Genomic DNA, 115343 nt, shown 5'->3' on the forward strand with positions numbered 1-115343 from the left:
CAACCCCGCGCGCGACCGGTCGGCCCGGCCGCGCCGCGCGTTAACCTACTCGGGAAGCCGCAGGTCGGGCTTCTCCAGCTCTTCGATGTTCACGTCCTTGAACGTGATGACCCGCACGTGTTTGACGAACCGGGCGGGCCGGTACATGTCCCAGACCCACGCGTCGCTCATCCGCACCTCGAAATACACCTCGCCATCGGCGTTCTGCGGGCGCAGCTCGACGGTGTTGGCCAGGTAGAAGCGACGCTCGGTCTCCACCACGTACGAGAACTGACCGACGATGTCCTTGTACTCGCGATACAGCGAGAGCTCCATCTCGGTTTCGTACTTCTCGAGGTCCTCGGCACTCATCGGGTGGAATGTCCTCCTTCTCGCCGCACTGCGTCGTCTGCGGACATCATCGCGCATGGGCGGCGTCGGTAGCCACTCGGCCGTCTCCGACAGCGTCTTCCGCGGCCGTTCGGACCGCGTCGGCGACCCTCGAACCCGAGGTCATGGCCAATGCTTCCCGCACGTTCCGCCACGAACGGCGGTGTTCGTCACATGGTCCGAGCGCGTTCAGCGCGGCGGTGTGCTCGGGCGTGTTGTAGCCCTTGTGCGCCGCGAAGCCGTATCCGGGGTGGCGCGCGTCCAGCTCCACCATCATCCGGTCCCTGGTCACCTTGGCCAGGATGCTGGCCGCCGCGATGCAGGCCGCCGCGCCGTCACCACCGATGACCGGCAGTGACGGCACCGGGATACCGGGCACCCGGAATCCGTCGGTGAGCACATAGCCGGGCGTGTGCCCGAGCCCGGCGACGGCGCGGCGCATGCCCTCGATATTGGCCACGTGGATGCCGATCGCGTCGATCTCCCACGACGGGACCACGACGACCTTCCAGGCCAGCGCCAGCCGCGTGATCACCGGGAACAATTCCTCGCGCGTGGCCTCGGTGAGCTTCTTGGAGTCGTCGAGCCCGGCGAGCTTGTCGTAGGACTTGGGCGCGAGCAGACAGGCCGCCACCACCAGCGGACCCGCGCACGGACCGCGCCCCGCCTCGTCGACGCCGGCCACCGGGCCCAGACCGCTGCGGATCAGCGCCGCTTCCAGCGTGCGCAGCCCCGACGCCTTGCGCATCACGACACGCGGCGGCCATGTCCGGCCCGCCGTCACTGCGTTTCCCACTCCGGCTCGCCCCACCGTTCGATTATCCTGCGACCGCGCCCGTCAGTTCGTCTGCGGGTTCTGCGAACCCACCGTGCCGATCCGGGTCGGCGGCCAGATCTTCACGATCGTCTTGCCGCGGACGTTGTCGACGGGGACGGTGCCGGTCAGATCGTCGCGCACGTGGAAGCGGGAGTCCGACGACTGGTTGCGGTTGTCGCCCATCACCCACAGGTGGCCCTCGGGCACCTCGATGGGACCGAATTCCCGCCCGCTGACGGGGCAACCGACACCCGCGCACTGGCCGGGGGTGTACGGGAAGTCATAGACGGCGTACGGCTCGTCCAGGGGTTTGCCGTCGACCAGCACCCGGCCCTGTTCGTCGCAGCACTGCACGGTCTGGCCGCCCACCGCGATCACGCGCTTGACGAGATCGTTCTCGTCGGGCGGCACCAGGCCGAAGAAGGAGAGGAAGTTCTGGAGTCCGCGGATCACGACGTTGTCGGAGCGGATGGACTGGTACCGCTCGTTCCAGGACGGCGGTCCCACGAAGACGACCACGTCGCCCGGCTGCGGCTCGCCACTGCCGTAGTAGCTGATCTTCTGGACGTAGATGCGGTCGCCGATCTGGAGGGTCTCCTCCATCGACTGGGACGGGATCACATACGGCCGCCCGACGAACGTGACCATCAGCGCCGCGATGACGGCGGCGATGACGATGAGAATCGGCAGTTCCTGCCAGAAAGGACGCTGCTTGCGCTGCTTGCGCTGCTTCTTGTTCCGGCGCCTACCGCGCCGCCCCGGCTCCTCGTCTCCCGACCCGGACACCGACACCGACTCACTCTCGTCTGCCACGCCGAACAGACTAGCCCGGCACCATGACTGACGTATGGTGCCGGGCCAGAAGAGATCATTCGTGCCGGTTCAGGCCGAAGCGCTCAGCGCTTCTCCTTGATCTTGGCCGCCTTACCGCGCAGCTCACGCAGGTAGTACAGCTTCGCCCGGCGGACGTCACCGCGGGTCACGACGTCGATGTGGTCGATGTTGGGGCTGTGCACCGGGAAGGTGCGCTCCACGCCGACACCGAACGACACCTTGCGGACGGTGAAGGTCTCGCGGATGCCACCGCCCTGGCGACGGATCACGACGCCCTTGAAGACCTGGATGCGCTCCTTCGAGCCTTCGATGACCTTCACGTGCACATTCAGGGTGTCGCCCGGACGGAAGTCGGGGACATCACTGCGCAGCGACTTTTCGTCGACGAAGTCAAGGGTGTTCATTTTCATCCTTCTGGAGTTCGCGCGAACAGAGGACCCTGGCGGCACCTGCGTGCTCGACCGGTTCATGCTCCGAATTAGGGGGATGCTTCCGGGGTCGAACTAGCATCCGGGGCAACCCGAGCATTGTGCCAGATCAGACAGGGGCCGGGAAAATCGGCCCCGTCAGTGATCGGCGCGTTCGGGCCAGAGCGCGTGCAGGTGGTGCCGGTGATGGTGCGGCGAGGGCGGGGCCGGGATCACCGTACGGGTGAGTTCGGCCTCGGCCGCCGTGCGCACGTGCTCGACGTTCGGTTTACCGGCCACCAGGTCCTGCACGAAGATCTTCGCGCGGATCACGGGCCTGCGATAGCGGCGTTCCCGCACGATCGCCCGGTACATCAGCCGCCTGCGGTCGGCGTAACGCCAGCGCGCCCACGGCGCACCCGGCCTGCTCAGCCGCGACGCACCCACGATCAGCAGCGGCGGGAAGAACATGCCGAACAGGCCGGTCCAGATCTTGCCCTTCGCGATGACGATCGCGGCCAGCACCAGGTTGACGATCGCGAACACCACGATCAGGCCGCGCGCCCAGCCGTCGGCGGTGTCGCGGAAGTCGTTGATCTCCAGCAGCGACAGCGGGTGGAAACCGAGCAGCAGCAGACCCGTCACCGCCAGCGCGACGAACACGGCGTCCACCGAGGTGCGGCCCTGCTCCTCCCAGTAGACGTCCTTCAGGTAGTAGATGAGCGCGAACTCGTCCAGCACCAGGGCCGCGCCGACGCCGAACGCGGCCGCCAGTGCCGAGGACGTCCACCGTTCGGCGTCCTCGGCCACCGCGACCAGGCCCAGCCCGGAGCCCAGCACCAGCACCACGCCGAACACCATGTGGTGCACGTGCACGTCACCGGCGCGCAGATTCCCCGGCCACCACCGCACCTTCGCCCGGATCATCCGGACGCTGAGCCGGATGAACAGGAACCCGATGATGAATCCGAGCAGGAAACACAGCAGCGGCAGGCGGCCGTACGCGATCACATCGTCTTCGAGCCACCGCCGCATGGCCGCCTCCGCCGCCGCCTACTGTCCGAAACCAGCCCGGCGCAGCGCATCCGCCATGGAACCGCTCGGCGCGGGGGCGTTGCGCCGTGGCGAGCCCTGGGTGCGGCCCTGCTGCTGCCGACCCTGACCATTCTGCCGTGCCTTGCCGTCCCCGCGCCCGCCTCGGCCGTCACCGCGACCACCGCCACCCTCGCCGCGACCGCCCTGGCCGCGCTGGGACGCGGGCTTGCCCGCCTGGCCGGGCTCGTCGTCCAGGCGCAGCGACAGCCCGATGCGCTGCCGGGCGACGTCGACCTCGAGCACCTTCACCTTCACCACGTCACCGGACTTGACGACTTCGCGCGGGTCCTTGACGAAGGAGTGCGACATGGCCGACACGTGGACCAGTCCGTCCTGGTGCACGCCCACATCCACGAACGCGCCGAACGCGGCGACGTTGGTGACCACGCCCTCGAGCACCATGCCCGGCTCCAGGTCGGCGACCTTCTCCACGCCCGCGGCGAACTCGGCGGTCTTGAACTCCGGGCGCGGGTCGCGGCCCGGCTTGTCCAACTCGCTGATGATGTCGGTGACGGTCGGCACGCCGAACTTCTCATCGGTGAAATCGGCCGGGCGCAGGCCTTTCAGCACCGTGGAATTGCCGATGATCTCCTGCACGTCGCGGCCGGTGCGCTCCACGATCCGGCGCACCACCGGGTAAGCCTCCGGGTGCACGGCGGAGGAGTCGAGCGGGTCGTCACCGCCGCGAATGCGCAGGAAGCCCGCGCACTGCTCGAACGCCTTCGGGCCCAGCCGGGGCACGTCGAGCAGGGCGGTGCGGCTGCGGAACGGACCGTTCTGATCGCGGTGCGCGACAATGCTTTCCGCGACCGAGGACGCGATACCCGACACGCGCGAGAGCAGCGGCACCGACGCCGTGTTCACGTCCACACCGACCGCGTTCACCGCGTCTTCGACCACGGCGCCCAGCGAGCGGGCCAACAGTGTCTCGGACACGTCGTGCTGGTACTGGCCGACGCCGATGGACTTCGGATCGATCTTCACCAGCTCGGCGAGCGGGTCCTGCAGGCGGCGCGCGATCGACACCGCGCCCCGCAGCGACACATCCAGCTCCGGCAGTTCCTGCGACGCGTACGCCGACGCCGAGTACACCGACGCGCCCGCCTCCGACACGACGATCTTGGTGGGCTTGTTGCCGCCCGCCGCGCCGATGCGGTTGATGAGTTCGGCGGCGAGGGCGTCGGTTTCGCGTGACGCGGTGCCGTTGCCGATCGCGATCAGCTCCACGCCGAACCGGGCGACCAACGCGCCCAGCACCGCGAGGGACTTCTCGGTCTGACCCTGCGGCTTGTGCGGGTAGATGACCTCGGTGGCGACGACCTTGCCGGTGGCGTCCACCACCGCGACCTTCACGCCGGTGCGGTAGCCCGGGTCCAGGCCCATGGTGGCCCTGGTGCCCGCGGGTGCGGCCAGCAGCAGATCGCGCAGGTTGGTGGCGAACACGTCGACGGCGTCCTTCTCCGCCGCCTGCCGCAACCGCATCCGGGTGTCGATGCCCAGGCTCACCTGGAGCTTGGTGCGCCACGCCCAGCGGACCGTGTCGAGCAACCAGGAATCCGCCGGGCGGCCCCGGTCGGCGATGCCGAAGCGCGCCGCGATTCTCGTCTCGTACACGGTGCGCTCACCCGGCGCCGGCTCCTCGGTGTCGGGCTCGAGGTGCAGGGTGAGCACCTCCTCCTTCTCCCCGCGCAGCAGCGCCAGCACGCGGTGCGAGGGCAGCTTGTTGAACGGTTCACTGAATTCGAAGTAGTCGGCGAACTTCGCGCCCGCCTCCTCCTTGCCGGGCCGCACCGAGGAAGTCAGCTGACCCCGGTTCCACATCAGTTCGCGCAGCTCACCGACCAGGTCCGCGTCCTCGGCGAACCGTTCCACCAGGATGGCGCGCGCACCGTCGAGCTGTTCGGCGGTGTACTGCGCCGGATCGGTGGACGGGTCGGTGATCAACGCGTCGGCCACCGGCTCGTGCCCGGCCTCGCGCGCGATCTGCGCCTTGGTCCGCCGCTTGGGCTTGTACGGCAGGTAGATGTCCTCCAGCCGCGCCTTCGTCTCGGCGAGCATCAACTGCTTGTGCAGCTCGGCGTCGAGCTTGCCCTGGCTCTTGATCGACTCGATGATCGCGCCGCGACGCTCGTCCAATTCCCGCAGATAGTGCAGCCGCTCGTCCAGCGTGCGCAGTTGCGCGTCGTCGAGGCCGCCCGTCACCTCCTTGCGGTACCGCGCGATGAACGGCACGGTCGACCCGGCGTCGAGCAACTCGACGGCGGCGCGCACCTGACTCTCGCGCACCCCGAGTTCCTCGGCGATGCGCCTGCCCACACTGGCGAGGGCGGCGGTCGGCGCGGCGGTGTTCGACTCTGAACTGGCGATCTCAGGCGCTGTCGTCACGCCCACAGACTAGTCCGCCGCCGCGCGACCGCTCGCCGGGTGTGGGTGCGGCGGAGCCGATCGTGGGCTGTCGCCCGGATCGCGGCGGATCAGGCAACCTGTCCACGTGCTCGGCGAGATCGCCTGCCGGCGTGCGCACCTCGCGAGGACCGGGCCGCCTCACGCGTCGCCGAGCAATTCCTTTGCGATCTCCCGCATTTCGGCCTTGCGAATCTTGCCGGTGACCGTCATGGGGAACTCGTCGACGAGGTGGACGTACTTGGGGATCTTGAAGTGGGCGAGTTTGCCGGCGCAGAACTCGCGCAGGGACTCGGCCGTGAGCGGGGCGGCGCCGTCGCGCAGGCGAACCCACGCCATCAGCTCCTCGCCGTACTTCGGATCGGGGACGCCGATGACTTGCGCGTCGACGATATCGGGGTGGGTGTAGAGGAACTCCTCGATCTCGCGGGGGTAGATGTTCTCGCCGCCCCGGATGACCATGTCCTTGATGCGACCCGTCACCGCGATGTAGCCGTCGGCGTCCATCACGCCGATGTCTCCGGTGTGCATCCAGCGGGCGGCGTCGATCGCCTCGGCGGTCTTGTCGGGCTGTTCCCAGTAGCCGAGCATGACCGAGTAACCGCGCGTGCACAGTTCGCCCGGTTCCCCGCGCGGCACGGTGAGACCCGTTGCGGGATCGACGATCTTGACCTCCAGATGCGGGCCGACGCGGCCCACGGTGGCGGTGCGCCGGGTGAGGTCGTCGTCACGGCGGGTCTGGGTGCTCACCGGGGAGGTCTCGGTCATGCCGTAGCAGATGCACACCTCGTGCATGCCGAGCCGGTCGATGACCCGTTTCATCACCTCGACCGGGCATGGCGAACCGGCCATGATCCCGGTGCGCAATCCGGTCAGATCGGGTGCGGCGCCGGACTTCTCGAGCTGACCGTCCAGCTCCGCCAGCACGGCGATGAACATCGTCGGCACACCGTAGAGCGACGTGCAGCGTTCTGCGGTGACGGCCGACAGGGTCGCGGCCGGATCGAACGACGGGGCCGGGATCACCACGGCCGCACCGTGACTGGTCGCGGCGAGGTTGCCCATCACCATGCCGAAACAATGGTAGAACGGCACCGGCACGCAGATCCGGTCCTGTTCGGTGTATCCGCACAGCTCACCCACGAAATACCCGTTATTGAGGATGTTGTGGTGGCTGAGCGTCGCGCCCTTCGGGAAACCCGTGGTGCCCGAGGTGTATTGGATGTTGATCGGGTCGTCCGCCGACAGCGTCGCCTCGATCTCGGCCAACCGGTCGCCGTCGGCCGATGTACGCGCGACCTCGTCCCACTCCGGGCTACCGAGGATCAGCACCTGTTCCAGCCCGGGGCATTCCGGCCGGACCTCCTCGATCATCGCCACGTAGTTCGACGTCTTGAACTCCGGTGCGGCGATCACCATCCGGACCCCGGCCTGCCGCAGCACGTACCCCAATTCCGAGGTGCGGTACGCGGGGTTGACGTTCACCAGGATCGCGCCCAGCGCGGCGGTCGCGTACTGGGTGAACACCCACTCCGCGCAGTTCGGGGCCCAGATGCCGACCCGGTCACCCTTGCCGATGCCGCGCCGGGCCAGTCCGGTCGCGACGGCGTCGACGGCCGCCAGCAGCTCGCGATAGGTCCAGCGCCGGCCGGACGGAACGTCCACCAGCGCTTCGCGATCCGGATGCGCGGCCGCCGTGCGCCGCAGGTTCGTGGCGATGGTGTCACCCAGCAGCGGCGCGTCGGAGACGCCGGAGGCGTAGCTCGGCACGGCGATCATCACGCCACTCCCTGCTGACGCAGCACGAACCGCTGCACCTTGCCGCTGGGTGTCTTCGGCAGCGATTCGACGAACCGCACCCGGCGCGGATACGCGTGCGCCGCGAACTTGTCCTTGACCAGCTGCTGCAACTCGGCGGCCAGCTCCGGTGTGCCTTCGACGCCGGGGCGGGGCACCACGAACGCCTCCAGCACTTCGCCGCGCAACTCGTCGGGCAGGCCGACGACCGCGGCCTCGGCTACGTCATCGTGCAGGACCAGCACGCTCTCCACCTCGAACGGGCCGATGCGGTAGCCCGCCATGATGATCACGTCGTCGTCGCGGGCGGAGAAGTGGAAGAAGCCGTCGGCGTCGCGGGAGCCGGCGTCGCCGGTCAGGTACCAGCGGCCGTCGGCGGTGTAGCGCTGCGCGGTGCGCTCCGGGGCGTCGAGGTAGCCGAGGAACCACAGCAGCGGGCTTTGTTCGGTGTCGATGGCGACGCGGCCGAGTTCGCCGGGCGCGGCTTCCACATCGGCGTCGTCGGACAGCACCGCGCACGACCAGCCCGGCAGCTGCCTGCCCATGGAACCGAGCGGGGCGGCGGAGTCCAGATCCTCGTGCCAGGCGTTGCAGATGACCATGCCGTGCTCGGTCTGGCCGTAGTGATCGCGCACCGCGACGCCCAAGTGGCGCTCCGACCAGGCGACGACCTCCGGCGTGAGCGGCTCGCCCGCCGAGGACGCGCGGCGCAACGCGATACCGGTGGGCACGGAGTCGTCGGCGCGCAGCGCGCGGTAGACGGTCGGAGCGGCGGCGAAGTTCGTGACGCCGAACCGTTGCAGCACCTCCCACGTCAGCGACGGGGAGAAGCCCGCGTGCAGCAGCAGGCTGCGGGTGCCCGAGGCCAGCGGCGCGAGGATCGCGTAGTACAGCCCGTAGGCCCAGCCCGGATCGGCGGCGTTCCAGAACACGTCGTCGGGGCGGACGTCGAGCGCGAACTCCTGGTAGGCGTGGAACGAAGCGAGCGAGCGCACCGGGATCGGCACGCCCTTCGGGGTGCCGGTGGTGCCGCTGGTGAACAGCTGCACCAGCAGTCCGTCACCGCCGACCGCGACGGCGGCCGCCCGCGGATCGTCGGCGGCGTGGTTCTCCATCAGATCGGCGAAGCTCAGCGCGTCGGCACGGACGTCCGCGCCGGATCCGCCCACCACGGCCAGCCGCCACGGCACCTCGGCCGCGATGTCGTCGCCGGGCGCGAGCTTGGCCGCCTGGTCGGCGTCGGCGAGCACCAGCGCGGCGCGGCTCGCGTCCAAGCGGAATGCGATCGCGGGCGGCGCGAACGCCGTGAACAGCGGCACGTGCACCGCGCCGCGACGCCAAATGCCGAGCAGCGCGACGATCAGCTCCGCCGACTTGCCCATCAGTGTGGCGACCCGATCGCCCGGCTCGATGTCCAGCCCGGCCAACGCCGCCGCGAAGCGGGCCGAGCGCTCGCGCAGCTCACCGTAGGTGAGATCGGTGGCGCTCAGATCCGCCTCGATCACCGTGAACGCGACGGCGTCGGCGGGATGCCGGTCGCAGAGCAGTTCCGCCGCACAGGCGTCGGGTCCGTCGTAATCCGCCAGCAGCGCGCGCACCCGCGCGTCCGGATCGGTGCTCATGCTTGCTCTCCTCGTTGGTGATCCAGGCCACCCTGGTGTCCACTAGGATGTGCGGCACATCACGTTCGTTACTACCCCCGAAAAGGGGTGAGTCCCCATGACCACCACTCACCTGCTCCGCCCGCGCGACGGTGACGCGCTGCGCGCCGAGATCCGCTGGGTCGCAAGCCGGGCCGGTGTACCCGTGCTGTTCGGCGGTGAAGTGCACGAGGACACGCTGCTGCTCACCGAGTTCGTCGGGACCATGACCAACGGGTTGCGCGGGCTGCCGGTGCGGCGCTCCTCCGGGCTCGGCGGACGCGTCATGGAGATGCGGCGGCCCGCGTCGGTCGCCGACTACCGGCGGGCCTCGTCGATTACGCACCACTACGACGGGCCCGTGTCGGGCGAGGGCATCCGGTCGGTGCTGGCGGTGCCGGTGGTGGTGGACGACCGCACCCGCGCCGTGCTGTATGCCGCCACCCGCGGCGGCAGCCCGATGGGCGACCGCACCGCCGACCTCATGGTGCTGGCCGGGCAGCGGCTGGCCACCGAGTTCACCATTCGCGACGAGGTGGACCGGCGGCTGCGGCTGCTCGAATCGGTGACTCCCGCCGCCGCCACCGCGCCCGCCGTCACCGAGGAACTGCGCGATATCAACGCCGAACTGCGCTCGGTGGCGCGCGCCCTGCCCGACGACAACGACCTACGCGACCGGCTGCACCGCGTCTGTGCCCGGCTCACCCGCGTCCTCACCGGCGAGCCCGCCCCCGACGCGCCGCGCCTGTCCCGCCGCGAACTCGACGTGCTCGCCGAGATCGCGCTCGGCTGCACCAATCAGGAAGCCGCTCAGCGTCTTTCACTGCGGCCGGAGACGGTGAAGAGTTATCTGCGCAACGCGATGACGAAGTTGGACGCGCACTCCCGGCACGAAGCGGTGGTGACGGCGCGGCGGCTCGGCCTGCTGCCCTGAGCCGGGAGATGACCGTGCGGCGCGACGCTCGGTCGACGCGGCCGGGCCGCTGAGGCGCCGGATGGACTTCGACACGGGGATGGCGGCCGGAGAGGCGAGTACGCACTGCCGGGCCGGATGCACGGCGAGTGTCGCCCTGACAGTTCAGCGGCGCGACAGGTTTCGCATCCCGAGCTCCACGATCGCGAATCTGTCGCTCTCGTCGCAGAAATCGATCTCACAGCGCCTCGCGGAGGCGTCCGATCCGCCCGCTCGACCTGAACGCCGCCTGATGTCCGGACGGCCTACCGCTCCTCCGGGGGCAACAGGTCCGGGCGTCTTTCTCGTGTGCGTTCGAGGGATTGTTCGCGGCGCCAGGCGGCGACCTTGGCGTGGTCGCCGGAGAGGAGGATCGGGGGGACCTCGAGGTCGCGCCACACCACGGGGCGGGTGTAGCTGGGGCCTTCGAGGAGGCCGTCGGAGAACGAATCCTCTTGGTGGGACTGCTGATTGCCCAGCACGCCGGGGAGCAGGCGCACCACGGCCTCGGTCATCACCAGCACCGCCGCCTCGCCCCCGATGAGGACGTAGTCGCCGATGCTGACCTCCTCGACGCGCACGCGGCGGGCGGCGTCGTCGAAGACGCGCTGATCGATGCCCTCGTAGCGGCCGCAGGCGAACACCAGGTGCCGCTCGTCCGCCCAGCGGTGCGCGGTGGCCTGCGTGAACGGCACGCCCGCCGGGGTAGGGACCACCAGCAGGGCGTCGTCGGGGCACACCTCGTCCAGGGCGTCACCCCACACGGTGGGCTTCATGACCATGCCGGGGCCGCCGCCGTAGGGGGCGTCATCGACGGATTTGTGCACGTCGTGCGTCCAGCGGCGCAGATCGTGCACGTCCACGGAGATCAGGCCCTTGTCGATGGCCTTGCCGAGCAGGGCCGTGCGCAGCGGGTCCAGGTACTCGGGGAAGATCGTGACGACATCGATCCGCATGGTCACTCCGGATCGAGCAGACCCTCGGGCGGGTCGATGACCACCACGCCCTCGGCGAGCGACACCGTCGGCACGATCGCGGTGACGAACGGGATCAGGATCTCGCGCCCGTCGTCGGCGGCGCGCACCGACAGCAGTTCGCCCGCCGCCGAATGCAGCACCTCGGTGACCGTGCCCACCTCCGACCCGTCGGTGAGCCGCACCGCGAGACCTTCGAGTTCGTGGTCGTAGTACTCGTCCGGATCGTCCGACGGGGGCAGATCCTCGCTGTTCACCACGAACAGGGTGCCGCGCAGGGCGTCGGCGGCGGTGCGATCGGACACGCCCGCGAGAAACACCAGAAGCCGGCCCGAGTGCTCGCGGGCCGACTCCACGGTGAAATCGCGGACCTGCGACGAGCGCGGCAGGCGGCCACGCAGGGTGGCGCCCGCCGCGAAACGCTCGTCGGGCCGGTCGGTGCGGATCTCGACGACGAGTTCGCCGCGCACACCGTGCGATTTGGCGACCCGCCCGACGACGAGTTCCATCCGATTACTGGTCGGTGTCGACCACGTCGACCCGGATGCCGCGGCCGCCGATACCGGCGACCAGGGTGCGCAGCGCGGTGGCGGTGCGCCCGCCGCGGCCGATGACCTTGCCCAGGTCCTCGGGGTGGACGTGCACCTCGACGGTGCGCCCGCGGCGGCCGGTGATCAGCTCGACGCGGACGTCCTCGGGATTGGCGACAATGCCGCGCACCAGGTGCTCCACGGCATCGGCGACGACCGCGCTCACGACTCCACCTCGCTGGCGCTCGGCTCCGCCGTGAGCCCGGTGGGCGCTGTGTCGATGGTTCGCTCGCTGCGCTCGTTCACGATTACTCGGCAGCCTCGGTGGCGGCCTCGGCCTCGGCGGCGTCGTCCTTCTTGGCCTTCTTCTTCGGGGTGACGGCCTCGGCGACCGGCTCGTTGTCGGCGGCGGCCAGCGCGGCGTTGAACAGATCCAGCTTGGACGGCTTGGCGGCCTTCACCTTCAGGGTGCCCTCGGCGCCCGGCAGGCCCTTGAACTTCTGCCAGTCGCCGGTGATCTCCAGCAGGCGCTGCACGGCCTCGGTCGGCTGCGCGCCCACGCCCAGCCAGTACTGCGCGCGCTCGGAGTCGATCTCGATCAGCGAGGGCTCTTCCTTCGGGTGGTACTTGCCGATGGACTCGATGGCCCGGCCGTCGCGGCGGGTGCGGGCGTCGGCGATGACGACGCGGTACTGGGGGTTGCGGATCTTGCCCAGGCGGGTGAGCTTGATGCGAACAGCCATGCTGATCTGCCTCTTTCAGGTAGTTGGTCACCGCGCGATTCAGCGACCCGCACGGTCTGCGAGCCCGGTTTCACGCTTGAAGTGTGTGACCGCCGCGCGGTACGTAACCGGAGACGGGCTGACACTGTCCATGAGGACGGTCGATCATTCTGCCAGACCGGGCGCGGTCTGCCGAAATCGCCTCCCGGTGGGGTCCTCTCAGACGGTCGGGTCTGCCCTCAGCCAGCCATATGGCGTCACACTCGACCCGGCCGTATCCGGCGTGTGCCAAAGGGGCGGCCGAGCACCGATGCGCTCGTACCGACGGCGCCGACACAGCTCACCGGTGGGCTGTCACCGGGTTGGCGCGGGGGTAGGCGTGGCCGCGGAGGACCACGTGAGCCGGGGTGGTGAGGGTGGCGAGGTTGGTGCGGGGGTCTTCGGGGTAGACGACGAAGTCGGCGGGGGCGCCTTCTTCGATGGTGCTGTGGCCGAGCCAGGTGCGGGCGTGCCAGGAGGCGGCGCCGAGGGCGTCGTGGGGGGAGAAGCCGGCCTCGGTGAGGGCGGTGATCTCGTCGGCGATGCGGCCATGGTGGATGGAGCCACCCGCGTCGGTGCCGGTGTAGATGGGGATGCCGGCGTCGTGGGCGTCGGCGATGGTGCGGCGGACGCGGCGGTGCAGGTCGCGCATGTGCGCGGCGTACACGGGGAACTTGCCCGCGCTGTCGGCGATATCGGGGAAGGTGTCGATATTGACGAGGGTCGGCACCAAGGCCGTGCGGTGCTCGACCATCAGCTCGATGGTCTCGTCGGTGAGGCCGGTGCCGTGTTCGATGCAGTCGATGCCCGCCTCGAGCAGGCCGGGCAGTGCATCCTCGCCGAACACGTGCGCCGTGACGCGCGCGCCGTTGGCGTGGGCGGCGTCGATCGCCTCCTTCAGCACGGCGTCGCTCCACAGCGGGCGCAGGTCGCCGACGGATCGGTCGATCCAGTCGCCGACGATCTTGACCCACCCGTCGCCGAACCGCGCCTGCTCGGCGACGATCTCCGGCAGGTCGCGCTCGTCGTCGAGTTCGATGCCGAGTTCGCGGATGTAGCGCTTGGGCCGCGCGATGTGCCTGCCCGCGCGGATGATGCGCGGCAGGTCCTCGCGCTCGTCGATGAACCGGGTGTCGATCGGGGAGCCCGCGTCGCGCAACAGCAACGCGCCCGCGTCGCGTTCGGTCTCGGCCTGCGCGATCGCGCCCTCGCGAGTCTCGTCGCCCCCGCCGTACCGGATGCCGACGTGGCAGTGCGCGTCCACCAGACCGGGCACGATCCACCCTGTGTCGCACAGGGTTTCGGCGCCGGGCACCGGCTCGAAGGTCACCCGCCCGTCGCGCACCCACAGGTCGCGCACCTCGTGACCGGGCAGAACAACACCACGCAGATGCATCGGCAACCTCCTCGCGAGTCGGCTCCACCGAACCTACTCCGCCCGTGAAGTCGACGACCACCCACACACGGGGGTACGCCACCCCGACCCGGCATGCACAGACCGGACCGGTTCCAGCCTTCCACCCCCCGACATGAGATCCGATCGCGCCGGGCCGGGTCCGACGGGCACAGCTCCGCCCGGCCGGAGCAAACACCCGAGCCATCGCGCCCGGTCACCGGCACCGAAGCGGTGCATCGTCGATGCCCACGCTCACCCGAGCGCACCGCCGCGACCTACCCACACCGCCCGTGAGCGGTCCCTCGACACGGCACCTGGACGCCGACGGCCCCTACTGCTTGGGGAACTTGAGCTTCGACAGATCGAACCCGTCCAACCCCGGCGGCAGCTGGTCGAGCCCCGCGGGCATGTTCGACAGGTCGGGCATCCCGGCGGGCATGCCCGGCATCCCCGGGAACCCACCGCGCACCTTCGGCGGTGTGGGGCCGCGCCCGCCCTTCTTGCCCTTCTTCCCCTTCTTGGCGTTGCGGCGGTTGGCGCCGGGCAGGCCCATCTGGCGGCCCATGCTCGCCATCATCTTCTTGGCCTCGAAGAACCGGTCCACCAACTGGTTGACGTCGGAGACCTGCACACCCGAACCATTGGCGATGCGCAGGCGGCGGGAGGCGTTGATGATCTTCGGGTTGGCGCGCTCGGCGGGCGTCATACCGCGGATGATGGCCTGCACCCGGTCCAGCTGCCGGTCGTCGACGGCGGCCAGCGCGTCCTTCATCTGGCCCGCGCCGGGCAGCATGCCGAGCAGGTTGCCGATCGGGCCCATCTTGCGGATGGCCAGCATCTGCTCGAGGAAGTCCTCGAGGGTGAGCTCGCCGCTGCCGATCTTGCGCGCGGCCTCCTCGGCCTGCTGCGCGTCGTAGACCTGTTCGGCCTGCTCGATGAGGGTGAGCACATCGCCCATGCCGAGGATGCGGCTGGCCATGCGGTCGGGGTGGAAGACGTCGAAGTCCTCGAGCTTCTCACCGGTGGACGCGAACAGGATCGGCGCGCCGGTGACGTTGCGCACCGACAGGGCCGCACCACCGCGCGCGTCGCCGTCGAGCTTGGTGAGCACCACGCCGGTGAAGCCGACGCCGTCGCGGAACGCCTCGGCGGTGTTGACGGCGTCCTGGCCGATCATGGCGTCGAGGACGAACAGCGTTTCGTCGGGCTGCACGGCGTCGCGGATGCCCGCGGCCTGGCGCATGAGTTCCTCGTCGATGCCGAGGCGGCCCGCGGTGTCGACGATCACCACGTCGTACTGCTTGGCGTTCGCCTCCTCGACGCCCTGGCGCGCGACGGCGACCGGATCAGCCGCCGTGATGCCCAGCGGGTTCTCGCCACCGCCGACGGAGGTGCCGGGGTGCGGGGCGAACACGGGCACGCCCGCGCGCTCGCCGACCACCTGGAGCTGGGTGACGGCGCCGGGGCGCTGCAGGTCACAGGCCACCAGCAGCGGCTGATGCCCCTGGCCCTTGAGCCATTTCGCGAGCTTGCCCGCCAGGGTGGTCTTACCGGCGCCCTGGAGACCGGCGAGCATCACCACGGTCGGCGGGTTCTTGGCCAGGTTCAGCCTGCGGGTCTCGCCGCCGAGGATGCCGACGAGTTCCTCGTTGACGATCTTGACGACCTGCTGGGCGGGGTTCAGCGCCGCGGAGACCTCCGCGCCCTTGGCGCGCTCCTTGATCCTGGCGATGAAACCGCGCACCACGGGCAGCGCGACGTCCGCCTCGAGCAGGGCCAACCGGATCTCCCGGCACGTGGCGTCGATGTCGGCCGGTGACAGACGCCCCTTACCGCGCAGATCTTTCAGGGCACCGGTTAGCCGGTCGGACAGGGATTCGAACACCGATCGCGCTCCTGATCTCGAATGACGTCAATTGCCTCCCAGAGTAATGGGATCGTCCACCCGCCCGCGCGGGCGGTGCGTCATCGCGCGCGCTGGTCGAGCGAGCGGCGGCGCCGGGCGGCGGGCCCGCGATAGTCGTGGTTCTCCAGACCGACCATGGAGGCGGCCTCGCGTCCGGTGAGCCCGAGTTCCAGCGCGAGGTCGTCGAGCTCGGCCGTATCCACCTCGGCCGGTGGCGTTTTCGCGGCGACGGCGATGGCGATCGTCATGGCGGTGACCGCCTGGCGACCGGTCAGCGTGCGGCCGGGCAACCAGGACACGACCCAGCGGTCCTCGCCGACGCAGCGCGCCATGTGGGTGGTCTCGTCGCTGGTCATCAGCGATGCCGCCACCACCTGAATTGCCACCGGCCTGCTCCCCTCGTGCTCGCGCTAGTGGAACGCTCCGATCGTAAGGGGCGCAGGCAGGTACGCGAGACGCTATCGAGCAAATCTCTCGCAACGCTACGACGCCGAGTCGCTCACCGCGGCGTCGGCGTCCTCCGGACGTTTCGGCGCGGGGTGCGGGACCACGTCGAGCACGGCCTTCTCGATGGCCTCGCGCCGCTGCGGGCCGTCGTCGGCGCCCAGGTCGAGGCAGAACGAGTCCACGACGGCCGCGCCCATGGTGACCACCTTCGCCCAGCGCACATCGGCGCGGCACGCGGCGAACGCGGCCGCCAGCCTGCTGAGCAGGCCGATCCGGTCCTCCGCGCGCAGTTCCAGGATCACCTGGCCCGGTGTCGAGGTGGACGACCAGATCAGCCGGGGCGCGGCCTGCGCGTACGGGCTGGGGCCGGCACCCGCGGCCTCCCGTTCGCGCTTGGCCAGCAACGCGGGCAGATCCAGATCGCCCGCGATGGCGCGGATCAGCTCCTGGCGCAGCAGTCCGGCGTCGGGCGGGTCGCCGAATTTGGGCGCCACCACGAAAGTATTGACCGCCGAAGCACCTTCGCCGCCCAGCGAGGCCGACAGCACCCGCAGCGAATGCAGCGCCAGCACGCCCGCGGCTTCCGACAGCAGCCCGGAGGTGTCGGGCGCGATCACGGTGATCCCATAGGTGTACTTGCCCTCGCCGGGCTCCAGCGTGACGTGCACGCCACCCGCTGCGGCCTTCGCCAGCAGTTCGGGCGCGATCGGCTCCGGCGCGGGCAGCTCGTCGCCCGCCATCACCAGGCGGCAGCGCCGCACCAGGTCGCCGATCAGCGAGGCCTTCCAATCGCCCCACACGCCGGGACCGGTGGCCAGCGAATCGGCCTCGGCGAGGGTGTGCAGCAATTCCAACGTCTGCACGTCACCGTCGAGGGCGTCCACCACGTACTGCACGGTCTCCGGATCGGCGAGGTCGCGCCGGGTCGCGGTGTCGGGCAGCAGCAGGTGGTGGCGCACGACGGCGCTGAGCGTGCGCACGTCGGAGGGCCACAACCCGAGCCTGCGCCCGATGTGGGTGGCCAGTTCCGCGCCGACGACGCTGTGGTCGCCCTGGCGGCCCTTGCCGATGTCGTGCATCAGCGCGCCGAGCGCGAGCAGGTCGGGGCGGGCCACCCGGGTGCTCAGCGCGCTCGCGTAGGCGACCGTCTCCATGAGGTGACGGTCGACGGTCCAGGTGTGCAGGGCATCGCGCGGCGGCAGATCGCGCACCGCGCCCCATTCCGGCAGCAGACGGCCCCACAACCCGGTGCGGTCCAGCGCCTCGATCGCGCCGATCGCGCCGCGCCCGGACCCGAGCAGCACGAGCAGATCGTTGAGCGCGTCCTTCGGCCACGGCTCGCGCAGTTCGGGCGCGTCCTCGGACAGGCGGTTGAGCGTGGTGGCCGACATCGGCAACCCCGTCTGCGCCGACGCGGCCGCCACCCGCAGGATCAGCCCCGGATCCCGTTGCGGGCGCGCGTCCCTGGCCAGGACCACCTCGCCCGCGTGCTCGACCACCCCCTCATCGAGTGGTCGCCGCACCGGCATCCGGCGCAGCCGGGCCAGCCCGCGCCGCGGCAGCGCGTTCGCCGCCGTGCGCAGCCCGACCTCGACCGAGTAGCTCACCGTCCGCGCCGAATCGCTCAGCGTCCTGGCCAGATCGAAGCGATCGCCGATGCGCAGCGCCGCGCCGATCTCGTCGGCGTCCTGCGCGCGCAACTGGTCGCGGGCGCGTCCGGCGACGCGATGCAACTCGGTGCGCACATCCAGCAGCCTGCGGTGCGCGTGCTTCAGGCCGCCGCCGGGCACCTCGGGACCGAGCCCCGGCATGGCGTCGGTCAGCTGCGCGATGGCGAGCGCGTCGAGCAGCTGGATGTCGCGCAGTCCGCCGCGTCCGTTCTTCAGATCGGGTTCGGCCCGGTGGGCGATCTCGCCGCTGCGCTGCCAGCGGGCCTTGGCCTGGGTGATCAGCTCGTCGAAGCGGTTGCGGATCCCGGTGCGCCACTCCCGGCGCACCCCGCCGATGAGCAGATTGCTCAGCTCGGCGTCGCCGACGATGTGGCGGGCCTCGAGCATGCCGAGCGCCGCGATCAGATCGTCGTTGGCCACCCGCAGCGCCTGCGGGACGGTGCGCACGCTGTGGTCGAGCTTGATGTGGGCGTCCCACAGCGGATACCAGAGCTGATCGGCGACCTCGGCGACCCGGGCCGGGTCGACATCGTCGTGCAACAGCACCAGGTCCAGATCGGAGTACGGCAGCATCTCCCGGCGCCCGAGGCCACCCACGGCGACGATGGCCAGTCCACTGTCGGCGGTGATGCCCAGTTCGGCGCCTTTGCTGGTGAGCCACAGTTCGTAGAGGTCTACCAGCGCGGCCCGCAGCGATTCGGCGTCCAGGCGCGGATTGCGCGGCAATCCGCCGTCCAGCAACTGCTTACGGGCCCGCACCAGATCCGCCGCCCCGTTCGACACCCGTTCGCCGCCCTTGCCGGCCCCGTCTCCACTACCCACAACCCACACCGCCCATCCAACTGAGGGCGGCCCCGTCCCGACCGGGCTTGTCCGGTGGGAGCGGAGCCGCCGCTCGATTTCCGCTAGTCGCGCTTACAGTGCGTCGGTACCGCGTTCGCCGGTCCGGACCCGGATGATCGACTCGACCGGGGTGACCCAGACCTTGCCGTCACCGATCTTGCCGGTGCGCGAGGCCTCGACGATCACGTCGACGACCTTGTCCACCGAGGCGTCGTCGACTACGACCTCGACGCGGACCTTCGGGACGAAGTCCACCGAGTACTCCGCGCCGCGATAGACCTCGGTGTGTCCCTTCTGGCGCCCGTAGCCCTGCACCTCGCTGACGGTCATGCCCAGCACGCCCGCCGCTTCGAGTCCGGTCTTGACGTCCTCGAGCGTGAACGGTTTGACGATTGCGGTGATCAGTTTCATGTTCGTCATGCCTCCTTGACGGCCGAGCGTGCCGTGCCACCCACAGCAGCGAAATCGTATGCCGTTTCCGCGTGTTCCGACTCGTCCATGCCAACCGATTCTTCCTCTTCGCTGGCGCGCAGGCCGATGGTCAGCTTGATGACGTAGGCGATCGCGAGGGCGACGACGAACGAGTAGGCGAGTACGGCGACCGCGCCGAGCGCCTGCCTGCCGAGCAGTTCCAGGCCACCACCGTAGAACAGGCCCTCCGCGCCGGCCGGAGCCTCGGGCGCGGCGACCAGGCCGATCAGCACGGTGCCGAGGACACCGCCGACCAGGTGGATGCCGACGACGTCGAGCGAGTCGTCATAACCGAACTTGAACTTGAGGCCGACCGCCAGGGCGCAGACCGCGCCGGCGATGACGCCGATGATCAGCGCGCCGAGCACGTTGACCGAGGAGCAGGACGGGGTGATGGCGACCAGGCCCGCCACGATGCCCGACGCCGCGCCGAGCGAAGTCGGCTTGCCGTCGCGGATCTTCTCCACCAGCAACCAGGCGAGCATGGCGGCGGCAGTGGCGACGAGGGTGGTGACGAAGGTGAACCCGGCGACACCATCGGCGGCTACGGCCGACCCGGCGTTGAAGCCGAACCAACCGAACCACAGCAGGGCCGCGCCCAGCATCACGAACGGCAGGTTGTGCGGACGGAACGGGGTCTTGGGCCAGCCCGCGCGCTTGCCGACCACGATCGCCAGAGCCAGCGCCGCGGCGCCGGAGTTGATGTGCACGGCGGTGCCACCGGCGAAGTCGATGGCCTCCACCTTCGACATGATCCAGCCGCCACCCCACACCCAGTGCGCGACCGGGAAGTAGACCAGGGTCGCCCAGATGCCGGCGAAGACCAGCCAGGAGCCGAACTTCAGGCGGTCGGCCACGGCGCCCGAGATCAGGGCCACGGTGATGATCGCGAACATCGCCTGGAAGGCGACGAAGACGGTCGCCGGGATCGTGCCGACCAGCGGGACGCCGACCGACTCCTCACCGAAACCGGCCAGCAGGGTGCGTAGCCCGAAGAATTCGGTGGGGTCGCCGATCAGGCTTCCCTTGTCCGTGCCGAAGGCCACCGAGTAGCCGTACAGCACCCAGAGCACCGCGACAACGCCCATGGCGCTGATGCTCATCATGATCATGTTCAGCACGTTCTTGCTGCGGACCATGCCGCCGTAGAAGAATGCCAACCCGGGCGTCATGAGCAGCACGAGGGCCGCACTGGTCAGCAACCAAGCCGTGTCACCTGTGTCGGGCACACCGATCTCCGGCGCCGCCAGGATTACGGGATTCACCACCTTTGTTCCTCCTCATCTCGGGCTTCGCCGGCAACGACGTAAGCCTGCACAGAAGGGTCCTCACTCGGTGTTTCATCTGTTGAGCTGTCGTGTTTCACCTGCGTGAACGGATAGCGCGGTTGTGTTGCTACCAGGTTTCGTGGCGTGCACCGGAGGTTTCGTACCCGCTGTGAGGTGCGTGTCGAGAGCATCCGATGCGCAAACGGCCACGGCCGGAGTCACCCGCCCGGCCGTGTGTCCGGTAGATCCGATTCGCGCTGAGACGATTCGTACCGTGCCCTCGTCGCGCTCAGCCCAGCAACGCGTCCACGAACGCGCCCGGTTCGAACGGCGCGAGGTCGTCGGAGCCCTCGCCGAGCCCGACCAGCTTCACCGGGACGCCCAGCTCGTGCTGCACCTGGAACACGATGCCGCCCTTGGCGGTGCCGTCCAGTTTGGTGAGCACCACGCCGGTGATGTCGACCACCTCGGCGAACACCCGCGCCTGGGTGAGCCCGTTCTGGCCGACGGTGGCGTCGAGCACGAGTAGCACCTCGTCGACCGCGGCCTTCTTCTCCACCACGCGCTTGACCTTGCCCAGCTCGTCCATCAGGCCGGTTTTGGTGTGCAGGCGGCCCGCGGTGTCCACGAGCACCGCGTCCACGCCGCGGTCGATGCCCGCCGCCACCGCGTCGAACGCGACGGCGGCCGGGTCGGCCCCCTCCTTGCCGCGCACGGTCTCGGCGCCGACGCGCTCACCCCAGGTCTGCAACTGGTCGGCGGCGGCGGCGCGGAAGGTGTCGGCGGCGCCGAGCAGCACGCGGCGCCCGTCGGCGACGAGGACCCGGGCCAGTTTGCCGGTGGTGGTGGTCTTTCCGGTGCCGTTCACGCCGACGACCAGCAGGATCGCCGGGTGATCGGGATGTGGCAGCGCGCGGATGGAACGGTCGAGTTCCGGGCGCAGCGCCTCGACCAGCACGTCACGCAGAACGGCGCGGGCCTGGTCGGGGGTGCGGACGCTGCGGGCGGCCAGTTCCTCGCGTAACCGCTCCACCACGGCGGTGGTGCTGGCGGTGCCGAGGTCGGCGAGCACGAGGGTGTCCTCGATCTCCTCCCACGAGTCCTCGTCCAGGTCGCCGCCGCCGAGCAGGCCGAGCAGGCTCTTGCCCACGGCGTTCTGGGAGCGGGACAGGCGGCCGCGCAGGCGTACGAGGCGGCCCGCGGTGGGCTCGATCTCCTCGAGTCCGGGGGCGGTCTCGACACCGGCGGGGGTGTCGGGGATCGCCGGGGCCGGTTCCAGGGTTTCCGGTTCGGCGTGTGCGGTGTCCGACGGTGCGGTCTCGGCGGGTTTCGCGGTCTCGGCGCGTGCGGTGTCCGACGGTGCGGTCTCGGCGGGTTTCGCGGTCTCGGCGCGTGCGGTGTCCGAGGGCGCGATCTCGGTGGGTTTCGCGTCCGAGGGCGTGGTATCGGTGGTCGACGTCGTGTCCGCCGGGTCGGCGGTGGCCGGCTCGGCCCTCGGAGGTTCCTCGGTGTCGGCGGCCGGCGCCGTCGACGTGGGCTGCGGGGGTTCCAAGACGTCGGCTTCCGGCAGCCGCACGTTGGTGATGCCGCGCTTCGGCGCGTCGCGCGGGATGGCCGCGTCGTCGCCGACGTGCGGCTGGCCCTCGTCGTCGGTCCGTTCCAGCAGGGGCGGGTCGGGTCGCGGTGCGGTTGCCGTGCCGCCCTGGCTGAACGAGAACCCGCCCGAGGCGGTGTACCCGCCGGAGCGGTCGGTCAGCTCCTTGTCCGGTTCCGGCGCGGCGATCGACACCCGCCTGCGCTTGTAGAGGATGAATCCGGTGACGAGCGCCACCAGTAGCACGGCGGCGATCGCGGCTATCAGTATCCAGGCTTCGGAACTCACGCCGACCATCCTTGCAGAACACATCGCCCCTGATGAGCGCGGCCGTGCGCCGGTCGCGCCGCGACACTCGGCCCCACGAGATTTCTTGTCCTGCGGAACTTCTCGCGAAGTGACAATAGGATCGGCGGCGTGACCGATCGAAACGTGCTTGGGGGGCCGCTGGAAGAGTGCGGCACCGATCCGCTGACGGGCTTCTACCGGGACGGGTGCTGTAGCACCGGTCCGGAGGACCTCGGCAGCCATACGGTGTGCACCGTCGTGACGGCGGAGTTCCTGGAGCACCAGGCGTCCATCGGCAACGATCTGAGTACGCCGCGGCCGGAGAACAACTTCCCCGGCCTGCAACCCGGGGACCGGTGGTGCGTGGTCGCCGTGCGGTGGCTGCACGCGCACGAGGACGGTGTCGCGGCGCCGGTGGTGCTGGCCGCCACCCACGAGAACGCGCTCGAAGTGATCTCCATGGAAATCCTGCGCAAGTACGCGGTCGACGTCCCCGACGACGTCAGCGATCTGCTCTAGGCGCGGGCCGGTCCCGCGCGGGTGGCGCGGGACCGGCCCCGGCGCACCCCGCGCGAACGGTCACTCCGCGGGTGCCAGGGGCTCCCCGACTGCCCGCGCAGTTGACCGACCTCATAACGAAATCCTCAGTCTGACAATGCCATTCGTGCCGCCCGAGGCGACAGTGGCGGAAAACACGGCTAGAGTCATCGGACATCAGCGCCACTCACGCCGCACGCACCGCCGCAGGAAAGCCGAGCCGCGATGGATCCGATCGCCGAGCGTTTGACCAACCCCGCACCGATCCGCACCGTGTCGTGCGGTGAGCTCACCGTCACGTATCTGCCGGACGGGCTCACCACCATGAACGCGCGCGCCTGGTTGCCCGCCGCCTCCGAGGAGTTCTGGCGCGGGCACGGCGAATACCTCGCCGACGACTGTTTCGTCGGCAGCGTCGGCGGGCTGCTGGTCGAGCACGGCACCCGGGCGATGCTGATCGACGCCGGATTCGGGCCGCTGGTCTACCGGACGGGGGTCGGCATCCTGCGCGGCGGCGCGCTGCTGGACAGCCTCGCCCGGGCGGGGCGCACGCCCGCCGAGGTCGAGTCCGTCGCGCTCACCCACCTGCACGCCGACCACTTCGGCTGGCTGTGGCGCGCGGCGCCCGGGCAGCCGCGTCCGCCGTTCACCCACGCACGGGTGTTCGTCGGCGCGCAGGAGTGGCGGCAGCGCGCGCTCGCCGCGATGTCGGGCACCCGGCCGGAGATGCTGGCCATGTTCGAGCGACAGGTGAGTCCCGTCGAGGAGGGCGACGAGATCTTCCCCGGCGTGCGCGCCCTGGCGCTGCCCGGCCACACCGTCGGGCACACCGGCTACGTCCTGGAGTCACACGGGCAGCGGTTGATCGCGTTCGGCGACGCGCTGCATTCGTCGTTGCAGATCGCCCACCCCGAACTGTCCGCCGTCGCCGATCTGGACCCGATGCGCTCGGCCGACGTCCGCCACGGCCTGGTGGAACAGTTGGCCGCACCCGGCACCCTGGGCTACGGCTGCCATTTCGCCGACGTCCAGTTCGGCAACGCGGTGCCGAACGGCGGCGGGCGCGTCTGGCAACCCCGCCGTTTCACCCCGGTTCCGGCCCGCTGACCATGCGTACGCTGGACGCGGTGAGCTTCTTCCGGAGGTGGCGCGGGCGGCGGGACCCTGTCGGCGCGGAAGTCGATGAGATCTTCGGCCCGTCCCGCAGACACATCCACGAGCACAAGGAGTGGATCGCGGTCGCCAAGCTCGACGACCGGATATCCGGCGACGATCCGCTGGTCGACCTCGAGTCGGGCACTGTCACGCTGCCCGCTCGCGATGACCTGTGGAGCTGATCTGCCGCTGCACTCGCCCGCGCAGACCTGCCCGCCCTATGCCGGTGCGGCGGCCATGTCCCCGCTGCGCAACCGCTGTGAGATCACCTGGGTGATGCCGTCTCCGCGCATGCTGACGCCGTAGAGGGCGTCGGCGATCTCCATGGTGGGCTTCTGGTGGGTGATGACGATGAGCTGGCTCTTCTCCCGCAGCTGCTCGAACAGGCCGATCAGCCTGCGCAGGTTGGTGTCGTCGAGCGCGGCCTCCACCTCGTCCATCACGTAGAACGGCGAGGGCCGGGCGCGGAAGATGGCGACCAGCAGGGCGACGGCGGTCAGCGACTTCTCGCCACCCGAGAGCAGCGACAGGCGCTTGACCTTCTTGCCCGGCGGGCGCGCCTCCACCTCGATGCCGGTGGTGAGCATGTCGGAGGGGTCGGTGAGCACCAGCCTGCCCTCACCGCCGGGGAACAGCTTCGCGAAAACCTGCACGAACTCGCGCTCCACGTCGGCGTACGCCTCGGTGAACACTTGCAGGATGCGCGCGTCCACCTCGGCCACCACGTCGAGCAGGTCCTTGCGCGCGTTCTTGACGTCCTCGAGCTGGGTGGACAGGAAGTTGTAGCGCTCCTCCAGCGCCGCGAACTCCTCCAGCGCCAGGGGATTCACCTTCCCGAGGGTCTGGAGATCCTTCTCGGCGCGCTTGGCGCGTCGTTCCTGACTGGCCCGGTCGTAGGGCATGGGCTGCGGCGGGCTGACCTGTTCGCCCCGCTCCTTGGCCTGCTCGTACTCCTGCATCTCCAGCGCCGAGGGCGGCAGCGGCACCTCGGGCCCGTACTCGGCGACCAGGTCCGACAGCGCGATGCCGAACTGTTCGGCGATGGTCGTCTCCAGCTGTTCGATCCGCAGCGCCGCCTGCGCCTTGGCCACCTCGTCGCGGTGCACGGCGTCGGTCAGCTGGGCCAGCTGGGTGCCGAGCGCCCGGACGCGCTCCTTCACCTGGTCCACTTGCGCGGCGCATTCGGTGCGGCGGCGCACCAGCTCGTCGCGGCGGGCGCTCGCCTCGGCCACCACGCGCTCGAGTTCCGCCGCGACCCGGGCCCCCGCCTCGGCGACGGCGGCCGCGACCGCCGCGGCCCGCTTGCGCGCGGCCTGCGCGCGTTCGGCGCGGGCCCGCGTCTCGCGTTCGGCGCGGGCGGCCCGGCGCAGCGAATCCGCTTTGCCGCGTACCGATTCCGCGCGTTCCTCGGCGGTGCGCACGGCGAGCCTGGCCTCGACCTCCATGGAGCGGGCCTCGGCCAGCGCGGCGGCCGCCTCCTCGCGGTCGCGGCCCGCGGTCTCGGTGCCCGCCGCGCCGAGCCCGTCGGCGTCCACGTCGGCCTGTTCGAGTTCGGCGTGGCGCAGCCGGTCCTCGAGATCGGCCAGGGCCGAGAGCGCTTCCTCGCGCCCGGCCTCGGCTTCGGCGCGCTGGGCGCCCAGCCGCTCGCCCTCGGACTGCGCGGTGCGGGCGGTCTGGCCGAGCCTGCCGAGCCGGTCGTAGATCGCCATCAGCGCCTGGTCGGATTCGTGCAGGGAGAGCAGCGCGTGGTCGACGGCTTCCTTGCGGTCGGCCTGTTCGGCGAGCGCGCCGGACAGCGCCGCCTCCAGTTCCTCGGCGCGGCGCTGCGCGGCGACGAGTTCGGCGCGCGCGGTGTCGATATCGGCCTGGATCTCGAGCTGGCTGGGCGCGCGGTCGGAGCCGCCGACCAGCCAGCCGGTGCCGGTGAGGTCGCCGTCGCGGGTGACCACCCGCAGGTCGGGGCGGGCCGCGACGAGTTCGGCCGCGGCCGCGAGGTCGTCGGCCACGGCGATGCCTGCGGTCAGCGCCGCGACGGCCGCGCGCACCGCCTCCGGGCACTCCACCACCTCGGCGAGCCGGCGCGCCCCACCGGGCAGCGCCTCGCGCGCGGGCTCGGGCGCGGCGGCCGCCGTGAACACCAGGGCGGCGCGCCCGCCGTCGGCCTCCTTCAACGCCCGCACGGCCGCGTGCGCCGCGTCGCCGGTCTCGGCGGTGACGGCGTCGGCGAGCGGGCCCAGCGCGGCGGCCACGGCGGTTTCGAATCCGGCGTGCACCCGCAGCAGCCCCGAGAGCGGCCCGAGCAATCCGTCGGCGTGGTTCTCCACCAGCCAGGCCGAGCCGTCGCGGCGGGCCAGGCCCATGCCGAGCGCTTCGATGCGGGCGGTCAGCGAGGCCACGAGCTTGCTCGCGTCGCGGTCCTGTTCGCGCAGTTCGGTCACCCGCCGGTCGGCGATCTCGAGAGCCTGCACGGCGTGTTCGTGCTGGGCGTCGAGCCCTTCCTCCCCGGCGTCGAGTTCGCCGAGTTCGCCTTGGACCGTGTCGAATTCGGCCTGTGCGGCCTCGGCGCGGTGCCGCGCCTCGGCGATCGCGACCGAGAGGCGGGCGATCTCGGCGTCCACCGACTGCGCCCGGGTGCGCAACGTGTCGACCTGGCCGGAGAGCCGCGCCAGGCCCTCGCGCCGGTCGGCGATGGCCCGCACGGCGGCCAGGTGCGCCTGTTCGGCGGCCTTGGCGGCGTGCTCGCGTTCGGCGAGCGCGTCGCGGGCGGCCTCCAGCGTCTCCACCGCCATCTCGACGGCCTCGCGCAGTTCGGCCTCCTCGGCCTCCACACGGTCGGCCTCGGCCTCGAGCTGTTCGGGATCGCGACCGGTGCCCACCGGCGCGTCGGTGTGCAGATGCCTGGCCCGGTCCTCGGCGATGCGGATGGTCGCGTTCACCCGCTCGGCCAGCGCCGAGAGCTGGAACCAGGTCTGCGCCGCCGCCTCCGCGCTCGGCGTCAGCTTCGACAGCTGGAACTCGCCCTGGGTCAACGCGGCGTTGGCGGCGTCCAGTTCGGCCTGCACGGTGATCTGCTGTTCGCGCGCGTAGGCCTCTTTGCTCTGCTGGCTCTCCAGCTCGCGGCGGCGCGTGACCAGGTCGTCGGCGGCCAGGCGCAGCCGCGCGTCGCGCAGGTCGGCCTGCACGGTGGCCGCGCGGCGGGCCACTTCGGCCTGGCGGCCCAGCGGTTTGAGCTGGCGGCGCAGCTCGGTGGTGAGGTCGGTGAGGCGCGCCAGATTGGCCTGCATCGCCTCGAGTTTGCGGACCGCCTTCTCCTTGCGTTTGCGGTGCTTGAGCACACCGGCCGCCTCCTCGACGAAGGCGCGCCGGTCCTCGGGCCGCGATTCCAGGATGGCGGAGAGCTGGCCCTGCCCGACGATGACGTGCATCTCCCGGCCGATGCCGGAGTCGCTGAGCAGCTCCTGCACGTCCATCAGGCGGCAGGAGCTGCCGTTGATCTCGTATTCGCCCGCGCCGTCGCGGAACATGCGCCGGGTGATGGACACCTCGGCGTAGTCGATGGGCAGCGCGCCGTCGGAGTTGTCGATGGTGAGGGTCACCTCGGCGCGGCCCAGCGGCGCGCGGCCCGCGGTACCCGCGAAGATGACGTCCTGCATCTTGCCGCCGCGCAGGGCCTTCGCGCCTTGTTCGCCCATCACCCAGGTCAGCGCGTCGACGACATTGGACTTGCCGGAGCCGTTCGGCCCGACCACGCAGGTAATGCCCGGTTCGAACCGCAACGTCGTCGCGGACGCGAAGGATTTGAAGCCCTTCAGCGTCAAGCTCTTGAGATGCAAGTTCGACGACCTTTCCGTGCGCGGTGGCCGGTGCGTGCTGCGCGGGGTGACCAGCCATGCTAACCGCCGGTCGGAGCCGGGGCGCGACGGCTCCAGGGTAACGACTCACACGCCGGGAGCGGGGGATCCGGGATGCCCGGCGTTTGCCGAGGCCACCGGGCGGTCCGGGTCGGCACCCGGTGCGACGGAGTCGGCTGCCACGCGCGGTGGCGGCGGCCTACGATCCTCTCTGTCTCCGCAAGTGGCCTCGTTCCCCGGGAGCAGTCAACGGATGCGCGCACCTTCGATCGACACCGGCACGGCCTTGCGGCTGACCCGCATCGCCGCGCTGGTCGCGGGCTGCCTGCTGTTCCTGCACGCCTGCGACCGGACGCGCAAGGTGATCCCCCTGGACGTGTGGATCGAACTGGGCGCGGCCGCCGCGCTGGGCGTGGGAGCCATGGTGACGGCGTGGTTCGAGATCTCCCGCACCGACCGCGGCCGCCCGGACGAGCCGCCCGAGGAGTTCGTGTTCGATTCCGGCGACCGCAGCGTGCGGGCCCGCATCGCGGGGTCCGGCAACCTGGTGTTCCACGGACGCGTCGAGGAGGGACCGCACGCCGGGCACGAATGGTCGTGGACGTTCCGGCCCGCGACGTTCGACGCGGTGCGAAAGGCGCTCGGCGGTGACGGCGATCTGATCGCGTTGCTGGACGAGGTGGTGCCCACGCTCACGCCCGAGGCCGCCGCCGATCCCGGCGGATGGTTGCGCGCGCACGGCATCGCGGCCACCTACCGGGAGAAGGGTGAGCATCCGAGCCGGATCACCGACAAGTTGCCCATCTTCCGGCCCACCTCGCGACGTGCGACCGAGCGCCCCGAGCTGTCGCCCCAGGCTCCCGCCGAGCGTCGTCCCCGTGCGGCGGATCCGCGAGTGATCGCCAGGCGGCAGGCGGCGGCGCGGGAGAACGAAGCGCGGTGGTCGCGCCGGGCCCAACCCGACGGCGACCCGCATCCGTCCATGCCGCTGCCCGAACACCCGACTTTGCGGCCCCCGGCACCTGGTGACGCGAACTATCGCAGGCCCGGACCCGACCGGTTCGTCCCCGATCGCCGCGAACCGTCACGGCGTCACGTTGACGAACCCGCCCCACCCCACGAACAACCGCGCGGCCGCTGGGCCTTCGACGAAGCCCCCCGCGGCGGCGCGGACCACCGGACATATACCGATCGCGAACCCTCGAGCCTCGGAGCGGACCAGGATCGACGGCGCGGCGCGGCCGCGCCGTCGTCTACGCCCGAGCGATGGCCCCGAACGTCTACTCCCGCAACGCCGTACGCCGACCACCCCGAGGACGAAGAGCCACCGCGCCGACGTCCGCACCGCTATCTCTGACCGACACAACAGGGCGGACCGGGGAGCCCCTCCGACAGAATTCAGCCGGCGCGGCGCACCCTGGGCGCACCGCACCCGCGCCCGGACTCGAACCCGGTGAGCATCCGGAAGACGAGCACCGCACCCCAGGGCCCGATGACCCACATCGGCCAGAAGTAGGTGAGTTCGCCGACCCCGAGCGAGATGGCGCCCCAGATGACCAGTACGAGCACGCTGACGCCGAGCCAGGCGCTGCCCTCGATGCGCTGCCACACCGGAATGCGCGGGCCGCGCGCCTTCGCGACCGTGGTGGTCGCGCCGCGTTCGCGCTCGAGCTTCGGCAGGTCCGCGAGGACGAGTTGCAGGTCCTCGCGCGTGGTCGTCCCGTAGACGCGGGCGACCCGCTGGTCGTATTCCGCGAGGTCCAGCCTGCCCTCGGACATATGCCTGCCGAGTTGCCGGACGATCTGGTCGCGCTCGGCATCGGATGCGCGGGTTCCGGGCGTGATGTCCATATTTCCTATCCCCTTCACCTTCCCACCCTCCACAATGGAATGTTGGTCAGTCCAGAGTGCTCCTCCCACAGTGGAATGTCAACTGGTTTCGCGGGAGCACGCGCGCGATGCCGATACGCTGGCTCGTATGCCGGTATCGGCATACGAGCATCGAGGAGGAATAGTGTCCGAGACTGTGCGCGGGGTGATCGCCCGGACCGTCGGCTCCCCTGTCGAACTCGTCGACATCGTCATTCCCGATCCCGGCCCGCACGACGTGGTGGTTCGCGTCCAGGCGTGCGGCGTCTGCCATACCGACCTGCACTATCGCGAGGGCGGCATCAACGACGAGTTCCCGTTCCTGCTCGGTCACGAGGCCGCGGGCGTGGTCGAGACCGTCGGCGAGGCGGTCACCCACGTGACGCCCGGTGATTTCGTGGTGCTGAACTGGCGCGCGGTGTGCGGCGAATGCCGGGCGTGTAAGCGCGGCCGCCCCTGGTACTGCTTCGACAGCCGCAACGCCAGCCGCAAGATGACGCTGCCCGACGGCACCGAACTCAGCCCGGCCCTGGGAATCGGCGCGTTCGCCGACAAGACGCTGGTGCACGAGGGCCAGTGCACCAAGGTCGATCCCGAGGCCGACCCGGCGGTCGTCGGACTGCTCGGCTGCGGCGTGATGGCCGGTATCGGCGCGGCCGTGAACACCGGCGGCGTCTCGCGCGGCGACACCGTCGCGGTGATCGGCTGCGGCGGCGTGGGCGACGCGGCCATCGCCGGCGCGAAGCTGGCGGGCGCGCGCACCATCATCGCCGTCGACCGCGACCCCGGAAAACTGCGCTGGGCCACCGACTTCGGCGCCACACACACCGTGGACGCGAACACCGAGGACGCCGTGGAGCGCATCCGGGAGATCACCGGCGACTTCGGCGCCGATGTGGTGATCGAGGCCGTGGGCCGCCCCGAGACCTGGAAGCAGGCGTTCTACGCGCGCGACCTGGCGGGCACCGTGGTGCTGGTCGGCGTGCCCACCCCGGACATGACGATCGAGATGCCGCTCATCGACCTGTTCTCCCGGGGCGGGGCGCTCAAGTCCTCCTGGTACGGCGACTGCCTGCCCGAGCGGGACTTCCCGATGCTGGTCGAGTTGTACCGCCAGGGCCGGCTGCCGCTGGAGAAGTTCGTCACCGAACGCATCGCCCTGGACCAGGTGGAGAAGGCGTTCACCGCCATGCACGCGGGCGAGGTGCTGCGCTCGGTCGTCGTGTGGTGACGAGTTGCCTACCGGCGGCCGGGATCGTATTCCCAGGCGTTCGGGGGCAGGCCGGGCCGCGTCGGGAACGGGGTGATTCGCGCATCAACCGCAATTCCGACCTGTCCGAGGGTCAACGGCATCGTGCAATCCCGCGCCGGGCGGGAAGCGGGATCGCCGCCGAAACCGGTCACCGACTTGTTGTAGGGACCGAACACCGGGCTGCCCCCGGCCAGATTCAGCCCGAAGCAATCGACTTCCAGGATGTAGGTCCCGTCACCGCCGCAGTGCGCCGAGGCGCCGGTCGGCGTGCGGTCGAGTACGCAATCGCGCGGTTCGGCGGCCGCCGAACCGGACGTCGCGATCATCGCGGCGCCGATACCGGCAACCACCGCCGATACACCCGTAACCTTCGTGGTCCAACGCATAGTCGAGCGCTCCTTTTCCGAGGTTTCGTGCCGATAGCACAGATAATTCGAGGCGGCGAGGCGGCGTGCGCTGCGCGAGGGGACCGTGTCTCCCGTCCGGAGCCGACCCGCGATTCAGGGGCGCTGAGAGGCCCGCTGGTGATCCGCCACAACCAACAAGGAGCCAGGCTACCCTCTTGCCGGCCTCGATGTGTGCAAGCCGGCTGCGTCAGATGCAGGGATCGTTCGCGGCGGTCAGCCAGTCTGGTGGGGGTCGGGTGAGCCGGTCCCCGAAAAGTTGCCCACGTGCTCGTGAAATCAGTTGTCGCCGATTGATGAAGCGTCGACGAAGAGTCTTGTATGACCGTTTCTGGAGGTGGTGAAGTGAGTATCGAACGAGTGGTTACCTCGGGTGTGTTCGCTCTCGATGGTGGAGAGTGGGAGGTCGACAACAATGTCTGGCTGATCGGGGACGAGCGCGAGGTGCTGGTGGTGGATGCCGCGCACGACGCCGCGCCGATCGTCGAGGCCGTCGGCGGACGGCACGTAATCGCGGTGCTGTGCACGCACGGGCACAACGATCACGTCACCGTCGCGCCGGAGCTGGCCGAGCGGCTGGACGCGCCGGTGCTGCTGCACCCCGGCGACGAACCGCTGTGGCGCATGACCCACCCCGACGCCGACTACCGGTCCCTGGCGGACACGTCGCGGATCACGGTGGCGGGCATCGACATCGACGTGCTGCACACCCCGGGCCACTCCCCCGGTTCGGTCAGCTTGTACCTACCGGAGCAAGGCGCGCTGTTCACCGGCGACACCCTGTTCGCGGGCGGTCCCGGCGCCACCGGCCGGTCGTACTCCGATTTCGACACGATCATCGACTCGATCCGCGACCACCTGCTCACCCTCCCCGAGGACACGACGGTGCACACCGGGCACGGCGACGGCACCACCATCGGCGCGGAGAAACCGCACCTGGCGGAGTGGATCGCGCGCGGTCACTGACCGCGGGCGGTCAGAGGATCGCGAACGCGACCACCAGGCCGATGGCGAAGTGCGCGGCGGCCACCACCAGCACCTCGGTGGTGCGCACATCGGAGTGCAGCGTCGCCCCGATGTCGATGCCGAGTACCCGCTCCAGCGCCCGCACGGAGATCACCTGCGCGATGATGCCGACCAGGCCGAACACGAGGGCGGCGATGAGTCCCTCGGCGAGCCTGCCCGCCGAGGCGTAGATGGCGAGCACGACGATGAACGCCATGCTCACCATGCCCGCCGCCGTCACGATGATCGCGTTCGGCTTGCCCGCCGAGACGAGCTCGCGCAGGTGGCCGGGGGTGGTGAGGTCGATGGCGAAGAAGCCGACAAGCATCAGCGCCAGGCCGACCAGGGCGTAGAGCAGGATCGCTCCGACGCCCTCGCCGAGCGAACTCCAGTACCCCGATTCGAGGGCGACTGCGGTCATCGTGGTCCTTCCGGAATGTGTTGTGCGGGTGGTCTATTCGGTGGGTATGCGGTGCGGCACGAAGGCCGCGCCGTCGTCGGTGATCAGTCCGGCGGTCTCGCGGATGCCGAGCCCGGCGGCGGTGTCGCCGACCAGCCACGCCCCCAGCACGGGGCGCATGTCGTCGAACACCGGTAGCGGGTCGAGCAATTGGTACACGAAACCCTCCGCGCCGTACACGCCGCCGGTGGCGGTCTCCATGCCGGCGCCGACGATGGTCATGTTCGCGCCCTCGCGCCCGAGCTTCGGTTTGCGGATGTACTCGGTGAGCTCGTTGGGCTGATCCAGGTAGGCGGGCAACAGGTTCGGGTGGCCGGGGTACATCTCCCACAGCACCGCCAGGATCGCCTTGTTGCTGAGCAGCGTCTTCCACAGCGGTTCGACCCACATGGTCGCGGGCAGGCTCTCCACCACGCGCTTGCCGAACTCGTCGTCTAGCACCCACTCCCACGGGTAGAGCTTGAACACCGACTCCATCGGCGCCTCGGCCAGATCCACGAAACGCGCCAGCTCCGTGTCGAATCCGACTTCCTCGATGGGCAGCGCGACGGTGTCGAAGCCGGCCTCGGCGGCGGTCTCCTGCAGGTACGCGGTCGTGACGTTGTCCTCGCCGGTGGCGTCGGCCCCCGACCAGGTGAAGTGCAACTGCGGCGAGGGCAGGGTCGCGCGCACCTCGGTCCAGCGCTCGACCAGCTTCTCGTGCAAGGAGTTCCACTGGTCGCTGCCGGGGAACACGTCGGTCAGCCAGTGCCACTGCACGATCGCCGCCTCCAGCAGCGAGGTGGGCGTATCCGCGTTGTACTCCAGCAGTTTCGCGGGTTTGCGCGCGTCGTAGCGCAGGTCGAAGCGCCCGTAGACGTACGGGTCACCGCGGCGCCAGGATTCGGCGATCGGCCCCCAACTCCAGTCGGGCAGACCGAAATCCGCGAACCGCTCGGTGAGGATCACGTGTTCGACCGCGTTGAGGCACATCGAGTGCAGCAGTTCGACATCGGCTTCCAGCGCGAGGATCTCATCCATCGCGAACTCGTAGTGCACCGACTCATCCCAGTACGGCCGCGGCAGTCCGCTAGAGTCGCGTCCGGGTGAGCCGTAGACGAGCCCCTGGTTCTCGATGATCTGCTGCCAGCCCGGTCGCGGTGTGCCGCGTACCCGGCGCATCAGGAGCCGCCGCCGGTGCTCTTGCTGCCGAGCCCGCCGCGCTGGATGGTGGTGCCCGAGCGCGTCTTGATCTCGGCGCCTTTGGGTTTCACCGTGGTGCCGCCGACGGGCGGCTTGCCGACGGTGTTGTTGCCGCCGTAGTAGTACCGGTACTGCGGGCCGCCACCGAGCACGACGAACGAGCCGCCGCCGGAGCCACCATTGCTGCCCTCGCAGTAACGGTCCTCGACGACGACTTCCTGTCCGTCCTCGTACTTCACGCAGTAGGCCGTGACCTGTTCGGCGTTCAGCGCGCGGTAGGCGAGGTAGCCGCCGCCGACCAATCCGGCCACGCCGACGATGGCGACGCCGCCGATCAGCACCCGATTGCGGGTGCGGCGCTTGGCATCCGCGGCGGCCGCCGCTGCCGCTGCCGCCGCGGCGGCGTCGCGGCGCGCCTTGTCCCTGGCGCGCGCCTCGGCCACGGTGGGCGGGCGCGGCTGGGTGACACCGGGTTCCTGCCGTTGGATGCTGCCGGGACGCGGACCGGAGGGCGGCACAGCGGGCTGTTCCTGCCCCGGCGGAACTCCCGGCTGCCCCTGCTCCGGCGGCTGCCACGGCTGCCCGGCCGAACCCTGCTGCCACGGTTGACCGGCCGGGCCTTGCTGCCCCGGCTCGTCCGGCCCCGTCTGCCCCGGCTCCGGGATGTTGAGTTCGGGCCTGGCCCAGTCGGGTTCCCCGCCGGGCCGATCAGGTGGCCGCTGGTCGTCTCCCGGGTTCTGCGTGCTCACCGATCCCTCCCCGTCACCGTCGGACCCACCACTCAGCGCTCCTCGAATCCCGTCATATCACCCCGCGCGGGCTCCCAGCTTTCCACAACCAGACTCACCCGGCCAGGCGTATCCGGCGAGCGCAGCAGTGCGAGCAACCGCTCGCACCCGACTCGCGGCCCCTCCGCGATCACGTGCACGCGCCCGTCGCTGGTGTTGCGCGCGTGGCCGACCAGCCCCAATTCCAGTGCGCGCGACCGGGTCCACCATCGGAACCCGACACCCTGCACCAGACCGTGCACCCACGCCACCAGCCGGACGTTCTCGTCGGGTGTCCCCGCCGTCGGTTCGCTCATGCTCGTCTCACCCCTCACTCGCCCGGGGCCGTGTCGCCCCCGTGTCCCGCCACCGGTCGGCCGCGCACGCCCGCACCTCCCGGCGCGCCGTGTGTTCCAGCTTTCGCCGCGGCGCGCTCCCGCTCAGGCGTCGACCTCGAAGGACAGCGTCACCTTGCTGCCCGCCTTCAGGGTGCGCCCGACGGTGCACACCTTGTCGATGGCCCGCTGCACGGTGACCAGCAGGCGTTCGCGGGCCTGTTCGTCGAGTTCGCTGAGGTCCAGCTCGAACACCTCCTCCAGCTGCGGGTACACCTCGTTCTCGCGATCGGGGTCGCCCGAGACGCGGATGGTCGCGTCGAAGTTGTCGCCGAGCTTGCGTGAGAGCGGGAAGTCGGCGCTCAGGCCCGAGCAGGCGGCCAGCGCGATCTTGAGCAGCTCGCCCGGGGTGAACACGCCGGGCACGCCCTGCGAGCCGATGAGCACCTCGGCGCCGCGCGAGCTGCGCCCGGTGTAGGCCCGCGTGCCGGTGCGCTCGACCCACAGGGTGGTGGGCTCCCCCGGTTTCGCGGCCCCCGTGGTCGATGACGTACCGGTCGCGGTCGCAGCGGTGTTCTCAGCCATGGGTCTGATCCTGCCATCCTCGTAGCGGTCGCTTCACGCCTGGCAACAGCACCGTCGCGGGCGCCATTCCGGGCGGGCGATCTCCGCCACACCGCCCGCCGGGCTACACCTGGAAGCGGTATCCCATGCCCGCCTCGGTCAGCAAGTGCTTGGGATGGGACGGGTCGCGCTCCAGTTTCCGGCGCAGCTGCGCGAGATACACGCGCAGATAATGGGTTTCGGTGGCGTAGGAGGGACCCCACACTTCGCGCAGCAGTTCCTTGCGGCCCACGAGCTTGCCGCGGTTGCGCACCAGCATCTCCAGCATCCCCCATTCCGTGGGTGTGAGGTGCACGGGTTCGCCGTCCTTGGTGACCTGTTTGGCGGCCAGATCGACGGTGAACGATTCGGTCACCACCACCGCGTCACCGGTGTCGGCGCCCGAGGCGCCCCGCCGCACGGCCGCGCGCAACCGCGCCAGCAGCTCGTCCATCCCGAACGGTTTGGTGACGTAGTCGTCGGCGCCCGCGTCCAGCGCCTCGACCTTGTCGGCGGAGTCGGTGCGCGCCGACAGCACGAGCACCGGCACCGTGCTCCATCCGCGCAACCCGGCCAGCACGTCGATGCCGTCGATATCGGGCAGTCCCAGATCGAGGATCACCACGTCGGGGTGTTTGTCGGCGGCCACCCGCAGCGCGGCGGTGCCGGTGCCCGCCGTGCTCACCTCGTAGCCGCGCACCGACAGGTTGATGCGCAGGGCGCGCACGATCTGCGGTTCGTCGTCCACGACCAGCACCTTCACCGGCGCGGCGGTCTGCCTGACCTCGCTCACCGCGGGATCCGTCCGCACCGCGTCATACTCGCCCACCTCCGTCATCCGCGTACCGACCTCCCTGGTCGCCATCGTCCACAGCTCATCGTCCTATCGCCACCGCACGCCGCGCGGTCTCCCGGCACGCGTCGTGTCGTCGGCGCTGCCGGGTCCGTCCGCACTCTGCTCCGCGCCCGGACGGTCTGCGATTCGCTCATCCGCCCCGGAGACGTCCACCTCGGAGTGCGCGCCCGCCGGATTCGCGCCGCCAGGTCCGGGATCCAACCGGTCCGCAACGGCCTCGTCGTCCGCCTCCGCCGATTCGCCCGCACCGGCCGCGGGCAGTTCGACCAGCATGGTCAGTCCGCCACCCGGCGTCGGTTCGGCGTGCACCGTGCCGTCCATCGCCTCGACGAACCCGCGGACCACCGAGAGGCCGAGGCCGACGCCGGTGGTGTTGTCGCGATCACCGAGCCGCTGGAACGGTTCGAACAGCTGGTCCTCGGTGCCGGGCGGCACGCCGGGGCCCCGGTCGGCGACCGCGATGAGCACCCGGTCGCCGTCGCGCTCGGCGGTGACGCGCACCGGCGTCTCGCGCGGCGAATGCCGCAGCGCGTTGTCGATGAGGTTGGCCAGCACCCGGTCCAGCAGACCTGCGTCGGCGAGCACCGACACCTCCCCGACCGCCACCTCGACGCGACCGATCGCCGCGCGCCGCAGCCCGCGCGCGCCCATCCCGGTGCTCACCAGCGCGCGGTGCACCGCTTCGTCCACGTACACCTGGCGCGGCGTGGGCCGGACCACACCGACGGCCAGCCGCGAGGAATCCAGCAGGTTGTCCACCAGCGCGGTCAGCTGGTCGACGGATTCCTCGATCGTCTCCAGCAACTCGGCGGTGTCCTCGGCGGAGAACTCGATATCGTCACTGCGCAGGCTGGACACGGCGGCCTTGGCCCCGGCCAGCGGCGTGCGCAGGTCGTGGCCGACCGCCGAGAGCAGCGCCCGCCGCAGCCGGTCGGCCTCGAACAGCGCGGCGGCGGCCTTGGCCTCCTCGGCCAGCCGCGACTGGCGGACCAGCCCGGCGGCCTGATTCGCGACGGCGACCAGGATCGACAGGTCCGCCGCGCCCAGTGTCGGCCCCGCCAGCAGCAGCGCGCCCGAACCGTCCCCCGCCTCCACGACCGTGTCGGCGGCGGCGGTGTTCGCGGGCGCCTCCGGTCCGACGCTCGCGAGCACCCGGCCCCCGCCGACCATGCTCACCCCGCGCATCCCGAAGGTCTCGCGCACCTGCTCGAGCATCCCGGGCAGATCCGCACCGTGCAGGACCGCCCCGGCGAAGGCCGCCAGCAGTTCCGCCTCTCGGGAAGCCTTGCGCGCCTGTCCCGTTCGCTTGGCGGCGACGTCGACCAGCGCCGCGACCGCCACGGCGACGAACAGCATCACCACGATGGTGATGAAGTTGTCGGGCTCGGCGATCGTGAGGCTGTAGCGCGGGCCGGTGAAGAACCAGTTGAGCATCAGCCCCGACAGCAGCGCCGAGCACGCGGCGGGCAGCACGCCGCCCAGCAGCGCCACGGTGACGACGCCGACGAAGAACACCGCGCTCAGTCCGCCCAGCTCCAGGTGCCGGTCCAGGACGGCGGCACTGAGCAGCGACACCAGCAGCGGCACCAGGACGGCGGCGGGCCAGGCCAGCGCGGGCTGGCGCGGCACCAGGGTGCGCCATCGCCACCCGCGATTGGCCTCCTCGTGGCTGACCATGTGCACGTCGACCTTGCCCGAGCGCTGCACGACCGAGGCGCCGATCCCCTCGTCGACCATGCGCGCCCACCGGGAGCGCCGCGAGGTGCCGAGCACCAATTGCGTGGCGTTGACCTCGGTGGCGAATTCGAGCAGGGCGCCCGGCACGTCGTCGCCGGTGACGGTGTGCAGGCTCGCGTCGAGGCTCGCGGCCAGTTCCCGCAGCCGCGCCAGGCGCTCGGCGGAGACCCCGGCCAGCCCGTCGCCGCGCACGACGTGCACCACCATCAGCTCGGCGCTGGATTTGGTGGCGATGCGCCCGGCGCGGCGCACTATCGTCTCCGATTCGGGGCCGCCGGTCACCGCGACCACCACCCGCTCACGCGCTTCCCACGGTTCGGTGATGTGGTGCTCGGCCCGGTACTTCGCCAGGGCGGCGTCGACCTGGTCGGCCAGCCACAGCAGCGCCAGCTCGCGCAGCGCGGTGAGGTTCCCGGGACGGAAATAGTTGCGCAACGCGGCGTCCACCTTGTCGGCGGCGTACACGTTGCCGTGGGAAAGCCTGCGCCGCAATGCTTCCGGAGTGATGTCGACCAGCTCGATCTGCTCGGCGCCGCGCACGACGGCATCGGGCACCGTCTCGCGCTGCCGCACGCCCGTGATGCGCTCCACCACGTCGTTGAGGCTCTCCAGGTGCTGCACGTTCACCGTGGAGATCACGTCGATGCCCGCGTCGCGCAGTTCGGCGACGTCCTGCCAGCGCTTCTCGTTGCCGCTGCCGGGAGTGTTGGTATGGGCGAGTTCGTCCACCAGCGCCACGGCGGGCGCGCGGCGCAGCACCGCCTCGACGTCGAGCTCGGGGAACACCGCGCCGCGGTACTCCACCAGCTTGGGCGGTATCCGTTCGATGCCCTCCAGCAGTTCGGCGGTCTTGGTGCGCCCGTGGGTCTCGACCACCGCCGCCACCACGTCGCGCCCGCGCTCCAGCCGCCGGTGCGCCTCGGCGAGCATGGCGTAGGTCTTCCCGACGCCGGGCGCGGCGCCGAGGTAGATCCGCAGCTTGCCGTCTCTCATCCGATCATCCTGCGCCATCGGCCACACCGCGGCGCCGACGCGGTACCGACTCCCTCAGCCACCGGTGCGGTACGTCCTCAGGCGCACCCGGCGCCGCTCGCGCAGCGCGAACACACGGATCGTCAGCGCGCCCAGCACGAATCCGGTGAGCAGCGCGACGGTCACGACCGACATCTCATTCCTCTCCACGGGCGGGATCGACCACCGGGCGGGTAGTGCTTTCCACTCGTCCGACCCGTCGATTTCTACCGCCGCGAAACGCGCCGACCTGGATCTTTACGATTTCTTGACGCTCACCGCCGCCGCTTTGACGACATTCGCCGCACCGGCCGCGTCCCCGGTCACCCCGCGGATCTCGTCAACGAACCGTCAAGTCCGCGCGCCGCGACGCCAAGAACTCGTCAGGGACCCATCCACGCGCCCGCATCGGCGCTTGACTCGGACCTCGCGCGTCCCGATCGCCGGGACCGCAGGAGGTAGGAGAGTCATGTCCGTCGTGGTGTTCACGGCACTGACCGTCGCGCTGTTCGCGCTGCTCGGCCTGATCCAACGGGGGGTCGAGAAACTGTGATCGCGAACGTGATCGGTCTCGCGCTGGCCGTCCTTGTCGCGGTGTTCCTCGTCGCCGCGCTGCTGTACCCCGAGAGGTTCTAGGTGAACACGACCACGGCGGGGATCGTCTTCGTGGCGTCCCTGATCCTCGCGCTGGCCTTGGTGCACGTGCCGCTCGGCGACTACCTGCACCGGGTGTACAGCGCGACCACGCACTCCCGCGCCGAACGGCTCCTCTACCGGGCCATCGGCGCGAAACCCGAAGTGGAGCAGAGCTGGCCGGTGTACGCGCGCAGCGTGCTCGCGTTCTCGGCGGTCGGCATCCTGTTCCTGTTCTTCTTCCAGCTGGTCCAGGGCAAGCTGCCGCTGCACCTGAACGATCCGGCCACCGAGATGACGCCCGCGCTGGCGTGGAACACGGCGGTCAGCTTCGTCACGAACACGAACTGGCAGAACTACTCCGGCGAGTCCACCCAGGGCCACCTGGTGCAGATGGCGGGCCTGGCGGTGCAGAACTTCGTCTCGGGCGCGGTCGGCATGGCGGTCGCGGTCGCGCTGGTGCGCGGCTTCGCCCGGCGCGACACCGGCGAACTGGGCAACTTCTGGGTCGATCTGGTGCGCGGCACGATCCGCATCCTGGTGCCGATCGCCTTCGTCGGCGCCGTCGTGCTCGTCGCGGGCGGCGTGATCCAGAACTTCCAGCTGCACGAGCAGGTCGCCCAGACCGTCGCCGGCGCGCAGCAGACCATTCCCGGCGGGCCGGTGGCCGGGCAGGAGGCCATCAAGGAACTCGGCACCAACGGCGGCGGCTTCTACAACGCCAACTCCGCGCACCCGTTCGAGAACCCGACCACGTGGACCAACTGGTTCGAGATCTTCCTGATCCTGCTGATCCCGACGGCCATGCCGCGCGCCTTCGGCCGCATGGTGGGCAGCGTCAAACAGGGTTACGCGATCATCGCCGTCATGAGCGTCATCGCGTTGGCGAGCATCGCGCTCACCACCGTGTTCCAGCTCCAGCACAACGGCACCGTGCCCGACGCCGTCGGCGCGGCCACCGAGGGCGTGGAAACCCGCTTCGGCGTGGCGAATTCGGCCACGTTCGCGGCCGCGACCACACTCACCTCGACCGGAGCGGTGGACTCGTTCCACGACTCCTACACCAGCCTCGGCGGCCTGATGCTCATGCTCAACATGCAGCTCGGTGAAGTCGCACCCGGCGGTGTCGGCTCGGGCCTGTACGGCATGCTCATCCTCGCCGTGATCACCGTGTTCGTCGCGGGACTCATGGTCGGGCGCACACCGGAGTACCTGGGCAAGAAGATCACCCCGCGCGAGATCAAGCTGGCCGCGGCGTATTTCCTGGTCAGTCCGCTGCTGGTGCTGATCTTCACCGCGATCGCCATGGCCATGCCCGGACAGCGCGACAGCATGCTCAACTCCGGGCCGCACGGACTGTCGGAGGTGTTGTACGCCTTCACCTCCGCGGCCAACAACAACGGCTCGGCGTTCGCGGGCCTCACCGGCAACACCGAGTGGTACAACACCGCCCTCGGCCTCGCGATGCTGTTCGGCCGGTTCCTGCCGATCATCTTCGTGCTCGCCCTGGCGGGTTCGCTGGCCGCGCAGGGCCGCTCCCCCGCGTCGATCGGCACGCTGCCGACCCACCGCCCGCAGTTCGTGGGCCTGGTCGTCGGCGTGACGGTGATCCTCGTCGCCCTCACCTTCCTCCCCGCACTCGCGCTCGGGCCACTCGCCGAAGGAATCCACTGATATGCCCACCACCACACCGGAACTCACCGAGAAACCGCGGGCGGACGCCCCCAGCCGCGAGCACAGGGTGTCCGGCGGCCCGTTCGACCCCACGATGCTGCTGACCTCTCTGCCCGAGGCGTTGCGCAAACTCGACCCGCGCACGCTGTGGCACAACCCGGTCATGCTGATCGTGGAGCTCGGCGCGGTCTGGTCCACCGTGCTCGCGCTCGCCGACCCGAGCTTCTTCGCCTGGGCGATCGTCGTATGGCTGTGGCTCACGGTCGTTTTCGCCAACCTGGCCGAGGCGGTGGCCGAGGGGCGCGGCAAGGCGCAGGCCGACACCCTGCGCAAGGCCAAGACCGACACCGTCGCCCGCCGCCTGGTCGACTGGGCGCCCGGCGGGCGGGTGGTCGAGGCGGAGGTCCGCGCCCCCGAACTGCGCAGTGGCGACCACGTCGTCGTCGAGGCCGGTCAGGTCATCCCCGGTGACGGCGATGTCGTGGAGGGCATCGCCTCGGTGGACGAGTCGGCCATCACCGGCGAATCCGCCCCCGTCATCCGGGAATCCGGCGGCGACCGCAGCGCCGTCACCGGCGGCACGACCGTACTCTCGGACCGCATCGTCGTGCGGATCACCCAGGAGCCGGGCCGCAGCTTCATCGACAAGATGATCGCCCTGGTCGAAGGCGCGAGCAGGCAGAAGACGCCGAACGAGATCGCGCTCAACATCCTGCTGGCCGCGCTCACGATCATCTTCCTGTTCGCGGTCGTCACGGTGCAGCCGCTGGCGATCTTCGCCAAGGAGTCCAGTCCGGGCGTGCCCGATTCGCTCGCGCTGGACGGCCACGGCATCACCGGGATCGTGCTGGTCTCGCTGCTGGTCTGCCTGATCCCGACCACGATCGGCGCGCTGCTGTCGGCCATCGGCATCGCGGGCATGGACCGCCTCGTGCAGCGCAACGTGCTGGCCATGTCGGGGCGCGCGGTCGAGGCCGCGGGCGATGTGAACACGCTGCTGCTGGACAAGACCGGCACCATCACCCTCGGCAACCGGCATGCCTCGGAATTCGTGCCGATGCCGGGCATTTCGGCCGACGAGATGGCCGACGCGGCCCAATTGTCCAGTCTCGCCGACGAAACGCCCGAGGGCCGCTCGATCGTGGTGTACGCCAAGAACGCCCACGGCAAGCGGGAACGCACGCCGGGCGAGCTCACCGGCGCCACCTGGGTGGAGTTCACCGCCCAGACCCGCATGTCCGGCGTGGACCTGCCCGGCGGGCACGCGCTGCGCAAGGGTGCCGCCAGCGCGGTCACCGAATGGGTTCGCGCACTAGGTGGTTCGATTCCGCGCGAGGTCGGCGTCACCGTCGACGGCGTGTCCGCCTCGGGTGGCACACCGCTCGTCGTCGGCGAGGTCCGCGATGGAAAGGCCCGCGTGCTCGGCGTCGTCCATCTGAAGGACGTTGTGAAGCAGGGCATGCGGGAGCGCTTCGACGAGATGCGCCGGATGGGCATCCGCACCGTCATGATCACCGGCGACAATCCGTTGACCGCCAAGGCGATCGCCGACGAGGCCGGTGTCGACGACTTCCTCGCCGAGGCCACGCCGGAGGACAAGCTCGCCCTGATCAAGAAGGAGCAGGACGGCGGCCGGCTGGTCGCCATGACCGGCGACGGCACCAACGACGCCCCCGCGCTGGCCCAGGCCGATGTGGGCGTGGCGATGAACACCGGCACGTCGGCGGCCAAAGAGGCAGGCAACATGGTCGATCTGGACTCCGATCCGACCAAGCTCATCGAGATCGTGGAGATCGGCAAACAGCTGCTCATCACCAGGGGCGCGCTCACCACGTTCTCCATCGCCAACGACATCGCCAAGTACTTCGCGATCATCCCGGCGCTGTTCGTGGGCCTGTACCCGGGGCTGGACCTGCTCAACGTGATGCGGCTGGCCAGCCCGCAGTCGGCAATCCTGTCGGCGGTCATCTTCAACGCGCTCGTCATCGTCGCGCTGATCCCGCTGGCACTGCGCGGTGTGCGTTACCGGCCTGCCGACGCGTCGGCGCTGCTGAGCCGCAACCTGACCGTGTACGGGTTCGGCGGTCTCGTCGCCCCGTTCGTCGGCATCAAACTCATCGACCTGCTGGTCCAATTCCTCCCCGGGATGTCCTGATATGCGTATCTCCACTTGGGTCCGTCAGCACCTCGCCGCACTGCGCGCGCTGTTGGTGCTGACGGCGATCACCGGAATCCTCTATCCCCTGGCCGTTTTCGCGGTCGCGCAGCTGCCGGGGCTGAACGGCAAGGCCGACGGCTCGCTCGTCACGATGGACGGAAAGGTGGTGGGCAGCAGCCTCATCGGCCAGTCCTTCACCGACGCCGACGGCGCGGCACTGATCCAGTACTTCCAGAGCCGCCCGTCGGGCGCGGGCGACGGGTACGACCCGATGTCCACGTCGGCGAGCAACCTGGGCCCGGAGGACATCGTGGACACCGCCGACCGCACCAGCCTGCTGACCACGGTCTGCACGCGCAGCAAGGAGATCGCCGACCGTGAGGGGGTCGACGGCTCCCGCCCGTACTGCACGAAAGACGGTGTCGGCGCGGCGCTCTCGGTGATCGGGCCCCGCGACGCCATGGGCGAGGTCATCGAACCCGTCGCGGTGGTGAGCGTCAACGAGCTGTGCCCGGCGAGCCCGTTCCTCGCCGAGTACCTCGGCGTGTCGGTGGAATGCGCCGAACCGGGCCGCGACTACGCCGAGGGCCGCATCATCGCCATTCGCGGTGACGCGCCCGCCGATCCCGTGGTGCCCGCCGACGCCGTCACCGCGAGCGGCAGCGGGCTGGACCCGCACATCTCGCCCGCCTACGCCGCGATCCAGATCCCCCGCGTCGCCGCGGCCCGCGGCATCGGCGAGGACCGCGTGCGCGCCCTGGTCGAAGCGCACACCAGCGACCGCACGCTCGGCTTCCTCGGCGAGCCCAGGGTGAACGTGCTGGACCTGAACCTGGCGCTGGACGGCGAACATCCGTACCGGGGCTGACGCACAGCGCGAAAGCCGGTGCCGGATCAGTCGATCCGGCACCGGCTTTCGTCACTTCCCGGCTTGCTCACGCATCCACACGGCGGGGTCGCGCGGCGGGCGGCCGAGCACTTCCGCCACCCCCGGGGCGATGCTCGCGCCGCCGTCGTGGCGGATCTCGCGGAACAGCCGGACCAGCAGTTCGGCGAATTCCTCCGGCATCCCCTCCGCCGCGGCGTCGGCGCGATACCGCTCCTCGCCCACCGATTCGAAACGCAGTGCGCGCCCCGTCGTTTGGGCGTACTCGGCCAGGAACTCCGGGAAACTCAGTGCCCGCGGACCGGTCAACTCGTAGATCCGGCCCTCGTGGCCGTCGTCGAGGAGCGCGGCCGCGGCCACCTCGGCGATATCGCGGGTGTCGATGAACGGCTCGCGGCCGTCGCCGGTGGGCAGTCGGAGCACCCCGGTCGCGAGCGGGTCGGCGAACACCGGGAACTCGGTGAAGTTCTGCGTGAACCAGGACGGGCGCAGCGCGGTCCACGGCACGCCCGCTTCCGCCACAGCGCGCTCGGACGCCCGCTTCGGCGCGAGGGTGACGGCGTCGCCGCTGCGCGCCGAGAGGAACACCAGCCTGCGCACGCCGGCCGCCGCCGCGCGCTTCGCGAAATCGGCTACGGGATCGGGGTTCTCGTCGTTCTCGACGAGATAGACGCCGCGCACACCAGCCAGGACCTCGTCCCAGGTGGACGGATCCTCCCAGTGGAATCCGGTGGCGCGGGAGACGGCGCGCACGGTGACGCCGCGCGCGGTGAGGGCGGGAACGACATGGCGGCCGGTCTTGCCGGTGGCGCCCAGAACGAGATAGGTCATGTCTTCATGGAATCCGACCGGGGCGAGACGTCCAATGGTCGCGCATCCACGGTCGATGTGAGATCGTCTACGGGTGGACCTTCTGGACTCGATGCTCCACGAGACGCGCGCCCGCCACGCCTCGATCCGCCTCTCCCGCATGGATCCGCCGTGGCACATCCGGTTCCTGGACCGCAGCCCCCTGACCGTGCTGGCCATGGTGGGCGGCGACGGGTGGCTACTGCGCGACGACCGGGACCCCGTGCCGCTCACGGCGGGCAGCATCGCGATCGTGCGCGGCCCCGAGCCGTACGCGGTCGCCGACGCACCGGGCACCCCGCCGCGCGTCCTGGTCGAATCCGCCGACTTCTGCACCGACGACCTGGGCCGCGACATCTCCGAGTCGCGATTCCTCGGCCCGCACACGTGGGGCGATCACGCGGCGGCGCCCGCCGCGCTCGTCACCGGCCTCTACCCGATCCGGTCGGAGGTGAGCGACTGGCTGCTCGACGCCCTGCCGCCGGTGCTGATCGTGCCGCCGGACCAGCTCGAGTCCCCGTTGATGGACCTGGTCACCGCCGAGATCGCGGCCGACCGGCCGGGCCAGCAGGTGATCCTGGACCGGGCGATGGACCTGCTGCTGGTGTGCACGCTGCGCGCGTGGTTCGACCGGGCCGATTCCACCGCGCCCGGCTGGTACCGGGCGCTGGGCGATCCGGTGGCGGGCCCCGCCCTGCGCCTCATCCACGACGATCCGGCCCACCCGTGGACGGTCGCCGCGCTGGCGGCCGCCGTCGGCGTCTCCCGCGCCGCGTTCGCGCGCCGGTTCGGCGAACTCGTCGGCGAACCACCGGTCTCGTACCTGACGAGCTGGCGAATCGCCTTGGCCGCCGACCGCTTACGCCACACCGACGACACCCTCGCGACGATCGCCCGGCGTGTCGGCTACAGCGACGGCTACGCCCTCAGCGTCGCGTTCACCCGCGTGAAAGGGGTGCGCCCCGGCGAATTCCGAGGGTGAAGCGTTCACCGGAATATTCACCGCCACTGAACCTTTCGGCGCACGCGTCGATCCCCGCGCGGAGGCGCCGCTCAACAACGGCGACATCGCGGCGGCGCTGCCCGACACCGACCCGTCCTCGTTCCTGCAAGCGTTCCTGGCCAAGGGATTCCGGCAGATCGACTCGGTCCGCGACAGCCACCCCGACCTCGCGGGCACCTCCGTGGCGGTCAGCAGCCAGGCCTTCCTCGACACGCACGCGGACTTCGGCCCGGCCTGGCAGGCCGCGCTCACCGAAGCCAACACCTATGCCGCCCAGCACTGGGACGATTACGTGAATTACGAAGTGGCCCAGTCGAAGGCGCCCGAAGCCGTGGTCCGCGCCGGTGCCGACCGCACCTACATCCCCGACACCCCCTTCCCCGAACGCGGCGTGACCCTGCTGACGGGCACCAAGAAGTTCCTCGTCGACGAGGGCAAGATCCGTGAGGACTTCGACCTCGAGGAGTGGTTCTACCGCCCGGTACCCACCCAGAGCTGACCCCCACCCGTCGACAGGCCCGGGACCGGCTTCCCGGGCCTGTCGCCGTTCCGCCTTGCCCGCGCACCGGACCCGCTTTATATTTAAGTGACTACTCAATGAATTATTAATTCCGGGAGATCGGATCCAATCATGCGTCTCGCCACGCTCACCGCCGCCGCACTCGGCGCCGCCGTCATCGCCTGTAGTACAACGGTTCCCGCTGCGGCGCACCCCGCTCCCCCGCCCGCGCCCGCCATCGGCTTCACCGCCCGCGTCGAAGGTGACAGTGTCGTCGTCGAGAGCGCCGATACCGTGTTTCACACCGCCGACGGCCAGTTGCGTGCCGGTCGGCCGGGAGCGAACGCCCTCGATCTACTCCCCCTCGAGTACCGGTTCGGCGACAGGAGTTATCCGATCGCGGCGACCGCCGAGGGCAACCGCGCGACGCTGACTCCCACCAGACCCGAACCGGGTGCGGTGGCGACCCAGATCGCCGGCCCCGGCGATCTGCTGGCGAAGCTGCCCCGCGTCATCGGGATCATCGCGCCGCAGTTGACCTTCGGCACCGCCGTCGGCTCCCTGATCGGCACCGTCATCGGCGGCAGCCTGGGCTGCCTGCTCGGTGCCGCCGTGCCGCTGACCTGGCCGCTGCTGCCGCTCGGCGGCCCGATCGCCGGGTGCGTCGCGGGCATGGTGGTGGGCGCGGCGGCCGGTGTGGTCGCGGGCACGATCCTGGTCGGCGGACCGAATCTCGTCATCCAGGCGATCCAGTTCTTCCACCTCATGGCCCAGCCCGACAGGCCCGCCGGAGAGGGCCGCTAGCCGGTACGCACCCCCGCGCGCCGCGTCCGTCACCCGAGCCGCCACAGTGTTGATCATGCGCAAAGTCGACCCCGAGCAGTACGCGGCGCGGCGGGAAGCCCTTCTCGCCGCGGCGGCGGCGCTGTTCGCCGAGCACGGCTACGACGCCACCCGCACCGCCGACATCTGCAAGGCGGCCGGGATGAGCACCGGCAACCTGTTCCACTACTTCCCCACCAAGCACGACGTCCTGCTCGGCGTGGCCGAACGGGATCGGGAGCGCACCGCCGCGCGGATGGCGGGCTTGGCCGACGCCCCCGACCCGAGGGCCGCGCTGCTGGACACGATCGAGGGCTTCTGCCGCCTCGCGGCCGACCGGCACGTGGCGGGACTGGCGTTCGAGATGTGGGCGCAGGCCCATCGCGACCCCGAACTTGCGGCGGTCTTCCGCACCACCGACCGGGAGACCCGGGAGACGTTCGCCACCGCCGTCCGGGCCGGAATCGACCGTGGCGCTATCGATTCCGCGCTCGACCCGGACAGCGCCGCGACCTGGCTCTCCGCCCTGGTGGAGGGGTTCTTCGCGCGCGTCGCCTCCGATCCCGGCTTCGATCAGGACGCCGAGATCGCCACCGCCCGGCGACTCGCCGCCGGGCTGCTCCGCCAGGCCTAGCGCGACCGCGGACATCCCCCGACCTGTCGGTGGGTTCGGTCAGGATAGGGGGCATGACGGAACTGTCGCTGCGTGAACTCAATCGGACCTTGCTGCTGCGGCAGCGGCTCGCGGAGCGGACCGAGGAGAGTCCGCTGGAGCTCGTGCGGCAGCTGGTGGCGGTGCAGGGGCAGGAACCGAACTGGCCCTACATCGGACTGTGGACGCGCTCGGCGGAGTTCCGGCGCGAGGGGCTGGCCGAGCTGCTGCGGGAACGCAAGCTGGTGCGCTCGTTGCTGATCCGGCGCACCGTGCACCTGGCCTGCGCCGAGGACTTCCGCTGGCTGCGCCCCACGGTGCACGCGGCCGTGGCGTCCTCGCTCAATGTGGCCTACTACCGAGACGAGATCGAGGGCATCGACCGCACCGAGCTGGCGGCCGCCGGGCGCGCGACACTCGCCGGAAAACAGCTGAGCCGCAGGGATTTCGGGGAGCTGCTCACGGCGCACTTCCCGGGTAGGCACGCGCGCAGACTGGCCGAGAGCGTCGAACTGCTGGTCCCGCTGGTGCACGGCGACGGCACCGGCGACTGGGGCCGCTGGCGCAACCGCTACGTCACGGTCGGCCTGGGCGAGGAGTGGATCGGCGCGCCGATGGCCGAACCCGACCCCCGCGCGCTGATTCGCCGCTACCTCGCGGCGTTCGGCCCCGCGACCGTCGCCGACATGCAGTCCTGGGCGGGTGTCACCCGGCTGGCCGAGGTGGTCGACGAAATGCGTTCGGAGCTGGTCGTTTTCACCGACGACCGGCACCGCGTGCTGTTCGACCTCCCGGACGCGCCGCTGGCCGACCCCGACCTCGACGCACCCGTGCGCCTGCTGCCCGCCTTCGACAACGCCCTGCTCGGCCACAAGGACCGCCGCCGCATGATCAGCGACGAGGACCGTGCCCGCACCGCGCGCGAGGCCTCGGCCGGCGTGCCCATGTACCTGGTGGACGGCTTCGTGCACGGCCGCTGGGCGCTGGAGGGCGCCGTCGTGCGCATCACCCCGTGGCATCCGCTCACCGCCGCCGACGAGGCCGCGCTCCGCACGGAAGCCGCGAGTTTGCTGGAATTCACCAATCCCGGCGAAACGGGCTCGATCATCATCGAGAACCAGCACTGACCGGGGCGAGCTACTTATCAGTATCATAACGATTTGGTAAACATAAACCCCAACTTGCAGGTTTGAGACACGTCAACGGAGGTACAAAACCTTCGGCCTCCCCTGCTCACGGTCCAGCGTGACAGGCCAACCAAGCCCCAATGGACGGCGGTGCAGTTCATCTCCACCCCCGCTGACGGCGGCCACCTTGTTCTACGCCCGGCACATTTGCCGGGTGGATGCGAGTGCGAATGGTTGTGTCCATGGAAGGAAGGTCATGAGCGCTGTGTTCCCCGCGTCGCTTTCGGCGCGAGATGTGGCTTCGAACCGATTCCGCATTGCGATGGTTGTGCCCCCGTATTTCGATGTCCCGCCCAAGGCGTACGGCGGTGTCGAGGCGGTCGTCGCCGACCTGGTGGACGCGCTGGTCGAGCGCGGCCACGACGTCACCCTGTTCGGTGCCGGCGAGCCCGGCACCAAGGCGCGTTTCGTCCCCGTGTGGGACCGCGCGCTGCCCGAACGACTGGGCGATCCGTTCCCCGAGGTGGTGCACGCGCTGAAGGTGCGGCGGGCGATCGAACGCCTCGCCGCCACCGACGGCGTCGACCTCGTGCACGATCACACGTTCGCGGGCCCGCTCAACGCGCCCGCCTACCGCGGCCTCGGCCTGCCGACCGTGGTGACCGTGCACGGCCCGGTCGAGGACGACTGCTACCGCTACTACCGCGAACTGGGCCGCGAGGTCTCGCTGGTCGCGATCAGCGACCGCCAGCGCGAACTCGCCCCCGACCTGCCGTGGGCCGGGCGCGTGCACAACGCCCTGCACACGCGGGAGTGGCCGTTCGTCACCGAGAAGGACGACTACGCCCTGTTCCTGGGCCGTTTCAACGAGTGCAAGGCGCCGCACCTGGCGCTGGAGGCCGCGCACGCGGCGGGCATCCCGCTGGTGCTGGCGGGCAAGTGCAGCGAACCGCCGGAGCGGGCCTACTTCGAGGAACAGGTCCGGCCGCTGCTCACCGAGCGCGACCACGTCTTCGGACTGGCCGATGCCACCGCCAAGCGCGAATTGCTCTCGCGCGCACGGTGTCTGCTGTTCCCGGTGCGCTGGGAGGAGCCGTTCGGCATGGTGATGATCGAGTCCATGGTCTGCGGCACCCCGGTGGTCGCACTGCGCGGCGGCGCGGTGCCCGAGGTGGTGGTGGACGGCGTCACCGGCCGCATCTGCGACGACCCGGCCGACCTGCCCGCCGCCGTCGAGGAGGTCCGCCACTATGACCCTGTCGCCTGCCGGGCGCACGTGGAGGCCAACTTCGGCTCCGAGGGGCTGGGGCGCGGCTACGAGCGGGTCTACCGCACCCTGCTCGAGCGCGAGCGGCTGCTCGCCGACGCGCTCACGCCGCCCCTGGCCGTCCCGGTCGGCGCGGGCGGTCTGGCGTGACCGCTGTGCCCGCGCCGCTCAACTCGGGCGAGCCGGCCGGTTTCGGCGGCGCCGGGTCGGTCACGCTGGTGGAGGGTGCCACCTTCTGCCTGTCGAACCGGCTCGGCGACGTCGAGCAGGGCCGTCCGCACGGGTTGTTCTTCCGCGACGCGCGCGTGCTGTCGCGGTGGGAGCTGATGGTGGACGGCAAACCGGCGGAATCGCTGTCGGTGCTCACCCCCGAGGCCTTCATCGCGCGGTTCGTGCTGCGCAGGCCGCCGCAGGAGGGCCTGGCCGACAGCACCCTGCTCGTCGTGCGCGAGCGCATCATCGCCGACGGCATGCACGAGGTGCTCTCGCTGGAGAACATGGGCCGCGAGCCGACGGCGGTGACGCTGGAGCTGCACGTCGACGCCGATTTCGTCGATCTGTTCGCGGTGAAGGAGGGCCGCGCGGGCCACGTGCGGGCCGAGATCAGCGTCGCCGACGGCGAACTGCTGCTGCACGACCGCACCGACCGGATGCGCGGGATCACCATCACCTCCACCGTGGAACCGGCCGTTCTGCCCGGCACGCTGGTGTGGCGGGTGGTGGTCCCGGTGGGCGGCATGTGGAAGACCGAGATCATCGCGCAGCCGACGCTGGGCAACCAGCAGGTGCCCGCGCCGCTCACGCCGGGCGAACACGTCGGCGTGAGCGCGCCGTGCCGCAAGATCGAGGCGTGGCGCGACACCGCGACCGATATCGTCTCGGCCGACGCGGTGCTCACCCAGGTGTTGCGGCGCACCGAGAGCGATCTCGGCGCGCTGCGCATCCACGACGACACCGCCGAGGGCAGGCCGTTCGTGGCGGCGGGCGCGCCCTGGTTCATGACGCTGTTCGGCCGCGACAGCCTGCTCACCGCATGGATGGCGCTGCCGCTGTCGGTGGACCTGGCGCTGGGCACCCTGCAACAGCTCGCGGAACTGCAAGGGCGAGAGGTGAATCCGATCACCGAGGAGCAGCCGGGCCGCATCATGCACGAGATGCGGCGCGGCCCCTCCGGCGGGCAGGTGCTCGGCGGCACCATCTACTACGGAACCGCCGACGCCACACCGCTTTTCGTGATGCTGCTCGCCGAATGCCATCGCTGGGGCGCGGATCCGGCGGCGATCGAGGATCTGTTGCCCGCCGCCGACGCGGCACTGGACTGGATCATGCGCTACGGCGACCGCGACGGGGACGGTTTCGTGGAGTACCGCCGCGCCACCGACCGGGGCCTGGTCAACCAGGGCTGGAAGGACAGCTTCGACGGGATCAACGACGCGGGCGGGCACCTCGCGCAGGCGCCGATCGCGCTGTGCGAGGTGCAGGGGTACGTGCACGCCGCGCTGCTCGCGCGGGCGGAACTGGCCGACGTGTTCGGCCAGCCGCGCCGGGCGGCGCGACTGCGCGACCGGGCCGACGAGCTGCGCGGCAAGTTCGCCGAACAGTTCTGGATGCCCGACCGCGGCTGGTACGCCGTCGCGCTGGACGCCACCAAGCGGCACGTGGACGCGCTGACCAGCAACTCCGCGCACTGCCTGTGGGCGGGCATCGCCTCCGACGAGCACGCGGCCGAGCTGGTGCGCCAGCTGGCCAAGGAGGAGATGGACACCGGATTCGGTTTGCGCACATTGGCTTCCAACATGGGCGCTTACAACCCGATGAGCTACCACTGCGGATCGGTCTGGCCGCACGACACCGCCATCGCGGTGGCGGGCCTGCTGCGCTACGGCCACGTGCCCGGCGCGGTGGAACTGGCCACCCGACTGGCGGGCGGGCTGCTCGACGCGGCGGCGGCGTTCGACGGGCGGCTCCCCGAGCTGTTCTGCGGATTCCCCCGCGCGCGTTTCGCGGTGCCGGTGCCGTATCCGACGTCGTGTTCGCCGCAGGCCTGGGCGAGCGCGGCGCCGCTGCTGCTGGTGCGCTCGTTCCTGGGCTTGAATCCCGATGTGCCCAACCGCACGCTGCGGGTGCGCCCGCGCCTGCCCGAATCGTGGGGGCGGGTGACGCTCACCGCGCTGCGGCTGGGCGATCTGAGCGTCGACGTGGAGGCCGAGGGCAGCACCGTGCACTCGGTCCGCCTGCCCGACGACTGGCAACTGATCACCGAGTGACGGCGGGGCCGCCGACGGTGAAAACGACTACGCGAGTGGGAGATCAACGATGCAGACATCGCTCGACACGCGCGACCTCTGGAACGCGCGGCACAGCAACTGCGCCGTGGAGCCGACCGATCTCGACGAGGACCTCGCGCACTACCTGCGCGGGGTCCACGCCGGTCACGGCCCGGAGTGCCGGCAGTACCTGGCCGCCTCGGCCTACTGCCTGAACCCCGACCACGTGTGAGTGGCGGGCCGGGCGCGCCACACTTCGCGCGCCTGGCCCGCGCAGTCGAACAGGCAAGGAGGCCAACAGCCCACGCAGGCACCCCAACCGGAGCACACCCGACCGCGACTACGACCCGGAAGCGCAGTGCCCCCGCGCATCCGACCCGCTCACGCACGGCTCGTTGCCGTGTGCGCGCAGCACCTCCGCGCCCAGTCCCGCCGTCAAGTAGTGCAGGAACCCGGCCGCCGGGGAACCCACCGGCAGATCGCCGTGGCTGTAGGCATATTCGACGCCGTGGAACGGGTAGGAACCGTCGAGAGCGGCCTCCCGCCCCGGAGCCACGCCATCCAAGGCGATGACCCGCATGCCCGCCCGATTCGATTCCGCCAGTTCGCCGTAGCCGATCGCGCCGGGAATCTCGCGCACGGCCTTGTGCATCTCCCTGGTGACCGGCACGTCGCAGAAGGTGCCCTCGGTGTCCTTGATCGCCGTGCAACTGCGGTGCGGACGGGCGGGTTGTTCCCCGCCGAAGAGAGCGTCCTCGAAGATCACCCGGGTGCCCGAACCCGGTGTGCGATCGATCAGCACCACCGGTAGATCCGGGCCGCCCACCTCGCGCCAGTTGGTGATCCGGCCGGCGTACAGGTCGCGCACCTGCTCGACGGTGAGGTCGGCGACGCCGAGCTCGGGGTGCACGAACATCGCGAACACCGCCAGCGCCAACGGCCGTGGACGCAACGCCGGGTAACCCGGCCCCTTCTCCCCGTCGCTGATGGCCAGCAGGCCCGCGTCCGGACCGGCTTCGGCGAGCCGGTCCAGCCCGCGTTCGGTACCGGCGAAATCGAAGGCGAATTCCGCCCCGGTGCACCGCTTCTCGTACTGGGCGGCGGCGTCGCGGATCACCGGCTCGAACGCCGACGACCCGATCAGCGTGAGCTTCCCGGTCGCGCAGTCCAGCGGGGTGGGATCGGGACGCAGGACGGCGACGGCGAACTGCGCCACGATCACCGCGACGAGAAACCCGGTGAGCACCACCATGACTCGCGGCACGCCGGTGCGGCTGCGCGTCTCGACCACGCGCCCACCCCTGATACGACCGAGCAGCACCGGCGCGGGATACTCCCCGCTGCCGCCGGACCGTTGCAGGATGGCCAGGATCTTGTAGTGGTCACCCCGCGCCAGCGGCACCTTGGGCAGGTCGATCACGCCGATGCGCCCGTCGGTGTCCTCCCGCACGGCGATTCCCGAAGCGGGACCCAGGCTTTCGGCCAGGTCGGGATCGCTGAGCTCGGTGACGGCCATACCCACCACCCGGCGGCGCGGGAACCGCAGGTGCAGCCCGATCCGCGCGGTCGGGGCCAGATAGTCCGCCACGCCGATGGCGGTGCTGCCGCTGTTCTCGATGCGCACCAGCACGACCGAATAGTCGCGCAGGTCAGGGGTATTGGCGGGGAGATCGGGGTGCAGCCGTGCGAGCGCGCCGGGGAACACCGACTCGATCTCACCGGTGACCGGCGTGTCCATCTGCACGCGGTACCCCAGCCGCCTGCGGCCCACGAACACGAACTCCCACAGGAACGCGCCGACGGGCACGACGAGACCGATCACCGCGAGCACGGTGTCGATCGGGAAGTCACCCACCAGCCCAGCCACCCCCGTGTTCGAAGCCGTGCACCCATTCTCGACCGCCTACCGCCCGAAATCGCCGCGCACACCGAATATTCGACCGCCGTTCACCCCACTGAGATAAGCCAACGCCTTCGGCGTATTGCTCGGCAGTTAGTGCCATTGCAGCAGGAGCAGGTTGTGGTTGCGTCGATGCGGGGTTCAGCGGCGTGCGCCTCCGACAGCCGGGTGAAGGCGTTCACGTCGACGCGCCGCATCTGGACAGCCAGCGCTACCCGTCGCTCACCCAACCCAGTAGATCCTCCAACGGCCAGGTGTTGATAACCCGCTCGGCGGGAACACCATTCACCACCGCGCGCTCGCATCCGTAACCCTGCCAATCCAATTGGCCGGGCGCGTGCGCGTCGGTGTCGACGGAGAAGTAACAACCCATCTCCACCGCGAGCCGCAGCAGGCGCGCGGGCGGGTCGCGGCGTTCGGGCCGGCTGTTGATCTCGACGGCCGTGCCGTAGGTGCGGCACGCTTCGAACACCACCTCGGCATCGAAGGTGGACTCCGGGCGGGTGCCCCGCGATCCCTCCACCAGGCGACCCGTGCAGTGGCCGAGGATGTCGACGTTCGGGTTCGCCACCGCGTACACCATCCGCTTGGTCATGGTGGCGCTGTCGTCGCGCAGGTGCGAATGCACGCTCGCCACCACGACATCCAGTTCGGCCAGCAGATCCGCCTCCTGGTCGAGGGTGCCGTCGTCGAGGATGTCCACCTCGATGCCGGTGAGGATCCGGAACGGCGCGAGCCGCTCGTTGAGCCCGGCGATCACGTCCAGCTGCCTGCGCAACCGCGCGGCGGAGAGCCCGTTGGCGACCTTCAGGCGCGGCGAATGGTCGGTCAGCGCGCAGTACTCGTGCCCGAGTGCGGCCGCCACCCCCATCATCTCGGCGATCGGGCTGCCGCCGTCGGACCAGTCGGAGTGGGTGTGCAGGTCGCCGCGCAACAGCGTGCGCAGCGACTTGCCCTGCGCACCGATCGGCTTTGCCGCGCCGCGCAATTCGGTGAGATAGGCGGGCACGGTCCCCGCGGCCGCGGCGGCGATCACGGCCGCGGTCTTGGGGCCGACCCCCGCCAGTTCCTGCCAGGTGCCCGCCGCGCGCCTGGCCTCGTACTCCGCCGTGGACAGTTCGGCCACCACGTCGGCCGCCCGCCGGTACGCGCGCACCCGGTGCGTCTCGGCGCGGCCGCGCTCGAGCCAGAACCCGATCTCGCGCAGCGCCTCCACCGGGCCCGGCGCGGCGGGTTCGGTGGCGGGCGCGCGGTCGGGCATGCCGGTCAGCGGATCCGGCTGTACTTGACGAAGGCGACGCCGTCCTCGAACACCCGGCTGGTGATCACCCGGAAGCGCGCGGGCTCGGGCAGCCCAGGCCCGTCGCCGAACAGCGACCGGCCGCGCCCGAGCACGATCGGGTACAGCTTCAGGAAGATCTGGTCGATCTCGGGCAGCAGCACCTGCGCCAGCTCCCCGCCGCCGCACAGCCAGATGCCGAGTCCCTTGGCGCGCTTGAGTTCCCGCACCTTCGCCAGCGGATCGGCGGAGATCAGCTCGACCGCCGGATCGGGCGCCTCGGGCAGCGTGGTGGACACGACGAACTGGCGCAGGTGCGCGTACGGGCTCGAGGTGCCGGTGCGCACGCCGAAGTCGTGCGTCTTGCGCCCCATGATCACCGTGTCGAAGCTCGCGTTGCGCTTGTCGATGCCCAGCGCCTCCCTGACCTTGAACGGCAGGGTCTCCGGATACTGCGCGGTGATCGCCGGGCCGTGATCACCGCCGACGGGGAAGAAGTCGACCGACCCGTCCTCCGTGGCGATGTACCCGTCGATCGTCGACGCGACATAGTAGGTGAGCTTGCGCATGTATACCTTTCCTCAGCCGACCACACATCGATCGCCTGAGGAAACGGTAGCTCGCGAGCGTCAGCGAAAGCGAGGCTTCGGTTGGCAGCGGGGGCAGTAGTACGAGGACCGGTTCATGAATTTCTCGCGCGCCACCGGGGCTCCGCAGCGCCGGCACGGCTCGTCCTCCCGCCCGTACACGGCCAGGGACCGTTCGAAGTACCCGGACTGACCGTTGACGTTGACGTACAGCGCGTCGAACGAGGTACCGCCCGCGGCCAGCGCCTCCCCCATCACCGCGCCGACCTCGTCCAGCAGGGTGCGCAACGCGGGCCGGGTGAGCGTGGCGGCGATCCGGTTACCGTGGATGCGGGCCCGCCACAGGGACTCGTCGGCGTAGATGTTGCCGACCCCCGAGAGGACGGACTGGTCGAGCAGCACCCGCTTGATCTCGGAGTGCTTCGCGCGCAGCGCCTTGACGGCGGCCTCCCGGTCGAAGCGGGGATCGAGGGGATCGCGCGCGATGTGCGCGACGGGTTCCGGCAGCAACGAACCGTCCACCTCGACGAGCGGGGCCAGCGCCCAGCCGCCGAAGGTGCGCTGGTCCACGAATCGCAGTTCGGTGCCATCGTGCAGCGCGGCCCTGATGTGGGCGTGCTTCTCCACGGGCGCGCCGGTGGGCTGGACCAGCATCTGGCCGCTCATGCCGAGGTGCACGACGAGGGCCTCGTCGTCGTCCAGGGTGAGCCAGAGGTACTTGCCGCGCCGCTGCGCCGAGTCCACCCGTCGGCCGGTCATCCGGGCCGCGAGATCGGCCGCGCCGAGCAGGTGCCTGCGCACCGAGCGGGGATGGGTGACGGTGACCGATTCGATGGTGCGGCCGACCACGTGTTCGGCGAGTCCGCGCCGCACGACCTCGACCTCGGGAAGTTCGGGCACGTCAGGCTTCGTCGGTCAGCGCCTGATAGGCCGCGCCCGCGGCCTTCTGCTCGGCTTCCTTCTTGGACCGGCCGATGCCCTGCCCGTAGGCCCGGCCGCCGATCACGGTGGTCGCCGTGAACTCCTTGTCGTGGTCGGGGCCCGTCGAGGTGATCTCGTAGCTGGGCACGCCGAGTCCACGTTCGGCGGTGAGCTCCTGCAAGCTGGTCTTCCAGTCGAGCCCGGCGCCCATGCGGGGGCCGCGCTCGAGCAGGTCGGCGAACAGGCGCAGCACGAGGTCGCGGGCGACCTGGATGCCGTACTGCAGGTGCACCGCCCCGAGCAGCGATTCCATGCCGTCGGCGAGGATGCTCGGCTTGTCCCGGCCGCCGGTGAGCTCTTCGCCCTTGCCGAGCAGCAGGTGCGCGCCGAGCCCGCCGTCACCGAGCCCGCGCGCCACCTCGGCGAGCGCGTGCATGTTGACCACGCTCGCCCGCAGCTTCGCCAGTTCGCCCTCGGACTTGTCCGGGTGCTCGTGGTACAGCCGCTCGGTGATGCTCAGGCCGAGCACGGAGTCGCCGAGGAACTCCAACCGTTCGTTGGTCGGCAGGCCGCCGTTCTCGTAGGCGTACGACCGGTGCGTCAGCGCCAGGCGCAGCAGGTCCGGTCGCACGTCGACGCCGAGCGCTTCGATCAGGCTCTGGTGTGCACCGGGCGAACCGGCATCATCCTTGCTGGCTGTCACGTCGATACGAAGGATCGAATGCCTCAGACGGCGGCGGTGACCTGGCGGCCCTTGTAGGTGCCGCAGGAGGGGCAGGCGATGTGCGGCAGGGTCTTCTGACCACAGCCGCGGTTCGGGCAGGTGATCAGGGTCGGCGCGGCGGCCTTCCACTGGCTGCGCCGCGACCTGGTGTTGGAACGGGACATCCGGCGCTTGGGAACGGCCACGACTAACTCTCCTCTGTTGTCTTGATGAACGCTGCCTGTTCGGCGGGTTATCGGTCTGGGTCGGCGTCCGCGTCGGGCGCGCCGCTGCCGGGCGATCCGGTGGCGAACTTCGCCAGCCCGGCCCAGCGAGGGTCAAGTATCTCATGCCGGTGATCAGAACCCGCAATCGCCATCCGCACGCCGCATTCCGGGCACAGGCCCGCGCAGTCGGGGCCGCACAGCGGCTGCAACGGCAGCGCGAGGCCGATGGCGTCGACCACCACGGGCTCCAGGTCGATGAGATCGTCCGCCATGCGGTAGACCTCGTCGTCCTCGGTGGTCTGCTCGGTGGTGCTGTCCGGGTAGGCGAACAGTTCCGTGACGTGCAGATCCACGCTGTCGGTGAACGACTCCAGGCAGCGCGAGCACTCCCCGGCCGTCGGCGCGGACACCGTGCCGGTGACCAGTACGCCTTCGGACACCGCCTGCAACTGCAGGTCCAGCTCCACCGTCGAACCCTCGGGGATGGCGATGAGATCGAGCCCGATCCGGCCCTCGGTGGTGAGCGAGCGCCGCAACTCCCGCATCGTGCCGGGCCTGCGGCCCAGACTGCGGACGTCCAGCACGAAACCCGCGTCCGGCGTGCGGTGGGAACGCGCGCGCGAACGCGACGCGGAACCGGAACCGGCGGGCATCACGTACTCACTCTCACTGCGGGAAGGGGGATGGGCAACCACTCAACAATACGCGAGGGCCCGGTCGAACCTCAAAACGGCCGGCGATCACCAGCTCCCCGCGCGCCGACCGGACGCCCGCGGTGGCGCCTACCGCCGGTAGTCGGCGGCGTAGTCGGGCGCACCCGCCCCCGTGCGCAGCTGGTGCCGACCACCGCGCACGGTGCGCAGCGTGCTGTTCAGCGTCTCCTCGAACTGCGCGAGCGTGGAGTCCACGTAGTGGTCGCACTCGTCGCGGGTGCGGTCGGCCTCCTCGGTCGCGGCGTCGACCAGGCGCGCGGACTCGGCGTGCGCGGCGCGCACCACCTCGGTCTGCGACACCAGGCGCTCCTGTTCGGCCCGGCCCTCGGCCACCGACCGCTCGTAGGACGCCTTACCCGCCTCGATCATCCGCTCCGATTCCGCGCGCGCCCGGCCGGTGACGGCCTCGTACTCGGCGTTGCCGTCGGCGACCACGCGGTCGGCCTCGGCCTGCGCGGTGGCGACCAGGTGATCGGCGTGCGCGCTCGCCTCGGCGACCATGCGGTCGGCGTGGGCCTTGGCGTCGGCGAGGATGCGGTCGGCCTCCTCGCGCGCGGACTCGATGGTCTGGGCCGCCTGCTCGTTGGCCGAGGTCACGGTGGCTTCGGCGCCGGTGCGGGCGTCGGTGACGATCTTGTCGCGGTGGTCCAGGACGTCCTGGGCGTCGTCGAGTTCGCCCGGCAGCGCGTCGCGCACGTCGTCGAGCAGGTCCAGCACATCGCCGCGGGGCACGATGCAGCTGCGGGTGGGCGGGATGCCGCGCGCCTCCTCGACGATCGCCACCAGCTCGTCGAGTGCCTCGAATACGCGATACATGCTCGTTTACCCCGCTTTCCTGCCGATCTCCGGCGAAACTCTCCGCCGGTGCCCAGTGTGCCCCTGATCACGGCATCTGCCGAGTCCCGGCCCGGTGTGTCGTGACAGTGTCTGCCAGACCACACAATCAAGTGGAGACTGACCCTCCACTTGATGCTAAATTTCTATGGAGAGATCGGCGCGCGGGACCCCGACAAGGATTTCGCAAGCCGGTCACAGGGCCACACCGTGAGTGTGGAACCACTCCCGAGTCCGACGGGAAGGATGCGGCCCCCGCCGCGGTTGTCCTTTACCGAGGGCTCACGGTTTCGATCGGAAAGAACGATGACGGTTCTGGAAGCGCCGCGATCGGCGGTGGTGCCCGCGGGGCTGTACACCCCGTGGGTGGTCGTCGCTGATCCCACCGCGCGCACCGCACCGGCCCTGTGGTCCGGCCCGCTCGGCTATCTGCGCGGTGACCGCGCCTTCGCCCAGCTCATCCGTTTCGCCCTCGTCGGCGGTTCCAGCAATGTGGCCTACGTGCTGCTGTTCTTCGCCATGCACGGCATCGGCCCGATCGCGGCCAATATCGCCGGCTCGGTGGTGAGCACGATCATCGCGAACGAACTGCACCGCCAGCTCACCTTCCACGCGGCGGGGCGCGTCGGCTGGTTCACGGCGCAGTGGGAGGGCGGCGGCCTGGCGCTGCTGGGCCTGGGCATCACCACGGCCGCGCTGGCCGGGCTCGAGGTCTGGGCGCCCGGACTCGGCGGCGTCGCGCAAGCCGGCGCGGTGCTGGCCATCACCGCCGCGGTCGGCGGCCTGCGCTTCCTGGCCCTGCGCGGCCTGGTCTTCTGAGTCCCGTAGACACACGAAAACCGGCGCCCACCATGTGGTGGGCGCCGGTTTCGCGTTCGGGTTACTTGTTCTCGGCGAGGCGGTCGAGCAGGCGCTTGTGCACGATGCCGGGCAGCAGATCGCTCACGTCGCCGCCGTACTTCGCGACCTCCTTGACCAGGGAGCTGGACACGAAGCTGAACTCCGGGTTCGACGCGACGAAGAAGGTGTCCACGCCGCTGAGCTTCTTGTTCATGTGCGCCATCTGGATCTCGTAGGCGAAGTCGGTGGAGTCGCGCAGCCCCTTGACCATCGCGGTGAGTCCTTCCTGCTTGGCGAAGTCCACCAGCAGGCCGCGCCACGACGCCACCCGAACATTGGGCAGATCGGCCGTGACCTCGCGGATCAGCTCCATGCGCTCCTCCACGGTGAACATGCCCTGCTTGTTGGGGTTCACCACGACGGTCACCACGACCTCGTCGAATTGCGCTGCCGCCCTGGCGAAGACGTCGAGATGTCCGTTGGTCACCGGGTCGAACGACCCGGGGCACATAGCTCCAGCCATGAGCCGAAACTATCAGGTCGATACCCGGGATTCGACCGGCGGCGTGCGGCCGAACGATGCCGCGAGCGCCGGGTTCCGACGAGCGCTGTTTCGCCGCACGCCATTCTCCGCGAGCCTTCGGCCGGGCGGCCCGACTGACAGGCCGGGCTCGCGACCTGATCGGGCCCGGAGAGCGCTCAGTCCTGCGGCTCGTGCTCCGCCAGCTCCAGCCGCGTCTCGCCGTAGCGGCGGGCCTTGGCGGGGACGAAACCCGCGGGCCAGTCGATCTCCGCCGACCGCGCTGACCGCTCGACCACCACCACCGCCCCTGGCCGCAACCACCCGTGCTCGGCCAGCGCGCGCACGTCGGCGGTGACCGCGTCGGTGGCGAGATCGTAAGGCGGATCGGAGAATACGAGGTCGAACTCCCCCGCTCCACCCTGTGCCAGCACGGCGGCGACCGCGCCGACGCGCAGCTCCGCTCCGGGCAACGCGAGGTCGGCGATATTCCCGCGCACCACCGCCGCCGCCTTGCGGTCCGACTCCACCAGCAACGCCGACGCCGCCCCCCGCGACAGCGCCTCCAGTCCCAGCGCGCCCGATCCGGCGTACAGGTCGAGCACCCGCGCGCCGTCGAAGTCCAGGCGCGCGTCGAGCGCGCTGAACAGCGCCTCGCGGACACGGTCGGAGGTCGGCCGGGTGCCGGCGGGCGGCACCCGCAGCCGCCGCCCGCCGGCCGTCCCGGCCACGATCCGCGTCATTGCGCCGAGGAGTCCGGCGCGGCCAGTTCGACCAGCAGGTCACCGCCTTCGACCTGCTGCACCTTGCCGATCGCCACCCGCGCGACGGTGCCGCCGCGCGGCGCGGTGATGGCGGCCTCCATCTTCATGGCCTCGATGGTGCCGATGGTGTCGCCCGATTCGACGGTGTCGCCCTCGGACACGGCGAGGGTCACCACGCCCGCGAACGGGGCGGCCAGGTGGCCGGGGTTGGTCTTGTCGGCCTTCTCCGCCACCGGGACCTCGCTGGCGATGGACCGGTCGCGCACCGCGACGGGGCGCAGCTGCCCGTTGAGGATGCACATCACGGTGCGCATGCCGCGCTCGTCGGGTTCGGAGATCGCCTCCAGGCCGATGAGCAGGGTGACGCCCTTCTCCAGCTGCACGCGGTGTTCCTCGCCGTAGCGCAGCCCGTAGAAGAACTGGTTGGCGCTCAGACCCGAAGTGTCGCCGTACTTTTCGCGATGCGCGAGGAGTTCGGCGGTGGGGCCGGGGAACAGCAGGCGGTTCAGGGTGGCGCGGCGCAGCGCGGAATCGCCCGCGAGCCCGGCCTCGTCCTCGGGCGTGAGCGGGGTTTCGGGCTTGGCCGCGCCGCGACCCTCGAGGGCCTTGCTGCGGAACGGTTCGGGCCAGCCGCCGGCCGGGGTGCCGAGTTCGCCGCGCAGGAAGCCGATCACCGAGTCCGGGATGTCGTAGCGGCCCGGATCGGCGGCGAAGTCCTCGATGTCGACGCCGGTGCCGACCAGCGCCAGGGCCAGATCGCCGACGACCTTCGACGACGGCGTCACCTTCACCAGGCGGCCGAGCAGGCGGTCGGCGGCGGCGTACTTCGCCTCGACCTCCTCGAAGCGGTCGCCGAGGCCCAGCGCGATGGCCTGCTGGCGCAGATTCGACAGCTGACCGCCGGGGATCTCGTGGGTGTACACGCGCCCGGTGGGGGCGGGCAGCCCGGATTCGAAGGGCGCGTACACCTTTCGCAGCGCTTCCCAGTACGGCTCGAGGTCGCACACGTTCTGGAGGTTCAGCCCCGTGTCGTACTCGCTGTGCGCGGCCGCCGCCACGATCGCCGAGAGCGCGGGCTGACTCGTGGTGCCCGCCATCGCGGCGCTGGCGCCGTCCACCGCGTCGGCGCCGGCCTGCCAGGCGGCGAGGTAAGTGGCCAGCTGACCGCCCGGGGTGTCGTGGGTGTGCACGTGCACCGGCAGGTCGAAGTTGCTGCGCAGCGCGGTGACCAGGGTGGCCGCGGCGGGCGCGCGCAGCAGGCCCGCCATGTCCTTGATGGCGAGCACGTGGGCGCCCGCGTCGACGATCTGCTCGGCCAGCTTCAGGTAGTAGTCGAGCGTGTAGAGCGTCTCGTTCGGGTTCGACAGGTCGCCGGTGTAGCTCATCGCGACTTCGGCCACGGCCGTGCCGGTTTCGCGCACGGCGTCGATGGCCGGGCGCATCTGGTCGACGTTGTTGAGCGCGTCGAAGATGCGGAAGATGTCGATGCCGGTGGCCGTCGCCTCGGACACGAACGCGCGGGTCACCGCCTCCGGGTAGGGCGTGTAGCCGACGGTGTTGCGCCCGCGCAACAGCATCTGGAGGCAGATGTTGGGGATCGCCTCACGCAGCGCGGCCAGCCGCTCCCACGGGTCCTCGTGCAGGAAGCGCAGCGCCACATCGTAAGTCGCGCCGCCCCACGCCTCGATCGACAGCAGCTCCGGGGTGAGCCGCGCGACGTGCCCGGCGACGCCGAGCAGGCCCGTGGTGCGCACGCGGGTGGCCAGCAGCGACTGGTGCGCGTCGCGGAAGGTGGTGTCGGTGACGCCCACCGCCTTCTGCTCGCGCAGCGCCTTCGCGAAGCCCTCCGGCCCCAGGCGCAGCAGGCGCTGGCGGGAGCCGTCGGGCGGCGGGGCGCTCAGGTCGATGGCGGGCAGCTTGTCGTGCGGGTAGACGGTGGTGGGCCGCTCGCCGTGCGGCTTGTTGACGGTGACGTCGGCCAGGTAGGTCAGGATCTTGGTGCCGCGGTCGGCGGAGCCGCGCAGGGTGAGCAACTGCGGGCGCTCGTCGATGAACGAGGTGGTGACCCGGCCGGCCTTGAAATCGGGATCCTCGAGCACCGCTTGGAGGAAGCCGATGTTCGTGGTGACGCCGCGGATGCGGAACTCGGCCAGCGCCCGCGCCGCGCGCGCCGCCGCCGCGGGCAGATCGCGGCCGCGGCAGGTGAGCTTGACCAGCATGGAGTCGAAGTAGGCCCCGATCTCGGCGCCCAGGTTCGCGCCGCCGTCCAGGCGGATGCCCGCGCCGCCCGGCGTGCGGTAGGCGGTGATGCGGCCGGTGTCGGGGCGGAACCCGTTGGCCGGGTCCTCGGTGGTGATGCGGCATTGCAGGGCCGCGCCGCGGATCGACACGCTGTCCTGGCTCAGGCCGAGGTCGGCCAGGGTCTCCCCCGCCGCGATGCGCAGCTGCGACTGCACCAGGTCGACGTCGGTGATCTCCTCGGTGACCGTGTGCTCGACCTGGATGCGGGGGTTCATCTCGATGAAGACGTGGTTGCCGCGCTCGTCGAGCAGGAACTCCACGGTGCCCGCGCAGCTGTAGCCGATCTGGCGGGCGAAGGCCACCGCGTCGGCGCAGATACGTTCGCGCAGCGCGGGATCCAGGTTCGGCGCGGGCGCCAGCTCGATCACCTTCTGGTGGCGGCGCTGCACCGAACAGTCCCGCTCGAACAGGTGCATCACGTTGCCGTGCTGGTCGGCCAGGATCTGCACCTCGATGTGGCGCGGATTCACCACGGCCTGTTCGAGGAACACGGTCGGGTCGCCGAACGCGGACTCGGCCTCGCGCGAGGCGGCCTCGATGGATTCGCGCAACTGCTCGGGCGCGGCCACCCGGCGCATGCCGCGCCCGCCGCCGCCCGCGACCGCCTTGACGAAGATCGGGTAGTCGAGTTCGGCTGCGGCGGCGAGCAGTTCGTCCACGTCGGCCGAGGGCGCACTGGACGTCAGCACGGGCAGACCGGCCGCGCGGGCGGCCTCGATGGCGCGCGCCTTGTTGCCCGCGAGTTCGAGGACCTCCGCCGAGGGGCCGATGAAGGTGATGCCGGCGCGCGCGCAGGCGGCCGCCAGATCGGGGTTCTCGGAAAGGAATCCGTAACCGGGGTAGACGGCGTCGGCGCCCGCGGTCTTGGCCGCGTCGATGATCGCCTCGATGGAGAGATAGGCGCGGACGGGGTGGCCGACCTCGCCGATCTGGTAGGACTCCGCGGCCTTCAGCCGGTGGACCGAGTTGCGGTCCTCGTACGGGAAGACGGCGACCGTCCCGATGCCGAGTTCGTAGGCCGCGCGGAAGGCGCGGATGGCGATCTCGCCACGATTGGCAACCAAGACTTTCGAGAACATCGGTCCAACGTACCTGCCCCCGGAATCGGCTCCTACATGGAACTACCCTTCGCAGCGATCTTCACAACCAGACATAGCAACGGTGCGAAGTTGCGTTCATCCGGCCGTCACATCTCACCGCCCGCCCGCGACCGCGGTGCGCGCCCGCGACGGGTACCCGCACGGAATAACCGCGGCGTCTTTTATGCTGGACGACGCAGCTGGTTCTCCAGTGCGCCGACGAGATGGAGCCCCTACGTCGCGCGCCGGAGTCGAAGCCCGCCCCGGCCAGCCGGGCGCGAGTGAGAGGGAACCCGGTGGGAATCCGGGACTGTCCCGCAGCGGTATGCAGGAACGAACACCGTCATCGAGCACTGGGCGCGAGTCCGGGAAGCGACGGTCAGTAGGTCGGCCGGGAGCCCCCGCGCCGGTGCCCGCGAGTCCGAAGACCTGCCAGTTGTGCCGGATACGCCGTATCCGGCGGCCACCGCCTCGTGGATTGGGCGCGCGGACCACCAGTGACGACATCCGGGCTCCGTTGCACACGGCTGCCCGCGAGGTCCGCTGGTCGACGCCGCCCGCATGGCGATGGCTCACGACCTAGGCACTGGAGCACAACCGTGACTGTTTCCCAGACTCCTTTCACCGCAACGGTTCTCGGCCTGCCCCGGGTGGGGCCGCGGCGCGAGCTGAAGCGCGCCACCGAGTCCTACTGGGCCGGGCGCATCGACGCCGTGGCGCTGCACCGGGTGGCGGCCGATCTGCGCGAGGCGCAGTACGCCGAGCTCACCGCGGCCGGGCTCGACTCGATCCCGGTGGGCACCTTCTCCTACTACGACCAGGTGCTCGACACCGCCGTGCTGCTGGGCGCGCTGCCCGAGCGGGTGGCGGGCATCGCCGATCCGCTGGACCGCTACTTCGCGGCCGCGCGCGGCAACGATTCGGTGGAACCGCTGGAGATGACCAAGTGGTTCGACACCAACTACCACTACCTGGTGCCCGAGATCGGTCCCGACACCGTGTTCTCGCTGCACCCGGAGAAGCTGCTCGACGAGCTGGCCGAGGCGCGGGGGTTCGGCGTGCCCGCGCGGCCCGTGGTGGTGGGCCCGATCACCTTCCTGAAGCTGGCCAAGGCCACCGAAGGCGCGGCACTGGATCGACTCGGCGAGCTGGTCCCGCTCTATCGCGAGCTGCTGCGCAAGCTGGCGGCCGCCGGTGCGGAGTGGGTGCAGATCGATGAGCCGTCGCTGGTCACCGACCTCACCGACGATGAGATCGCCCTGGTGCGCTCCACTTACACCGAGCTGACGGCGGGCGAGGACCGCCCGGCCGTGCTGGTCGCCACCTACTTCGGCGACCCCGGCCCGGCCCTGGCCGCGCTGGCCGGCACCGATGTGGAGGGCATCGCGCTCGACTTCACCGCGCCGATCGAGCTGTCCGCGGTGGCCTCGCTGCCCGCGCTGGCGGGCAAGTTGCTGGTCGCGGGCGTGGTGGACGGCCGCAACGTGTGGCGGGCGAACCTCGACGACGCGCTCACCACGCTGGGCACCCTGCTGGGCAGCGCGGGCGGCGTCGCGGTGTCGAGCTCCTGCTCGCTGCTGCACGTGCCCTATTCGCTGGAGCCGGAGACCGGCCTGGACGCGCGGCTGCGGGCCTGGCTGGCGTTCGGCGCGGAGAAGGTCGCCGAGGTGCGAGTGCTGGCCACCGGTCTGCACCAGGGCACCGAGGCGATCGCCGACGAGCTGGCCGCGGCCCGTGCGGCGGCGACCTCGCGCACCGAGGACCCGCGCCTGGCGGACGCGCAGGTTCGCGCCCGCCTGGCCGCGCTCGGCCCCGACGCCGCGCGTCGCGCCCCGGCCGACGAGCGGCGCGCGGTGCAGCAGGCCCGCCTGAACCTGCCGCCGCTGCCGACCACCACCATCGGCTCCTACCCGCAGACCTCGGCGATCCGCCTGGCTCGCGCCGCGCTGCGCAAGGGCGAGATCGACGAGGCCGAGTACACCGCGAGGATGCGCTCGGAGATCGCCGACGTGGTGGCGCTGCAGGAGAAGCTGGGCCTGGACGTGCTGGTGCACGGCGAGCCGGAGCGCAACGACATGGTGCAGTACTTCGCCGAGCAGCTCGACGGCTTCGCGGCCACCGAGAACGGCTGGGTGCAGTCCTACGGCACCCGCTGCGTGCGCCCGCCGATCCTGTTCGGCGACGTCGCGCGCCGCGCGCCGATGACGGTGGACTGGATCACCTACGCCCAGTCGCTCACCGACAAGCCGGTCAAGGGCATGCTGACCGGTCCGGTCACCATCCTGGCGTGGTCGTTCGTGCGCGACGACCAGCCGCTGGGCGAGTCGGCGCGTCAGGTGGCGCTGGCCATCCGGGACGAGACGGTGGACCTGCAGTCGGCGGGCATCCGGATCATCCAGGTGGACGAGCCCGCCCTGCGCGAGCTGCTGCCGCTGCGCGCGGCGGATCAGCCCGCGTACCTGGACTGGTCGGTGGAGTCGTTCCGCCTGGCCACTTCGGGCGTGTCCGATGCCACCCAGATCCACACCCACCTGTGCTACTCGGAGTTCGGCGAGGTCATCGACGCGATCGCGGGCCTGGACGCCGACGTCACCTCCATCGAGGCGGCCCGCTCGCACATGGAGGTGCTCGACGACCTGAACGCCGCGGGCTTCGATCTGGGCGTGGGCCCGGGTGTCTACGACATCCACTCCCCGCGCGTGCCCAGCGTCGAGGAGATCACCGTGTCGCTGCGGGCCGCGCTGAAAGCCGTTCCCGCCGAACGGCTCTGGGTGAACCCGGACTGCGGGCTGAAGACTCGCGGGCAGGCCGAGGTGGAGGCCTCGCTGGCGAACCTGGTCGAGGCGGCGCGGGCGGCGCGCCCGTAGGCCGGTCGCGCCGGTCGTCCGCTGTCCGGTGACGGGCCGCACGGACACATCCGTGCGGCCCGGTTCACCGGTGCCACTCCGGGCGTTCGTGCCACTTGCGCCGCGGGTAGCTCTCGCACACCGGGCGCGGGCCGGGCACGCGCGTCCGGCGTGGGCGGACACCCCGCCGGTACGCCGCCCAGCAGTTCGGCCTGTCCATCGGGCACCTTTCCTCGTTCCTCCGTGAACACCGCTCGTCTATTCGGACGTGCGGGAGTGCCCCTGAGTTCCCCAGGAACACAACGGATTTCACGGGGAGGCGTGATCCGCCCGCCTCGGACTCAGCCGGACAGGCCGAACGCGCGGTTGATCGCCGCCATGTCGAAGTAGTCACGCCAGGCCGCGATCTCGCCGTCGCGCACCTCGAACACGCCCATCACGGGCAGCGGGGTGTCGCGGCCGTTGCCGCGCAGCGTGTCGGTGCGCTCGTTCATGACGATCTCGCCCGCCACCACCTGGTGGTGGATCTCGAAGTCGATGGCGTCGAAGGTGGTGAGGAAGCCGGCGATGAAATCGCGGATCGCGGCGCGTCCGGCGATCGGCTCCATCGGAATGTTGTGGTAGACGGCGTCTTCGGCGAAGAACGCGGCGATCCGGTCGGGATCGGGGTCGGACCAGCTGCGGCACATGGCGCGCACGAGTGCGTCGGGACCGGACATGGGTCACTCCCTCGGGGCCGGGGTTGCGGACCGCCCGATTCAACCAAACAATTGCTTGGTTGAACAAGGTTTCGGTCCGCCGGGCGGCCCAGTCGCTCAGCGCAGCGCCGCGCCGCCCGCCACGAGCAGTTCCCGCTGCGGTGCGCCCGAGTACTCCGACAGCGGCCGGATCAGCGCGTTGTCGGCCGACTGCTCGGCGATGTGCGCCGTCCAGCCGGTGATGCGGCTGATCACGAAGATGGGCGTGAACATCGGGATGTCGAAGCCCATCAGGTAGTACGCCGGGCCCGCCGGGAAGTCCAGGTTCGGCAGGATCCCGGTGGCGGCTTCCATGGTCGCGGCCAGCTCGTCGTACATCGTCAGCCACCGCTGCCCGCCGGTGACCTCGGCCACGTCGTCGAGTGCGGCTTTCATGGTCGGCACCCGCGAGTCGCCCTTCTTGTACACGCGGTGGCCGAAGCCCATCACCTTCTGCTTGGCGGCGAGCTTGTCCTTCAGCCATTGCGCCGCCAGATCGGGGTCGCCGATCTCGAGCATCATGTGCATGACGGCCTCGTTCGCGCCGCCGTGCAGCGGGCCCTTGAGCGCGCCGATGGCGGCGGTGATCGCGCTGTAGAGGTCCGAGCGCGTCGAGGTCACCACGCGCGCCGCGAAGGTCGAGGCGTTGAAGCTGTGCTCGGCGTAGAGCACCAGCGACGTCTCGAACGCCTTCACCAGGCGCTGGTCGGGCACCTCCCCGAAGCACATGTTCAGGAAGTTCTCGGCGAAGCCGAGGTGCGAGTGCGGGGCGATCGGGTCGAGCCCGCGGCGGCGCCGCATATCGGCCGCCACCACCGTCGGCAGCACCGCGAGCAGCCGAAGTGCCTTGGCCAGCAGGTCTTTCGGCGCGGCGACGCCGTCGGTATCCGGCACCGGATCCTCCGCGCCGAGGTAGCTCACCACCGTGCGCACCACGTCCATCGGGTGGCAGGTGTCGGGCATCTTCTCGATCAGCGAGAGCACCGAGCGGTCGATGCGCCGCTGCGCGCGCTCACGCCGGCAGAACAGTTCCAGCTGCGCCACATCGGGCAGTTCGCCGTACCAGAGCAGGTAGGCGACCTCCTCGAAGCTGCAGTGCCGCGCCAGATCCTGCACCGCGTAGCCGCGATAGGTCAGCGAATTGGTCTCGGGCACCACCTTGGAGACGGCGGTGGTGTCCACCACCACGCCGGCCAGGCCCTTCTTGATCTCGGTCATGATTCACTCGCTCAGCGTGAAGTTGAATATTCCGGAGTCGAAGTCGTTGTAGCGCTGGTAATCCAGCAGTTCGTACAGTCGCTTGCGGTGCTGCATCCGGTCCAGCAGGCCGGATTGCGTTCCGGTGGCGGCGATCTCGGCCAGGCCCTGCTCCACCGCGAACATCGCCAACCGCAGCGTGGTGACCGGGTAGATCACCGCGTTGAAGCCCAGGTTCTCCAGCTCCCCGGCCGAGATCAGCTCCGACTTGCCGAACTCGGTCATATTGGCGAGCAGTGGAATGTCCACGGCGGCACGGAATTTCGCGAACTCCGAGGCATCGGCCAGCGCCTCGGTGAAGATCATGTCCGCGCCGGCGTCGGCGTAGGCCTTGGCACGGTCGACCGCCGCGTCCAAGCCCTCGATGCCGCGCGCGTCGGTGCGCGCGCAGATCACGAAGTTCTCGTCGCGCCGCGCCGACACCGCCGCCCGCAGCCGCCGCACCATGTCGTCGGCGGGCACGACCGCCTTGCCGTCGAGATGGCCGCAGCGCTTGGGGTTCACCTGATCCTCGATATGGCAACCGGCCAGGCCGGCGTCCTCGAGGAAGGTGAGGGTGCGCGCGGCGCTCATCGGCTCGCCGAAGCCGGTGTCGGCGTCGATCAGCACCGGCAGGTCGGTGACCCGCGCGATCTGGCGGCCGCGCTCGGTCACCTCCGTCAGCGTGGTCAGACCGATGTCGGGCAGCGACAATTCGGCCGAGACCACCGCGCCGGAGACGTACACACCCTCGAACCCCAGCTGCTGGACCAGCGTGGCCACCAGCGGGTTGAACGCTCCCGGTAGACGCTGAATCTTCCCCGACGCCAACCCGTTCCGCAGCGCGACGCGCTTGTCGGCGGCGGAGGTGGCGGCGGCCATCAGCCCGGTCATCAGAAGATCCCCTCGGGAATCCGCGGCGCGCGGCCCAGTACCTCATCGGACACGGTGAAGGTGAGCTGATCGAGTTCACCGGCCGCCAACTCGGGCGTGCGCTGCGCCGCGGTGAGGAACCGGTCCTGCTCGGCGGGCTCGACGATGCCCTCGGCCAGGGTGCGGAACTTCTCGATGTACTGCTCGCGGGCGAAGGGCCGCGCGCCCAGCGGGTGCGCGTCGGCGACGGCCAGCTCGTCGACGATGGTCTCGCCGCTCTTCAGCGTCACCACGGCCCTAGCGCCGAACGCCTTTTCGTTCGGATCGGTCGAGTGGTAGCGGCGGGTCCACTCCGGGTCCTCGACCGTCGAGATCTTGTGCCACAGCTCCACGGTGTCCGGGCGCTGCGCGCGTTCGGGCGCGTAGGACCGCTCGTGGTGCCAGCCGCCGTCCTGCAACGCGACCGCGAAGATGTACGGCACGGAGTGGTCGAGGGTCTCGCGGCTGGCGTGCGGGTCGAACTTCTGCGGGTCGCCCGAGCCGGTGCCGATCACCACGTGCGTGTGGTGGCTGGTGTGCAGCACGATCGAGGCGATCTGGTCGAGATCGCCGATGCGCTCGCGCATCCGGCGCGCCAGGTCGATCGGAGCCTGGCTCTGATATTCGGCCGAATGCTCCTTGGTGTAGCTGTCCAGGATGGCGCGCTTGGCCTCGCCCGGCGCGGGCAGCGGTACCTGGTACTCCACGCCCGTGCCCCCGAGCAGCCACGCGATGACGCCATCGGCGCCCTCCCAGATCGGGGCGGGCGCGCCCTCGCCGCGCAGCGCGCGGTCCACGGCCTCCACGGCCATCTTGCCCGCGAACGCCGGGGCGTGCGCCTTCCAGCTGGAGATCTCGCCCTTGCGCGACTGGCGGGTCGCGGTGGTGGTGTGCAGCGCCTGGCCGACGGCCTGGTAGATCGTCTCGGCGTCCAGGCCGAGCAGCGTGCCGATGCCCGCGGCGGCCGACGGGCCGAGATGGGCGACGTGATCGATCTTGTGCTCGTGCAGGCAGATGCCGCGCACCAGGTCGATCTGGATCTCGTACCCGGTGGCCAGGCCGCGGATCAGGTCCGCGCCGGAGCGGCCGGTGTGCTGGGCGACGGCCAGGATCGGCGGAATGTTGTCGCCGGGGTGTGAGTACTCGGCGGCCAGGAAGGTGTCGTGGAAGTCGAGTTCGCGCACGGCGACACCGTTGGCCCACGCGGCCCACTCCGGCGAGACCTTGGCGGCGGCCGGGAGGCCGGACACCGTGGCGCCCGAGCGGCCTGCGCGCGGGGTGTACGGCTGCGCGGCGGCCTGGGCGCGGGCGCTGGAGACCGGCTTGCGGACCACGGACGCGGCGGCGACGGCGGCGTTGTCGATGATCCGGTTCACGATCATCTCGCGCACCTCGGCGGTCACCTCCACCGGGTCGACGGCCACCTCGGCGATCTTCGTCGCGAGGTGCTCCTCGCGCGGAAACGCTTCGTCGGCGGCGCGGGCGCGTACGATGTGGGTCTTCATGCATCCTCCGGTTCGGACGGCTCGAGGATTTCCAGCCGGCTCTCTTCGCACACTACGCACGGGTGCATTTCGGTAAAAGCCCTCGCAGATGGCGATTTCTGCGGGGAAGAATCCTCGAAGTTGCGATGATTGCGAAGATCTTGGGCTAGCATGCTGGCGTGCGCAAGATGTACGCGGGCGCCCGGTTGCGGCGATTGCGTGAGGAGCGGCGGATGACCCAGGCCGCCCTGGCCAAATCGCTCGACCTCTCGCCCAGCTATCTCAACCAGCTCGAACGCGATCAGCGACCGCTGACCATCCCGGTGCTGTTGAAGCTCAATTCGACCTTCGACCTGGATGTGCAGTTCTTCGCCGCCGACTCCGACGCGCGGCTGGTCTCGGACCTGCACGACGTGCTGGTCGACGCCGCGGGCGGGGACTCCGCGCCGCTCACCGAGGTCGAGGAACTGGCCACCCGCCAGCCCGAGGTGGCGCGCATCCTGGTCGCCATGCACCGGCGGCTGCGCGCCGCCACCGATCAGCTGGACCTGCTGTCCTCGCGGGTGGCCGCGCCCACCGGCGCGCCCGGGGTGCCGATGCCCTACGAGGACGTGCGCGACTTCTTCTACGACCACCACAACCACATCCCGTCGCTGGATCACGCCGCCGAGCGGTTGTTCGAGGAGAGCGGGCTCACCATCGGCTCACTGGACCGGCAGTTGGCGCGGGTCGCCGAGGAACGCGCGGGCGTCACAGTGCTGGTGCGCGGCGACGGCGCCGACCCGAACATCCCCAAGCGCCACTACGATCCGGACAGCCGCACGCTCACGCTGGCGCGCCGGCTGCGCCCGGGGCAGCGCGCCTTCCAGATCGCGACCACGCTCGGATTCCTGTTGTACGGCAAGGAACTCGACGCCGTGCTCGCCGAAGCGCCTTCCCTCACCGGCGAATCCAGGTCGCTGGCGCGGATCGGGCTGGCCAACTACTTCGCCGGCGCGCTGATCCTGCCCTACGGGCGCTTCCTGCGATCGGCGGAGGAACTGCGCTACGACATCGACCTGCTCGGCCTGCGTTTCGAGGTGGGGTTCGAGACGATCTGCCACCGCCTGAGCACCTTGCAGCGGCAGGGCCAGCGCGGCGTGCCGTTCTTCCTGGTGCGCACCGACCGCGCGGGCAATATCTCGAAACGCCAGTCCGCCACCGCCTTCCACTTCTCCCGGGTGGGCGGCAGCTGCCCGCTGTGGGTGGTGCACGAGGCGTTCGCCCGCCCCGGGTTGATCCTGCGCCAGATCGCGTCCATGCCCGACGGACGGCGCTACCTGTGGATCGCCCGCACCACCATGACGGCGCCGCAGGGATTCGGCACGGCCACCAAGAACTTCGCGATCGGCCTCGGCTGCGATATCGAATACGCCGACCGCCTGGTGTATTCTGCGGGCCTGCAACTCGACGACCCGGCCGCGGCGGTGCCGATCGGCGCGGGCTGCAAGGTGTGCGAGCGGCCCGCCTGCCCGCAGCGCGCGTTCCCGCAGATCGGGACGCCGCTGGCGGTGGCCGAGCACACCAGCATCGACCTGCCGTACCCGAAGATGGTGCGCTGACCTACGACTTGGCCAGGTACTCCAGGCGCTCGGAGTCCACGGCCGCGCGCATGAGGGCGGCCAGGCCGGGGTGGTTGCGCAAGCCGGGGTCGTCTTCGACCAGGCGGCGGGCGAGATCCTGTGCGGTGGTGATGACTTCGAGGTCATCGATGAGGGAGAGCAGGCGCAGCGAGGTCGCGGTGCCGGACTGCGCCGAGCCGAGGACGTCGCCCTCGCGGCGCTGGCGCAGGTCGAGAACCGCGAGTTCGAAACCGTCGGTGGTGGCCGCCACGGCCTCGAGCCTGCTCATCGCCGAACCGCCCGGCGCGGCGTCGGTGACGAGCAGGCACAGACCGGGATGCTTGCCGCGGCCGATGCGGCCGCGCAGCTGATGCAGCTGGCTCACGCCGAAGCGGTCGGCGTCCACGATCACCATCACGGTCGCGTTCGGCACGTCGACGCCGACCTCGACCACCGTCGTGCACACCAGCACGTCCACGTCGCCGTCGTTGAAAGCCCGCATCACACGGTCCTTTTCGTCGGCGTGCAGCCGGCCGTGCAGTAGCCCGACCCGCACTTCGGCGAGCGGGCCGGAGCGCAGCGTCTCGAACATGTCCACCACGGCCTGCGTGGGCGGCGCCTCCTTCTCCTCCGGCGCCTTGCCCCGGCCTTTGCCTTTCGCGGGTGCGGCGTCCTCGTCGTCGCCGATGCGCGAGCACACCACGTAGGCCTGCCGCCCCTCCTGCACCTCTTCGAGGATGCGTTCCCAGGCGCGGTCCACCCAGTTCGGATGCAGTTTGCGCGGGACGACTCTCGACGTGATCGGCGAACGCCCACGCGGCAGTTCGGTGAGCGTGGAGGTCTCCAGGTCACCGAGCGTGGTCATGGCGATGGTGCGCGGGATCGGGGTGGCGGTCATGACCAGCAGGTGCGGGCTGGCGCCGTCTTTCGCCTTGGCGCGCAACGCATCTCGCTGCTCCACGCCGAAGCGGTGCTGTTCGTCCACAACCACCATGCCGAGATCGAAGAACTCGACGTTGTCCTGGATCAGCGCGTGCGTGCCGATGACGATGCCCGCCTCCCCCGTCACGGCATCCAGCAGCGCGGCCTTCTTCGCCGAGGCCGACATCGACCCGGTCACCAGGCTCACCCGGGTGGCCTTGTCGGCCGCACCCAGTTCACCGGCCGTCGCCAAGTCGCCCAGCATCGCGCGCAGCGACCGATAGTGCTGGGCGGCAAGCACTTCCGTCGGGGCGAGCAGCGCGCACTGCTGCCCGGCATCCACCACCTGGAGCATGGCGTGCAGCGCGACGATCGTCTTGCCCGACCCCACCTCGCCTTGCAGCAGCCGGTGCATGGGGTGGGCCAGCGAGAGGTCGGCGGAGATCTCATTCACCACCGTGCGCTGGCCCTCGGTCAGCTCGAAGGGCAACCGCTTGTCGAACTCCGCCGCGATCCCGTCCGTGCGCGGTGGGCACGGACGCGCGGTGCGGCCCGCGATCTCGTGGCGGCGGTCGGCCAGCACCAGTTGTAGCGCCAGCGCCTCGTCGAACTTCAACCGCTCCTTGGCGCGGTCGATATCGGATCTGCGCTCCGGCAGGTGGATCAGGCGCAGCGCGTCGGAGACGGGCATGAGCTCGCGATCCGCGCGCACGTCTTCCGGCAGCGGATCGTCGATCGGATCGAGTTGCTCGAGCACCTGTCGCACGCAGGCCAGCAGATCCCAGCTCTGCACCTTCGCGGTGGCCGGATACACCGGGATGAACTCGCGCTCCATGAACGAGACGTCCACGCCCCCTGCGCCTTTCGCGCTCTCGGCCAGTCCGCGCAGAGCGCCGCCGCCACGGACCTTGGTGAACGACCCGACGGTTTCGTCCTCGGTCTCGGGCAGGATGAGGTAGCCGGGGTGGCTGAGATTCCAGGTGCCGGGCCGCCAATAGCTCACGGTGCCCGACATCATCGCCCGCAGGCCTTCCTTGACGACGTACTTCACCTTGTCGCCGTTGAAGAAGGTCACGTCGACCGGACGCCCGGAACCGGTGTCCAGCAACACTTTCAGCAACGAGCCGCGCCGGTTGCGCATCGGCTTGAGCTCGGCCTTGGTGATCCGCCCGATGACCGTGATATGCGCGCCCTCCTCCGGCGCCTCCTCGGTGAGCGGCTGCCCCTGCGTGGCGTAGCGCAGCGGGTAGTGCCGGAGCAGATCCTCCACGGTGTGCATATCGAACGCGTCGACCAGTGAGTCGGCGGCCTTCTTCCCGAGAACGTGGTCGAGCCGATCGCTCAGTGTTGCCATAGCCGCTCCTGCACCCCGATTCCCATACCGCTCGCCCCGCGCATCATTCCACCCCGATCTGCACCAGATCCCCGTGCTGCCCACCGGAATACACGGTGACCTCCACGCCGGGGAAACCGCCCTCGATGTACGCGGACAGCTCCTCGGCCAGACCGGCGGGGGCGCCCGCGCCGATCAGCAACGTGACCAGTTCCCCGCCGAGCCCGAGCATCCGGTGCAGCAGAGTGCGGCCCGCGCCCGGCACATCGCGGTCGATCACCACCACGTCGTGCCCGACCAGACCGAGTCCGTCGCCGGGTTCGCAGGTGCCGACCATCGTCAGGGCGCGCTGGGTGGCGGCGCGGACCGAGCCCCACCGCATCGCCGCCGCCGCTTCCGACATGGCGAACGCGTCGTCGACGGCGATCCGGCCGCGGTCGTGCACGGCCAGCGCCGCCAAGCCCTGCACCATGCAACCGCTGGGCAGCAACAGCACGTCGCGGTGCTCGTCACGCGCGGCCACACCGACGGCGACCAGTTCGTGGGCGGGCAGCGCGCCGTTCGGCAGCACCAGCACCTCGCGATGGGGAAGCCTGCGGATCGCGGTGAGCAACCCCGCCGAGGTCACGGGATGCTTGTTCAGCACCACCGCGCCCGCCGCCTCGAACAACGCGGCCGCGCCCGCACCGGTCGCCACGGCCAGCACCGCGCGGTCGGCGGGCCCTCGCTCGGGCGCGACGACTACCCGTCGCACTGGCTCGAGCACGGGCGCGGTCACCGCGAAGCTCTCGATCCGGATGCGGCTCACCGTGCCCGCCGCCATCCCGGCTTCCACGGCCGCCCCCGCGTCGGCGCAGTGCACGTGCGCGGACCAGCTGCCCGCGCCGTCGCCGACTATGACGACCGAATCGCCCAGCTCGTCCAACCGGGTGCGTAGGCGCTCGACCTTCGCGGTGTCGGTGGCGTCCAGGACGTACATGACTTCGAAATGCGGGGCGGCGGCGTGGGCATGGTCGAACGCGTCCGCGCATGCGGCCATACCCTTCTCGGGCGCGGCGACGTCCAACGGTACCCCGTCTTGGTGCGCAGGGACGGTGTGCGCACCCGCCCTGTACTCGTCACCGGGAGAGAGAACGGAACCGAGATCGTCGGCCGCCGTATTGCGCACATCCGCCGCCCCTCCAGCACCCTCCGCCCGAGCGGTCCGAACGCCGGGGGTTCCACCTGCCCGATTGTCGCCGGTGGCCCCTGTGGTCCCGCGAGATCCCGCCGACTCGCTCACACCGCCGCACTGCCCCCGCACATACTCCGGCCGGGCCGGAGTCTCTCCCAAAGTCACCGCCACGAGCGCGTCCAGCAGCACCACCAAGCCGCGCGCCCCCGCGTCCACCACACCGGCCGCCCGCAGCACACCCAGCTGCGTCGGGGTGTCGCCCAGCGCCTTCGCCGCACCGTCGGCGGCCGCGACCGCGACCTCCGCCAGCGCATCCTGCTCGCACGCCGCCGCGCAGTCGGCCGCGCACTCCAGCACCGTCAGAATCGTGCCCTCCACCGGCACGCTCAAGGACTCCCGCACCAGCGCCGCCGCCCGGCGCAACGCCACCCGCAACGAATCCCCCGTCAACGGCCCCCGCACCGTCGCCTCCGCCACCCCGCGCAACACCTGCGACAGGATGATCCCCGAATTCCCCCGCGCCCCCAGCGTCGCGCCCCGCGCCAACGCCGCCGCCACCTCGTCCGCCCCCGCGCCACCCGGCAGCGGTTCGGCGGCCACCACGGCCGCGCGCATCGTGGCCAGCAGATTCGTCCCCGTATCCGAATCCGCGACCGGGAAGACATTCAGCGCGTTGATCTCGGCGCGGCGCTGCGCCAAACCGTCCAGGCAGAGCCGGCCCCAGTGCCTCAGCGCCGCGCCGTCGATCGCATCCCGCCGCCCGAACACCCGTCACCTCCCGCACTCGCCCGGACCACACCCGACGAACGCCAGGTTATCCCGCAGCACCGCCTGCGGCCGCCGGGCATGGGACCGGTATGCTGTCGCGGTGCCCGGCGGCCCCTCGGCCCGCCCCACCGGAGTCCCGGTTTGGTGGATCGACAGCCCGTTGGCTACCCTTGCAGGGTTGCCTCACGCGGCCGGCCCTGGCCGTCGCTATCCGCCGCCCGTCGGCGGGGCACATCACGACATCGTTTCCGGACATGCCGCACACGAAGGCGGCGGTCCCCACATGACATGAAGGAGTTCGCGACTATGGCTGCCGTCTGCGACGTCTGCGCCAAGGGCCCCGGCTTCGGGAAGTCGGTCTCGCACTCGCACCGGCGCACCAACCGTCGCTGGAACCCGAACATCCAGACCGTGCGCGCCCAGGTCGCCCCGGGCAACACCCGCCGGATGAACGTGTGCACCTCCTGCCTGAAGGCCGGCAAGGTCGTCCGAGGCTAGCGCTGTTCCGCCTCTCCGCGTTTTTCGCCGGTCGTGGGTAACGGGTTGGTCTTGTTGCCGGGCCGGCGGTGAGGATGTGGGTTTCGTTCTGGGCGTTCCCGACGAGTTACCCATGTTCTTGCGAGATCAGTTGGTGCGTGGAGTGAATTGAAGTCGGCTTACCCCGATGTCCTTTGGGCATCGGGGTTTTGCTGTGCGTCCTATGCACGTTCCGCCGGTGCGGGTGGTGCCGCACCGGGCAGTCACTGGCCGTCATGGTCGGCAGGCAGTTGTGAAGGGTGGCGCGCCCCTACGGGCGCGCCACCCTTCACTTGTCTCGTAGTGCCGGCATTTCTGTGGAACGCGGCCCGCCGATCCGGATCAGGATCGCGCCCGGCCATGGTCGGTCGGGTCGCGTTCGCTGCCTACCTCGTGCGGTCTCGGCACTGGCTTGGGCTGTTCACCGTCCGGCCCGAACACCCGCCCCTGCTTCCAGGCGCTGCGCTCGAAGAGACGTTGCAGTGGCGTCGCGGCGGCGGTGGTCACGAAAGTCATCAAGGCCAGGACGGTGAACAGCTCCGGGGTGATCAGGCCCGCGGCCAGTCCGATATTGATCAGCACCAGTTCCATCAAGCCGCGGGCGTTGGCCAGCGCCCCCATGGTGCCCGCTTCGCGCCAGCTCATCCCTTGCCAGCGGGCGGCGAGCCCGATTGCGCCGAACTTGCCCGCGAACGACAGCAGCAGGACCAGCAGCGCCATCGCGAGTACCACGGGTTCGAAGATCAAGGCGAGTTCGGTGTTGAGGCCGGTGTAGATGAAGAACGCCGGCAACAGCAGATAACTCACCAGTGGATCGACGCGATCCCGGATCCGGTCGATCAGCGTGCCGCGCGGCATGACCAGTCCGGCGACGAACGCTCCGAGAACGGAGTGGATGCCGACGAAATCGGTGAAGCTCGCCGAGAGCAGGACCACGATCAGAATCACCACCAGGGGACCGACAGGCAGCCCGCCGGTGCGTTCACCCTGCGCGGGCCCCGCGTCACGCAACCGCGCCAGGAGGGGCCGGGCCAGGAACGCCATGATCAGGACGAAGCAGACGCCACCCGCGCAGGCGAGCACCGCGCCGCCGGGACTCGCCTGCGCGGTGGCGACCACCACCGCGAGCAGGAGCCAGGCCACGGCGTCGTCCAGCGCGGCCGAGGCCAGCGACAGGGTGCCGAGCCGGGTGCGCACCAGGCCCGCGTCCCGGATGATCCACGCCAGTACGGGGAAGGCGGTCACCGCCACCGCGGCGGCCAGGAACAGCGCCGCTTGCCACGGTGCGACAGCGTCGGTGAACCATCGCTGGGATCCTGCCATCCACCACCCGGCCGCCCCGCCCAGCAGCAGTGGCACCACTATGCCGGTGGCCGACGTGATGGAGGCCTTGCGCAGGTGGGCGCCGAGAATCGTGAGGTCGAACGACGCGCCGACCATGAACATGAACAGCACCAGCCCGATCTGCCCGACCATGTACAGGACGGTCAGGTTCGGATGCTGAACCGCCGTACCGGAGATCTCCAGCGTCTGTGGGAAGAGCCATTGCTGGGCCCCCGGCCAGATCCACCCCAGCGCCGACGGCCCCAGCAGGAACCCGGCGACCATGATCGCCATGACCTGAACCTGTGCCAGGCGCCGCAGCAGCGGCCAGAGCAACCGGTAGGCCGCGAGGATCACCGCGATCTGCAGGAACAGTTTCGTCGAGATCTCCAAGAGCGTCGGCACGGCGGTCCTCCCTGTAGCACTGAAGATGGATGAGACGACCTGCTCAGACGAGGTCGCGTCGTCGGAAGCCGAGGAACCCGGACATCGCGGCGGCGATCGCGACGACCACACAGAACACGGCTCCCCATGCGGAGGGATCCGTCTCGAACAATCGTGGGGAGTGCTCGAACGGCGAGAGGTCGAGGGCCGCGCCGGGGAGCCGCAGCGTGCGGCCGAGCAGTGCGATCACCGCTGTCACGGCGTATCCGAGCCACACCCACGTCGTCCGGCGGGGAAACCAGCCGTACAGCAGGAGCGCCACACCCAGGAACGTCAGCAGCGCCGGCAGGTGTGCGATCGTCGCGACCGCGCAACGCCACAGCTGGCCCGCGTCGCCTGTCCGGAACGCATGGGCGGCGCCGATCCCGGTACCGCCCGCGACCAGCACGAGTAGCCCCGTCGTCGCCGCCGCGCCCGCGTGCCCGGCCAGCCACCGCGAGCGCCCCATCCGTCGGGCCAGGATCAGATCGGCCCGACCGGCCTGTTCATCACGGGCGGGGGCGAGAGCGACCGCGAGGGTCGCGCCCGCGGCGAGCAACGCGCTGATCAGGGCCGCCATGGCAAGAAAGGACGACAGGACGTCGGCGCCGCCGAAACCGCCGATCAGGTCCAGGACCGCCCGCGAGCTCTGCGCCACCTGACCCATCTCGACGGTGACGGCGCCGAACGCCACACCCAAGCCCGCCGCGGTCGCCCCCCAGCCCAAGGTGGTGCCACGGGCGAGCCGCACGGCGAGTCGCCACGGTCGCTGCGCACCCGGCACCGCTCCCGTCCGGCCCGCGCGCGCGCCGAACACGCCCGAGCCGAGATCGCGGCGCTCCTCCACGGCCACGGCGACGGCGAGCAGGACCGCGGCCGCCGACAGCGACAGCAGCAGCGGCCACGGCCGGTTCTCGGCGAACGGGTGGATGCCTTGCGACCAACCCAGCGGTGAGAGCCACGAGATCGCCCCGGTGGCCGTGCCGTCGCCGATCGCCCGCAGCGCGAACGACGCCGCGAGGGCGAAACCGGCGATGGTATAGGTGCCCCGCGCGTGCTCGGTGAGCTGGGCGGCGACCGCGGTGAGGGCCGCGAAGAACAAACCGGTGCCGAGCAGCGCCGCTCCGTAGGCCATGCCGCCCCGGAGGTCACCCGCCGCGAGCCCGACCCCGACGGCGGCGGCGACGGCGATCACGACGGCGACCGCGGCGGTCACCAGCACGGCCGCGCCGAGATCAGCGTGGCGTCCGAAACGCCTGGCCCGCAACAGTTCCAGACGACCAGACTGCTCCTGCCCCCGCGTGCTGTACCCCATCGTGGTGATCGCCATGACGGCGACCGCCAGTGCCAGGTACCAGCCCGCTTCGAACACGAAGATGCCTCCGTGGCTGTCGAGTCCGCGCGCGGGGCCGTTGAGGGCGTGCGCGGCGGGCAGGCCCTCCGTCACCTGGGCGTAGGCCTGTCGCTGCGGCCCCGGCGGGTAGAGCCCGCCGACGCTCACCGCGGCCGCCGTCGCGATGGCGGGCACGCCCACGCACCAGAGCAGCAGGAGGACCCGCGTCTGCCGAACGATCAGCGCCGCGGCGGTCCAGATGCCACGCAGGCTCTGGGCGCCGCCGCCTTGTGGGCGAACCCGTGTGGGATCGCGCACCCCTCTCAGCACGCGCGCCCCGCTGCCGGTCGCGGCCCGGACCGATCCGAGCGGGCTCGAGATGGCGCCGCGCGCCGCCGCGGCACGCGGGTGGAGATCCAGGTGCCGACGGCGTCGGTGACGTAGCCGACGAGAAATACCGCGGTGATCGCGGTTCCGGAGCCGCGCAGGACGAGCGGGCTGAATTCGGTGCCTTTCATCCGGAGGAACGCCGGTTCGCGCACTTCGCCCATGGTCAGGTCACGGGGGGCCGCGCGACGTCCGGCGAACAGCCGCCACAGGGCGGGGACCGGCGAATGCACCCGCATGATCGCCTGCACCGGGGGCTGCGGCGTACCGTAGCGCAGGCGCCGTTCGGCGCGTGCGGCCATCCGCTCGTGCATCCGCTCGACCGCGCTCGCCACCTTGTCCGGTTCGAACAACCGCCACGGCAGTGACTGGGACAGGAATACCTGCCGCTGCAGACGTTGCCTGCGCCTGCGCCACACCGCCGATTCGTGCGCGGTACGGCCACCGGTCTCGTGCAGCCACCGGGCGAGCTGGAATCTGCCCAGCAGTGCCGAGCCGAAGATCGAGTAGTCCAGCAGATGCTCGAGCAGGAAGAACCGGCCATCGGCGAGGCTGCCCTGGTACTTGTGCCGGATCATCGCGCGCATGATCCGCCAGTCGGCGCGCAGCGCGTTGTCGACGTGGGCGATCTCGTCGGTGTCGAGCCTGCCGTGATTGATGTCGTCGTCGACGATATTGGCGGTGTGCCACGACCCGAGCAGTGCCAGGGAGATGCCCTGGCTGTAATAGGCGTCGATGATGGAGGCGGCGTCACCCGCCATCGCGTACCGGCGCGGGGAAACATGGGTGTCGGTCATCAGCTGGACGTTGCGGTACATCTGATACTCGAGCACGTTGTCGCGGTCGAGGAAGTCGAGCAACGGATACCGCTCCAGCACGTCCCAGAAGTACTCCTTCAGCTTGGTGCCCACCTCGACTCGGCTCTTGTCGAAGCTGACGCCCACGCTGATGCGGTCGCCCACCAGGCGGATGAGCCAGATCCAGTACCCGTCACCCCACAGGTGGACGGTGTCACGATCCCGCTGCATGACCTCCGGTCCGGGGCCGTGGAACTGCCACGCCGGGCCGAAGTCGGCGTCGGTGCACCCGGAGAACTGCGCCCACACCGACGCGGTCTCGAAGCCGTCGGACAGATCGATGTCGTGGCCGAGCGTTTTCGCCAGCAGCCGCGATCGGCCCGAGCAGTCGATGATCCAGCGGGCGCGCACCGTCCCGGACGGGCCGTCCTTGCGCTGCGATCGCCACGTGAGTGTGTGGTCGCCCTCGTCGGACAACTCGAACTGCCTGGCCCGGCCGCATTCGACGAAGGTGATGCCCGCGGTGGCCCTGACGCGCTCGCGTAGCTGCTCCTCGATCTCGGGCCGGACGATCTGGCAGTCGGCGAACATCGTGCGACGGAACTTCGGGCTGCGGATGGCGGCGGCGTAGCGCTCGGGTAGGTCGGACTGAAAGGCCCACTCCGACATGCCACGGTCGAATCGGGGGTTGCCTTCCAGACCGTAGGTCATCCAGATACCGGATTTGGGCAACGACGCCGACAGAGCTTCGTCGAGTTCGGCGATCGAGCGCAGCAGCGCGTTGGAGAAGACCAGCAGTGATTCCCCGACCTTGTAGCTGCTCGCCCGCGCGGGTGTGATCTCGTCGACGAGCACCACCGACAAGTCGCGCTTGGCGTATTGCAGCGCGTTGAACAGTCCGACGATGCCCGCGCCGACGACACACACGTCCGCGCGGAGTTCGGCGGGCGGCGTGCGCGCGGGCTCGGTGACGGCGGGAGCGGTGGAAAGGTGGTCGATCGTCATCGCAGTTCACCAGCCTGCTCGTAGTGGTGGAGGAACAGGTCCTCGAGGGAGGGCGGGGCGCTGGTCACCGAGCGGACGTCGCTTGCCGCGAGGTAGGCCAGGGTCTCGTTCAGCCGCGCGGGTTCGATGTCGAATCGGACCTCGTGTGCGCTGCGCCGGATGTTCTCGGCGCAGCGCAGGTCGAACGCCGCGGGCTCGTCCATCTCGACGCGGAAGTGTGTACGGGTCGCGCGGCGCAGGTCCGACAGTGAACCGGAGGTCACCGTCGTGCCCGCCCGCACGATCGTCACGGTGTGACACAACTTCTCGACCTCACTGAGGATGTGACTGGACAGCAGCACTGTCCGTCCCCGCCGGGTCGCCTCGCGCACGCACTCGGTGAAGACGTTCTCCATCAGCGGGTCCAGGCCCGAAGTCGGCTCGTCGAGGATCAGCAGCTCGGGGTCGGAGGCGAAAGCCGCTATCAGGGCGACCTTTTGCCGGTTGCCTTTGGAATAGCTCGAGCACTTCTTGGACGGGTCGAGTTCGAAGCGGTCGACCAGATCGGCGATGGTGGCCGGGGCGGCCTCGCCTTGCAGGCGTGACAGGATGTCGATGACCTCGCCGCCGGTCAGCGACGGCCACAGATCCACGTCGCCGGGTACGTAGCCCACCCGAGCGTGCAGATCGACGGCGTCGCGCCACGGGTCGCGCCCGAACAGCCGGGCGGTCCCGCCATCCGCGCGAATCAGCCCGAGCAGGATCCGGATCGTCGTGGTCTTGCCCGCGCCGTTGGGCCCGAGGAACCCGTGCACCTCGCCCGCGCGGACCGAGAGGTCGAGCCCGTCGAGGGCACGCGTCGCGCCGTAGGACTTTCTCAGTCGTTCGATCTCGACAACGGTGGTCACGGTGCTCCTTCCGTGGCGGCGCCGAGAGCGGGTCGCGGGCTCGTCGTCTCGGTGCCGCAGCCGAATTCGGCCAGCCGATGGTTGGCGTACTTCACCCGCGTGGCCTTGCGTTGCAACTTTCCGCTGGTGGTCTTGGGAAGCTGCCCGGCCTGTACCAGCATGACCTCATGGGGCACCACATCGTGGACTTTCGCCACGGCCCCGCGAATCCGTCGTGCCGCTTCCGCGGCGTCGAAGGCGGAGTGAGCGTATCTGCGATCCACTTCGGCGACCACGATCAGCCGTTCCCCGTCCTCGTGGGCTATCGAGAAGGCGGCGACGTGCCCCGGGCGGATCTCGGGCGCCGCCGCGGCCGCGGTCGATTCGATGTCGGCCGGGTAGTGGTTGCGTCCGCGGGCGATGATGAGGTCTTTGAGCCGCCCGACGAGGTAAAGCTCTCCGCCGCTGAGAAATCCGAGGTCGCCGGTGCGGAGCCAGCCGCCGGTGCCGTCGCCCGGTTCGACCCGCGCGCCGAACACATCGGCGGTGTCGTCCGCGCGACCGAAATAGCCGCGTCCGACATTGGGTCCGCGTACCCAGACCTCACCCACCGTGTCCGGCGCCATGGCATTCCGGGTGAGCGGGTCGACCACCGCGACGTCTTGGTCGAGCGCGACGCCGCATCCGACCACGGGTGCGGTACGGTCGTCGCGGGCGGGACCCGGCACCGCCCGGCCGGCTTCCAGCGCCCGGCGGTCGAAGTGGCCGACGACCGGGCCGCGCCCCTGCGGGGTGAGGGATACGCCCAGTGTCGCTTCGGCCAATCCGTATCCCGGGCTATGCGACTCGGGCCGGAAGCCGTGCGGCGCGTAGGCCCGCGTGAACGCGGCGAGCGTGCCGGCGCGGATCGGTTCGGCGCCGTTGACGAGCGCCGTCAGGGTGGACAGGTCCAAGTCCTCACGCTCGACGGCGGAGATGTCGGCAGCCGCGGTCGCCAGGCCGAAATCCGGGCTGGCGCTGACGCCGCCGCCGAAATCGGAGATCGCGCGCAGCCAGCGCGCCGGTCGTTGGACGAACTCGCCAGGAGCCATGAACACCGAGTGACCGCCCGCGCTGAGCGGGAGCGCGACCGCGAAGACCAATCCCATGTCGTGGAACATCGGCAGCCAGGTCACGACAGGCCGGGAGCGGACGACGGGCAGGGCATCGCGCAGTTGCCGGAGATTGGCCGCCAGGTTCGCCCGGGTCACCACGACTCCGGCCGGTGCGCGGGTCGAGCCGGACGTGTACTGCAAGTAGGCGATCCGGTCGGGGTTGTCATCGTCCGGTGGCACGGCGGTCGTCGGGGCAGTCGTCAGGATTGACTCGACCACCGCGACCGGGCCCGCGCCGAACGCGGCCACCGGCTCGGGCGCGGCCGCGAAGATCAGGGCCGGAGCGCAGTCCTCCAGCACCGCGGTGACACGGTGACGGTCGCGAGCCTCACCCGGCGCGTGCAGCGGCACCGCGATCCTGCCCGCGTACAGGCAGCCGAGAAACGCGCGGACGTAGTCAGGCCCGTGCGGGCACATGATGGCGACGCGGTCGTCCTGCCGGGTGTGTCGCGCGATCCAATCGGCCACCGCCGCGGCGTCCCGATCGAGCTCTTGGTAGGTGACCACGGTGTCGTCGCGAGACCGCCCCCGGTGGGTCAGGTGGGTCAGCGCCGGCGCCTGTGGCCGGTGCCGTGACCAGTGGCGGACGGCCGCGACGAGATCGTGTGGGTGATCCTCCGGCGGTGCGGCGGGCAGGGGATGCTCGGCGCTCATTGACGGCTCCGTTCCTCGATCGGGCGGAATTCGGCGGGCACGTCGCCCCGGGGACGGAGATTGATCAGCAGGGTCGGCTCGACGGGGGTTGTGGCGAAAGACAGTTCGCCACTGGTGAGCAGGACCGCGGTGAAGATCTGTCCCTCGTAGACAGCGAGCGTGCCGCCGATGCAGACCCGAGGCCCGATCCCGAACGGGAGATAGGTGGCGCGGTCCCGGGCGCGTTCGGCTCGGGGGGTGAAGCGTCGGGGATCGAAGGTCATCGGGTCGGGGTAGTGCGCAGGCGAGCGGTGCATGGCGAAGGTCGACAGGAAGACCAACGTCCCCGCCGCCACGTCCACCTCGCCGATTCTGGTGTCTCGCACGGACTCCCGCAGGAAGCACGGCGCGGGCGGGAACAGCCGCATCGCCTCCTTGAACACTTGGCCGCAGTACTGCAATCGTGGCAGATCCTCGACCGAGGGCAGCCGGCCCCCGAGGACGGTCTCGGCCTCGGCGCGAGCCTCGTCCCGGATCTCGGGATGGGTGGCCAGCAGATACGCGGTCCAGAACTGGGCATCCGCGGAGGTCTCGTGCGCCGCGCCCCAGATGTTGATGAGCTCGTCGATCAGTTGCTCGTCGGACATCGCGGCACCGTCGGGATCCCGGGCGGAGAGTAGGTCGTCCAGGACATCACGATCGTCGTACGCGGCGTCCGCCCGGTCCAGGCGGCGCTCACCGATGACCTTGGTGAACTCCTCGCGCACCTCGGCGAGGTCGCTGCGCATCTGACGGTTGGCTCTGGTCGGCAGCCACAGCGGTGCGGCGAGCGGGTCGAGCAGTTGCTTCATCTCCCATTCGAAAAGCCTCGTGACTCCGGCGATGAGCCGCTCATCGTGCCCCAGTGGCCGCTGAGTCATCAGCTCCCCGACGACGTCGTGCATCATGACCTTCAGCCGATCCAGCACTGTGAACGGGCTGTCCACCGGCCACTGCCGAATGTGGCGGTGCATCGTGCGGGCGATGGGATCGATGTACGGACCGAGCTGCCGGGCGGCGAACATGGGGGCGATCATCCGGCGCTGCCGCGCGTGCAGCGCCCCCTCGGAGATGAGCAGGCCCTTGCCGAGCGCCGGTACCAGGGCCTTGCGCTGGAGTTCGCCCTTGTCGAAGTCGTTCTCGCGGGTGACGAGTACTTCCTTGATCTCCGCCGGGCCGCTGACCATCACCGCGCGGCGCCCGGCCAATCCGAAGGGCGCCACCGGGCCGTGGTCGCGTTCCAGCCTGCACATGAATCCGAGCGGATCTCGTTTGAACGCCAGCGCGTCCGCCACCGGGCGCCGGGCTCGGGCCGGGCGTGCGCGCAGTCCGCCGGTCGAGGTATGTGAGTTCATCGCGGGTCCCTTCGCAGTGAATCGTCGGCTCGCGCGTGACCAGCCCGGCGCCAGAGTTCGGCGATCGACGGGATCAGCCCGTTGCTTTCGGTGAGCCGGTAGGCGGCGTTGAGTGCCGGTGCCGCGACCATGCGCCGGTGCGCTTCGGGCAATGCGTGATAGGGCAGGCCGGGCAGTAGGTGATGCAGTGCGTGCAAACGCAATCCGAGTGGTCCCCACAACTCACCGAGCAACGGGTGACGCGCATAGGTGAAGGTGTCCATCATCTGCTCGGTCACCGACATGCGATCGTGATCGCCGAGGTACCGGTGCGCGCCGAGCAGCCGGACCGAATTCAGCACCGCGATCCCCGCCAGTACGGCGGCCCAGGTCACGGGTACCCGCCAACTCAGGTGCCCGGTCAGCACCGCGACAGCGACGACGAGCACCAGCGCGCACGCCGTGGCCTCCTGTACCAGCCAGGAGCGCCGCTGCTCCCCGGGCTGCGGTGGTTCGCCGCGGTAGTCCAGGTCGATCTTGAGCGTCGACATCTGCGCGTAGATGAACGGCCGGGTCCGGGGAATGAGCCACGAGACCGGCGCGAGCACACCGAATCGCCACGGCCCGAATAACGGCGCCAGCGCCGAGCCCGCGAGCACAGCGGCGATATGCCCGCGGGGCATGGTCGCGAAGCGCACGTACTCGGCATCGTGTTCGGTGCCGTACGAGCGCCTGCTGTGGTGCTCGCAATGGCGTTCGTACATGAAAGACGGGATGAGCAAAGGTATCCCCACCACCAGGTTCCAGACCCTGGTGAAGGGGCGGAACGCATTCCGGTGTCCGAAGTGGGCGATCTCATGGATGAACACCGCCGCCCGGTACAGCGCCAAGACCGCGACGACGTACCAGACCACCAGCCACCAGCCATTCGGCACACCCGCGGCGAACGCGGCGAAGGCGGCCCACCCGACGACGGCCGCGATTGTCAAGTCGAGGTAGTAACGGGGGAGGTGCGGTTTCATCAGGTCGTGCACCAGGGCCGCCGCGGCGCCCGTCGCGAAGACGTGCGCGGCCCGGTCTCGTTCGGCGACGGTACTCATCGCGGTTCCTTCCGGTCGGTTCGGTGATCGGGACGCCAGGTGGTGGCCCGCGCGAGCCGGAAGCCGTGACGATCCGCGAGCGTGGCCAGGCGGCTGATCGCCGCATCGTCGAGATCCGTACCGAGACTGGACAATTCACGCTCACCTGACAGGGCGGTCACCATGGTTTCCGCCATGCAGGCGTAGGTCAGTCCCGGCGGGAGCCCGTAGCGCACCCCGAAGTCGTGTCCCGCGGGCAGTTCGACGATCCCACCGTCGAAGACCGTCAGGTCCGGGCGCGCGCGGGCGATGTCGGCGGGGATGTTCGGTGGCTGTGCGACATCACAGACCACCGCGTCCCGCGCGAAATCCGCGGCGGCGAGCAAGGTGCGAGGCGCCGATGTCGCGGCGACGACCACCTCGGCGTCGCGCGCCGCGCCGACGGGGTCGGTGTCCAGCGAAAGGTGGCCGTGCTCGAGGAGGAAGTCGACCAATGCCGTGCCGGTGCGACCGCTGTGCCGCGCCGCGAGCGCGAGCGGCCCTTCGCCGGAGGCGGCCGCCCGCTCGCAGACCGCGACAGCCGCCTCCCGCAACCGCGACACGGCATCCGTAGCACCCGCGCGACCAACCATCCGCAGCACCCGGACCTCACGGGCCAGCGCCCTGGCGATGGTCCTGCCGATGGCGCCGCCGCCGCCCAGCACCGCCGCGGTCAGATCGTGGCGAGCCACCCCGCGTTCTTCGCACACCCGGCGGATCGCGTCCAGGGAGGCCGCCGCGGTGAACGAGTTGCCGGTGGTGATCCGGTCGGCGTAACCCCCGAGCGCCATGCCGTTGGCGGTGACGATGGAGGAGTAGGCGCCGAGCCCCACGATGTCGGCGCCCCGGTGAAGAGCGAGGTCCACCGCCTCGCGCACCAGTCGCACCGCCTCGGGGCCCGGCAGCCGCAGGAGACCCTCGGCGGTGTAGGGCAGCCCGAAGATCTCGCCGTAGGCGCAGTCGCCGACGCTGTCGATGCGGCCGGTACCGATGAGGAAGGGCGCGGGGTTGAGCACCGAGGCGGCCTGGGCCATCCGGGTGAGCAGTGCGGCCCGTTCACCGTGATCGAAGACCTCCAGCGCCGGATCGAAATCGAGGAGACTGTCCAGATCCAGTGGGTGGGCGATGAACCCGAACCGGCGATCTCCGCCGCGCGGCCGTGGATTGCGCGCGGAGGCCGCCACCGGGCGCCGCGCGGGAGGATCGGATTCGGGTGGGCGCCCCACGAGGTGGCCGACGAGTCGCGCGGTGTCGCCTGCGGCTACCGTGGCGATCGCCGATTCCATCGCCGCCAGGAAAGTCTCGCACTCCTGTGCCTCGACCGTCAGGGGCGGCTCCACCCGAAGTACACGAGTGCCGAAAAGCGTGGGGGCGAGCCGGATCCGCTGTACGTTGAGCAGATAGGAGGTCAAGACCATGGCGAGATTCGCCTGGTCGGCTATGGACCCGATCAAGCCTTGCCTGCCGCCGAGCCCGATGTCGCCGCTCAGCTCGACTCCGATCAGCAGACCACGCCCGCGGACGTCGGTGATGACGCCGGGGTGACGCACCGCGATCGCGCGCAGACCGTCCAGCAGCAGTCGGCCCGCGCGCTCGGCGGACCGGATGACCGCTCGCTCATCGCGCAGCAGTTCATCCAGGACCGCGGCGCCGACGCGCGCGCCGAGCGCGTTCCCGGCGAACGTCGAGGTGTGCCGCAGGGCGAAATCCTCGGTGGCCATCTCCGGGCGGCACAACACCGCGCCCATCGGCAGCACGCCGCCGCCGAGCGCCTTGGCCACGGTGAGGATGTCGGGCGCGGCGCCGTCGTGCTCGGCGGCGAACATCCGGCCCGTGCGGCCGAGTCCGGTCTGTACCTCGTCGAACGCGAGCAGGACGCCGTGCCGGTCACAGATCCGGCGGATGTCGCCGAGGTAGCCGTCGTAAGGGACGCGGACCCCGCCCTCACCCTGGATCGGCTCGACCAGGAACATCGCGTAGTGGCCCGGCCGCTCGCCGAGCGCGCGCTCGAGTTCGGTGGCGCTGCCGAACGGGATGCGGTCGAAATGGGGCACCGGCACGCCGAACGCTCGCTGGTAGTCGAGCCGTCCGGTGGCCGACAGCGCCCCGAGCGTCTTGCCGTGAAAACCGTCGTGGGTGCTCAGCACGCCCAGCCGTCCGGTGGCCGCACGCGCGATCTTGATCGCGATCTCGGTGGCCTCGGCGCCGCTGTTGACGAAGGTCACCCGCGACAGCTGCCCCGGCGCCACGGCCGCCAGCCGCGCGGCGAGATCGCCGGCGGCGTCGAGGATCGAGGGCTGGACGAAGACGGGCAGGCCGGTCGCCCGCGCCCGCTCGATCGCGGCCCAGACGGGACCGGGATCGTGTCCGAACGGCAAGGCGCCGTAGGCGCCGGCGAAATCGAGGTACCGGGTCCCGGCCGCGTCGTACAACTCGGTCCCGGTCCCGCGCACGTAGTGTTTGTCGAGGTCCAGGGCGGCCAGGAGCCGGGCGAGGTGCGGATTGACATGCCGCAGGTAGGCGTCGCCGGCACCCGTTGTCTGCGCGCGATGGGCGGCCGCGAGCCTGCGGCGCAGCTCGCTCTGCAGTCGGGCCCGGCGATCGGACGGGGCGTGGGTCTCACTGGTCACCGGTGACCTCCTCGGCGGCGTCGAGCGCGCTCAACGCCTGTTCCAGTTCCTCGATGGACATCTCCTCGATGCGCGACGACGTCTCGTCGCCGGCGAGCGCAGTGGCCATCTGCTCGGGACTGTCGCCACTGAGCAGCACCGACAGTGGAATCGGGATGCCGAGGGCCTGTTCCATTCGGTTGCGCACCTGAACCAGCTGCAGCGATTCGACGGCGCGCTCCCGGAGCGCCACGCCGGACGGATGCGTCTCGCCCGCGATCGCCGGGACGGCCACGGTGAGCTCACGGCAGAGCGCTTCCAGGATGCGCTCCCGCGACGCGACGCGCGGACGTGGCGCCGCGTCTTCGCCGGCGCCGAAACGGCCGGACTCGGTGGCCGTGTGATGCCATGGAATCAACGGGAACCCCACGCGCCGGGTGGGTCGGCCGAGCACCGCTTGCCAGTCCAGATCGCACCCCGCCCGATGCAGTGCCGCCGGTAACGCGGCGAGCGGGCCGCCACCGTGTCCGCGCGACATGGCTGCCACCACTGCCGCGCGACGCCCCGCACCGGAGGCGATTTCCACAAGCGCGGGCGTCAGCACGGGATGCGCGCCGATCTCGACGACCACCGACGACGTGTGCGTGGGCAGCGCCGCGGTGACCGCGTCGCGGAACCGCACCCGCTCGCAGACATTGGCCGCCCAGTGTCGTGCGTCCATCGGATCGTCGAACCGCGCTCCGGTCACCGAGGAGTAGAGCGCGACGGCGGCGGGCCGGGGGCGTACGCGGCTGTCGAGGCGGTCGGCGAACTCGGTGGCGTCCGCCGCGAGCCGCGGACCGTGAAAGGCGTACGCCACGGGTAACCGGCGATGCCGGATACCACGATCTTCCAATTCGGCGCACATCGCGGCGATGCGGGGTGCGGCACCGGAGAACACCACGGACTCCGGGGCGTTCTCGGCGGCCACCGTGACGTCGGTGCGTTCCGCGATCAGATCGAGTGCCGCGGCCAGCGAAAGACGGGCCGCGACCATCGCGCCTCCCGCGGCGACGCGATTGAGCAGAGCGGCCCGTTCGGCCAGCACAGTCAGCGCCGAGCGAAGGTCGAGAACCCGCGCCGCGACCGCGGCCGACACTTCACCCATGCTGTGCCCGACCACCGCGCGGGGTTCGAGACCCCACTGATCGAGCAGCGAGGCGATGGCCAGGTGCATGGCGAAATTGCCTACCTGGGCCCGTTGGGTGTCGGCGTAGGCATCGGGCCGGTCGGAACACAGCGCGGCCCGCAGCGACCACCCGAACACGTCCGCGACCTCACGCTCCAGCTCGTCGAAGAGGTCACGGAGGCGGTCGCTGCCGGTCAGCTCGCGCCCCATGCCCGGCCACTCGGCGCCGTGACCGGAGAAGACGAAGATCGCGGGTGGCTGGCCGGGGCTGGCCGGCGCGCTCACCGGCGCGCCGAGATCGGCCAGCAGTGCGTCGCGATCGTCACCGATCCACGCCGCGCGGTACGGCAGGCCGAGGTCGCGGGCGGCGACGCCGCGCGCGAGCTCACGAGCGTCGAGCAGCGGATCGGTGGTCAGCGCGCCGGCCAGCGCCCGCCGTAGACGTTCCACGCCGGCGGCCGAGGACGCCGCCACGGGCAGCACCAGGGGCTCGTCAACGCCGTCGGTCGCGGGCACGGCCGTGCTCGCAGGCCCGGCGAGCACGACGTGGGCGTTGGCTCCGCCGAATCCGAAGGAACTCACCGCGGCGTGCCGCGCGCCGTCGGCGAGCGGCACGGGATCGGCGCAGACGCGCAGCCGGGTGCCGTCGATCTCGATCTCGGGGTTGAGGTGTCGCAGATGCGGCAGGCCCGGCGCGCGACCACGCCTGAGCACGCCGAGCGCGTGCGCGACTCCGGCCAGTCCGGCGGTGGCTTCGAGATGCCCCAGCGCGGCCTTCACCGACCCGACCGCGCACGGCGCCGTCCCGACGCCGTATACCGCGGCCAGAGCGGCCATTTCGATCGGGTCGCCGAGCCGGGTTCCGGTGCCGTGCGCCTCGATATAGCCGACCGTGTCCGGCTCGACGCCCGCGTCGGACAGCGCGCGTCGCAGCACCGCCTCCTGGCGTTTCGGATTGGGCGCGGTCAACCCGTTGGCTCGTCCTCCGTGGTTGACGGCGGTGCCGAGCACCCACCCCCTCGGGGTGATTCCGCCGTCGAGCGCGCGCTGCCCGCGCAGCACCAGGACCACGCAGCCCTCCCCCCGGACGATGCCGTCGGCGGCCGCGTCGAAGGATCGGCAGCGACCGGTGGGCGAGAGCGGCAGCGTCCGGGACGTGATGGTGTCGGAATGCGGCGAGAGCAGCACATGGACCCCCGCCACGATCGCGGTCTCGCAGTCGCCGCCGCGCAGCGCCCGCACCGCCAGATGCAACGCGGTGAGCGAGGACGAACACGCGGTGTCCACCGCCAGACTCGGCCCGTCGACGTCCAGCAGGTACGACAGGCGGTTCGCCGCCATCGCGTGCGAGGTACCCGGTCCGGTGTAGGCATCGATACCATCCGGTTCGGCGGCGCGCAGCAGCAGCCAGTCGGCGGCGTAGGTGCCGACGTACACCCCGGTCCTGCTGCCGCGCAGGCGCGCGGGCGGAATTCCCGCGTCCGCCAGAGCGTCCCATGTCGTTTCCAGCAGCAGGCGGTGCTGGGGATCCAACGACCGGACCTCCTCGCCGGAGAGCCCGAAGAAGTCCGCGTCGAAGCCGTCCACGTCCAGCAGCAGGCCCGACGGTTCACCGTCGGCGCGGGGGGCGGGTTCGCGGACGTGCGCGCGGCGCCGCACCTGCCCGATGGCATCGCCGCCGGCGTCGACGAACTCGGCCACCGCTTCGATCCTGTCGATCGCCGGTGGCAGGCGCACTCCGGCGCCGAGGACGGCGATTCGTTCGCTGCGGGCTCCCCGCAGATCCTCGAGCGCGCGCAGGGCTTGTTCGAGCAGCGCCCGCTGTGCTGTCGTCGACGTGGTCACCACGGCTCCGATCCCGAATGCGCCGTCGCTGCGGCGTGATTCGCGTCCGCGCCGAGGACGAACCGTACGATCGCCTCGATGCTGGGGTGGTCGAAAACGGCGGTGGGCGCGACGGCCGTGCCGGTGCGGTCCTCCAGGTGGGCGGTCAGCCGCACGCACTCCGCGGACGCCAGGCCCAGGTCCGCGAAACTGGCGGTGGTCGACACCGTGTCTACGTCGACGCCGAGCAGGTCGGCGACGACGCCCGCCAAATGGCCGACGAGTTCGGTGGTGACTGCATCCTCACGCACTGCGCGTCCCCTTTCGATGCGGTGGCCAAGGCGCCCCGGCGGCCGGCCGAGCCCGGTGTGCGGCGACCATGTCGGCGATGGCGGGGTCGACGCGGCGGCTGGGTACCCCGAGGTCGAGCGCGGTCCGATCACCTCGGAATCGGGGGAACTCGACCAGCAGCGGCAGGTTCTCCCGCACCACGAGTGGGTCCCAGCGCGCGGGTGTCACCGCCCGTGCCGGCCCGAGCGCCGCCGCGGCGATACGCAGCGCCGGTCGGCTCACCGGGAGCCAGTGCCTGCGTACCCCGAGGGCGTGCGCGACTTTGGCGAACAAGGCGCGATAGGTGAGGTTCTCGCCGACGACGAGATAGCGGATTCCCGCCTCGCCGCGCGACAGCGCCGCCAGATGCGCGGCCACGACTTGGTCGCGCCCCACGAAGCCGAAACCACCGGGCGGGACGGGGATCACGCGGTGGCGCGCGATCTGCGGGACGAGCCCGGACCAGGTGGTGCGAGGATCGCCCCCCGACGCGAGAACCGCGCCCGGATTGAGGATGACCGCGTCCAACCCGCGATCGACGCGGCGCAGCACGATCAGCTCCCCCATCCTCTTGGTGGACGGATACGGATGGCGCGAAGGCGCCGTACTCGTCGGGGTGACGCGGTCCGGGCCGTCGCAGGCTTCGGAAAGCCACACGGTAGAGGCGGAGGAGGTGTGCACGAGCCGCGTGCGATGGCCCAGCGCGGCGTCGGCGACGTTCCTGGCTCCCGCGGTGTTGACCGCGTGCATCAGGCCCCGCCGTCTGGTCGAGATGCCCGCGACGCCCGCGATGTTGACCACGGCGCGACAGCCCGCGACGGCACGGTCCACGGCCGCTCGGTCCCGGATGTCGCCGATGTGCACCTGATCGGGCGCGACCTCGAGCGCGTCGTTGTTGCGGCGCCAGTCCTCGGCCGACTCGGCGAGCACGCGGACCGGTTCCCCGGTTCGGATCAGCGCGTCGGCCACGTGCCGTCCGACGCAGCCCGTCGCCCCGGTGATCAAGATCATCGCGACTCCCTCACAGTCTGCTGGCGTGGGTCAGGACGGGCTCGGCCAGATCGTCGACGCTGCACGGCAAGCGGCACATCCGCCGCTGCGCCAGCAGGCCCTCGAGTTCGTTGGCGTCGAACACTTCGAGCGGACCCAACACTCCCGAAGGCAGTTGCGGCCTGCTCAGCAGCGCGACACCGGCGCAGGCCAGCAGGTGCGCGGTCAGGGCGTAGGGGTCGGCGCCGGCGAAACGGACCTCTTGGAGCGGCCTGCCTTCGGAGTTCGAGGCCCGCGCCGCGACCACAGTGCGCGCCGGCCGGGTCGACCTACTGGCCGGGCGGTGCCGGGTGCGCTCCTCGAGCGTGTCGATCAGTCGCCGCCCCAGCTCGTTGCGTGCGGCGGACACACCGGCTCGCGCGGTGGCGGAGAAGACGCGCCCGAGTCCGCCGGGCGCGCCGAGGTACGAGCTCACCTCGCGCAGCCGCGGGAACGCCCGGGGCAGCGCCAGCGCTTCGGTGGTGCCGATCGACACGCCGTGATAACGCCTGCCCGCGATCGGCCAGACGCGTCGGCGCGCACCGAGTTCTTCCGACAAGAGGACGCCGCCGGTCAGCCGGTGCGCGGGTTCCTGAGTGGCCCGGACCGCGGAGTTGACGGTGCCGTGACTGGCCGCTCGTGGATCGCAGGAGTAGAAGATCTCCACGCCTGTGGCGCTGTCTCCCGCCGCCTGCACGGCGCGCGCCGCGGCGAGGTGGCCTGGTACCGACTCGAATCCGAATCCCGGCGCGACCACCGTGCCCGCGGCACGGGCGGCTGCGTGGCTCCCGGCGAAGACCTCGCGGAGGAATCCCGATTCTCCCGCGGCGTCGAGGTAGTGCGCCTTGCCTCGGATCGCGCTGTCGATGATGCCCGGTCCGGTGAGCGCGTAGGGCCCGATGCAGTTGATCACCACATCGCCCGCCGCGAGCCCCGGTACCGGCGAGCTGCCGCGGTGCGCTTCGAATGTCGTGGTGGTGAACATCGGCGGATGCCCGAGATCGGTGAGCAGCGACTGCCCCGCTTCGGGCCGACGGACGGCCAGTTGCACGGACACGCCGCGGGTCCTGAGTTCGGCGGCGACGAGCCTGCCGGTGTATCCGTTCGCTCCGGCGACGACGATCTTGCTCACCGTGGGACCCCGCTTTCTGAGTTCGGCTGTGGATGAATCGGCTGTTGAGAACGGTCGCCCGTGTCCTGCCCCACCGCGCGCAGGACAGCGGACAACCGCGTGGCGAGCTGTTCGTCGGTGAGTCCGGCCGGGGATTCGGCGGCCTCGTCCACGGCCACGGCGCGGCGACCCTCGACCTCGTCGTGATCGTCGGCCGCCGCCGAGAGCCGGCTGTCCACCAAGGCGGCGAGCGCGGTCACGGTGGGATGGCCGAAGACGTCGGCGGTGGATACCCGCACGCCGAACGCGGCTTCCACGGTCCGTCGCACCTCGAGGGCGAGCAGGGAATCGATGCCGAGTTCGGAGAACGGCGCGTCGAGGGGTACGCGGTGCGGGTCGATGTGCAGGGCGGTGGCGATGATGGCGCGAATCCGCTCCGGCACGGCGGGCGGGCGCGATCTCGTCTCGCGGATGGGGGTGGCGGACGCGGACGCGGGCGCGGGCGCGGGCCGGTGGTCCCCCGCCGGTCCGACCATCTCACGCAGGCGTCTGCTCAGCGTGTCGGCCGCTCGTGTGGGCGCGTAGCGCAGCGCCGCCACGTGGGCTAGATCGACGCTCAGCGCGATGTCGAGCAGCACGAGTGCCTGTTCGGCGCGCAGAGGGCCCACGCCGGCGCCGGGCAGGTGAGCGGCGCCGCCCTCGGCGAGCCCACGACCGGCCCACGGCCCCCAGGCGATCGATACCACGCGCTGTCCGGCCCGGCGGTGCCGTGCCGCGAGGGCGTCGAGCGCGGCGTTCGCCGAAGCGTACGCCGCCTGCCCGGGCGAACCGACCGTCCCCGCCATCGAGGAGCACAGCACGACGAAGTCCAGCTCCGGGGCGTGCGCCAGAAGATTGTGCGCCGCAACGAGTTTCGGTCGGTGCATACGACCCAGTTGGGCCGGCGTCACCGCCGCGAACTCGGCGTCCTCGAGCAGACCGGCGGCGTGGACGACACCGCGCAGGGGCCGTGGCCGCGATCTCGCGATGTCCACCAGCGAGCGGACATCCGCGTCGACCGCCACGTCCGCCTCCACCACGGTGACGCGGTGACGATGGGCGCGCAGTTCGGGCGGCAGCTCGCGGTGGCGCCGGGTGCCGATCACGATCTCACCCGCACCGGAGGCGAGCAGGTGAGCGCAGATCGCCGCGCCGATCGCGCCCAGTCCACCGGTGACCAGATACGTACCGTCCGAGATGGCCGGGTGCGTGAGGCCCCCGCGCTCGGTCCTGGCCAGTTTGCGCGTGAATACCCGGCCCTGCCGGATCAGGCACTCGCTGGGCAGGGTCGCGGCGCCGAGCGCGTGGGTGAGGCGAGCGAAGTCCGCGGCGGTCGGGGTTCCTGGCATCCGGGCCAGCACGATCTCACGTCCGCTCTCGAACATCAGCGTTCGGACGAGCCCGGCGACCGCGCCCAGGCACGGGTCGTCGACCTCATCGCCCGCCGATTCCAGAATGACGGTCAGCGACCGGGTCGACGGGTGTGCGACGAGTCGTTGGAGCAGCGCGAGCGCCGCCGCGGAATGCTCGATGACCTCGTCCGGGTCCGACGGACCGCTCGCACAGCAGACGACCACCTCGGCGGCGGCGCCGAGGGCCGCCTCGATGTCACCCTCGTTCCCGTCGGCGAGCCCGGTCACCGTATGTCGCGCACGACCGGCGAGTGCGTCGGCGAGCTGGTGCGCGACGGAAGTGGCGCCGACGACCAGCACCGGTCGCGAGGTCGCCGGGTCGCGCGGTGGCTCCGATATCGCCTCCCAGTGTTCCCGCAGCAGGACCTCGGGTGCCCCGAGCGCGGGGACCAGGCCCAGGTGTACCCCCGCGAGCACGATGCCGGCGGATCCGTCGGCGGCGATGCCCACGACGTCGGCGACGAGCAGATCGGGTTCGGTGTGGGTGACGCGTGCCAAGCACCGCACGAGGGGGGTAGCGGCGGGAGACCGCCACATCCGGTCGATTCGGACCGGCAGGGGCGTCAGCCCGGGACCGAGAGCGGCACTGGCGGCAATCGCTATCGTTTGCAGGCATCCATCGACGGCGACCGCGTCGGGGACTCCGGCGCGCAGTGAGCTGGTCGCCATGCCGGGGGCGCCCCGTGGGTCGACCAGAATCCGGAACCGCTCGCCATAGGCGAGACCGGCCGCGGCGAGGCGGCGGTAGAGGTCCCGCGCGGGAACAGGCTCGAATATCTCGTGCGAGGCGGCATCTCGGATGTCTCGTTCGACGCGCCGCGCCCACTCGACGTCCGTGTCCCTCTCCGGCGCGACCGCGGCGGCGATCACCCGGTCCGGCTCGTCGGCCGCGTGCACCGCGAGGTGTACACCCGCCGGCACCGTGCGTCTGCTCACGATGTACTCGCCGGCCCGTGCGACCGCGACCTCGATCCTCTCGTGCAGCCGCACCTCGGTGAGGACGCCCGTCGCGGACCGCGCCGCCGCGGCGAGGGCGATCACCCATCCCGCCCCGGGCACGATCGGCTGGTCGCCGACGACGTGGTCGTCGAAATCGTCCGGGAAGAACGGTGGCGGCGTGGGATGCGCGAGCCCGTCTGTGCGCAGGGGAAAGGTACGGTGCCGCCAGGAGCGCGCAGGCAGCGACACGAGCCGACCCGGCTGCTGGTCCCAGCTCAGATCGACTCCGCGGCAGAACAGTTCGGCCAGGCAGCGCAGCAGCGCCCGGGTCTCGTCGGTGCGATCGGCGGCAGGGAGCACCGACACCTCGGTGTCACCGGACTCCGCGATCGACCGGAACAACACCGGGTGCGGGGACACCTCTACGAACGTCCGGTGTCCTTCGGCGACGGCGAGGCGCACCGCGTCGTGCAACCGCACGGTCGAGCGCATGTTCTCCGCCCAATACGCCGGGCCGAAGTTCTCGGCGGTGACCGGCAGGCCGGGGCGCGTGGTCGAGTACAGCGGAACCGCGGGCGCGAGCGGGCGGATTCCGGCGACCTCGCGAACGAGAGCGTCGCGCAGCGGATCGACCTGCGGACTGTGCGCGGCGAAGCCGACCGCGACCGGCCGCACGAAGACGCCGGACGCCGAGAGTTCCGCGCGCACCGCGTCGATCGCCCGCACCGTCCCGGACAGGACTACCGAGCGCGGACCGTTGATCGCGGCGACGCCGGCCTGCTCGGCGTGCCCCGCGATCGCCCGTGCCGCATCTTGCGCGGTGAGTTCGGCGACCAGCATGGCGCCGCGTCCGTCCAACGTCGCGAGTGCCCGGCTGCGCGACACGACCACCCGCGCCGCGTCCTCGAGTCCGAGCGCGCCGCAGACGTGGGCGGCCGCGATCTCGCCGAGACTGTGCCCGATCACCCCGGACGGCTCGACTCCCCACTGCCGCAGCAGCGCCGCGAGCGCGACTTGATAGGCGAACAGCGAACACTGGATGACGGTGGTCCCCCCGCTGACGAAACTTTCCTCGTCGGCTCGGACCAGGGGACCGCCCACCTCGGTGATGGCATCGACGGCCTCCCGGAGGGCTGTCCGGAAGGCGCCATAGCGTCGGCACAGCGCACGGCCCATGGCCGAGTGCTGTCCGCCCTGACCGGGAAACAACAGCACCGGGCCGCGCGGCGCCGCCCCGTCGCCCGCCACGCTGTCCGGATCGGCCGATCCGTGCCCGGCCCGGTCCAGCGACTGCGCCAGCCCGGGCAGCGAGTCGGCGATCACCGCCAGCCGCGCGCGGTGGGGGCGCGGCCGGGCGCAAGTGGCCGCGATATCCGCCGCATGCACTTCCTGCGGTCCCTCGGCAGCCCAGTCGGCGATCCGGCGCGCCGACGCCCGCAAGCGATCGGAGTCGGTCTCCGACAGGCCGATCAGGACAGGTGCGTCGGCGACCGTGGCGCCGTCGGGTTCCACTCCGCCCACGACCGCGTGCGCGTTCGTGCCGCCGAACCCGAACGAGCTGACGCCGGCCAGGCGGTCCGCGGGGTCCCGGTCCCATCGGTAGGGTGTCACGGCCACAGCCATGCCTCGCTCCGCCAGCTTCAGCAGCGGATTCTCGGTGACGAAGGTCGCGTTGGGCGGAATGATCCCGCGATGGATCGACAGCGCCGCCTTCGCCAGCCCCACCAGTCCCGCGCCGGCTTCGAGATGGCCGACGTTCGACTTCACCGACCCCAGGTGCAACGGACGGCCTGCGGCGCGCTCGGACGTGCCGAGCACTTCCGCGAGTGCCGCGACCTCGACGGCATCACCCAGCGCGGTGCCGGTGCCGTGACATTCGATGTAGTCCGCCGCCGCAGGCGCCCGGCCCGATCGCGCCCAGGCGCGCCGGACCACCGCCTGCTGGGCACGTCCGTTGGGGGCGTAGATGCCGTTGGACCGGCCGTCGGAATTGACCGCGGTCCCGAGAATCTCGGCGTAGACCCGGTCACCGTCGCGACGGGCGTCGGCGGTGCGCCGCAGGACCAGCACCACGCACCCTTCGGCACGCGTGTACCCGTCGGCGGCGGCGTCGAAAGTCTTGCACCGTCCGTCGGCGGCCAGGAAGCCCCCGGCGGCGAAGGAGGCGCTGACGAATGGCAGCAGCTGGAGGTTGACGCCGCCCACCAACACCAAGGGGACCTCGCCGGACTCGAGCAACCGGCAGGCCAGATCGACGGCGGCCAGCGAGGACGAACAAGCGCTGTCGAGCACCAGACTGGGCCCGTGCAGATCCAGGACGTAGGAAATCCGGTTGGCGATGATGCTCAGCGCCGAGCCCGTCACGGCGTAGGGACCGACGTGATCGGGACGGCTGAGCACGGCGGCGCCGTGGTCGAACGACGACGCGCCGACCAGTACCGCTGCGCCGCTGCCGCGAACATCGAAGGAGAGCGCGGCGTCATCGAGCGCCTCGACGGCGACCTCGAGACACAGGCGCTGCTGCGGGTCCATCGCCGCGGCCTCACGCTCCGAGATACCGAACCACGCGTTGTCGAAACCGGTCACCTCGGACAGGTAGCCGCCGTGGTATTCGCCGATGTGCCGCGCGGGCGGCGGCGGCGATGTGCAATCGCGCCCGTCGACGAGTACCCGCCAGAACTGGTCCACGCCACCGATACCGGGCAAGCGGCAGCCGATTCCCACGATCGACGCCGGAACCGATCGCTCGGGAACGGGATTTCCCGCCGAGACCGGGCCCGTCACGTCGCGACGGCTTTCTCTACGAGCACCCACTTCTTGTGGGCGCCACTGCGGAGATAGTGCGCGATCACCCGGCCGAACGACAGGTTGCTCTCGTGCACCCACGTGGTCTGCACCGAGCGGTAGCGGCTGCCGCGGAGCGCGTCGAGGCTGTGCACGAGGAGTTTGCTCGTCGCGCCGACTGGAGCGTCGGGTACCACACCCATGATGAGCACCATCGCCGAGTCGATGGACCGGCTGAGCCGACGGACCCGAGGGTAGTCGCGCAGCCGCGCCCGGCCGCCGAGCGCGTGCAGAATCCGGTTCAGGTCGGGCGCGATGAACATGAATCCCACCGGCCTGCCCTCGTGCTCCACGAACACCACCATCGAGGGATCGAGGAAGCCGCGGATCGGCAGCACCGTCCGCTCGAAAACCTCTCGGCTGTAGGCGATCACTTCGGAGTTGTCGGCGAACGACCGGTTGAACAGGGTGCGTACCAACTCCAGATCGCGCTTCATGGTGCGCCTGGTCATGCTCCGGCAGGTCAACGCGGCATTGTCGGCGAAGCGACGGTCGTAGCGGGCCAGCCGGTCCCGGAAACGGGTGATGTCCGCCACGGTGAAGCGGTATCCGGCGAGTTCGACGCGGATCGTGAATCCGAGTTCTTGCAGCAACTCCAGCGTGCCCCGGGGGTTCCAGGTCTGGAACACCTGCGGTGGTTCGTCGAAACCGTGTACCAGCAGGCCCATTTCCTGGCCGCTCCAATAGTTGTACGGACCGGCCATGGTTCGCAGCCCGTGCCCGCGTATCCACTGCTCGGCCGCGGTGGTCAGCGCCCCGAGTGCGGCGCGGTCCGCGGGCGCGTCCAGAAACCCGAAGAAGCCCACCTGTTCTCGGTGTTTGTCGATGTAGGCCTGCTGGATCGTCGTGGCGACGCGTCCGATGGGCTCGCCGCCGTCGTAGAGCACGAAGTGCTCGGTGATCGCCTCCCCCCGCAACGGACTACGCGCGGGATCCAGGTATCGAAAGGAGTCCTTGCGCAGTTGCGGTACCCAGTTCGGCTCGTTGCGATAGAGCCGGAACGGCACATCCACCCATTCGCGGGCGCGCTTGCGATCGGTGCCCACTGCTTTGACTTCCATCGCCGGCTCCTCTCGTCCTCGACATCTCAGACGCCGGCTCGCAGCATGCGTGACATGCGTTCGTGCCGAACTCGGAATACTCGTTCCATCTCGTGTGCGACCACGATCCGATCCATCCACGGCCCCAGCGCGGTACGGAAGACGATCGTGTCGCGGTAGTGTGTGCCGCCATCGTCTGTGGGCTGGCAGGTGTGGGTGTGATGGAAATAGCGAAACATTCCGCGCACTTGGATGTCGGAGAATTCGCGGCCGTCGTCGTAATAGTCTACGAGCGCCGCCCAGCGAATCGGGAAGACGCGTTTGTACCACCAATCGAATACGTACAGCCCGCCCAGTTCGCCCTGCAATTTCGATGCCCAGAAATACTCGAGCGGATCCGGCATGGTCGCGGCGAAGTTGATTCCGTTGAGGCAGAAATCGAATACCGTGCGCGGATCGTGCGGCAACGTCGTTTCGATGGCCAGCGTCGTCGTGCGACCGGGCCGGATGTGTGGCTGCTTGCCGCTCATCCAGCTGCGTCCGACAGCGGTGAGGATGGAATCGTATCGATTCGGATCGTAGTCGGTCGTATTGCGCCCGTGGTCCGGTCCGGCAGAATTGTTCGACACCTTCCAGCCTGCGGATTCGGTATGCATGCAGCGCTCCGATCGGATCGAAATGTGCGACGAGTATTTCCCGGTCACTTCAGAGTGACGCGCCGGTGCGGGTAAATCAAGGCCGGAAAGCGATTTCAGGCATGTCGATTCAGCGTCTTATCGGCGAGGTTTAAGTGAGGCTTAAGCGCCATTTATGGGTCATTCTCGGAGATATTATGTTTCAGCAGGTTGCGCTTGCGTCGGTAGCCGGACGCCGGTCCGCGAACGCAGGCCCGCCGGCTCGAGCGCAGATCTCCGAGGACGCCACCGGCGCCAGGATCGGCGACCGGTCGCTCGGCGCGACCGTGGCGGGGCCGGGCATGACCGAACTCCGTGGCGGCACGGCACGGCGGCAAGGTCACGAACCTCCGCCCGTGCCGCCGGCGTCAGGAGTGGTGCCTGGAAATCGGCCGGTGCGGGAGGACCACGCGGGCGCGGGCGCGGAGCACGCCATCGCCCGTGCCGATCGGTTCGGCGAGCAGTGCGGGGTCGGCCAGGTCCGGATCGCCGCGCAGGATCATCTGCTGGAGGATTCTCAGTTCATGGCTCGGCCCGATGCCGTGTGAGGTCACCAGTGAATTCCTGATCCTGGTGAACACCGCCAATGCGTCGGCCGCGCGCCCGGACCGGAAGAGAGCCAGCATGAGGTAGGCCCCGATCTTTTCCCAATGCGTATGACGCGCAACGAGATCGACCAGTTCGGGGACGAGTGCCTCGTGGCGTCCGAGCACGAGATCCAGCGATATCCTGCGTTGCAGAGCGCGGGCTCGCTGCTCGTCGAAGTAGGCGGCCAATTGGGTCATGTGGGCCGTTCGCCGAACGTCGGCGAACGCGGGTCCGGACCAGAGGGCCAGGTACTGGGACAACAACGCCGAGGCCTCCGACCGGTTGCCGCGGCATTCGGCGGCATTGACCTGTGCGCGCAGGAGTTCCGCGCGGTGCAGATCGCTTTGCTGGGCAGTCGAGTGCAACACGTAGCCGGGGTCGCGGGTTTCGATGAGCGTGGGTAGTGACGCAAAGTGCTTTCGCAGTTGCGACACGTAGACCTGTACCGCGCACACGGCGGTCTTCGGCGGCTTGTCCCACAATCCGGTGACCAGTTCATCGACCGAGACAACCCCATTGGCGCCCTCCACCAGCAGGGCGAGGAGTATCCGGAGCTTCAATGTCCGTGGCGAGCAATCGCTGCCGTCTTCGCTATGAGCGCGGATTGGACCGAGGACCGAAAACTGCACAGCACCACCCCATATCACCACACAGGTCCCGCGCCGAGGGCCACATTGCCGCCGCTGCAAGACCTCCCAGAGAACCGCATGAATCGGGCATGCAGACGGATGGGAGATTACCGTGACCCAAGATCAACATCTACACCACGCGGCGGAATGCGAGCCCTGTCCTCTGCCGCGTGAATCCAGGCCGGGACCATCGAAGGCCGGGTCGCGGGCCGGTCGCTCCGGTACTCTGGCTAGTCGATGCTCGACAAACCGCGAAAACGACCGCGCCAGGATCGATCTCGAAATACGGTGGACGTCCTGCTGGAGGCGGCCGCCCAGATGTTTTCGAAAGAGGGCCTATCCACAACAACCGATCGCATCGCCGAACGCGCCGGGATGTCGGTCGGGACCCTCTACCAGTACTTTCCGAACAAGCAGGCGATGCTCTACAGTCTGGCCGAGCGTCACCTGATCGAGAGCGGCCGTCGGCTGGGTGCGGTCCTGTCCGATCTGCGCCGGACGCTGCCGCCGTTCGAGGTCACGATGCGCACGATCCTGGACGTCGTCATGGATCTGCACAGCAGTCCGCCCGCGGTGCACGCTCTGATGCATCGCCTGGTGCTCCGGCACATCGAAGAGCTGGAGGCCGTCCAGGCCTTCGAGGAGTACCTGGCCACGGAGGTCGCCTTTCATCTCGAACGATGTGGCCGCGGCGGCGACGATTCGATGATGACCGCGCGTGCGGTCATCCACGGTGTCGACGCCCAAGTGCATCGTGTGCGGCTCTGGCATCCGGTCACGACCGACAGCCTGCTGGAACTGGTGTGCCGACTGGCCCCTGAGAACAGCAGGATGCCGTCACTGGATTGACTCGATCACCCGCGCGCGCACGGCACGCAGTGCGTCCGCCAGTTGCCCGACCCCGGGCTCCTCGACAGGGAAGTGTCCGCAACCTTCCAGCAGGATCATCTCGGTTCGGCCGGGGATGCGCGCGAGGAACCGCTCGCTCAGAACGGGTGGTGTCCACTCGTCCGCGGCTGGGTGGACCAAGGTGATCGGTGTGGCGAATTCCTCCGGAGGCGTCGTGGGGTAGGCGACGAAACTCGCCAAGAATCCGAGCGGAACCGAAACCCCGCCGCCGACCGGGTCCTCGGCACAGCGCTTGGACAGCTTCGGATCCCGGCTCATCTTGTCCATCTTCACCAGCCATCGGATCGGCACCCGTACGCGTCCGAACAGCGTGTCGGTCACCCCGAGCAGTTGAGGGGCGTAACGCCCGGCGGCGGCGCAGCGCATCGCGGCGGCGCGGGCCTGCGGATCGGCCGGGTCCAGCAGGCATGTCACCACCACGTAGGCCACCGCGTCGGTGCGGGCGGCGACCTCGTAGGCCAGCAGTCCGCCCATACTCGCGCCGAAGAGCACGAGCGGACGATCGTCGATCGCGGTCTGCGTATGGACGAAGTCACACAGCAGGTCGACCCAGTCCGCGTAGCGGACCGTCGCGGGGTTCGGCTCCACCGTCCGCCCGTACAGGGGCAGGTCGAGGGCCGTGACGTCGACGCCTTCGCTGGCGACCGCGGCTGCGAACGGCCACAGCATCGCGGCGTGTCCACCCGCGCCGTGGATGACCACCATCCGGACCGGTGCGTCATCGACGACCGCGCGAAGCAGGTGAACATCGCGCCCGCGCCACTCCCACCAGCTGGAACGTGGCTCGATGGCGATGCCGGTCCGGTACTTCGAGGACAGGAACTCCGCGTAACCCAGATGATCCATCACCCTAGTCTTCCCTTACCACCGCACCCCGACAACTCGCAATCACTCGCTGCGCGGAGCTGCGGAAACACCGCCGAATTCACGCGGACCTCAGGTTCCGGGAAGCGGCCGTTCAGGCGACGGTCTGCCCGCCGGCTCGCCAACCGATTCGGCGGCATCGTCGTGGGCGGTGCTCGAGCGGTCGGATCGCACTGCGGCGGTCCGGGCGGCGTCGGTCGCGCCGGAGGCCGAGGTTCGCCGATCTCGTTGCCGGTCTTGGCTATTCGCGGTACTCGTCCCGCGACGGTCATCGCGCCGCTGCGGTGCCGCGCGGCCTCGGGCCGCGGCATATCGTGTCCGCTCGTGTCCCGACCGCGCTTCGCCCGATGCGCAGCACGGGGATCACCTGGCGCAATTCGTCGGCGGGTAGGCGTGGTGCCGCACTGGCGAACGACGGATCGAGAGTTGTCGCGCTGTGGGAGTCGTGGGTATGAGCCCTGAGGCAGATCGCGACGAACCGGCCGTCACATTGTTCGACGCCCGAGTTGCCGGGGCCGCGGCGCACGTCGGGAGATGACCAGGGGTCGGCACGGACGTTCGCGGCCGCGCCAGGGTATTACGCGGCGGACCAGGAGGAGGACCAGGGCTGCGAAGAGGGTCAGGCCGATCAGGTTCCAGAGGAGGCCGTAGGTGGAGGCGCCGGTGGACAGGGCGCGGAGCGAGTCCGAGGCGAGGGCGGCCGGGTTGTAGGGGCCCACGGCGCGCAGCCAGGACGGGAGGCGGTCCGGCGGGATCACCACCGGGCCCGCGCCGGACAGCAGCACGGTCACCGCCAGGCTCAGGCCCGACGCCTGGTTCGGGGAGGACGAGCCCGCACCGATGATCGCGCCGATCCCGGCGAAGGCCGCCACCGCGCACACCACCGGCGGCACGGCGAGCACGTTCGGGGTGAAACGCAGATCCAGGACCGCCCAGCCGACCACCGTCGTCACCACCAGCGCGGGCAATGCGAGCAGCAGAAACGCGGCCAGGGTGCCGGCGATCAGCGACTCGCGGCGCAGCGGGAGCGAGGCGAAGAACTCGAATGCGCCGGTGTCGGTCATGTGCGAGAAGTTCGCGGCGATCTTGTTCTGCATCTCGAACAGCAGGGCGATGGTCAGCGCGCCCGCGAAGATGTGGGGCTTGGCAGCGGTGTCCGACGACATGGCGCCCAGCGCGAGCAGCGAGACGATCGGCGTGATCATGCCGGTCAGCACCATCGAGGGCCACGACCAGCGCCAGTTCGTGAGCTGGATGCGCACCACGTCCAGGACATGCCCGACATCCCTCACCGCCGCCCCTCCCCGTCACCGGACAGCGCCGTGATGTAGATGTCCTCCAGGCCCACCGGCCCGATCGTGTAGTCGTGGACGCCCAGTTCGTCCAGCACGCGCGCCACGGCCTCCACCGCGCCCGGCTCGGTGTGCGCGAGCAGCGCGTCGTAGGTGAGCGTGAGGTCGGTGCACCATGGCTCCACCGCGTTCCGCAGGCTCTCGACACCGGTCGCCAACTCGTCGGTTCCGACCCGCAGCCGCAGCCGACTGCCGGTCTCGGCCCGCAATCCCGCCGGACTGCCCAGCCGCACCAGCCGGCCGGAGTCGAAGATCGCGACCTTGTTCAGCACGCGCTCCGCCTCGGCCGGACTGTGCGTGACCATGATGATCGTCTTGCCTTCCGTGCGGTTGAGCCGCCACAGCAACTCCCACACCTCGCGGCGTCGGATCGGGTCCATCTCGTTGGTCGGCTCGTCCAGCACCAGCACCGGCGGGTCGGCTGTCAACGCCACACCCAGCTGTAACAGCCGCCGCTGGCCGCCCGAAAGTCGTTGCGCCGAACGGCCGGTCAGCGCGCCCAGATCGAGGGTGTCCACGATCCGGTCCCGGTCGGCGCGCGCCGCGGCCCGGCCGAGGCCCTTGATCTTCGCCGTGTACAGCAGCGCTTCGGCGACGGTGAGGCTGTTCAACGCGAACGCCGACTGCGGCATGTACCCCACCGACTCCACCACCCGCGCCCGCCGCTCCAGCACGTCCACTCCCCGGTACCGCACGCACCCCGCGTCCGGTTCGAGCAATCCGAGCATCAGCTTCACCAGCGTGCTCTTCCCCGCCCCATTGCTCCCGAGCAACCCGAAGAACTCCCCCTCCCCCACCGTCAGACACACCTCGTCGTTCGCGACCGTCTCCCCGAGCCGCTTCGTCACCCCCTCCACTTCGAACAATCCCTCACCCTCCCTCCAGCGCGGACCGACCTCCGCCCGAATGTACCCGCCCGCGAAACCCCCACTTCCAGCTCGCACACCCACCAGGAATCCCCCACCTGATGCTCGCTGTCCTGCGATGAAGTGCTTAGTGCCCTCGCTCGCCGCGACGTATGAGGTCGCCGTCCCGTGCCCTGGTCGGCGGCGGACCCTGCCGGGAGCCGCACGGGGCTTCGCGACGTCGGTCGTGCGGAGGCACGGGATCACCCGCAGCCGATGGCGCTACCGGCAACTCAGTCCACCGGAGACGGCTGCTTCCACGCCGACGAGCGGAGCATTCGTAAACCGTTGAGGGCCACCAGGATTGTGGACCCTTCGTGGCCCGCCACGCCGAGCGGGAGGGGGAGGTGGCCGGCGAGGTCCCAGATCACCAGGACGGCGATGGCGGTGGCGGCGAGGGTCAGGTTGGCGATGACGATGCGGCGGGCGCGGCGGGAGAGGGCGATGACGGCGGGGATGGCGGTGAGGTCGTCGCGGACGACGACGGCGTCGGCGGTCTGCAAGGTGAGGTCGGCGCCCGCGCCGCCCATGGCGATGCCCGTGTGCGCGGCGGCCAGCGCCGGGGCGTCGTTGATGCCGTCGCCGACGACGGTCACCTGATGCCCCGCCGAGCGCAATTCCTCCACCGTAGCTACCTTCTCGTGCGGTAGCAGATCCGCGCGAACGTCGGCGATGCCGATCTCCGCGGCCAACCGGCTCGCGGTCGCGGCATTGTCACCGGTCAGCAGAATCGGCGCGGCACCGGTGACGGCGCGCGCCGCGCCGACCGCGTCCACCGCGTCGGGTCGCAACTCGTCAGCGAGCGCGAGCACCCCGACGGGCTCTCCATCGCAAGTCACGACGACGGCCGTCCAGCCCCGGTACTGGAACTCCTCGACGGTGAAGGCCACTGTGTCGCCGAGTGATTCACCCAACACCGCCGCGGGTGATCCGGCAGCGATGAGCCGTCCACCGACGACGCCGGATACACCGCGCCCCGGCGACGCCACGAAATCGGTCACCGCCGCAGGCTCGACCCCGCGCTCACGCGCCGCCCGCACCACCGCGACCGCCAGCGGATGTTCACTGAAGTGCTCCACCGATGCCGCCAGCCGCAATAGTTCGCGCTCGCCGAACTCCGTTGTCAGCACGCGGATCTCGACCAGTCGCGGCGTACCGCGCGTGAGGGTGCCGGTCTTGTCGAACGCGATCACACTCGTCTGCCCGAGTTGTTCCATCACCACCGCCGACTTCACCAGCACACCGTGGCGCCCCGCGTTGGCGATGGCGGCCAGCAGCGGCGGCATCGTCGCCAGCACGATCGCGCACGGCGACGCCACGATCATGAAGGTCATGGCGCGCAACAGGGCTCGCTCCAGATCCTCGCCCACCAGCAACGGCACCGTGAACACCGCCAGCGTCGCGATCACCATCCCGATCGAATACCGCTGCTCGACCTTCTCGATGAACAGCTGGGTCCGCGCCTTGGTGCGACCGGCCTGATCGACCAACCCCGCGATCCGCGCGACGACGGAATCCTCGGCCCGCCGGTCGACGCGCAGCCGCAAAGCGCCTGTGCCGTTGAGGGTTCCGGCGAACACGTCGTCGCCCGCGCCCTTGTCGACCGGTAGCGGTTCGCCGGTAATGGTGGCCTGGTCGACTTCGCTCGCCCCGTCGATCACGGTGGCGTCGGCGGCGATTCGTTCTCCGGGGCGCACGACCAGCACGTCGCCGACCGCCAGCCGCGCCGCCTCCACCACGTCCTCCGCACCGTCGGCACGCACCCGGGTGGCGGTGTCGGGCGCGAGGTCGAGCAGCCCCCGCACCGAGTCCTCCGTCCGGGCGGTCGCCAGCGCCTCCAACGCCCCGGACGTCGCGAAGATGACGATGAGCAGCGCACCGTCCGTGATCTGACCGATCGCGGCCGCGCCGATCGCGGCGACCACCATCAGCAGATCGACGTCGAGCGTCCTCTCCCGCAGCGCCCGCAATCCCGACAGTCCCGGCTCCCAGCCGCCCGCCGCATAGCAGGCGAGATACAAGCCCCACCACGACCACTCCGGAGCACCGGCGAGCTGAGCGGCCAATCCCGCCAGGAACAGCACCAGAGATGCTGCGGCCCAGCGCATCTCAGCGAGCTCGAACAACCTGGTCCGACGCACTGGCACGCGCCGCGCGGGACGGGTCGACGGAACGGTCGGCGCGACCACAGGCCACCTCCAGGACGACGAACGGAACGACCCGACCATATCAGAATACTTGAACATGTCTTCATATGTTCTGCTCGAGGTACCCTGCCCCCATGGGACACGGCGTCGAAGGCAGGGACCGCCCCGCCGCGCGTCTGGACGCCGAAGCGGCCGCCCACGTCGCCACCACGCTCCAGGCGCTGGCCACCCCGAGCCGCCTGATGATCCTCACCCAGCTACGCCACGGCCCCCTCGCCGTGACCGAGCTGGCCGAGGCCATCGGCATGGAGCAGTCCGCCGTCTCCCATCAGCTGCGCCTGCTGCGCAATCTCGGCCTGGTCGTCGGCACCCGCACCGGCCGCAGCATCGTGTACACCCTCTACGACACCCACGTCGCCCAACTTCTCGACGAGGCGATCTACCACAGCGAGCACCTGCGCCTCGGCATTCCCGACAAACCCCGCGAAACCGGCTGACTCCCACCGCAACGGCGCGAGAATTCACTCTCGCACCATTCGATGGCGTGCCATAGAATTTCACCCTCGCCATTCCTCGGCGAAATAGCGGCAGATCGGACGAATCGGCGAATCCCTTGCACCGGAGCGCCTCTCACCACGGACGGCAACACTTCCGATCCCCGGGATCGAATGTGTGTCCCCGCCGAAACGCGCGCACCTACCCTCGAATCGGGCGCGCTCCACTGATCGACATTCCATGTTCTCAGGTTCGGCATACCCACGAGGGGGTTTCGGTGGAAACTCGTTTGAATCGCTATTCCCGCTTCATCGGCTGTTCGCCCGGCTCGGGGTGATCGAGGACGACCATCACGACAAGCTCGCCACGCTGGCCGCCGATCTCGACGGCCTGTACGACGTGCCGTCCGCCCAGGTGGCACGGGCGTTCGCGGAGCGCAGCATCGACGCCAACATCATGATCGCCACGCCCAAATGGCATGAGAGCCTGCTGAAGCTGGCCAAGATGCACCTGAACGAGATGGCGATGGTGCCCGCCACCCGCACCTACTTCCACGAGTTCTGCCACAGCGAGGTCGCCACGCTCTCCGACCCCGAGCGCAGGCACAGCGTGCTGCTCATCGACGATCCCGACGACGACGAGTACACCCGCCGCAAGGCGGCGAACCTGGAATCGCTACTCACCGCGCCGCGGCCGGAGAACGCCGAGATCAGGTTCACCCGGCCGACCTTGCGCGGAGACACCTTCTTGCACAAGTACTTCCACGCACTGGAGGTGATCCAGCGCGCCACGCTGGAATCGGGCAGGTATCGCGAGGTCGACTCGCGCAATCTGATCTCCGAGGCGGCGGGCAATCCCTGGTACCACAGCACGACCATCGACCGCGAACTGGCGGCGGTCGCTTCGTGAGTCGGGAACGCGCGGGCGAGCGGGGCCGGCGCGTTGTTCGACCTGACCGACCGGGTGGTGCTCGTGACGGGCGCCACCCGGGGGTTGGGGCGGGCGATCGCGACCGGCCCCGCCCGGCTCGGCGCACATGTCGTGATCGGCGGCCGCGACGCCGGCACGGCCGCGAATATCGCCGCGTCACTGCGTGATTCGGGTTCGAAAGCCTCCAGCATCGCGCTGGACGTCACCGCGCCCGAAGCGCGGATCACCGCGGCGATCGATGACCTGGTTGCCGCGCACGGCGTGCCGCACGGTCTGGTCAACAGCGCGGGCATCATCTCGCGTGCCCCCGCGACCGAAGTTCCGGTGGAGCGGTTCGAGGCGGTGCTGGCGACGAATCTCACGGGAATCTTCGCTGTGACGAGGGCGGTCGGAGGGCATATGCTGGCGGCCGGACGCGGCAGTGTCGTGAATCTCTCGTCGGTGCTGCAGCAGTCCGGGGGACGCCATGTCGTCGCCTACGCCGCCTCCAAAGGCGGTGTGGCACAACTGACTCGAGCGCTGGCGGTCGAGTGGTCGAGCGCCGGGGTGCGGGTCAACGCGATCACGGCGGGGTACTTCGCCACCGATCTCACCGGCGCGCTGCGCGCCGACCCCGACCGGTCGGCGGCGCTGCTGGCCAGGATTCCGCCGGGGCGATGGGGCCGCCCGGAGGAGTTGGTCGGCGTGAGCGCGTTCCTGCTGTCCGATGTGGCCGGGTACGTGACCGGCGCGACGGTCGAAGTCGACGGCGGCTGGACCGCCGCCTGAGCGCTACTGAACAGGGAGGCAAATCGATGGTTTCCCAACGACTTTCGTCGGTGACCGATTCGGTGATCCGCGACACCACCGCGCGCAGTATCGCGCGCGGCGCGATCAACCTCGGCCAGGGCTTGTCGCGCACACCGCCGCCGCCCGCGCTGCTGGATGCCCTCGCGCACCGGGCCGCGGGCGCGAACCAGTCCTACGGCCCCGCGCGGGGCGAGCCGGCGTTGCGTCGTGAGATATCACGAAAATTCTTGACCTACAACGGTATCGAGTACGACCCCGAACACGAGGTGGTGGTGACCATCGGGGCGACCGGGGCCTACAGCGCGGCCCTGCTCGCCCTGCTGGACCCCGGATCGGAGGTGCTGCTCATCGAACCGTTCTACAGCTATCACCGAGATCTGGCCCGCGCGCACGGATTACAGGTCGCGACCGTGCCGCTGGACCCGTTCACCGACCGGCTCACCGAGGGCATGCTCCGCGCCGCCGTCTCACGGGACACCCGGGCCGTGGTGGTGTGCACGCCGTCGAATCCGTCCGGGCACCGGCTGACGCGCGCGGAACTGGAGGCGGTGGCGGCGGTCGCCGAACAGTACGACTTGCTGATCCTGTCCGACGAGATCTACGAGTACATCTATTTCGACGCCGCGCCGCACCTGTCGCCGGCCGCGCTGGCTCCGGAGGTGCGCGCCCGCACGGTCACCATCTCGGGTCTGTCGAAGACCTACGGCGTGCCCGGCTGGCGACTCGGCTACGCCGCGGCCCCCGGTCCGCTCGCGGCGGGGCTCGGCAAGGCGGCCGACCTGCTC

General features: G+C 70.4%; 96 protein-coding genes and 1 riboswitch (1 of these 97 only partly in view). Of the genes, 29 read left to right on the plus strand and 67 right to left on the minus strand.

The genetic code is table 11. The features are described 5' to 3' along the window. Window positions 1-45: 45 nt before the first annotated feature. The 8 genes from DFR74_RS03640 to DFR74_RS03675 form a co-directional block, all read right to left on the minus strand. Window positions 46-351: a DUF2469 domain-containing protein gene (locus DFR74_RS03640; protein ID WP_067514125.1), complete on the minus strand. Its 306-nt coding sequence runs from the start codon at window positions 349-351 to the stop codon at window positions 46-48. 46 nt (window positions 352-397) lie between these two features. After that, entirely contained in the window at window positions 398-1117 is a 720-nt protein-coding gene (locus tag DFR74_RS03645; RefSeq protein WP_067514146.1) for a ribonuclease HII, read from the minus strand. Window positions 1118-1207: 90 nt separating this feature from the next. Next, window positions 1208-1999: a signal peptidase I gene (gene lepB / locus DFR74_RS03650; protein WP_411719588.1), complete on the minus strand. Its 792-nt coding sequence runs from the start codon at window positions 1997-1999 to the stop codon at window positions 1208-1210. A gap of 83 nt (window positions 2000-2082) precedes the next feature. Continuing rightward, window positions 2083-2424 (minus strand): 50S ribosomal protein L19, encoded by a 342-nt coding sequence (gene rplS / locus DFR74_RS03655; RefSeq protein ID WP_067514127.1) that lies wholly within the window; start codon window positions 2422-2424, stop codon window positions 2083-2085. A gap of 162 nt (window positions 2425-2586) precedes the next feature. Next, window positions 2587-3462 (minus strand): hypothetical protein, encoded by an 876-nt coding sequence (locus DFR74_RS03660; RefSeq protein ID WP_067514128.1) that lies wholly within the window; start codon window positions 3460-3462, stop codon window positions 2587-2589. Between the two features lie 18 nt (window positions 3463-3480). Beyond that, entirely contained in the window at window positions 3481-5907 is a 2427-nt protein-coding gene (locus tag DFR74_RS03665) for a Tex family protein (RefSeq protein ID WP_084538195.1), read from the minus strand. A gap of 159 nt (window positions 5908-6066) precedes the next feature. After that, window positions 6067-7704, minus strand: coding sequence for an AMP-binding protein (locus DFR74_RS03670; protein WP_067514129.1), 1638 nt, complete (start codon window positions 7702-7704; stop codon window positions 6067-6069). Then, on the minus strand, window positions 7704-9344 hold the full coding sequence (locus DFR74_RS03675; RefSeq protein WP_067514130.1) for an AMP-binding protein: 1641 nt from the start codon (window positions 9342-9344) through the stop codon (window positions 7704-7706). Before DFR74_RS03675 ends, DFR74_RS03670 begins: the two co-directional genes overlap by 1 nt. A 97-nt stretch (window positions 9345-9441) precedes the next feature. On the opposite strand from DFR74_RS03675, the gene DFR74_RS03680 reads away from it, so the two are divergent. Next, entirely contained in the window at window positions 9442-10296 is an 855-nt protein-coding gene (locus tag DFR74_RS03680; protein WP_067514131.1) for a helix-turn-helix transcriptional regulator, read from the plus strand. Window positions 10297-10580: 284 nt separating this feature from the next. Here DFR74_RS03680 and trmD read toward each other — a convergent pair whose 3' ends face one another. The 11 genes from trmD to ftsY form a co-directional block, all read right to left on the minus strand. Then, entirely contained in the window at window positions 10581-11270 is a 690-nt protein-coding gene (trmD, locus tag DFR74_RS03685; RefSeq protein ID WP_067514132.1) for a tRNA (guanosine(37)-N1)-methyltransferase TrmD, read from the minus strand. Window positions 11271-11272: 2 nt separating this feature from the next. Next, complete coding sequence (gene rimM / locus DFR74_RS03690; RefSeq protein ID WP_067514133.1) at window positions 11273-11797, minus strand: ribosome maturation factor RimM; 525 nt, start codon at window positions 11795-11797, stop codon at window positions 11273-11275. A gap of 4 nt (window positions 11798-11801) precedes the next feature. Next, entirely contained in the window at window positions 11802-12044 is a 243-nt protein-coding gene (locus DFR74_RS03695) for an RNA-binding protein (protein ID WP_067514134.1), read from the minus strand. 82 nt (window positions 12045-12126) lie between these two features. After that, window positions 12127-12561 carry a 30S ribosomal protein S16 gene (rpsP, locus tag DFR74_RS03700; RefSeq protein ID WP_067514135.1) on the minus strand — a complete coding sequence of 145 codons (435 nt, stop codon included), beginning with the start codon at window positions 12559-12561 and terminating at the stop codon, window positions 12127-12129. Window positions 12562-12880: 319 nt separating this feature from the next. Then, a complete protein-coding gene (locus DFR74_RS03705) occupies window positions 12881-13975 on the minus strand; it encodes a metal-dependent hydrolase family protein (protein ID WP_067514136.1) in 1095 nt (364 codons plus the stop codon). Between the two features lie 331 nt (window positions 13976-14306). Beyond that, entirely contained in the window at window positions 14307-15860 is a 1554-nt protein-coding gene (gene ffh, locus DFR74_RS03710; protein ID WP_067514137.1) for a signal recognition particle protein, read from the minus strand. Between the two features lie 80 nt (window positions 15861-15940). Continuing rightward, on the minus strand, window positions 15941-16267 hold the full coding sequence (locus DFR74_RS03715; RefSeq protein WP_084538194.1) for a hypothetical protein: 327 nt from the start codon (window positions 16265-16267) through the stop codon (window positions 15941-15943). 96 nt (window positions 16268-16363) lie between these two features. Continuing rightward, complete coding sequence (locus tag DFR74_RS03720) at window positions 16364-18829, minus strand: [protein-PII] uridylyltransferase (RefSeq protein ID WP_067514139.1); 2466 nt, start codon at window positions 18827-18829, stop codon at window positions 16364-16366. 84 nt (window positions 18830-18913) lie between these two features. Next, a complete protein-coding gene (locus tag DFR74_RS03725; RefSeq protein WP_067514148.1) occupies window positions 18914-19252 on the minus strand; it encodes a P-II family nitrogen regulator in 339 nt (112 codons plus the stop codon). A gap of 5 nt (window positions 19253-19257) precedes the next feature. After that, entirely contained in the window at window positions 19258-20562 is a 1305-nt protein-coding gene (locus DFR74_RS03730) for an ammonium transporter (RefSeq protein ID WP_067514149.1), read from the minus strand. A gap of 307 nt (window positions 20563-20869) precedes the next feature. Beyond that, a complete protein-coding gene (gene ftsY / locus DFR74_RS03735) occupies window positions 20870-22462 on the minus strand; it encodes a signal recognition particle-docking protein FtsY (protein WP_067514150.1) in 1593 nt (530 codons plus the stop codon). Between the two features lie 129 nt (window positions 22463-22591). Here ftsY and DFR74_RS03740 point away from each other — a divergent pair, with 129 nt between their 5' ends. From DFR74_RS03740 to DFR74_RS03750, 3 genes are all read left to right on the plus strand, one after another. Next, on the plus strand, window positions 22592-22981 hold the full coding sequence (locus DFR74_RS03740; RefSeq protein WP_067514140.1) for a DUF2237 family protein: 390 nt from the start codon (window positions 22592-22594) through the stop codon (window positions 22979-22981). A 243-nt stretch (window positions 22982-23224) separates the two neighbouring features. Then, complete coding sequence (locus DFR74_RS03745) at window positions 23225-24106, plus strand: MBL fold metallo-hydrolase (RefSeq protein ID WP_067514141.1); 882 nt, start codon at window positions 23225-23227, stop codon at window positions 24104-24106. A 20-nt stretch (window positions 24107-24126) separates the two neighbouring features. Beyond that, window positions 24127-24336: a hypothetical protein gene (locus DFR74_RS03750; protein ID WP_147265729.1), complete on the plus strand. Its 210-nt coding sequence runs from the start codon at window positions 24127-24129 to the stop codon at window positions 24334-24336. A gap of 36 nt (window positions 24337-24372) precedes the next feature. Here the strand turns inward: DFR74_RS03750 and smc are convergent, their stop codons facing one another. Beyond that, the gene (gene smc, locus DFR74_RS03755; RefSeq protein ID WP_113974934.1) at window positions 24373-27987 is read right to left on the minus strand and encodes a chromosome segregation protein SMC; all 3615 of its coding nucleotides are present in this window, start codon (window positions 27985-27987) and stop codon (window positions 24373-24375) included. 271 nt (window positions 27988-28258) lie between these two features. Here smc and DFR74_RS03760 point away from each other — a divergent pair, with 271 nt between their 5' ends. Next, complete coding sequence (locus DFR74_RS03760; protein ID WP_067509086.1) at window positions 28259-29362, plus strand: hypothetical protein; 1104 nt, start codon at window positions 28259-28261, stop codon at window positions 29360-29362. Between the two features lie 41 nt (window positions 29363-29403). Here DFR74_RS03760 and DFR74_RS03765 read toward each other — a convergent pair whose 3' ends face one another. Next, entirely contained in the window at window positions 29404-29856 is a 453-nt protein-coding gene (locus DFR74_RS03765) for a DUF1707 SHOCT-like domain-containing protein (protein WP_067509085.1), read from the minus strand. Window positions 29857-30019: 163 nt separating this feature from the next. Between DFR74_RS03765 and DFR74_RS03770 the strand changes: the two genes are divergently transcribed. Continuing rightward, window positions 30020-31105: an S-(hydroxymethyl)mycothiol dehydrogenase gene (locus DFR74_RS03770; RefSeq protein WP_067509084.1), complete on the plus strand. Its 1086-nt coding sequence runs from the start codon at window positions 30020-30022 to the stop codon at window positions 31103-31105. A gap of 8 nt (window positions 31106-31113) precedes the next feature. Here the strand turns inward: DFR74_RS03770 and DFR74_RS03775 are convergent, their stop codons facing one another. Next, window positions 31114-31512, minus strand: coding sequence for a hypothetical protein (locus DFR74_RS03775; RefSeq protein ID WP_147265730.1), 399 nt, complete (start codon window positions 31510-31512; stop codon window positions 31114-31116). A gap of 339 nt (window positions 31513-31851) precedes the next feature. On the opposite strand from DFR74_RS03775, the gene DFR74_RS03780 reads away from it, so the two are divergent. Continuing rightward, entirely contained in the window at window positions 31852-32496 is a 645-nt protein-coding gene (locus tag DFR74_RS03780; RefSeq protein ID WP_067509080.1) for an MBL fold metallo-hydrolase, read from the plus strand. 10 nt (window positions 32497-32506) lie between these two features. On the opposite strand, the gene DFR74_RS03785 is transcribed toward DFR74_RS03780, so the two are convergent. The 7 genes from DFR74_RS03785 to DFR74_RS03815 form a co-directional block, all read right to left on the minus strand. After that, a complete protein-coding gene (locus DFR74_RS03785) occupies window positions 32507-32956 on the minus strand; it encodes a DUF350 domain-containing protein (RefSeq protein ID WP_067509078.1) in 450 nt (149 codons plus the stop codon). A gap of 33 nt (window positions 32957-32989) precedes the next feature. After that, on the minus strand, window positions 32990-34156 hold the full coding sequence (locus tag DFR74_RS03790; protein WP_067509075.1) for a glutathionylspermidine synthase family protein: 1167 nt from the start codon (window positions 34154-34156) through the stop codon (window positions 32990-32992). Beyond that, window positions 34156-34926 (minus strand): hypothetical protein, encoded by a 771-nt coding sequence (locus DFR74_RS03795; protein WP_067509074.1) that lies wholly within the window; start codon window positions 34924-34926, stop codon window positions 34156-34158. The genes DFR74_RS03790 and DFR74_RS03795 overlap by 1 nt, the downstream gene beginning before the upstream one ends. A 32-nt stretch (window positions 34927-34958) precedes the next feature. After that, a complete protein-coding gene (locus DFR74_RS03800; RefSeq protein WP_067509072.1) occupies window positions 34959-35261 on the minus strand; it encodes an acylphosphatase in 303 nt (100 codons plus the stop codon). A gap of 123 nt (window positions 35262-35384) precedes the next feature. Then, complete coding sequence (locus DFR74_RS03805; RefSeq protein ID WP_084537591.1) at window positions 35385-35864, minus strand: OsmC family protein; 480 nt, start codon at window positions 35862-35864, stop codon at window positions 35385-35387. Window positions 35865-35967: 103 nt separating this feature from the next. After that, on the minus strand, window positions 35968-36675 hold the full coding sequence (locus DFR74_RS03810) for a response regulator (protein WP_269749368.1): 708 nt from the start codon (window positions 36673-36675) through the stop codon (window positions 35968-35970). Window positions 36676-36765: 90 nt separating this feature from the next. Continuing rightward, on the minus strand, window positions 36766-39468 hold the full coding sequence (locus DFR74_RS03815; protein WP_269749367.1) for a sensor histidine kinase: 2703 nt from the start codon (window positions 39466-39468) through the stop codon (window positions 36766-36768). Window positions 39469-39613: 145 nt separating this feature from the next. Between DFR74_RS03815 and DFR74_RS36570 the strand changes: the two genes are divergently transcribed. The 5 genes from DFR74_RS36570 to DFR74_RS03840 are packed head-to-tail and all read left to right on the plus strand — an operon-like array spanning window position 39614 to window position 44819. Further along, window positions 39614-40039 (plus strand): hypothetical protein, encoded by a 426-nt coding sequence (locus tag DFR74_RS36570; RefSeq protein ID WP_198161735.1) that lies wholly within the window; start codon window positions 39614-39616, stop codon window positions 40037-40039. An 8-nt stretch (window positions 40040-40047) separates the two neighbouring features. Next, on the plus strand, window positions 40048-40122 hold the full coding sequence (kdpF, locus tag DFR74_RS37570) for a K(+)-transporting ATPase subunit F (RefSeq protein ID WP_267898895.1): 75 nt from the start codon (window positions 40048-40050) through the stop codon (window positions 40120-40122). Then, window positions 40123-41793 (plus strand): potassium-transporting ATPase subunit KdpA, encoded by a 1671-nt coding sequence (gene kdpA, locus DFR74_RS03830; protein ID WP_067509069.1) that lies wholly within the window; start codon window positions 40123-40125, stop codon window positions 41791-41793. A gap of 1 nt (window position 41794) precedes the next feature. Next, window positions 41795-43948, plus strand: a complete 2154-nt coding sequence (gene kdpB, locus DFR74_RS03835) for a potassium-transporting ATPase subunit KdpB (protein WP_067509067.1) — start codon at window positions 41795-41797, stop codon at window positions 43946-43948. Between the two features lies 1 nt (window position 43949). Beyond that, complete coding sequence (locus DFR74_RS03840; RefSeq protein ID WP_067509065.1) at window positions 43950-44819, plus strand: potassium-transporting ATPase subunit C; 870 nt, start codon at window positions 43950-43952, stop codon at window positions 44817-44819. Window positions 44820-44870: 51 nt separating this feature from the next. Here DFR74_RS03840 and DFR74_RS03845 read toward each other — a convergent pair whose 3' ends face one another. Continuing rightward, entirely contained in the window at window positions 44871-45668 is a 798-nt protein-coding gene (locus tag DFR74_RS03845; RefSeq protein ID WP_067509063.1) for an NmrA family NAD(P)-binding protein, read from the minus strand. A gap of 73 nt (window positions 45669-45741) precedes the next feature. Here DFR74_RS03845 and DFR74_RS03850 point away from each other — a divergent pair, with 73 nt between their 5' ends. From DFR74_RS03850 to DFR74_RS03890, 8 genes are all read left to right on the plus strand, one after another. Next, the gene (locus tag DFR74_RS03850) at window positions 45742-46668 is read left to right on the plus strand and encodes an AraC family transcriptional regulator (protein ID WP_198161734.1); all 927 of its coding nucleotides are present in this window, start codon (window positions 45742-45744) and stop codon (window positions 46666-46668) included. Window positions 46669-46870: 202 nt separating this feature from the next. Next, window positions 46871-47188, plus strand: a complete 318-nt coding sequence (locus DFR74_RS03855) for a hypothetical protein (protein ID WP_198161733.1) — start codon at window positions 46871-46873, stop codon at window positions 47186-47188. A 132-nt stretch (window positions 47189-47320) separates the two neighbouring features. Further along, the gene (locus tag DFR74_RS35815; RefSeq protein WP_067509061.1) at window positions 47321-47992 is read left to right on the plus strand and encodes a hypothetical protein; all 672 of its coding nucleotides are present in this window, start codon (window positions 47321-47323) and stop codon (window positions 47990-47992) included. A gap of 55 nt (window positions 47993-48047) precedes the next feature. Next, window positions 48048-48644 (plus strand): TetR/AcrR family transcriptional regulator, encoded by a 597-nt coding sequence (locus DFR74_RS03870; RefSeq protein WP_067509088.1) that lies wholly within the window; start codon window positions 48048-48050, stop codon window positions 48642-48644. Between the two features lie 53 nt (window positions 48645-48697). Further along, window positions 48698-49789 (plus strand): winged helix DNA-binding domain-containing protein, encoded by a 1092-nt coding sequence (locus DFR74_RS03875; RefSeq protein ID WP_067509059.1) that lies wholly within the window; start codon window positions 48698-48700, stop codon window positions 49787-49789. 256 nt (window positions 49790-50045) lie between these two features. Further along, window positions 50046-51206 (plus strand): glycosyltransferase family 4 protein, encoded by a 1161-nt coding sequence (locus tag DFR74_RS03880; RefSeq protein WP_067509057.1) that lies wholly within the window; start codon window positions 50046-50048, stop codon window positions 51204-51206. Beyond that, on the plus strand, window positions 51203-53323 hold the full coding sequence (locus tag DFR74_RS03885) for an amylo-alpha-1,6-glucosidase (protein WP_067509053.1): 2121 nt from the start codon (window positions 51203-51205) through the stop codon (window positions 53321-53323). The genes DFR74_RS03880 and DFR74_RS03885 overlap by 4 nt, the downstream gene beginning before the upstream one ends. A 49-nt stretch (window positions 53324-53372) precedes the next feature. Continuing rightward, on the plus strand, window positions 53373-53555 hold the full coding sequence (locus tag DFR74_RS03890) for a hypothetical protein (protein WP_067509051.1): 183 nt from the start codon (window positions 53373-53375) through the stop codon (window positions 53553-53555). A gap of 108 nt (window positions 53556-53663) precedes the next feature. Here the strand turns inward: DFR74_RS03890 and DFR74_RS03895 are convergent, their stop codons facing one another. The 8 genes from DFR74_RS03895 to DFR74_RS03930 form a co-directional block, all read right to left on the minus strand. Beyond that, window positions 53664-55178, minus strand: a complete 1515-nt coding sequence (locus DFR74_RS03895; protein ID WP_067509049.1) for a PstS family phosphate ABC transporter substrate-binding protein — start codon at window positions 55176-55178, stop codon at window positions 53664-53666. Between the two features lie 256 nt (window positions 55179-55434). Next, a complete protein-coding gene (locus tag DFR74_RS03900; protein ID WP_067509047.1) occupies window positions 55435-56484 on the minus strand; it encodes a PHP domain-containing protein in 1050 nt (349 codons plus the stop codon). Window positions 56485-56489: 5 nt separating this feature from the next. Next, window positions 56490-57071, minus strand: a complete 582-nt coding sequence (locus DFR74_RS03905; RefSeq protein ID WP_067509044.1) for a dihydrofolate reductase family protein — start codon at window positions 57069-57071, stop codon at window positions 56490-56492. A 60-nt stretch (window positions 57072-57131) separates the two neighbouring features. Beyond that, entirely contained in the window at window positions 57132-57989 is an 858-nt protein-coding gene (mutM, locus tag DFR74_RS03910; RefSeq protein ID WP_067509041.1) for a bifunctional DNA-formamidopyrimidine glycosylase/DNA-(apurinic or apyrimidinic site) lyase, read from the minus strand. A gap of 1 nt (window position 57990) precedes the next feature. Beyond that, the gene (rnc, locus tag DFR74_RS03915) at window positions 57991-58713 is read right to left on the minus strand and encodes a ribonuclease III (RefSeq protein WP_067509039.1); all 723 of its coding nucleotides are present in this window, start codon (window positions 58711-58713) and stop codon (window positions 57991-57993) included. Between the two features lie 23 nt (window positions 58714-58736). Further along, a complete protein-coding gene (gene rpmF / locus DFR74_RS03920) occupies window positions 58737-58919 on the minus strand; it encodes a 50S ribosomal protein L32 (RefSeq protein ID WP_067509037.1) in 183 nt (60 codons plus the stop codon). Between the two features lie 47 nt (window positions 58920-58966). Further along, window positions 58967-59593 (minus strand): YceD family protein, encoded by a 627-nt coding sequence (locus DFR74_RS03925; RefSeq protein WP_067509035.1) that lies wholly within the window; start codon window positions 59591-59593, stop codon window positions 58967-58969. A gap of 129 nt (window positions 59594-59722) precedes the next feature. Next, window positions 59723-60469: a DivIVA domain-containing protein gene (locus DFR74_RS03930; protein ID WP_067509033.1), complete on the minus strand. Its 747-nt coding sequence runs from the start codon at window positions 60467-60469 to the stop codon at window positions 59723-59725. A gap of 324 nt (window positions 60470-60793) precedes the next feature. Between DFR74_RS03930 and DFR74_RS03935 the strand changes: the two genes are divergently transcribed. Beyond that, window positions 60794-61306 (plus strand): GtrA family protein, encoded by a 513-nt coding sequence (locus tag DFR74_RS03935; RefSeq protein WP_067509031.1) that lies wholly within the window; start codon window positions 60794-60796, stop codon window positions 61304-61306. A 61-nt stretch (window positions 61307-61367) separates the two neighbouring features. On the opposite strand, the gene coaD is transcribed toward DFR74_RS03935, so the two are convergent. From coaD to DFR74_RS03950, 3 genes are all read right to left on the minus strand, one after another. Continuing rightward, window positions 61368-61850, minus strand: coding sequence for a pantetheine-phosphate adenylyltransferase (gene coaD / locus DFR74_RS03940; protein WP_067509029.1), 483 nt, complete (start codon window positions 61848-61850; stop codon window positions 61368-61370). Between the two features lie 176 nt (window positions 61851-62026). Beyond that, a complete protein-coding gene (rsmD, locus tag DFR74_RS03945) occupies window positions 62027-62590 on the minus strand; it encodes a 16S rRNA (guanine(966)-N(2))-methyltransferase RsmD (RefSeq protein WP_067509027.1) in 564 nt (187 codons plus the stop codon). Continuing rightward, on the minus strand, window positions 62587-65991 hold the full coding sequence (locus DFR74_RS03950; RefSeq protein ID WP_067509025.1) for a pyruvate carboxylase: 3405 nt from the start codon (window positions 65989-65991) through the stop codon (window positions 62587-62589). Before DFR74_RS03950 ends, rsmD begins: the two co-directional genes overlap by 4 nt. Before the next feature lie 286 nt (window positions 65992-66277). Next, a riboswitch (cobalamin riboswitch) is annotated at window positions 66278-66422 on the plus strand. 168 nt (window positions 66423-66590) lie between these two features. Here DFR74_RS03950 and metE point away from each other — a divergent pair. Further along, window positions 66591-68858 (plus strand): 5-methyltetrahydropteroyltriglutamate--homocysteine S-methyltransferase, encoded by a 2268-nt coding sequence (gene metE, locus DFR74_RS03955; protein ID WP_113974939.1) that lies wholly within the window; start codon window positions 66591-66593, stop codon window positions 68856-68858. A gap of 320 nt (window positions 68859-69178) precedes the next feature. On the opposite strand, the gene DFR74_RS03960 is transcribed toward metE, so the two are convergent. From DFR74_RS03960 to prpD, 4 genes are all read right to left on the minus strand, one after another. Then, a complete protein-coding gene (locus DFR74_RS03960; protein WP_067509011.1) occupies window positions 69179-69556 on the minus strand; it encodes a nuclear transport factor 2 family protein in 378 nt (125 codons plus the stop codon). Window positions 69557-69652: 96 nt separating this feature from the next. Continuing rightward, a complete protein-coding gene (locus DFR74_RS03965) occupies window positions 69653-70792 on the minus strand; it encodes a bifunctional 2-methylcitrate synthase/citrate synthase (RefSeq protein WP_067509009.1) in 1140 nt (379 codons plus the stop codon). 3 nt (window positions 70793-70795) lie between these two features. Further along, window positions 70796-71704 (minus strand): methylisocitrate lyase, encoded by a 909-nt coding sequence (gene prpB, locus DFR74_RS03970; protein ID WP_067509006.1) that lies wholly within the window; start codon window positions 71702-71704, stop codon window positions 70796-70798. Continuing rightward, a complete protein-coding gene (gene prpD / locus DFR74_RS03975; RefSeq protein ID WP_067509004.1) occupies window positions 71704-73227 on the minus strand; it encodes a 2-methylcitrate dehydratase PrpD in 1524 nt (507 codons plus the stop codon). Before prpD ends, prpB begins: the two co-directional genes overlap by 1 nt. A 158-nt stretch (window positions 73228-73385) precedes the next feature. Between prpD and DFR74_RS03980 the strand changes: the two genes are divergently transcribed. Beyond that, the gene (locus DFR74_RS03980) at window positions 73386-74807 is read left to right on the plus strand and encodes a short-chain fatty acyl-CoA regulator family protein (RefSeq protein WP_195126095.1); all 1422 of its coding nucleotides are present in this window, start codon (window positions 73386-73388) and stop codon (window positions 74805-74807) included. A gap of 1 nt (window position 74808) precedes the next feature. Here DFR74_RS03980 and recG read toward each other — a convergent pair whose 3' ends face one another. Both recG and DFR74_RS03990 read right to left on the minus strand, forming a co-directional pair. Next, on the minus strand, window positions 74809-77082 hold the full coding sequence (gene recG, locus DFR74_RS03985) for an ATP-dependent DNA helicase RecG (RefSeq protein WP_067509003.1): 2274 nt from the start codon (window positions 77080-77082) through the stop codon (window positions 74809-74811). A 43-nt stretch (window positions 77083-77125) separates the two neighbouring features. Further along, entirely contained in the window at window positions 77126-79003 is a 1878-nt protein-coding gene (locus tag DFR74_RS03990) for a DAK2 domain-containing protein (protein ID WP_067509001.1), read from the minus strand. Between the two features lie 306 nt (window positions 79004-79309). On the opposite strand from DFR74_RS03990, the gene rpmB reads away from it, so the two are divergent. Continuing rightward, window positions 79310-79501: a 50S ribosomal protein L28 gene (rpmB, locus tag DFR74_RS03995; RefSeq protein ID WP_011210730.1), complete on the plus strand. Its 192-nt coding sequence runs from the start codon at window positions 79310-79312 to the stop codon at window positions 79499-79501. A gap of 360 nt (window positions 79502-79861) precedes the next feature. On the opposite strand, the gene DFR74_RS04000 is transcribed toward rpmB, so the two are convergent. The 16 genes from DFR74_RS04000 to DFR74_RS04070 all read right to left on the minus strand — a co-directional run bounded on the left by DFR74_RS04000 (window position 79862) and on the right by DFR74_RS04070 (window position 106167). After that, entirely contained in the window at window positions 79862-81247 is a 1386-nt protein-coding gene (locus tag DFR74_RS04000) for a cation:proton antiporter (RefSeq protein WP_067508999.1), read from the minus strand. Between the two features lie 43 nt (window positions 81248-81290). Next, window positions 81291-82916, minus strand: a complete 1626-nt coding sequence (locus DFR74_RS04005) for an ABC transporter permease (RefSeq protein ID WP_113974940.1) — start codon at window positions 82914-82916, stop codon at window positions 81291-81293. Between the two features lie 5 nt (window positions 82917-82921). Continuing rightward, window positions 82922-84787: an NAD(P)/FAD-dependent oxidoreductase gene (locus DFR74_RS04010; protein ID WP_067508995.1), complete on the minus strand. Its 1866-nt coding sequence runs from the start codon at window positions 84785-84787 to the stop codon at window positions 82922-82924. Next, window positions 84784-85674 (minus strand): ABC transporter ATP-binding protein, encoded by an 891-nt coding sequence (locus DFR74_RS04015; protein ID WP_067508993.1) that lies wholly within the window; start codon window positions 85672-85674, stop codon window positions 84784-84786. Before DFR74_RS04015 ends, DFR74_RS04010 begins: the two co-directional genes overlap by 4 nt. Next, window positions 85671-87461 (minus strand): fatty acyl-AMP ligase, encoded by a 1791-nt coding sequence (locus tag DFR74_RS04020; RefSeq protein WP_067508991.1) that lies wholly within the window; start codon window positions 87459-87461, stop codon window positions 85671-85673. Before DFR74_RS04020 ends, DFR74_RS04015 begins: the two co-directional genes overlap by 4 nt. Then, window positions 87458-88834 carry a cytochrome P450 gene (locus DFR74_RS04025; protein WP_084537585.1) on the minus strand — a complete coding sequence of 459 codons (1377 nt, stop codon included), beginning with the start codon at window positions 88832-88834 and terminating at the stop codon, window positions 87458-87460. Before DFR74_RS04025 ends, DFR74_RS04020 begins: the two co-directional genes overlap by 4 nt. Then, window positions 88831-89913, minus strand: coding sequence for a fatty acid desaturase (locus DFR74_RS04030; RefSeq protein ID WP_067508986.1), 1083 nt, complete (start codon window positions 89911-89913; stop codon window positions 88831-88833). The genes DFR74_RS04025 and DFR74_RS04030 overlap by 4 nt, the downstream gene beginning before the upstream one ends. Then, complete coding sequence (locus DFR74_RS04035) at window positions 89910-92561, minus strand: aminotransferase class III-fold pyridoxal phosphate-dependent enzyme (protein WP_113974941.1); 2652 nt, start codon at window positions 92559-92561, stop codon at window positions 89910-89912. The genes DFR74_RS04030 and DFR74_RS04035 overlap by 4 nt, the downstream gene beginning before the upstream one ends. Beyond that, complete coding sequence (locus DFR74_RS04040; protein ID WP_170160693.1) at window positions 92551-95553, minus strand: type I polyketide synthase; 3003 nt, start codon at window positions 95551-95553, stop codon at window positions 92551-92553. Before DFR74_RS04040 ends, DFR74_RS04035 begins: the two co-directional genes overlap by 11 nt. Further along, the gene (locus DFR74_RS04045; RefSeq protein WP_232331740.1) at window positions 95550-95843 is read right to left on the minus strand and encodes an acyl carrier protein; all 294 of its coding nucleotides are present in this window, start codon (window positions 95841-95843) and stop codon (window positions 95550-95552) included. Before DFR74_RS04045 ends, DFR74_RS04040 begins: the two co-directional genes overlap by 4 nt. After that, window positions 95836-96873, minus strand: coding sequence for an NAD-dependent epimerase/dehydratase family protein (locus DFR74_RS04050; protein ID WP_067508982.1), 1038 nt, complete (start codon window positions 96871-96873; stop codon window positions 95836-95838). The genes DFR74_RS04045 and DFR74_RS04050 overlap by 8 nt, the downstream gene beginning before the upstream one ends. Before the next feature lie 10 nt (window positions 96874-96883). Beyond that, complete coding sequence (locus tag DFR74_RS04055) at window positions 96884-98023, minus strand: saccharopine dehydrogenase NADP-binding domain-containing protein (protein WP_067508980.1); 1140 nt, start codon at window positions 98021-98023, stop codon at window positions 96884-96886. Continuing rightward, window positions 98020-103278 (minus strand): type I polyketide synthase, encoded by a 5259-nt coding sequence (locus DFR74_RS04060; RefSeq protein WP_170160694.1) that lies wholly within the window; start codon window positions 103276-103278, stop codon window positions 98020-98022. The genes DFR74_RS04055 and DFR74_RS04060 overlap by 4 nt, the downstream gene beginning before the upstream one ends. Next, the gene (locus tag DFR74_RS35820; RefSeq protein ID WP_067508976.1) at window positions 103173-104297 is read right to left on the minus strand and encodes a hypothetical protein; all 1125 of its coding nucleotides are present in this window, start codon (window positions 104295-104297) and stop codon (window positions 103173-103175) included. Before DFR74_RS35820 ends, DFR74_RS04060 begins: the two co-directional genes overlap by 106 nt. Window positions 104298-104323: 26 nt before the next feature. Beyond that, complete coding sequence (locus tag DFR74_RS04065; RefSeq protein ID WP_067508974.1) at window positions 104324-104932, minus strand: SRPBCC family protein; 609 nt, start codon at window positions 104930-104932, stop codon at window positions 104324-104326. Between the two features lie 386 nt (window positions 104933-105318). Continuing rightward, the gene (locus DFR74_RS04070) at window positions 105319-106167 is read right to left on the minus strand and encodes an AfsR/SARP family transcriptional regulator (RefSeq protein ID WP_147265731.1); all 849 of its coding nucleotides are present in this window, start codon (window positions 106165-106167) and stop codon (window positions 105319-105321) included. A gap of 237 nt (window positions 106168-106404) precedes the next feature. On the opposite strand from DFR74_RS04070, the gene DFR74_RS04075 reads away from it, so the two are divergent. Continuing rightward, complete coding sequence (locus tag DFR74_RS04075; RefSeq protein WP_067508970.1) at window positions 106405-107016, plus strand: TetR/AcrR family transcriptional regulator; 612 nt, start codon at window positions 106405-106407, stop codon at window positions 107014-107016. Here the strand turns inward: DFR74_RS04075 and DFR74_RS04080 are convergent. The 4 genes from DFR74_RS04080 to DFR74_RS04095 form a co-directional block, all read right to left on the minus strand. After that, on the minus strand, window positions 107005-107922 hold the full coding sequence (locus DFR74_RS04080) for an alpha/beta hydrolase (RefSeq protein WP_067508967.1): 918 nt from the start codon (window positions 107920-107922) through the stop codon (window positions 107005-107007). The genes DFR74_RS04075 and DFR74_RS04080 overlap by 12 nt on opposite strands. Window positions 107923-108425: 503 nt before the next feature. After that, entirely contained in the window at window positions 108426-109232 is an 807-nt protein-coding gene (locus DFR74_RS04085) for an ABC transporter permease (protein WP_067508965.1), read from the minus strand. Then, window positions 109229-110140: an ABC transporter ATP-binding protein gene (locus DFR74_RS04090; RefSeq protein ID WP_170160695.1), complete on the minus strand. Its 912-nt coding sequence runs from the start codon at window positions 110138-110140 to the stop codon at window positions 109229-109231. Before DFR74_RS04090 ends, DFR74_RS04085 begins: the two co-directional genes overlap by 4 nt. Window positions 110141-110430: 290 nt before the next feature. Further along, on the minus strand, window positions 110431-112305 hold the full coding sequence (locus DFR74_RS04095; RefSeq protein WP_084537580.1) for a heavy metal translocating P-type ATPase: 1875 nt from the start codon (window positions 112303-112305) through the stop codon (window positions 110431-110433). A gap of 173 nt (window positions 112306-112478) precedes the next feature. Between DFR74_RS04095 and DFR74_RS04100 the strand changes: the two genes are divergently transcribed. The 4 genes from DFR74_RS04100 to DFR74_RS04115 form a co-directional block, all read left to right on the plus strand. Further along, window positions 112479-112841, plus strand: coding sequence for an ArsR/SmtB family transcription factor (locus DFR74_RS04100; RefSeq protein ID WP_067508959.1), 363 nt, complete (start codon window positions 112479-112481; stop codon window positions 112839-112841). A 331-nt stretch (window positions 112842-113172) separates the two neighbouring features. Beyond that, window positions 113173-113748 (plus strand): SIS domain-containing protein, encoded by a 576-nt coding sequence (locus DFR74_RS04105; RefSeq protein ID WP_067508957.1) that lies wholly within the window; start codon window positions 113173-113175, stop codon window positions 113746-113748. Between the two features lie 33 nt (window positions 113749-113781). Continuing rightward, window positions 113782-114537 (plus strand): SDR family NAD(P)-dependent oxidoreductase, encoded by a 756-nt coding sequence (locus DFR74_RS04110; RefSeq protein WP_067508955.1) that lies wholly within the window; start codon window positions 113782-113784, stop codon window positions 114535-114537. A 26-nt stretch (window positions 114538-114563) separates the two neighbouring features. Next, a protein-coding gene (locus DFR74_RS04115) for a pyridoxal phosphate-dependent aminotransferase (RefSeq protein WP_067508953.1) crosses the window boundary here: on the plus strand, window positions 114564-115343 show its 5' portion. The gene runs 405 nt beyond the window's last position; only the first 780 of its 1185 coding nucleotides appear in the window; it begins with the start codon at window positions 114564-114566; its stop codon lies off the right edge, out of view.

The organism is Nocardia puris (assembly GCF_003315035.1).
Taxonomy (GTDB): Bacteria; Actinomycetota; Actinomycetes; order Mycobacteriales; family Mycobacteriaceae; genus Nocardia; species Nocardia puris.

Excerpts from the sequence above, each read along its gene's own strand:
- DFR74_RS03785 (WP_067509078.1), bottom strand. The coding sequence starts at position 32,956 with ATGACCGCAGTCGCCCTCGAATCGGGGTACTGGAGTTCGCTCGGCGAG.
- DFR74_RS04080 (WP_067508967.1), bottom strand. The coding sequence starts at position 107,922 with ATGGATCATCTGGGTTACGCGGAGTTCCTGTCCTCGAAGTACCGGACC.
- rplS (WP_067514127.1), bottom strand. The coding sequence starts at position 2,424 with ATGAACACCCTTGACTTCGTCGACGAAAAGTCGCTGCGCAGTGATGTC.
- DFR74_RS03800 (WP_067509072.1), bottom strand. The coding sequence starts at position 35,261 with ATGAGCGAACCGACGGCGGGGACACCCGACGAGAACGTCCGGCTGGTG.
- DFR74_RS03870 (WP_067509088.1), top strand. The coding sequence starts at position 48,048 with ATGCGCAAAGTCGACCCCGAGCAGTACGCGGCGCGGCGGGAAGCCCTT.
- DFR74_RS03905 (WP_067509044.1), bottom strand. The coding sequence starts at position 57,071 with ATGCGCAAGCTCACCTACTATGTCGCGTCGACGATCGACGGGTACATC.
- DFR74_RS04030 (WP_067508986.1), bottom strand. The coding sequence starts at position 89,913 with ATGAGTACCGTCGCCGAACGAGACCGGGCCGCGCACGTCTTCGCGACG.
- trmD (WP_067514132.1), bottom strand. The coding sequence starts at position 11,270 with ATGCGGATCGATGTCGTCACGATCTTCCCCGAGTACCTGGACCCGCTG.
- rimM (WP_067514133.1), bottom strand. The coding sequence starts at position 11,797 with ATGGAACTCGTCGTCGGGCGGGTCGCCAAATCGCACGGTGTGCGCGGC.
- DFR74_RS03900 (WP_067509047.1), bottom strand. The coding sequence starts at position 56,484 with ATGCCCGACCGCGCGCCCGCCACCGAACCCGCCGCGCCGGGCCCGGTG.
- DFR74_RS04095 (WP_084537580.1), bottom strand. The coding sequence starts at position 112,305 with ATGCGCTGGGCCGCAGCATCTCTGGTGCTGTTCCTGGCGGGATTGGCC.
- prpB (WP_067509006.1), bottom strand. The coding sequence starts at position 71,704 with ATGACCGGGCTGATGGCCGCCGCCACCTCCGCCGCCGACAAGCGCGTC.
- DFR74_RS03960 (WP_067509011.1), bottom strand. The coding sequence starts at position 69,556 with ATGTCCGGTCCCGACGCACTCGTGCGCGCCATGTGCCGCAGCTGGTCC.
- DFR74_RS04050 (WP_067508982.1), bottom strand. The coding sequence starts at position 96,873 with ATGATCTTGATCACCGGGGCGACGGGCTGCGTCGGACGGCACGTGGCC.
- DFR74_RS04020 (WP_067508991.1), bottom strand. The coding sequence starts at position 87,461 with ATGAGCGCCGAGCATCCCCTGCCCGCCGCACCGCCGGAGGATCACCCA.
- DFR74_RS03875 (WP_067509059.1), top strand. The coding sequence starts at position 48,698 with ATGACGGAACTGTCGCTGCGTGAACTCAATCGGACCTTGCTGCTGCGG.
- DFR74_RS03775 (WP_147265730.1), bottom strand. The coding sequence starts at position 31,512 with ATGCGTTGGACCACGAAGGTTACGGGTGTATCGGCGGTGGTTGCCGGT.
- DFR74_RS03805 (WP_084537591.1), bottom strand. The coding sequence starts at position 35,864 with ATGGCTGAGAACACCGCTGCGACCGCGACCGGTACGTCATCGACCACG.
- DFR74_RS03705 (WP_067514136.1), bottom strand. The coding sequence starts at position 13,975 with ATGCATCTGCGTGGTGTTGTTCTGCCCGGTCACGAGGTGCGCGACCTG.
- DFR74_RS04100 (WP_067508959.1), top strand. The coding sequence starts at position 112,479 with ATGGGACACGGCGTCGAAGGCAGGGACCGCCCCGCCGCGCGTCTGGAC.
- DFR74_RS03880 (WP_067509057.1), top strand. The coding sequence starts at position 50,046 with ATGAGCGCTGTGTTCCCCGCGTCGCTTTCGGCGCGAGATGTGGCTTCG.
- DFR74_RS03640 (WP_067514125.1), bottom strand. The coding sequence starts at position 351 with ATGAGTGCCGAGGACCTCGAGAAGTACGAAACCGAGATGGAGCTCTCG.
- DFR74_RS03935 (WP_067509031.1), top strand. The coding sequence starts at position 60,794 with ATGACGGTTCTGGAAGCGCCGCGATCGGCGGTGGTGCCCGCGGGGCTG.
- DFR74_RS03930 (WP_067509033.1), bottom strand. The coding sequence starts at position 60,469 with ATGTATCGCGTATTCGAGGCACTCGACGAGCTGGTGGCGATCGTCGAG.
- rsmD (WP_067509027.1), bottom strand. The coding sequence starts at position 62,590 with ATGACGCGGATCGTGGCCGGGACGGCCGGCGGGCGGCGGCTGCGGGTG.
- DFR74_RS03965 (WP_067509009.1), bottom strand. The coding sequence starts at position 70,792 with ATGACCGAGATCAAGAAGGGCCTGGCCGGCGTGGTGGTGGACACCACC.
- DFR74_RS03890 (WP_067509051.1), top strand. The coding sequence starts at position 53,373 with ATGCAGACATCGCTCGACACGCGCGACCTCTGGAACGCGCGGCACAGC.
- DFR74_RS35820 (WP_067508976.1), bottom strand. The coding sequence starts at position 104,297 with ATGGAAGTCAAAGCAGTGGGCACCGATCGCAAGCGCGCCCGCGAATGG.
- DFR74_RS03765 (WP_067509085.1), bottom strand. The coding sequence starts at position 29,856 with ATGGACATCACGCCCGGAACCCGCGCATCCGATGCCGAGCGCGACCAG.
- rpsP (WP_067514135.1), bottom strand. The coding sequence starts at position 12,561 with ATGGCTGTTCGCATCAAGCTCACCCGCCTGGGCAAGATCCGCAACCCC.
- DFR74_RS04025 (WP_084537585.1), bottom strand. The coding sequence starts at position 88,834 with ATGAACTCACATACCTCGACCGGCGGACTGCGCGCACGCCCGGCCCGA.
- DFR74_RS03745 (WP_067514141.1), top strand. The coding sequence starts at position 23,225 with ATGGATCCGATCGCCGAGCGTTTGACCAACCCCGCACCGATCCGCACC.
- DFR74_RS04065 (WP_067508974.1), bottom strand. The coding sequence starts at position 104,932 with ATGCATACCGAATCCGCAGGCTGGAAGGTGTCGAACAATTCTGCCGGA.
- DFR74_RS03815 (WP_269749367.1), bottom strand. The coding sequence starts at position 39,468 with ATGAGAGACGGCAAGCTGCGGATCTACCTCGGCGCCGCGCCCGGCGTC.
- DFR74_RS04075 (WP_067508970.1), top strand. The coding sequence starts at position 106,405 with ATGCTCGACAAACCGCGAAAACGACCGCGCCAGGATCGATCTCGAAAT.
- DFR74_RS03670 (WP_067514129.1), bottom strand. The coding sequence starts at position 7,704 with ATGATCGCCGTGCCGAGCTACGCCTCCGGCGTCTCCGACGCGCCGCTG.
- prpD (WP_067509004.1), bottom strand. The coding sequence starts at position 73,227 with ATGAAGACCCACATCGTACGCGCCCGCGCCGCCGACGAAGCGTTTCCG.
- DFR74_RS03845 (WP_067509063.1), bottom strand. The coding sequence starts at position 45,668 with ATGACCTATCTCGTTCTGGGCGCCACCGGCAAGACCGGCCGCCATGTC.
- DFR74_RS03725 (WP_067514148.1), bottom strand. The coding sequence starts at position 19,252 with ATGAAACTGATCACCGCAATCGTCAAACCGTTCACGCTCGAGGACGTC.
- DFR74_RS03680 (WP_067514131.1), top strand. The coding sequence starts at position 9,442 with ATGACCACCACTCACCTGCTCCGCCCGCGCGACGGTGACGCGCTGCGC.
- recG (WP_067509003.1), bottom strand. The coding sequence starts at position 77,082 with ATGGCAACACTGAGCGATCGGCTCGACCACGTTCTCGGGAAGAAGGCC.
- rpmB (WP_011210730.1), top strand. The coding sequence starts at position 79,310 with ATGGCTGCCGTCTGCGACGTCTGCGCCAAGGGCCCCGGCTTCGGGAAG.
- DFR74_RS35815 (WP_067509061.1), top strand. The coding sequence starts at position 47,321 with ATGCGTCTCGCCACGCTCACCGCCGCCGCACTCGGCGCCGCCGTCATC.
- DFR74_RS04010 (WP_067508995.1), bottom strand. The coding sequence starts at position 84,787 with ATGACGATCGACCACCTTTCCACCGCTCCCGCCGTCACCGAGCCCGCG.
- DFR74_RS03780 (WP_067509080.1), top strand. The coding sequence starts at position 31,852 with ATGACCGTTTCTGGAGGTGGTGAAGTGAGTATCGAACGAGTGGTTACC.
- DFR74_RS03645 (WP_067514146.1), bottom strand. The coding sequence starts at position 1,117 with ATGCGCAAGGCGTCGGGGCTGCGCACGCTGGAAGCGGCGCTGATCCGC.
- DFR74_RS03660 (WP_067514128.1), bottom strand. The coding sequence starts at position 3,462 with ATGCGGCGGTGGCTCGAAGACGATGTGATCGCGTACGGCCGCCTGCCG.
- DFR74_RS03950 (WP_067509025.1), bottom strand. The coding sequence starts at position 65,991 with ATGTTCTCGAAAGTCTTGGTTGCCAATCGTGGCGAGATCGCCATCCGC.
- DFR74_RS03675 (WP_067514130.1), bottom strand. The coding sequence starts at position 9,344 with ATGAGCACCGATCCGGACGCGCGGGTGCGCGCGCTGCTGGCGGATTAC.
- DFR74_RS03925 (WP_067509035.1), bottom strand. The coding sequence starts at position 59,593 with ATGCCCGCCGGTTCCGGTTCCGCGTCGCGTTCGCGCGCGCGTTCCCAC.
- kdpB (WP_067509067.1), top strand. The coding sequence starts at position 41,795 with ATGCCCACCACCACACCGGAACTCACCGAGAAACCGCGGGCGGACGCC.
- DFR74_RS03840 (WP_067509065.1), top strand. The coding sequence starts at position 43,950 with ATGCGTATCTCCACTTGGGTCCGTCAGCACCTCGCCGCACTGCGCGCG.
- coaD (WP_067509029.1), bottom strand. The coding sequence starts at position 61,850 with ATGGCTGGAGCTATGTGCCCCGGGTCGTTCGACCCGGTGACCAACGGA.
- DFR74_RS03790 (WP_067509075.1), bottom strand. The coding sequence starts at position 34,156 with ATGCGCCGGGTACGCGGCACACCGCGACCGGGCTGGCAGCAGATCATC.
- DFR74_RS03760 (WP_067509086.1), top strand. The coding sequence starts at position 28,259 with ATGCGCGCACCTTCGATCGACACCGGCACGGCCTTGCGGCTGACCCGC.